This is a genomic window from Kluyvera sp., from assembly GCF_047971185.1.
GTDB lineage: Bacteria > Pseudomonadota > Gammaproteobacteria > Enterobacterales > Enterobacteriaceae > Kluyvera.
This window is the reverse complement of record NZ_JBKDZH010000044.1, coordinates 1-110,690: the sequence shown is the minus strand read 5'-3', so window position 1 is coordinate 110,690 and position 110,690 is coordinate 1. Positions and strand designations below refer to the sequence as shown.

The 110,690-nt window shown below is 56.2% G+C and carries 100 protein-coding genes, 1 other RNA gene and 2 pseudogenes; 44 read left to right on the top strand and 59 right to left on the bottom strand.

Features of this window, described 5'->3' with window-relative positions; all coding sequences use genetic code 11:
- Positions 1–178: helix-turn-helix domain-containing protein (locus ACK5JN_RS12690; protein ID WP_416870515.1), on the top strand; the 178-nt coding region annotated here is incomplete at its 5' end.
- 69 nt (positions 179–247) lie between these two features.
- Here ACK5JN_RS12690 and ACK5JN_RS12685 read toward each other — a convergent pair.
- The 3 genes and pseudogenes from ACK5JN_RS12685 to mdtJ form a co-directional block, all read right to left on the bottom strand.
- Positions 248–463: pseudogene (locus ACK5JN_RS12685) on the bottom strand (bifunctional diguanylate cyclase/phosphodiesterase); the annotation flags it as partial.
- Between the two features lie 92 nt (positions 464–555).
- Positions 556–885, bottom strand: coding sequence for a multidrug/spermidine efflux SMR transporter subunit MdtI (gene mdtI / locus ACK5JN_RS12680; RefSeq protein ID WP_416870509.1), 330 nt, complete (start codon positions 883–885; stop codon positions 556–558).
- Positions 878–1,246 carry a multidrug/spermidine efflux SMR transporter subunit MdtJ gene (gene mdtJ / locus ACK5JN_RS12675; protein ID WP_416870508.1) on the bottom strand — a complete coding sequence of 123 codons (369 nt, stop codon included), beginning with the start codon at positions 1,244–1,246 and terminating at the stop codon, positions 878–880. The genes mdtI and mdtJ overlap by 8 nt, the downstream gene beginning before the upstream one ends.
- 400 nt (positions 1,247–1,646) lie before the next feature.
- On the opposite strand from mdtJ, the gene ACK5JN_RS12670 reads away from it, so the two are divergent.
- Complete coding sequence (locus ACK5JN_RS12670) at positions 1,647–2,678, top strand: AI-2E family transporter (protein ID WP_416870507.1); 1,032 nt, start codon at positions 1,647–1,649, stop codon at positions 2,676–2,678.
- Between the two features lie 3 nt (positions 2,679–2,681).
- Here ACK5JN_RS12670 and ACK5JN_RS12665 read toward each other — a convergent pair whose 3' ends face one another.
- From ACK5JN_RS12665 to ACK5JN_RS12615, 11 genes are all read right to left on the bottom strand, one after another.
- The gene (locus ACK5JN_RS12665) at positions 2,682–2,855 is read right to left on the bottom strand and encodes a GhoT/OrtT family toxin (protein WP_416870506.1); all 174 of its coding nucleotides are present in this window, start codon (positions 2,853–2,855) and stop codon (positions 2,682–2,684) included.
- Between the two features lie 198 nt (positions 2,856–3,053).
- Complete coding sequence (locus ACK5JN_RS12660) at positions 3,054–3,290, bottom strand: hypothetical protein (RefSeq protein WP_416870505.1); 237 nt, start codon at positions 3,288–3,290, stop codon at positions 3,054–3,056.
- Positions 3,291–3,481: 191 nt separating this feature from the next.
- On the bottom strand, positions 3,482–3,994 hold the full coding sequence (locus ACK5JN_RS12655; RefSeq protein WP_416870504.1) for a hypothetical protein: 513 nt from the start codon (positions 3,992–3,994) through the stop codon (positions 3,482–3,484).
- Between the two features lie 154 nt (positions 3,995–4,148).
- Positions 4,149–5,573 carry an aminobutyraldehyde dehydrogenase gene (patD, locus tag ACK5JN_RS12650; RefSeq protein WP_416870503.1) on the bottom strand — a complete coding sequence of 475 codons (1,425 nt, stop codon included), beginning with the start codon at positions 5,571–5,573 and terminating at the stop codon, positions 4,149–4,151.
- 14 nt (positions 5,574–5,587) lie between these two features.
- A complete protein-coding gene (locus ACK5JN_RS12645) occupies positions 5,588–6,403 on the bottom strand; it encodes an ABC transporter permease (protein WP_416870502.1) in 816 nt (271 codons plus the stop codon).
- Positions 6,393–7,322 (bottom strand): ABC transporter permease, encoded by a 930-nt coding sequence (locus ACK5JN_RS12640; RefSeq protein WP_416870501.1) that lies wholly within the window; start codon positions 7,320–7,322, stop codon positions 6,393–6,395. The genes ACK5JN_RS12645 and ACK5JN_RS12640 overlap by 11 nt, the downstream gene beginning before the upstream one ends.
- A 12-nt stretch (positions 7,323–7,334) precedes the next feature.
- The gene (locus ACK5JN_RS12635; RefSeq protein ID WP_416870500.1) at positions 7,335–8,348 is read right to left on the bottom strand and encodes an ABC transporter ATP-binding protein; all 1,014 of its coding nucleotides are present in this window, start codon (positions 8,346–8,348) and stop codon (positions 7,335–7,337) included.
- Positions 8,349–8,365: 17 nt separating this feature from the next.
- Positions 8,366–9,511 (bottom strand): putative ABC transporter substrate-binding protein YdcS, encoded by a 1,146-nt coding sequence (ydcS, locus tag ACK5JN_RS12630; protein ID WP_416870499.1) that lies wholly within the window; start codon positions 9,509–9,511, stop codon positions 8,366–8,368.
- A 296-nt stretch (positions 9,512–9,807) separates the two neighbouring features.
- Entirely contained in the window at positions 9,808–11,220 is a 1,413-nt protein-coding gene (locus tag ACK5JN_RS12625; RefSeq protein WP_416870498.1) for a PLP-dependent aminotransferase family protein, read from the bottom strand.
- An 80-nt stretch (positions 11,221–11,300) separates the two neighbouring features.
- Entirely contained in the window at positions 11,301–11,741 is a 441-nt protein-coding gene (locus tag ACK5JN_RS12620; protein WP_416870497.1) for a helix-turn-helix transcriptional regulator, read from the bottom strand.
- Entirely contained in the window at positions 11,687–12,151 is a 465-nt protein-coding gene (locus ACK5JN_RS12615) for an AraC family ligand binding domain-containing protein (protein ID WP_416870514.1), read from the bottom strand. Before ACK5JN_RS12615 ends, ACK5JN_RS12620 begins: the two co-directional genes overlap by 55 nt.
- A gap of 200 nt (positions 12,152–12,351) precedes the next feature.
- On the opposite strand from ACK5JN_RS12615, the gene ACK5JN_RS12610 reads away from it, so the two are divergent.
- From ACK5JN_RS12610 to ACK5JN_RS12595, 4 genes are read left to right on the top strand one after another with little or no spacing between them, the layout of a single operon-like run.
- Positions 12,352–14,205 (top strand): DUF2264 domain-containing protein, encoded by a 1,854-nt coding sequence (locus tag ACK5JN_RS12610; RefSeq protein ID WP_416870496.1) that lies wholly within the window; start codon positions 12,352–12,354, stop codon positions 14,203–14,205.
- Positions 14,206–14,209: 4 nt separating this feature from the next.
- Positions 14,210–15,460: an oligosaccharide MFS transporter gene (locus ACK5JN_RS12605; RefSeq protein WP_416870495.1), complete on the top strand. Its 1,251-nt coding sequence runs from the start codon at positions 14,210–14,212 to the stop codon at positions 15,458–15,460.
- A gap of 3 nt (positions 15,461–15,463) precedes the next feature.
- On the top strand, positions 15,464–16,645 hold the full coding sequence (locus tag ACK5JN_RS12600) for a glycoside hydrolase family 88 protein (protein WP_416870494.1): 1,182 nt from the start codon (positions 15,464–15,466) through the stop codon (positions 16,643–16,645).
- A gap of 55 nt (positions 16,646–16,700) precedes the next feature.
- Positions 16,701–17,405 (top strand): oligogalacturonate-specific porin KdgM family protein, encoded by a 705-nt coding sequence (locus ACK5JN_RS12595; protein WP_416870493.1) that lies wholly within the window; start codon positions 16,701–16,703, stop codon positions 17,403–17,405.
- 130 nt (positions 17,406–17,535) lie between these two features.
- On the opposite strand, the gene ACK5JN_RS12590 is transcribed toward ACK5JN_RS12595, so the two are convergent.
- On the bottom strand, positions 17,536–17,859 hold the full coding sequence (locus ACK5JN_RS12590; RefSeq protein ID WP_416870492.1) for a hypothetical protein: 324 nt from the start codon (positions 17,857–17,859) through the stop codon (positions 17,536–17,538).
- Between the two features lie 361 nt (positions 17,860–18,220).
- Between ACK5JN_RS12590 and ACK5JN_RS12585 the strand changes: the two genes are divergently transcribed.
- The 4 genes from ACK5JN_RS12585 (at position 18,221) to ACK5JN_RS12570 (ending at position 21,241) form a co-directional block, all read left to right on the top strand.
- A complete protein-coding gene (locus ACK5JN_RS12585; RefSeq protein ID WP_416870491.1) occupies positions 18,221–19,621 on the top strand; it encodes a cytochrome ubiquinol oxidase subunit I in 1,401 nt (466 codons plus the stop codon).
- Entirely contained in the window at positions 19,618–20,628 is a 1,011-nt protein-coding gene (cydB, locus tag ACK5JN_RS12580; protein WP_416870490.1) for a cytochrome d ubiquinol oxidase subunit II, read from the top strand. Before ACK5JN_RS12585 ends, cydB begins: the two co-directional genes overlap by 4 nt.
- Positions 20,628–20,753 (top strand): DUF2474 domain-containing protein, encoded by a 126-nt coding sequence (locus tag ACK5JN_RS12575; RefSeq protein ID WP_416870489.1) that lies wholly within the window; start codon positions 20,628–20,630, stop codon positions 20,751–20,753. Before cydB ends, ACK5JN_RS12575 begins: the two co-directional genes overlap by 1 nt.
- A gap of 128 nt (positions 20,754–20,881) precedes the next feature.
- Entirely contained in the window at positions 20,882–21,241 is a 360-nt protein-coding gene (locus tag ACK5JN_RS12570) for a hypothetical protein (protein ID WP_416870488.1), read from the top strand.
- Positions 21,242–21,304: 63 nt separating this feature from the next.
- Here the strand turns inward: ACK5JN_RS12570 and ACK5JN_RS12565 are convergent, their stop codons facing one another.
- Together ACK5JN_RS12565 and ACK5JN_RS12560 are read right to left on the bottom strand one after the other, a co-directional pair.
- Positions 21,305–23,275 (bottom strand): peptidase U32 family protein, encoded by a 1,971-nt coding sequence (locus tag ACK5JN_RS12565; RefSeq protein ID WP_416870487.1) that lies wholly within the window; start codon positions 23,273–23,275, stop codon positions 21,305–21,307.
- 199 nt (positions 23,276–23,474) lie between these two features.
- A complete protein-coding gene (locus ACK5JN_RS12560; protein WP_416870486.1) occupies positions 23,475–24,050 on the bottom strand; it encodes a helix-turn-helix domain-containing protein in 576 nt (191 codons plus the stop codon).
- A 129-nt stretch (positions 24,051–24,179) separates the two neighbouring features.
- On the opposite strand from ACK5JN_RS12560, the gene ACK5JN_RS12555 reads away from it, so the two are divergent.
- Complete coding sequence (locus ACK5JN_RS12555) at positions 24,180–25,346, top strand: benzoate/H(+) symporter BenE family transporter (RefSeq protein ID WP_416870485.1); 1,167 nt, start codon at positions 24,180–24,182, stop codon at positions 25,344–25,346.
- Here ACK5JN_RS12555 and ACK5JN_RS12550 read toward each other — a convergent pair.
- Complete coding sequence (locus ACK5JN_RS12550) at positions 25,323–26,198, bottom strand: helix-turn-helix domain-containing protein (protein ID WP_416870513.1); 876 nt, start codon at positions 26,196–26,198, stop codon at positions 25,323–25,325. The two genes, ACK5JN_RS12555 and ACK5JN_RS12550, sit on opposite strands and share 24 nt — an antisense overlap.
- 185 nt (positions 26,199–26,383) lie before the next feature.
- Here ACK5JN_RS12550 and ACK5JN_RS12545 point away from each other — a divergent pair, with 185 nt between their 5' ends.
- The 6 genes and pseudogenes from ACK5JN_RS12545 (at position 26,384) to ACK5JN_RS12520 (ending at position 32,050) form a co-directional block, all read left to right on the top strand.
- Positions 26,384–27,283: a DMT family transporter gene (locus ACK5JN_RS12545; RefSeq protein WP_416870484.1), complete on the top strand. Its 900-nt coding sequence runs from the start codon at positions 26,384–26,386 to the stop codon at positions 27,281–27,283.
- A gap of 217 nt (positions 27,284–27,500) precedes the next feature.
- Positions 27,501–28,502, top strand: a complete 1,002-nt coding sequence (locus tag ACK5JN_RS12540; RefSeq protein WP_416870483.1) for an alpha/beta fold hydrolase — start codon at positions 27,501–27,503, stop codon at positions 28,500–28,502.
- A gap of 35 nt (positions 28,503–28,537) precedes the next feature.
- The gene (locus tag ACK5JN_RS12535) at positions 28,538–29,275 is read left to right on the top strand and encodes a response regulator (protein ID WP_416870482.1); all 738 of its coding nucleotides are present in this window, start codon (positions 28,538–28,540) and stop codon (positions 29,273–29,275) included.
- Positions 29,272–30,609, top strand: a complete 1,338-nt coding sequence (locus ACK5JN_RS12530; RefSeq protein WP_416870481.1) for an ATP-binding protein — start codon at positions 29,272–29,274, stop codon at positions 30,607–30,609. The genes ACK5JN_RS12535 and ACK5JN_RS12530 overlap by 4 nt, the downstream gene beginning before the upstream one ends.
- A gap of 100 nt (positions 30,610–30,709) precedes the next feature.
- Positions 30,710–30,877: a hypothetical protein gene (locus tag ACK5JN_RS12525; RefSeq protein ID WP_416870480.1), complete on the top strand. Its 168-nt coding sequence runs from the start codon at positions 30,710–30,712 to the stop codon at positions 30,875–30,877.
- A pseudogene (locus ACK5JN_RS12520) lies at positions 30,877–32,050 on the top strand (cytochrome c biogenesis protein DipZ). Before ACK5JN_RS12525 ends, ACK5JN_RS12520 begins: the two are co-directional and overlap by 1 nt.
- Positions 32,051–32,101: 51 nt before the next feature.
- On the opposite strand, the gene ACK5JN_RS12515 reads toward ACK5JN_RS12520, so the two are convergent.
- The 3 genes from ACK5JN_RS12515 to tehA all read right to left on the bottom strand — a co-directional run bounded on the left by ACK5JN_RS12515 (position 32,102) and on the right by tehA (position 34,514).
- Positions 32,102–32,770: a DUF3313 domain-containing protein gene (locus ACK5JN_RS12515; protein ID WP_416870479.1), complete on the bottom strand. Its 669-nt coding sequence runs from the start codon at positions 32,768–32,770 to the stop codon at positions 32,102–32,104.
- Positions 32,771–32,916: 146 nt separating this feature from the next.
- Positions 32,917–33,513, bottom strand: coding sequence for a tellurite resistance methyltransferase TehB (gene tehB, locus ACK5JN_RS12510; protein ID WP_416870478.1), 597 nt, complete (start codon positions 33,511–33,513; stop codon positions 32,917–32,919).
- The gene (gene tehA / locus ACK5JN_RS12505; RefSeq protein WP_416870477.1) at positions 33,510–34,514 is read right to left on the bottom strand and encodes a dicarboxylate transporter/tellurite-resistance protein TehA; all 1,005 of its coding nucleotides are present in this window, start codon (positions 34,512–34,514) and stop codon (positions 33,510–33,512) included. Before tehA ends, tehB begins: the two co-directional genes overlap by 4 nt.
- Before the next feature lie 153 nt (positions 34,515–34,667).
- On the opposite strand from tehA, the gene ydcK reads away from it, so the two are divergent.
- On the top strand, positions 34,668–35,645 hold the full coding sequence (gene ydcK / locus ACK5JN_RS12500; protein WP_416870476.1) for a YdcK family protein: 978 nt from the start codon (positions 34,668–34,670) through the stop codon (positions 35,643–35,645).
- Here the strand turns inward: ydcK and rimL are convergent.
- The 4 genes from rimL to ACK5JN_RS12480 all read right to left on the bottom strand — a co-directional run bounded on the left by rimL (position 35,640) and on the right by ACK5JN_RS12480 (position 40,915).
- Complete coding sequence (rimL, locus tag ACK5JN_RS12495) at positions 35,640–36,191, bottom strand: 50S ribosomal protein L7/L12-serine acetyltransferase (protein WP_416870475.1); 552 nt, start codon at positions 36,189–36,191, stop codon at positions 35,640–35,642. The genes ydcK and rimL overlap by 6 nt on opposite strands.
- A gap of 62 nt (positions 36,192–36,253) precedes the next feature.
- On the bottom strand, positions 36,254–37,909 hold the full coding sequence (locus tag ACK5JN_RS12490) for a glucan biosynthesis protein D (protein WP_416870474.1): 1,656 nt from the start codon (positions 37,907–37,909) through the stop codon (positions 36,254–36,256).
- Between the two features lie 113 nt (positions 37,910–38,022).
- Positions 38,023–39,528 (bottom strand): carboxylesterase/lipase family protein, encoded by a 1,506-nt coding sequence (locus ACK5JN_RS12485; RefSeq protein ID WP_416870473.1) that lies wholly within the window; start codon positions 39,526–39,528, stop codon positions 38,023–38,025.
- Between the two features lie 43 nt (positions 39,529–39,571).
- Complete coding sequence (locus tag ACK5JN_RS12480; protein WP_416870472.1) at positions 39,572–40,915, bottom strand: VOC family protein; 1,344 nt, start codon at positions 40,913–40,915, stop codon at positions 39,572–39,574.
- A 227-nt stretch (positions 40,916–41,142) separates the two neighbouring features.
- Between ACK5JN_RS12480 and pcaH the strand changes: the two genes are divergently transcribed.
- From pcaH to ACK5JN_RS12465, 3 genes are all read left to right on the top strand, one after another.
- On the top strand, positions 41,143–41,883 hold the full coding sequence (gene pcaH, locus ACK5JN_RS12475; RefSeq protein WP_416870471.1) for a protocatechuate 3,4-dioxygenase subunit beta: 741 nt from the start codon (positions 41,143–41,145) through the stop codon (positions 41,881–41,883).
- Positions 41,880–42,500 (top strand): protocatechuate 3,4-dioxygenase subunit alpha, encoded by a 621-nt coding sequence (gene pcaG / locus ACK5JN_RS12470; protein ID WP_416870470.1) that lies wholly within the window; start codon positions 41,880–41,882, stop codon positions 42,498–42,500. Before pcaH ends, pcaG begins: the two co-directional genes overlap by 4 nt.
- 196 nt (positions 42,501–42,696) lie before the next feature.
- Positions 42,697–43,620, top strand: coding sequence for a LysR substrate-binding domain-containing protein (locus ACK5JN_RS12465; protein WP_416870469.1), 924 nt, complete (start codon positions 42,697–42,699; stop codon positions 43,618–43,620).
- Between the two features lie 36 nt (positions 43,621–43,656).
- Here the strand turns inward: ACK5JN_RS12465 and ACK5JN_RS12460 are convergent, their stop codons facing one another.
- Entirely contained in the window at positions 43,657–44,559 is a 903-nt protein-coding gene (locus ACK5JN_RS12460) for a lipopolysaccharide core biosynthesis protein RfaZ (protein ID WP_416870468.1), read from the bottom strand.
- Positions 44,560–45,049: 490 nt separating this feature from the next.
- Here ACK5JN_RS12460 and ACK5JN_RS12455 point away from each other — a divergent pair, with 490 nt between their 5' ends.
- Positions 45,050–47,425: a glucose/quinate/shikimate family membrane-bound PQQ-dependent dehydrogenase gene (locus tag ACK5JN_RS12455; RefSeq protein WP_416870467.1), complete on the top strand. Its 2,376-nt coding sequence runs from the start codon at positions 45,050–45,052 to the stop codon at positions 47,423–47,425.
- A 46-nt stretch (positions 47,426–47,471) separates the two neighbouring features.
- Here ACK5JN_RS12455 and ACK5JN_RS12450 read toward each other — a convergent pair whose 3' ends face one another.
- The 5 genes from ACK5JN_RS12450 to cybB all read right to left on the bottom strand — a co-directional run bounded on the left by ACK5JN_RS12450 (position 47,472) and on the right by cybB (position 52,482).
- Complete coding sequence (locus tag ACK5JN_RS12450) at positions 47,472–49,166, bottom strand: methyl-accepting chemotaxis protein (protein ID WP_416870466.1); 1,695 nt, start codon at positions 49,164–49,166, stop codon at positions 47,472–47,474.
- A gap of 137 nt (positions 49,167–49,303) precedes the next feature.
- On the bottom strand, positions 49,304–50,422 hold the full coding sequence (locus ACK5JN_RS12445; RefSeq protein ID WP_416870465.1) for an S-(hydroxymethyl)glutathione dehydrogenase/class III alcohol dehydrogenase: 1,119 nt from the start codon (positions 50,420–50,422) through the stop codon (positions 49,304–49,306).
- Positions 50,423–50,445: 23 nt separating this feature from the next.
- Positions 50,446–50,721 carry a metal/formaldehyde-sensitive transcriptional repressor gene (locus ACK5JN_RS12440; protein ID WP_416870464.1) on the bottom strand — a complete coding sequence of 92 codons (276 nt, stop codon included), beginning with the start codon at positions 50,719–50,721 and terminating at the stop codon, positions 50,446–50,448.
- 519 nt (positions 50,722–51,240) lie between these two features.
- On the bottom strand, positions 51,241–51,879 hold the full coding sequence (gene leuE, locus ACK5JN_RS12435) for a leucine efflux protein LeuE (protein ID WP_416870463.1): 639 nt from the start codon (positions 51,877–51,879) through the stop codon (positions 51,241–51,243).
- A 75-nt stretch (positions 51,880–51,954) separates the two neighbouring features.
- On the bottom strand, positions 51,955–52,482 hold the full coding sequence (gene cybB / locus ACK5JN_RS12430) for a cytochrome b561 (protein WP_416870462.1): 528 nt from the start codon (positions 52,480–52,482) through the stop codon (positions 51,955–51,957).
- Between the two features lie 225 nt (positions 52,483–52,707).
- Between cybB and gap the strand changes: the two genes are divergently transcribed.
- Both gap and ACK5JN_RS12420 read left to right on the top strand, forming a co-directional pair.
- The gene (gap, locus tag ACK5JN_RS12425) at positions 52,708–53,709 is read left to right on the top strand and encodes a type I glyceraldehyde-3-phosphate dehydrogenase (RefSeq protein ID WP_416870461.1); all 1,002 of its coding nucleotides are present in this window, start codon (positions 52,708–52,710) and stop codon (positions 53,707–53,709) included.
- Positions 53,710–53,908: 199 nt separating this feature from the next.
- Positions 53,909–54,835 carry an alpha/beta hydrolase gene (locus ACK5JN_RS12420; protein ID WP_416870460.1) on the top strand — a complete coding sequence of 309 codons (927 nt, stop codon included), beginning with the start codon at positions 53,909–53,911 and terminating at the stop codon, positions 54,833–54,835.
- 35 nt (positions 54,836–54,870) lie between these two features.
- On the opposite strand, the gene aldA is transcribed toward ACK5JN_RS12420, so the two are convergent.
- Positions 54,871–56,316: an aldehyde dehydrogenase gene (gene aldA / locus ACK5JN_RS12415; RefSeq protein ID WP_416870459.1), complete on the bottom strand. Its 1,446-nt coding sequence runs from the start codon at positions 56,314–56,316 to the stop codon at positions 54,871–54,873.
- A gap of 266 nt (positions 56,317–56,582) precedes the next feature.
- On the opposite strand from aldA, the gene ACK5JN_RS12410 reads away from it, so the two are divergent.
- Positions 56,583–57,080: a hypothetical protein gene (locus tag ACK5JN_RS12410; protein ID WP_416870512.1), complete on the top strand. Its 498-nt coding sequence runs from the start codon at positions 56,583–56,585 to the stop codon at positions 57,078–57,080.
- A 42-nt stretch (positions 57,081–57,122) separates the two neighbouring features.
- Here ACK5JN_RS12410 and ACK5JN_RS12405 read toward each other — a convergent pair whose 3' ends face one another.
- Positions 57,123–57,917, bottom strand: coding sequence for a YdcF family protein (locus tag ACK5JN_RS12405; protein WP_416870458.1), 795 nt, complete (start codon positions 57,915–57,917; stop codon positions 57,123–57,125).
- A 360-nt stretch (positions 57,918–58,277) separates the two neighbouring features.
- Here ACK5JN_RS12405 and ACK5JN_RS12400 point away from each other — a divergent pair, with 360 nt between their 5' ends.
- The 8 genes from ACK5JN_RS12400 (at position 58,278) to ACK5JN_RS12365 (ending at position 66,781) form a co-directional block, all read left to right on the top strand.
- Complete coding sequence (locus ACK5JN_RS12400) at positions 58,278–59,600, top strand: MFS transporter (protein ID WP_416870457.1); 1,323 nt, start codon at positions 58,278–58,280, stop codon at positions 59,598–59,600.
- Positions 59,601–59,747: 147 nt separating this feature from the next.
- Positions 59,748–60,179, top strand: coding sequence for a MarR family winged helix-turn-helix transcriptional regulator (locus ACK5JN_RS12395; protein ID WP_416870456.1), 432 nt, complete (start codon positions 59,748–59,750; stop codon positions 60,177–60,179).
- A complete protein-coding gene (locus ACK5JN_RS12390; protein WP_416870455.1) occupies positions 60,179–61,831 on the top strand; it encodes an MFS transporter in 1,653 nt (550 codons plus the stop codon). Before ACK5JN_RS12395 ends, ACK5JN_RS12390 begins: the two co-directional genes overlap by 1 nt.
- A gap of 24 nt (positions 61,832–61,855) precedes the next feature.
- The gene (locus tag ACK5JN_RS12385) at positions 61,856–62,941 is read left to right on the top strand and encodes an HlyD family secretion protein (protein WP_416870454.1); all 1,086 of its coding nucleotides are present in this window, start codon (positions 61,856–61,858) and stop codon (positions 62,939–62,941) included.
- A complete protein-coding gene (locus tag ACK5JN_RS12380) occupies positions 62,938–64,314 on the top strand; it encodes an efflux transporter outer membrane subunit (RefSeq protein ID WP_416870453.1) in 1,377 nt (458 codons plus the stop codon). The genes ACK5JN_RS12385 and ACK5JN_RS12380 overlap by 4 nt, the downstream gene beginning before the upstream one ends.
- A 21-nt stretch (positions 64,315–64,335) precedes the next feature.
- Complete coding sequence (locus ACK5JN_RS12375) at positions 64,336–64,995, top strand: O-methyltransferase (RefSeq protein WP_416870452.1); 660 nt, start codon at positions 64,336–64,338, stop codon at positions 64,993–64,995.
- 104 nt (positions 64,996–65,099) lie between these two features.
- Complete coding sequence (pbp4b, locus tag ACK5JN_RS12370) at positions 65,100–66,401, top strand: penicillin binding protein PBP4B (RefSeq protein WP_416870511.1); 1,302 nt, start codon at positions 65,100–65,102, stop codon at positions 66,399–66,401.
- Between the two features lie 272 nt (positions 66,402–66,673).
- Positions 66,674–66,781: a type I toxin-antitoxin system toxin Ldr family protein gene (locus ACK5JN_RS12365; protein WP_416870451.1), complete on the top strand. Its 108-nt coding sequence runs from the start codon at positions 66,674–66,676 to the stop codon at positions 66,779–66,781.
- Positions 66,782–66,871: 90 nt separating this feature from the next.
- Here ACK5JN_RS12365 and hrpA read toward each other — a convergent pair whose 3' ends face one another.
- Positions 66,872–70,774, bottom strand: a complete 3,903-nt coding sequence (hrpA, locus tag ACK5JN_RS12360; RefSeq protein ID WP_416870450.1) for an ATP-dependent RNA helicase HrpA — start codon at positions 70,772–70,774, stop codon at positions 66,872–66,874.
- Between the two features lie 200 nt (positions 70,775–70,974).
- On the opposite strand from hrpA, the gene azoR reads away from it, so the two are divergent.
- Positions 70,975–71,577, top strand: coding sequence for an FMN-dependent NADH-azoreductase (gene azoR / locus ACK5JN_RS12355; RefSeq protein ID WP_064545170.1), 603 nt, complete (start codon positions 70,975–70,977; stop codon positions 71,575–71,577).
- Positions 71,578–71,649: 72 nt separating this feature from the next.
- On the opposite strand, the gene ACK5JN_RS12350 is transcribed toward azoR, so the two are convergent.
- The 11 genes from ACK5JN_RS12350 to ACK5JN_RS12300 form a co-directional block, all read right to left on the bottom strand.
- Positions 71,650–72,057 (bottom strand): GFA family protein, encoded by a 408-nt coding sequence (locus tag ACK5JN_RS12350; RefSeq protein ID WP_416870449.1) that lies wholly within the window; start codon positions 72,055–72,057, stop codon positions 71,650–71,652.
- Between the two features lie 11 nt (positions 72,058–72,068).
- Positions 72,069–72,935, bottom strand: a complete 867-nt coding sequence (locus tag ACK5JN_RS12345; RefSeq protein ID WP_416870448.1) for an aldo/keto reductase family oxidoreductase — start codon at positions 72,933–72,935, stop codon at positions 72,069–72,071.
- A gap of 128 nt (positions 72,936–73,063) precedes the next feature.
- Entirely contained in the window at positions 73,064–74,389 is a 1,326-nt protein-coding gene (locus ACK5JN_RS12340; protein ID WP_416870447.1) for a phosphatase PAP2/dual specificity phosphatase family protein, read from the bottom strand.
- Positions 74,379–74,543: a hypothetical protein gene (locus ACK5JN_RS12335; protein WP_416870446.1), complete on the bottom strand. Its 165-nt coding sequence runs from the start codon at positions 74,541–74,543 to the stop codon at positions 74,379–74,381. The genes ACK5JN_RS12340 and ACK5JN_RS12335 overlap by 11 nt, the downstream gene beginning before the upstream one ends.
- A gap of 120 nt (positions 74,544–74,663) precedes the next feature.
- Entirely contained in the window at positions 74,664–75,884 is a 1,221-nt protein-coding gene (gene mhpT / locus ACK5JN_RS12330; protein WP_416870445.1) for a 3-(3-hydroxy-phenyl)propionate transporter MhpT, read from the bottom strand.
- A 106-nt stretch (positions 75,885–75,990) separates the two neighbouring features.
- A complete protein-coding gene (gene mhpE / locus ACK5JN_RS12325; RefSeq protein WP_416870444.1) occupies positions 75,991–77,010 on the bottom strand; it encodes a 4-hydroxy-2-oxovalerate aldolase in 1,020 nt (339 codons plus the stop codon).
- Entirely contained in the window at positions 77,007–77,957 is a 951-nt protein-coding gene (gene mhpF, locus ACK5JN_RS12320) for an acetaldehyde dehydrogenase (protein ID WP_416870443.1), read from the bottom strand. Before mhpF ends, mhpE begins: the two co-directional genes overlap by 4 nt.
- Entirely contained in the window at positions 77,954–78,757 is an 804-nt protein-coding gene (gene mhpD / locus ACK5JN_RS12315) for a 2-keto-4-pentenoate hydratase (RefSeq protein ID WP_416870442.1), read from the bottom strand. The genes mhpF and mhpD overlap by 4 nt, the downstream gene beginning before the upstream one ends.
- A 9-nt stretch (positions 78,758–78,766) precedes the next feature.
- Positions 78,767–79,633: a 2-hydroxy-6-oxonona-2,4-dienedioate hydrolase gene (gene mhpC, locus ACK5JN_RS12310; RefSeq protein ID WP_416870441.1), complete on the bottom strand. Its 867-nt coding sequence runs from the start codon at positions 79,631–79,633 to the stop codon at positions 78,767–78,769.
- A gap of 17 nt (positions 79,634–79,650) precedes the next feature.
- A complete protein-coding gene (gene mhpB, locus ACK5JN_RS12305) occupies positions 79,651–80,595 on the bottom strand; it encodes a 2,3-dihydroxyphenylpropionate/2,3-dihydroxicinnamic acid 1,2-dioxygenase (RefSeq protein ID WP_416870440.1) in 945 nt (314 codons plus the stop codon).
- Position 80,596: 1 nt separating this feature from the next.
- Positions 80,597–82,261 (bottom strand): bifunctional 3-(3-hydroxy-phenyl)propionate/3-hydroxycinnamic acid hydroxylase, encoded by a 1,665-nt coding sequence (locus ACK5JN_RS12300; protein ID WP_416870439.1) that lies wholly within the window; start codon positions 82,259–82,261, stop codon positions 80,597–80,599.
- Positions 82,262–82,449: 188 nt separating this feature from the next.
- On the opposite strand from ACK5JN_RS12300, the gene ACK5JN_RS12295 reads away from it, so the two are divergent.
- The 3 genes from ACK5JN_RS12295 to ACK5JN_RS12285 all read left to right on the top strand — a co-directional run bounded on the left by ACK5JN_RS12295 (position 82,450) and on the right by ACK5JN_RS12285 (position 84,667).
- Positions 82,450–83,262, top strand: coding sequence for a DNA-binding transcriptional regulator (locus ACK5JN_RS12295; protein WP_416870438.1), 813 nt, complete (start codon positions 82,450–82,452; stop codon positions 83,260–83,262).
- A gap of 105 nt (positions 83,263–83,367) precedes the next feature.
- Entirely contained in the window at positions 83,368–84,375 is a 1,008-nt protein-coding gene (locus ACK5JN_RS12290; RefSeq protein ID WP_416870437.1) for a zinc-binding alcohol dehydrogenase family protein, read from the top strand.
- 1 nt (position 84,376) lies between these two features.
- The gene (locus ACK5JN_RS12285; RefSeq protein WP_416870436.1) at positions 84,377–84,667 is read left to right on the top strand and encodes a putative quinol monooxygenase; all 291 of its coding nucleotides are present in this window, start codon (positions 84,377–84,379) and stop codon (positions 84,665–84,667) included.
- 47 nt (positions 84,668–84,714) lie between these two features.
- Here ACK5JN_RS12285 and menI read toward each other — a convergent pair whose 3' ends face one another.
- Entirely contained in the window at positions 84,715–85,125 is a 411-nt protein-coding gene (gene menI / locus ACK5JN_RS12280; protein ID WP_416870435.1) for a 1,4-dihydroxy-2-naphthoyl-CoA hydrolase, read from the bottom strand.
- Complete coding sequence (locus tag ACK5JN_RS12275; RefSeq protein ID WP_416870434.1) at positions 85,122–88,178, bottom strand: FAD-binding and (Fe-S)-binding domain-containing protein; 3,057 nt, start codon at positions 88,176–88,178, stop codon at positions 85,122–85,124. Before ACK5JN_RS12275 ends, menI begins: the two co-directional genes overlap by 4 nt.
- Before the next feature lie 251 nt (positions 88,179–88,429).
- On the opposite strand from ACK5JN_RS12275, the gene ydiK reads away from it, so the two are divergent.
- The 4 genes from ydiK to ACK5JN_RS12255 all read left to right on the top strand — a co-directional run bounded on the left by ydiK (position 88,430) and on the right by ACK5JN_RS12255 (position 93,446).
- Positions 88,430–89,551, top strand: a complete 1,122-nt coding sequence (ydiK, locus tag ACK5JN_RS12270; protein WP_416870433.1) for an AI-2E family transporter YdiK — start codon at positions 88,430–88,432, stop codon at positions 89,549–89,551.
- Positions 89,552–89,728: 177 nt separating this feature from the next.
- An RNA gene (rprA, locus tag ACK5JN_RS12265) (antisense sRNA RprA) lies at positions 89,729–89,828 on the top strand.
- A 248-nt stretch (positions 89,829–90,076) separates the two neighbouring features.
- Positions 90,077–91,492 carry a DUF262 domain-containing protein gene (locus ACK5JN_RS12260; protein ID WP_416870510.1) on the top strand — a complete coding sequence of 472 codons (1,416 nt, stop codon included), beginning with the start codon at positions 90,077–90,079 and terminating at the stop codon, positions 91,490–91,492.
- Complete coding sequence (locus ACK5JN_RS12255) at positions 91,485–93,446, top strand: DUF262 domain-containing protein (RefSeq protein WP_416870432.1); 1,962 nt, start codon at positions 91,485–91,487, stop codon at positions 93,444–93,446. Before ACK5JN_RS12260 ends, ACK5JN_RS12255 begins: the two co-directional genes overlap by 8 nt.
- A 71-nt stretch (positions 93,447–93,517) precedes the next feature.
- Here ACK5JN_RS12255 and ACK5JN_RS12250 read toward each other — a convergent pair whose 3' ends face one another.
- Together ACK5JN_RS12250 and ppsA are read right to left on the bottom strand one after the other, a co-directional pair.
- Positions 93,518–95,893 (bottom strand): glycoside hydrolase family 3 N-terminal domain-containing protein, encoded by a 2,376-nt coding sequence (locus tag ACK5JN_RS12250; RefSeq protein ID WP_416870431.1) that lies wholly within the window; start codon positions 95,891–95,893, stop codon positions 93,518–93,520.
- Between the two features lie 210 nt (positions 95,894–96,103).
- Entirely contained in the window at positions 96,104–98,482 is a 2,379-nt protein-coding gene (ppsA, locus tag ACK5JN_RS12245; RefSeq protein WP_416870430.1) for a phosphoenolpyruvate synthase, read from the bottom strand.
- Between the two features lie 331 nt (positions 98,483–98,813).
- Between ppsA and ACK5JN_RS12240 the strand changes: the two genes are divergently transcribed.
- The 3 genes from ACK5JN_RS12240 (at position 98,814) to hemP (ending at position 101,162) form a co-directional block, all read left to right on the top strand.
- Positions 98,814–99,647 carry a pyruvate, water dikinase regulatory protein gene (locus tag ACK5JN_RS12240; protein ID WP_416870429.1) on the top strand — a complete coding sequence of 278 codons (834 nt, stop codon included), beginning with the start codon at positions 98,814–98,816 and terminating at the stop codon, positions 99,645–99,647.
- Positions 99,648–99,800: 153 nt separating this feature from the next.
- Positions 99,801–100,847, top strand: a complete 1,047-nt coding sequence (aroH, locus tag ACK5JN_RS12235; RefSeq protein WP_416870428.1) for a 3-deoxy-7-phosphoheptulonate synthase AroH — start codon at positions 99,801–99,803, stop codon at positions 100,845–100,847.
- Between the two features lie 135 nt (positions 100,848–100,982).
- Entirely contained in the window at positions 100,983–101,162 is a 180-nt protein-coding gene (gene hemP / locus ACK5JN_RS12230) for a hemin uptake protein HemP (protein WP_416870427.1), read from the top strand.
- Between the two features lie 33 nt (positions 101,163–101,195).
- Here the strand turns inward: hemP and selO are convergent, their stop codons facing one another.
- From selO to pheM, 10 genes are all read right to left on the bottom strand, one after another.
- On the bottom strand, positions 101,196–102,638 hold the full coding sequence (gene selO, locus ACK5JN_RS12225) for a protein adenylyltransferase SelO (protein ID WP_416870426.1): 1,443 nt from the start codon (positions 102,636–102,638) through the stop codon (positions 101,196–101,198).
- Positions 102,639–102,699: 61 nt separating this feature from the next.
- Entirely contained in the window at positions 102,700–103,413 is a 714-nt protein-coding gene (locus ACK5JN_RS12220) for an EAL domain-containing protein (RefSeq protein WP_416870425.1), read from the bottom strand.
- Positions 103,414–103,694: 281 nt separating this feature from the next.
- Entirely contained in the window at positions 103,695–104,159 is a 465-nt protein-coding gene (locus ACK5JN_RS12215; protein WP_416870424.1) for an NlpC/P60 family protein, read from the bottom strand.
- A gap of 94 nt (positions 104,160–104,253) precedes the next feature.
- Complete coding sequence (btuD, locus tag ACK5JN_RS12210; protein WP_416870423.1) at positions 104,254–105,015, bottom strand: vitamin B12 ABC transporter ATP-binding protein BtuD; 762 nt, start codon at positions 105,013–105,015, stop codon at positions 104,254–104,256.
- A complete protein-coding gene (locus tag ACK5JN_RS12205; RefSeq protein ID WP_416870422.1) occupies positions 105,012–105,566 on the bottom strand; it encodes a glutathione peroxidase in 555 nt (184 codons plus the stop codon). Before ACK5JN_RS12205 ends, btuD begins: the two co-directional genes overlap by 4 nt.
- Before the next feature lie 97 nt (positions 105,567–105,663).
- Positions 105,664–106,647 carry a vitamin B12 ABC transporter permease BtuC gene (btuC, locus tag ACK5JN_RS12200; protein WP_416870421.1) on the bottom strand — a complete coding sequence of 328 codons (984 nt, stop codon included), beginning with the start codon at positions 106,645–106,647 and terminating at the stop codon, positions 105,664–105,666.
- A gap of 99 nt (positions 106,648–106,746) precedes the next feature.
- Positions 106,747–107,046: an integration host factor subunit alpha gene (gene ihfA / locus ACK5JN_RS12195; RefSeq protein WP_003030571.1), complete on the bottom strand. Its 300-nt coding sequence runs from the start codon at positions 107,044–107,046 to the stop codon at positions 106,747–106,749.
- A 4-nt stretch (positions 107,047–107,050) separates the two neighbouring features.
- Positions 107,051–109,438 (bottom strand): phenylalanine--tRNA ligase subunit beta, encoded by a 2,388-nt coding sequence (gene pheT / locus ACK5JN_RS12190; protein ID WP_416870420.1) that lies wholly within the window; start codon positions 109,436–109,438, stop codon positions 107,051–107,053.
- A gap of 15 nt (positions 109,439–109,453) precedes the next feature.
- Positions 109,454–110,437 (bottom strand): phenylalanine--tRNA ligase subunit alpha, encoded by a 984-nt coding sequence (pheS, locus tag ACK5JN_RS12185; protein WP_416870419.1) that lies wholly within the window; start codon positions 110,435–110,437, stop codon positions 109,454–109,456.
- Between the two features lie 135 nt (positions 110,438–110,572).
- Positions 110,573–110,617, bottom strand: a complete 45-nt coding sequence (gene pheM / locus ACK5JN_RS12180; protein ID WP_186220317.1) for a pheST operon leader peptide PheM — start codon at positions 110,615–110,617, stop codon at positions 110,573–110,575.
- Positions 110,618–110,690: the final 73 nt, after the last annotated feature.

Sequence of the window (110,690 nt, the reverse complement as noted above, 5' to 3'; positions counted from 1 at the left end):
TGCCGCAGCGAAAGCTGAAGGGAGGATTGGTGGGAGGAGACCAAAATTTTCATCAGAACAGTGGGCTCAGATGGGTAGATTAATCGCAGCTGGTGAAACTCGGCAGCGTGTTGCCATTATTTTTGATGTCGGCATCTCGACGCTCTACAAGAAATTTCCAGCAGGTTTCACGATTTGACATTTAAAGTTGGATCGCGCAAAGCGATCCAAAGTTGTGTGACAAAGTTTCGCAATTTATGCGCCGCGCTACAGACAGCACACGATTGATCGAGGTCTGAATGGCCCCCTCGACGGAGAGCGCGGAACGGCGGGCGTCAATATCGTTGGTTTTACTGCTAATCAGATTCTGCGACAGGTACAACAATGAAATAATAGAAAAGATCAGGCCAATACCGGCTAAAAAGATCATCACGAATAGCGTTCTGGCCGTGGCAATATTACGCCAGCGTGACGGATTGAACATGTATCATCCTCGCAGAAACAAAGCGAACCCTTTGTTACAAGCGTAATACAGACAGCGAATTTCGCTGCCCGATTTCTCGGGCAGCGGTCACATCAGGCAAGCTTAATCATGACCATACCAATCAACAGCAGGCCAAGACCGACCCAGCCCTTATTATTCAGACGCTGACCAAAAAGGATCCACCCCGCCGCCAGCGTAGCCGCTACGCCGAAGCCACCCCAGATGGCGTAGGCAACCGATAGGTCAATCCCCTTCACCGCCTGCGACAGCGCGCTGAACGCAGCCAGCACGGCCGCCAGGGAGAGAAATCCGTACAGTTTGTTACGGAAGCCGTCAGAAAACTTCAGGAAAATATTAGCGACAATTTCCAGAACAATGGAACCTGCCAGCCAGAGGCCGTGAATCAATTCGAACTTAGGCATGATTCACCTCTTTATTGAGTTTAACGCTTTTCGTCGGCGCTTTACGCGTCCCCGACTTGATCAGCACGATACCGGCAACCAGCGTTGCCAGACCCGCGCCTTTCATCACCGTCAGACTTTCATCAAACAGTAAGACGCTGAAGAGGGTGATCAGTAAAATACCGATACCTTCCCAGAGCGCGTAGGCGACACCCAGCGCAATCTTCTTAACTGCAAATGAAAGAAAAATATAAGACAGTGAGATCATCACAAGCATTAAAATAAAACCAGCATGACCATCACTTACGCTTGCCCATTTCATAGACAACGTACCAGTAATTTCGGCCAGAATAGCCAGGGCTAATAAAATCCAGTAAAACATGGTCCTTCTCCTGCATGAGAATATAATCCGTTGCAGTTCGCGACACGGCGCAAACCGAAATAAAATGATTAAAATTTAGCTCAGACGAAGAGAGGGACTACAGCGCGTTGCGCCAGTGATGCTCACCACAGAAGGCGGAAAAGGAAGGGAAAACAGTAGCTTTGGTAGAAATGTACGTCCTGAACATATTGTCCATAAAATTACAATTATCCGCGGTATTGCTTCTCATCATTGCGGATTAAAATTGTCCTCAGTAGTTAAACACCGCTAATTTCTAACACAGTTGTGAAAGTATCTCAAAATGTTTTCAAATCTTTACTGATGTTGTTTGATGTGAATCCATTTATTATTAGATGATTCGCAATTATCATGATCAGCAGAATTTAAAGCAGGAGCAACCATGTCCAGGCCGATCATTACGCTTAATGGATTAAAAATCGTCATCATGCTCGGCATGCTGGTTATCATTCTGACGGGGATCCGCTTCGCCGCGGAGATCATCGTCCCCTTTGTATTGGCGCTGTTTATCGCCGTGATCCTCAATCCCGTGGTTCAGCTGCTGGTACGCTGCCGCGTGCCGCGGGTCCTTGGAATTTCACTGCTGATTGGCGTGATTATTCTGGCGGCGGTTCTGCTGCTGGCCTCGCTGGGTACGTCTCTTAACGAACTGACGCGCACGCTGCCACAGTATCGTTCTTCGCTGGCGGTACCGATCTATAACCTCCAGCCGTGGATGCAGCGATTTGGCATCAGCGTCAGCCCGGATGAACTGATCAAGTACATTGACCCTAATGCTGCGATGACGCTGGTGTCACGGCTGCTGTCGCAGCTCTCAAACGCCATGTCATCCATTTTCCTGCTGCTGCTGACGGTCGTGTTTATGCTACTGGAGGTGCCGCAGCTACCGGCCAAATTCCAGCAGACCATGTCACGCCCGGTGGAGGGAATGGCGGCCATTCAGCGGGCGCTGGACAGCGTGTCGCATTATCTGGTGCTGAAAACGGCGATTAGTGTGGTGACGGGGCTGGTGGTGTGGGCCATGCTGGAACTGCTGGGGGTACGTTTTGCGTTTATCTGGGGGCTGCTGGCCTTCGCGCTTAACTATATTCCCAATATCGGTTCGGTGCTGGCAGCCATTCCCCCTATTCTGCAGGTGCTGGTGTTCAGCGGCTTTTACGACGCGCTTATCGTACTTGCGGGGTATCTGGTGATAAATCTCGTGTTTGGCAATATTCTTGAGCCTCGCATCATGGGACGCGGCCTGGGGCTCTCCACATTGGTGGTCTTTTTATCGTTAATTTTCTGGGGCTGCCTGCTGGGCCCGGTGGGCATGCTGCTGTCGGTGCCGCTCACCATTATCGTAAAAATTGCGCTGGAGCAGACCGAAGGCGGTAAAAGCATCGCTATTTTGCTCAGCGACCTCAGTAAATAGCCCTCAGAAGAGCGACAGCAGCAGCGCAACGGGGAAGCTGAACGGCCACGTTGCGCCAATTAAAAAGGTAGCGATCAGGCGGATTGAGGTGCTTTCTTTAGTGAGAAACCAGGTAATGGTGGCGCAGATCACCGCCATAACGGCGTAAAAGACGAGCATGTTTTGGTACAGCGTCATCAATGTAGTCCTTACAATTGATCGTTAAAGCGGCGCAATATGCTACGTTTTTTGACGCACATCAAGTTTTTCACCGCTTGTCGCGTAAAACCATTCACTTCACGCAAATTTGCCTCCAGACAAATTGACTGCGTGAACGATTAAAACTAAAGCTATCGTATGCCGCTTTAGTTTTTCATTCTGTGATTTGGCTTACGCTTAGCGTTTTGGTTGGGAAGCAGCAAAGATGCTGTCAGCGGTAGGGTCGCTTACATAGCGGTTCGGATCGTACTGCGGAATTAAATTCACTTTCTCAGCATCCCAGGCCTGCGCCAGGCAGGCTGCCGTAGCGTGGTTGTCGCCATTGCAGGCGGCAATACGGCTTGCTGAATAATAAACACCTATACCCATCACGGCCGCCACGACGGCGGCACTGCACACAATACTCTTTTTCATCACTCTGACTATGCCCGGTTCAACAACGTCGCGGATCCTCGCACGTTGCTCCGGGCATGTCAAAAACGCAGCGGCGCGTGGCCAGTTTTTGGGCTACCGCGAAGGGGGTAATGAGGCCAACGTCCGACTACCTCTGTGCAGAAAGTAAAAAAACCACCTTCCGGTGGTTTATCTTGACTCTTCATGGTTCATCAGCAAAATGCATGCCGCGTCTGAAGGGGAAGTAACTCCTTCATATAGCCTCTAAGATCTGCATTAACGCCCCACTTCACGGCAAGCTTGTCAATTTTAGCGGAAGCGTTTGGTGTGTCGACGCGTTTTGCCAGTTGGTTAGCGAGTTCATCAAGAAAATGAAACACTCTGTTTTTGAATTCTACGGAGACACACGCGAATCTGGCAAGACGATCTAACACAAAAGCCCCCACCTTCATCGCATCCTCCGGCAAACCATCCATATTTGGCATTTGATTATAATGCCACATACCGATGGGCACGACCTCACTTAATAGACGCAATGCCTGCCGTTTAACATCAGGTGCCCCTTCAAGCTGGGCATCCAAATCGCTGCTGGTGCGAATATTGGTATGAAGATGCATTGCACAACCACCGAAAATAAAGGCTCTGCAACATCCAGGATGTATTATGGCCATGTTCTTTAAGCTGTTCTGCAAGCCCTTCAAAGAGCTCAAAAATTGCTTTAGCAAAAGGGGTTTCTGTATAGAGCATGAAATATCTCATTCTCGGATGATGACTAACGCTGAGAGGACTTATCATAACAAACGTCCGTGTTTGCCAGAATGAATAAACGCAATGCAAAAAGTCCGTAATAGGCCTAAAAGGCTTATTAAGATAAATACCTCAGTGCTTGATCATCACATGCCGCACCACGGTGTAATCCTCCAGCCCATATATCGACATATCCTTACCGTAGCCCGACAGTTTCTGCCCGCCATGGGGCATTTCGCTGACCAGCATAAAGTGCGTGTTGACCCAGGTGCAGCCGTACTGCAGCCGCGCGCTCAGACGGTGCGCGCGGCCAACGTCCTGCGTCCAGACCGATGAGGCCAGGCCATACGGGGAGTCATTAGCCCAGGCCAGCACCTGCTCTTCGCTGTCAAACTGCGTGATACTCACCACCGGGCCAAACACTTCGCGCTGGACAATCTCGTCCTCCTGTCGCGCTCCCGCCAGTAGCGTTGGCTGGAAATAATACCCTTTACCCGCCGCCTTCTCGCCGCCGGTCACCACCGTGATGTGCGGCAACGCTTTAGCGCGGGCGACCGCATCGCTGACGCGGGTAAGGTGTGCCTGCGAACTTAACGGCCCCAGTTCGGTACTTTCATCGTCTGGAGCGCCTATCTTCAGACTCGCCACCGCCGCGCCGAGCTTTGCCACCAGCCGATCGTAAACGCCCTGCTGCGCGTAGATGCGGCAGGCCGCGGTACAGTCCTGCCCCGCGTTATAGAAACCAAAGGTCCGCACACCTTCAACCACCGCATCGATATCGGCGTCATCAAAAACGATCACCGGTGCTTTACCACCCAGCTCCATGTGGGTGCGCTTAATCGAAGGCGCGGTATGGGCCAGAATGTGCTCGCCGGTGGCAATTGAGCCGGTCAGCGAAACCATGCGTACTTTCGCATGCCCGGTTAGCGGATCGCCAACGGTCTGGCCACGGCCAAACAGCACGTTCAGGACGCCGGCCGGGAAGATATCTTTCGCCAGCTCCGCCAGCGTGAGCGCGGTTAGCGGCGTAATCTCCGAGGGTTTAATCACCACGCAGTTGCCTGCCGCCAGCGCAGGCGCCAGCTTCCACGCCGCCATCATTAGCGGGTAGTTCCACGGCGCGATAGACGCCACCACGCCAACCGGATCCCGGCGAATCATCGAGGTATGACCCTCCAGATATTCCCCTGCCGCCAGGCCATTCAGACAGCGCGCCGCGCCGGCGAAGAAGCGGAATACATCCACCACCGCGGGGATTTCATCTCCCTGAACGCAGTGCAGCGGCTTACCGCAGTTAAGCGACTCCAGCCGGGCGAAGGTTTCGGCATGCTCTTCAATGACATCGGCCAGCTTTAGCAGGCACTCCGCCCGCTGTTTAGGTGTGGTTTGTCCCCACTGGACGAAAGCGCGGTCGGCAGCATTTACCGCAGCGTCAACCTGCGCGGCGGAGGCCTCGGTAATCGTCAGCAGGATCTCCCCCGTCGCCGGGTTATAGACCGGCTGCGCTTCGCCTTCGCCGACCACCAGTTCACCGTTAATCAGTAACTTATGTTGCATAGCATGATCCTGTTTTATTTAAATGTCGTACCACCGCTGGCGGCCGTTTCGTCTTCGCGCGTGAGCCACCACGCCCCAAAAATCGGAATCATCGTCAGTAACATCACCAGCAGCGCGACAACGTTAGTCACCGGCACATCACGCGGCCGGCCCAGTTGGTTCAGCAGCCACAGCGGCAGCGTGCGCTCATGCCCGGCGGTAAAGGTGGTGACGATGATTTCATCAAACGATAGCGCAAACGCCAGCATGCCCCCCGCCAGCAGCGCCGACCCCAGATTCGGCAGCACGACGTGGCGGAAGGTTTGCCAGCCGTTGGCGCCTAAATCCATGGACGCTTCCACCAGGCTCCACGACGTGCGGCGGAAGCGGGCTATCACGTTGTTAAACACCACCACCACGCAAAACGTGGCGTGACCAATCACAATGGTGAATAGCCCCGGTTCAAGATTGACCGTTTTAAACGCCGTTAACAGCGCCAGCCCGGTGACGATGCCAGGTAACGCAATTGGCAACAGTAGCAATAGCGATATTGCGCTTTTGCCAAAGAAATCCCGCCGCCAGAGTGCTGCTGCAGCTAGCGTGCCAAGTATCAGGGCGATGGCCGTCGACAGAGCCGCGATTTTAAGTGACAGCGTCACCGCCTCGTAGATATCGCTGCGCCCTGCCGCTTCGCTAAACCAGCGCAGCGTCAGGCCCTGCGGCGGAAAGCTGAACGCCGCGTCTTCGGTGTTAAAGGCGTATAGCGCAATGATCGCCAGCGGGAAATGGAGGAAAACAACGCCGCCCCAGGCGGCAATTCTGAGGAACAGCGGTGCCCGTTCAGAGTGCATCGAACGCTCCCAGGCGCTTCACAAACGCCAGATAAAGGGCAATCAGGACAATCGGTACGAGGGTAAACGCCGCCGCCATCGGCATGTTGCCGATCGCGCCCTGCTGGGAATAGACCATATTGCCGATAAAATAGCCCGGCGGCCCCACTAACTGCGGCACGATAAAGTCCCCCAGCGTCAGTGAGAAGGTGAAAATTGACCCCGCCGCGATGCCGGGGATCGCCAGCGGCAACACCACATGGCGAAACGTCTGACGCGGCAGCGCGCCCAGATCGGCGGAGGCCTGAAGCAGCGAGCCGGGTATGCGCTCAAGCGCGGCCTGTACCGGCAGGATCATAAACGGCAGCCAGATATAGACGAACACCAGGAAGCGTCCCAGTCCGGAGGTCGAGAGCGTATTACCGCCAATGCCTGGCAGCGTCAGAATGGCCGCCAGTACCGGCTGTAGCCCGAGATGGTTGAGAAACCATTGCGCCACGCCGTCCTTCGCCAGCAGCAGCGTCCACGCGTAGGCTTTGACGATATAGCTGGCCCACATCGGCAGCATCACCGCCACGTAGAAAAAAGCCTTTTTCTTTCCGCGGGTGTAGCGCGCCATATACCACGCCATTGGGAAAGCCAGCAGCGCGCTGGCCACGGTCACCGCAAGCGCCATCACCAGCGTGCGCACAATGATGTCGTAGTTCGCCGGATTAAACAGCGCGTACAGATTTGCCAGCGTCAACGTCGGCGTGACCGACATCGTAAAGTCATCGAAAGTGTAGAAACCCTGCCACAGCAGCGTAAGCAGCGAGCCAAAATAGACGATGCCAAACCACATCAGCGGCCCGAGTAGCAGCAGGAATAGCCCCAGCGTCGGCTTACGCCAGAACAGGCTGGAGATTTTCCCGCCATGGCGAGAGGAAGGAACCGGCGTCATGCTCATCTCCATTTACCTCCCTCCGTCCAGCGCCACCATCGCGTCACGCGGCCAGGAGGCCACAACGTCCCGCCCCACCGCGGGGCCCTCGGCGTTCAACCCGACGGCGAAGTTTGCCTGGCTGACCAACAGCTTATCGCCGCTCTCCAGCAGCAGCTCATAGCGCGTCGCCGCCCCCTGATACTGCACCGCCTGCACGCGCCCCTTGACCTCAACTTCGCCCCCTTCGTTCAGGCGAATATGCTCCGGGCGCAGCGCCCAATGTCCCGTCATGCCGCACAGCATCTCGGCCATGGTGGGATTAAACACGTTCGACGTGCCGACAAAGCTGGCGACAAACGGCGTACGCGGGCGCAGATAGAGCGCGCGCGGGGTGTCTACCTGCTCAATACGACCGTTGTTGAATACCGCCACCCGGTCCGACATCGATAGCGCTTCACCCTGATCGTGCGTCACGAAAATAAAGGTGATGCCCAGTTCCTGCTGGAGTTTTTTCAGCTCGAACTGCATCTGTTCGCGCAGCTTGAGATCCAGCGCGCCCAGCGGTTCATCAAGCAGCAGTACGCGCGGTTCGTTGACCAGCGCGCGGGCAATGGCCACCCGCTGACGCTGGCCGCCGGAGAGCTGCGACGGTTTTCGCCCGGCCACAAAACCGAGCGCCACCTTTTCTAACGCCTGCGCCGCTTTCATCTGACGTTCTTTTTTCCCCACGCCCTTCACCATCAGGCCATAGGCCACGTTATCGAGCACCGACATATGGGGAAACAGCGCATAGTCCTGAAAAACGGTGTTAACATCGCGCTCCCACGGCGGGAGCTCGCTGGCCTGCTGGCCAAAAATGGAGATAGCGCCGCCGGAAAGCTGTTCAAACCCGGCGATCAGCCGCAGGCAGGTGGTTTTGCCGGAGCCTGACGGCCCCAGCATAGAGAAGAACTCACCGTCATGGATGGCGATGCTCACGCCATCTACCGCCCGAACGTCGCCATAAAGTCGCGAGACGTCATGAAACTCGACTGCATACGTCATGATGGACTCCCCGGTGATTAGCGACCGCCCATAATGGCGATATAGTCCTGCGTCCAGCGGCTATACGGCACGTACTTGCCACCCTCGGCAATCGGGGTTTTCCAGAAGGCAATTTTGTCGAAGAAGCTGTAGCCGTTGGTTTCACAGCCTTTCTCACCGAGCAGCGTACTGGCCTTACACCCTTCGGCCACTACCGGCAGCGAGCCAAACCAGGCCGCCACGTCACCCTGCACCTTCGGCGTCAGCGACCAGTTCATCCATTTGTAGGCACAAACCGGGTGCTTAGCCTCGGCGTGCAGCATGGTGGTATCGGCCCAGCCGGTAACGCCTTCTTTCGGGAACACCGTCGCGATCGGCTGGCCTTCGCCCTTCAGACCGTTCGCCTGATACGGCCAGGCGCTGGAGGCGACAACCCCCTCGTTTTTAAAGTCACTCATCTGCACGGTGGTATCGTGCCAGTAACGGTGGATCAGCCCATGCTGATCGCGCAGAACCTTCAGCACCGCCTGATACTGCGCTTCGGTGAGTTGATATGGGTCGCTGATACCCAACTGCGGCTGGGTCGCTTTCACGAACAGCGCCGCATCGGCGATGTAGATTGGGCCATCGTAGGCCTGCACGCGGCCCTGATTGGTTTTGCCGTCCGGCAGATCCTGCTTCACAAAGACCACGTTCCAGGAGTCCGGCGGCGTAGGGAACGTTTTGGTGTTGTACATCAGCAGGTTTGGCCCCCACTGATACGGCGTGCCGTAGACTTTGCCATCCACGTTGAACCATGCGCCTTTGCTCAGACGCGGATCGAGGGTTTTCCAGTTTTCAATCAGCGCGGTGTTGATCGGCTGCACACGTTTGCCCATGATCAGGCGCAGCGAGGCATCGCCGGAAGCGGTGACCAGATCGTAACCGCCCTTCGCCATCAGGCTGACCATCTCATCCGAGGTTGCCGCCGTTTTGACGTTGACCTGGCAGCCGCTCTGTTTCTCAAACTGCGTCACCCAATCATACTGTTTATCGGTCTGGCCGCGTTCGATATAGCCCGGCCAGGCAATAATATCCAGCCGCCCTTCCGCTTTTCCCAGCGAGGTCGGCGGCTCGGCGGCGTAGGCAGTGGCGACCGTCACGGCCAGCGCGCACAGGCTGCTGCGGGCAAATTTCTTGCTCATAAAGTTTTACTCCTGTCACAATGAAATTGAGCGGCAGCCGTGCCGTTAAAAATATCTCCCTGTTTAAAAATAGACGTCACCAGAACGGTCACCTGTGCCGCAGATAAAAATTTGCACAGGTTGTGACAAAGTGCGCATTCCGCAAAAATGAATAAATCGGGGTAGATAATATGGATTATAGACAAGGAGTTACCGGTCAAAGGCGCTATGCGTATTTCCTATGACCGGCGCAGAGAAATACCCCTCAAAACGTGTGAATTTCATTAAGGGGCGAATTCGGGAATAAGCGTTTGTGATTATTTCAGCATCTGGCGAATAAGATTGCCGAGCGTTTCCACCGCCTTGTCTTCTCTTTCTCCCCAACCCCAGGCGGTATTAAAACGGAAGAATGACGCCCAGTTGTCGGTGGTCGAAAACATTTTGCCCGGCGCAATGCTGATGTGGTGCTCCAGCGCTCTGGCGCTTAACGTCCCGGCATCAATCCCGGCCGGTAGCTCCAGCCAGAGAAAATAACCGCTGTCGTTGTGATGAATATGCACCTCCGGCGGCAGCGAACGCAGCAGCGACTGCCACGCCAGCTGCTTGCGCTCCGCCAGCTGGCGTCGCAGGCGACGCAGGTGGGCGTCGTAGCGTTTGGTGGCCAGATAGTCGACCAGCGCCAGCTGCATGGGCGACCTGGTCGAAAGCGTGCTCATCAACTGTAGATGCTGAATGCGCCGCGCGTGCTTGCCCGCCGCAACCCAGCCGATGCGAAAGCCCGGCACCAGGCACTTGGAAAACGAGCTACAGTGCAGCGTCATATCCTGTTTGTCCCACGCCTTCGCCGGCAGCGGTTTTTCGCGGCCAAAATAGAGCTCGCTGTAGACGTCGTCTTCAATCAGCGTGACGTTATGCGCGGTGAGGATCTCAATCAGCCGCGCCTTTTTCTCGGGCGTGAGCGTAAAGCCCAGCGGATTCTGGCTGTTGGTCATTAACCAGCAGGCTTTTACGGGGTAATTCTGCAACGCCTGAGCCAGTGCGTCGAGATCGATCCCCTCTTTCACATCGGTCGCCACCGAAAGCGCCTTCAGCCTCAGCCGCTCCAGCGCCTGCAGCGCGCCATAAAAGCACGGGTTTTCGACGATGACCCAGTCACCGGGCTCCGTGACCGCCTGAAGGCTCAGGTTTAGCGCCTCCAGCGCCCCGGCGGTGATCACGATCTCATCCGGCGAAATGGTCATTCCCTGCAGCGCATAGCGACGCGCGATGGCATGACGTAATTCATCATTGCCCGGCGGCAGATTCTCAATCACGCTCATCGCCGTGGCGGTTTTACTCACCTGCGCCAATGAGCGATTGAGCTGCGGCAAGGGGAACAGTTTAGGGTCGGGAAACGCCGAGGCAAACGGCAGCACGGCGGCATTGCAGCTGGCCTGTAGCACTTCGAAGATATAGGTATTGATGTCGACCGCGTTATCGGGCATCACCGGCGCCGCCACGGCGGCCGCTCGCGGGGCAACGGGATGCGGTGCCACGTAGTAGCCGGACTGCGGGCGCGCCACGATCCTTCCCTGGCTCTCCAGCAGCTGGTAAGCATGGCTGACGGTCATAAAACTCATGCCGCTGTTGACTACCTGCTCCCGCAGCGAGGGCAGCTTGTCGCCCGGCTGCCACACGCCATGGGCAATCTGTTCTGTCATCTGCTCGGCGAGGCGCTGGTACTTTTTCATGGTGATTCCCGCTGGTTCTGTCTTGCGGTCATATTATATCAGAGTTAAAAAAAATGCATTTTTATGTAACTGATATAAATCTAATCTCGCTTATTTCTATAACGCAATGGAGCACAGCCCAGCAGCTCTTTAAAACACCGAATGAAGTAAGTGACGTGGTTAAAGCCAGATTGTTCAGCCACTTGCGCGACTGAAAGTTCAGTATTCTCCAGCAAATCACACGCATATTTCACCCGGCGGATCATCAGATATTCCTGAATGGTTCCGCCGGTTTCTTTGCGGAAAACCCGCGACGCGTAGCTTTGAGAGATCGCGAGACTGTCCGCAATATCCGCTAGCGTGATCCGGGAACGAAAATCACGCTCAATCAGTCGCATGATCTGAGAAGATATTTTACCCGTTGTTGCCGTACGAACAAAAGCGTCATCTGAAAAGAGTTGAAATAGGCTAAGCAACAATATCGCCATTACTTCCACTTTGTTCGATGCAGCCTGGTACTTAACAGTATAGCTATCGAACATATCCCGAATATATCCCGAATATACCCCTGGCGTTCAGATAAATCATAGACAAACGCTCTTGCGTCGGTAGAGGAAATATTCTCAAGGATATGCCGAGACTCATTAAATGTGGAGAAATATGAAGCAAGCACACTGGCGTCAATATGCAGAATATTACGTTTATAAAGATTTGTCGGGCTATTATCAACCGTCACCTTATGCAGTTTTCCCTGCGGAAAAATGAATATCCGACCTGGACGCAGCGTATACTGTTGATTATCAACCACGACAATACCTATGCCTGTCTCTATATACAAAACCTCCAGACACTGATGCCAGTGATAATAGTCAACGCTTTTACCCTCTACCCGGCGAAACTCCGCATAAAGATCGTCAAACTCAATTCGGTCCAGCAGCACTTCAGGAGTCATAAAGGTAATGTCAAAATAGTGCAATTTCCATTCAGAATAATTCAAATTAGCCAGGAAAAAACGTGCTTTTCATCTTCACTGCGCATCACGCATCATTTTTTGTGATCTTCTTAACGAATTATCCCTTCGAACCTCCATAAGTTACCTGCCATCGAAAGACGTTATGAAACGTTATTCCATTTTTTATCGAGGATGTCCCCATGAAATCACAACGGAGCCAGGTGCAGGCACTTGTCACCCGGCAGGATGTTGAACGTGAATTTGATACCCTTTTTTCCGCCGTGTGGGCATTACGCCGCAATAATGAAACCGGCATTCTACCCGGACCGGTGATACCGCTTTACGGCAGTCAGACCGCAGCGATGGAAACATTCTGTCGCCTGCTATGGGGAGTATTTTCACGCCTTTCCTGCCCGGATAGCCCCCACACAGAAGTGGAACCACTGTTTCGCTTAATTGCCGATGGCACCAATCCTTCGTCCCCAAACTATTGGGGAACTCCGGGTGATTTCGATCAGCGCTGCGTCGAGATGGCCGTCTTCGGCGCAGGTCTGGCATTGGTGGGTGATCAATTCAGAACGCATCTTTCCAGCGACGAATTTAACCGACTGGTGGATTGGCTGAGGCATATCCGCACGGTTAAACTACCGCTAAATAACTGGTCATTCTTCCCCATCATGGTTGAAACCGGGCTTTGCCTGTCAGGGGAGGAATGGCAGCCAGAGATCATTACCCACCACTTTGCGTTGTTGGATGGATATTATCTTGGTGACGGTTGGTATAGCGATGGCCAGGACCGCCCGCGTGATTACTACAATGCGATGGCATTGCACTATTATGGACTGGTTTACGCCCAATTAATGGTCGACCACGATCCACAACGCTGTCGTATTCTTCGCGAACGCGCGACAATATTTGCACGTGACTTTATACATATGTTCAGCGATGACGGTAGCGCCATTCCATTTGGCCGCAGCCTCACCTATCGTTTTGCCCAGTCGGCTTTCTGGAGCGCAGTGGTTTTTGCTGAGTTGGACGTTTTTCCCTCCGACGTCGTTAAAGGTCTTATTTTACGTAATCTCAACTGGTGGCGCGAGCACGCTCCTGTTGACAGTCGTGGAATAATGAACATCGGCTATGCCTATGATAACCCGATAGTTGCTGAAGACTATAATGCACCGGGTTCCTCCTACTGGGCCTGTAAAACCTTCCTGATTTTAACACAAGGTGAGCAAAGCGAATTTTGGCGAAGCGAAGCTAAACCACTCCCGTTACGCGAGTCTATCCGCATGTTCCGTCACGCCGGACAACTTGTACATCACGATATCAGCCACCAGCATCACTATTTACTGAACAGCGGGCAGTTCCCGGCTAAAAATTACAATAATAGTGAAAGCAAATATGCCAAATTCGCCTATTCCTCTTTACTTGGATTCAACCTGGAACGCAGTCGCTACGGCCTTGAAATGAACGCCTGTGATTCAATGCTGCTGTTCAGCGAACAGGACGGTTATTACCGTGGTCGGCGTCTGAACCTGGAAAGTGAAATCACCGAGCGCTATATCAGATGCCGTTGGTCGCCACTTTCCGGTATTGACGTAAGCAGCTGGTTGGTCCCCATAACTGGTGGTCATCTACGTTTGCATATAATTGATAGCGATCGCCATATTGATACCGTTGAAGGTGGTTTCCCAGTGCCAGTTTTAACGCCACAGGTTGCCAGTCCCGGAGAAAAAAATAACTTCATTGTCAATCGAGAGGAAAATTTATTTAGCTTGATTAAAGATATTTCACCGAGGTTCGCCCGTGAAGCCGAGATTGTTATTTCACCACCGGGCAGTAATATTATTTACCCCTGTAGCAGTGGCGTCGTCACATTACAACAAAAACTGATGCCTGGACGACATATTTTTGTCTGTCTGGTTCAGGCTGGTCGCGGTGAGCCCGCCGAACTTAATATTACGCTATCTATCGATCCACAATATCGTTATTTCACCCTCCAGGATGAAGGAACTTCCTACACCCTACCGTTAACTTTAACTTCCGAAAGGTAATCTTATGTACACCGTTAACAAAGTTGATTACATAAAAATAAGCAGCTTTATGCTCCTCTATTTCGTTGTGTGGACGATGAGCTTTAGCCTCTATGCTATCTGGCTAGGCCAGCATGCCGAGCTCTCCAGCGCGGAGATTGGCGCTGTTTTTGCAGTAAATGGTGCGTTTGCCGTGGTATTAAAACCTTTTTATGGCTATATCACCGACAAACTGGGGATGAAAAAGCATTTGCTCTATTTTGTCGCCATCATGTCGGCGCTGCTGATGCCGTTCTTTGTCTACGTCTACCACCCACTATTAATTAGCGCATTTCCAGTTGGTATAATCGTGGGAGCAACTTATCTCAGTCTGGCGTGGTATGCAGGTATTGCGGTATCTGAGTCGTACTGCGATCGTTTTGGTCGCCTCAAAGGCTTCGAATTCGGCCGTATCCGTATGTGGGGGTCCTGCGGCGCGGCGGTTACCGCCTCCTTTGCAGGCGTGCTGTTTAACATTTCCCCAGTGATTAATTTCACCATCAGCAGCATTGTTTCATTAATCATGCTTGCCGTGCTCGTCAGCATTAAAATTCCTGAAGCAGACAACACAGAAAACGCAGTTGTTCCGGCGAAAAAAATCAATATGGCCGACGTCCGCCAGTTGGTTAAAGAAGGAAAATTCTGGCGTTTCTGTTTTTATGTGGCAGGTATTGTCTGGTTTATGCATATCGCAGAACAGCAGTTTCCTCGCTATTTTGTCTCCTTTTTTCACGGCAGCAAAGCGGGTACGTCCTGGTATGGCTACTTAAGCACCGTACAAGCCATCGTTGAATTTATCTCCATGCTGACCGTACCGTGGGTGGTCAATAAACTTGGCGCACGTAAAACACTGATCGTTGCAGGTTTGTTAATCGGTTCACGACTGCTCATTTCTGGTTTTGCTACCAGCCCGCTAATGATCGCATTTATCAAACCATTTTATGGTCTGGAAAATGCGCTGCTGTTGATTGCGGTCTTTAAATATATTGCCGCCCATTTTGATAAGAAAGTTAATTCCACCATGTATTTAATTGGTTATCAATGCTTTATCTATGTCGGCACTATTTTTGTCTCCGCACCGGTTGGTTACATGTATGACCATATCGGATTCGGTAATGCTTATTTTATTATGGGGGCCATAATTATCACCTTCTCATTGATATCTATTTTTATTCTCTCCGGAGATGATAAAAAAATTGAACAACCGCAACCGTCAGCCAATCACTCACTGAGTTAATTCATGTTGTTGTCGCAAAGAGAATTTCCCATGCAGAACATAGATAAATCATCAGTTACCGAACGTCATTATCTCGAGTCCATTGCCAACAAGATGGCAGATAAACTCATCTTCCAGTTAGCGCAGTTCGATGGAAAGTTTCCTGCCGCATGTAGCGTCGATGGCATTTATCCTTTAACACCTAACACTGACTGGACAACCGGTTTCTGGAGTGGAGCCACGGCGCTAGCTGCACGCTTCAACCATGCAGAACGTTTTCTCCCGCATCTTGAACAACAGGTAGTAAGTTTCAGCGAACGCCTGGCGAAAAAACACGATCTGGAAACCCACGATCTTGGCTTTCTGTATACGCTTTCCTGCGTTAGTGCCTGGCGTATGACGGGTAATATTGAAGCTCGATGTACGGCCCTGTCAGCCGCCGATGCACTGCTGACGCGCTATCACCCCAGGGCAGGTATTATCCAGGCGGCCTGGGGGGACTTACAGGATCCGGAGCAACAGGGGCGAATGATTATTGACTGCATGATGAACCTCCCGCTGCTCTACTGGGCAAGTGAGCAAACCGGCAACCAGAATTATGCCCGCTGCGCTTATAGCCACGCCGTGCAAGCACAGCGCTATCTATTCAGGGAGGATAATTCTACCTTCCACACATTTTATATGGACGTTCTGACCGGCCAACCGATAGGTGGAAAAACCCACCAGGGTTATGCCGATAACTCCTGCTGGGCACGAGGCCAGTCCTGGGCCATCTACGGTAGTGCGTTAAGCTTCAGCTACACTGGCGATAAAACATTTTTATCATCCGCTATACGGGCGGCAAAGTACTTTTTGGCTCATCTTCCCTCTGACGGTATTTGCTACTGGGATCTTAGCCTCACCGCGCCGGGAACGCACAAAGATACCTCGGCAGCAATCATAGCCGTCTGCGGTTTGCTCGAACTGGCAAACCATCTTTCTGTCGTTGATCCGGAACGTCATTATTTTATTCAACAGGCAATAGATATAATGGATATTCTTCTGAAATCCTATTTCGATAGTGAGTGCAACCAGGGTGGTTATTTAACCCAATCGGTCTACAACATGAATAAAAATCGTGGCGTTGATGAATATAGCACCTGGGGCGATTATTTTTTATTCGAGGCAATTTCAAGACTTATATCGCCTGAAGCTAAATATTGGTAAACAACACTAACTTGTTTAAAATCCTGACAGCGGGAGGTATTCCCGCGGAGTAAATATGCACATAATTAAAACATCAAAGTTTTTCATTTCTTTTCTGCTGCTGAATGTTTCATTTTCTGCCTTTGCCGGAGGATTTCTCGAAGTTCGCGAAGCCTATGAGAGTGCGTCAAAAGATCATCAGTTAAAATTAGGTGGTGGTTATAACTTTAATAACGGTGCGGGGGTGCTATACCAAACCGTTTTTAATACCGGTAAAAATCTTGAACAATTAAAGCATACCTTCGACGAGTTAGAAGGATGGTACCCACTGTGGCATATTACTGACAAACTCACTTTTTATCCTGGAGGGATCATTAACTCGACTAGCGCTGGTTCGACAACTTCACCCTACGTACAGTTAGGTTATATTTACAATAGTGATTTGGGACTAGCTTTTAAATATCGCTATAATCATATGAACTATCAAACCAACGATCTCCGGAATGAGATGGATTACAATGATAATCATCAACTGGTGATGGTAGTAAACTATAAAATTACCGATAAAGTGAGCTACGAGTTTGAACCAGACTTTTACATAAATACCGGCAACTATAAACGTAAGAACGGTAAAGACCACAGCTGGGAATTAAACCATAAATTCACGTGGAAAATGTCTCCCACCTGGCGTCCGTTTGTCCAACTCTCGTGGCTGGATCGCGATAATAGCAACAATGCCGAACGCTATCGCATTCGTCTGGGTATACGTTACTACTTCTGATAGCCACCGTGCTGGGTCAGAAAATGTCGAAGCAAACGGCAGGACTGCGGCTGGTCTGCAGCACGTCGAAGATGTAGATAAAAAATTAACAGGCCGCACGATGCGGCCTGTCATTAAAAATACAACAATATTAGGTTCTGCGAGTCACTTCAAATACGTTCGGCGCAACTTCAATAACCGCGAATTGACTGTAGGATGTCCCGCTGGAGGTATATGGTTTCGCCTCAACGTCGCGGTCAGGAAGTTCAATAACGGCATTAATTCGGGTTAATAAACAAAGGCCGCGCGGGAAAGAGGCGCTTTGCCCTGGGCGAATATTAAAATGGTCTGTGCTGCACGCGGCATATTTGATTTCGCCATGAATACGATATTTGGTGGTATTCACGACGCAAGCGGCTGGATATGCACCATCAATTTCCTGATCTTTGTGGTCAACAATGTCTTCCATTTCCATACTATTTCCTTTCTATCAAGAGAGTTAAGTGGGTTGCTTCGGGTATTAATTTAGCAATATCGGAATGATGAACTGTGATAAACATCACGAAGAATAACTAAATTATATATTTCATACATAATAATGACATGGCAAATATAATACTTAGCTCCAATATGTTACTCGATATATTTACATCTAAAATAAATAATATGAATATATTTACCAAGAAAATATATTCATAGGCTATCCCGTGAGTTTGCCCCTGAGTACGCCATGCCTACCCGGCAAACTGTTATCAATTTATAACGGCTGACTGTCTCTGCAACGCCGCCGCTCCACGCTTTACACTGCCGCTGAGTTTCTTTTCCCCGGAGTCTGCATGTTCGGTCTTGATGCGTTTCACCTTGCGCGAATTCAATTTGCCTTTACCGTGTCGTTTCACATTATCTTCCCCGCCATCACCATTGGCCTGGCGAGCTATCTGGCGGTGTTGGAAGGGCTGTGGCTAAAAACCCGCAACCCGACCTGGCGCTCGCTGTACCAGTTCTGGTCGAAGATTTTCGCCGTTAACTTTGGCATGGGCGTGGTATCAGGGCTGGTGATGGCCTACCAGTTTGGCACCAACTGGAGCGGGTTCTCTCAGTTTGCGGGCAGTATTACCGGCCCGCTGCTGACCTACGAGGTATTGACCGCCTTTTTCCTCGAAGCCGGTTTTCTCGGCGTGATGCTGTTCGGCTGGAACCGCGTCGGGCCGGGGCTGCACTTCTTTGCGACCTGCATGGTGGCGCTGGGCACGATTATCTCCACCTTCTGGATCCTCGCCTCCAACAGCTGGATGCAAACGCCACAGGGGTATGAAATCGTTAATGGCCAGGTGGTACCGGTAGACTGGTTTGCGGTGGTCTTTAACCCCTCTTTCCCTTACCGCCTCCTGCACATGTCTATCGCCGCGTTTCTGAGCAGCGCGCTGTTCGTCGGTGCATCGGCAGCCTGGCATCTGCTGCGCGGCAATACCTCACCCGCGGTGCGAGTGATGTTCTCCATGGCGCTGTGGATGACGCTGATTGTCGCCCCCATACAGGCGATGGTGGGCGACATGCACGGGCTTAATACCCTCAAGTATCAGCCGGCGAAGATTGCCGCGATTGAAGGTCACTGGGAGAACCCGCCGGGAGAACCGACGCCGCTGCTGCTGTTTGGCTGGCCGGATATGGCGCAGGAGCGCACCCGCTACGGGCTCGAAATCCCGGCGCTGGGCAGCCTGATCCTCACCCACAGCCTCGAGAAACAGGTGCCGGCGCTCAAAGAGTTTGCCAAAGAAGACCGGCCAAACTCGACGATCGTCTTCTGGTCGTTCCGCATTATGGCCGGGCTGGGGATGCTGATGCTGCTGCTGGGCATCGTGGCGCTGTGGCTGCGCAAAAAGCAGACGCTGTATACCTCGCGCCCGTTCCTGTGGTTCGCGCTGCTGATGGGCCCGTCAGGCCTGGTGGCGATCCTCGCCGGGTGGGTCACGACCGAAGTCGGACGCCAGCCGTGGGTGGTTTACGGTCTGCAACGCACCGCCGATGCGGTCTCCGCGCACGGCGACCTGCACATGAGCATCAGCCTGCTGGCCTTTTTGCTGGTCTACAGTTCGGTCTTCGGCGTGGGCTACAGCTATATGGTGCGCCTGATTCGCAAAGGACCGCAGCCATTTACCCCCGACCCGCACGGCACGCCGTCGCGGCCGCTCTCTGCCGCTATTGAGCCGCAGCACGCTGAGGAGGAACGCGTATGAGCCTCGATCTGTCCATTATCTGGTTTGTGATTATTGTCTTTGCCACCCTGATGTATATCGTGATGGATGGCTTCGATTTAGGGATCGGCATCCTGTTCCCTTTCACCCAAAGCGCGCGGGAACGCGACGTGATGGTGAACAGCGTCGCGCCGGTGTGGGACGGCAACGAAACCTGGCTGGTGCTTGGCGGTGCGGGGCTATTCGGCGCATTTCCGCTGGCCTACGCGGTGATCATCGACGCGCTGACCATCCCGCTGTCGCTGATGCTCGTAGGGCTGATTTTTCGCGGCGTGGCCTTTGAGTTTCGCTTCAACGCCACCCCCTCTCATCGCCCGTTCTGGGATAAGGCGTTTATGGGCGGATCGATGCTGGCCACCTTCTGCCAGGGCGTGGTTGTCGGCGCGGTGATCAACGGCTTTCAGGTCACCGACCGCGCCTACAGCGGCGGCGCATTTGACTGGCTGACGCCGTTCACGCTGTTCTGTGGTTTTGGGCTGATGATCGCCTACGCGCTGCTCGGCGCCAGCTGGCTGGTGATGAAAAGCGAAAATGCACTGCAATCCAGTATGCGACGCGCCGCGCGCGGGCTGTTGCTGGCGCTGCTGGCCGTTATCGCCATCATCAGCCTCTGGACGCCGCTGCTGCACCCGGCGATTGCCGCACGCTGGTTCAGTCTGCCCAATCTCTATTATCTGCTGCCCGTCCCGCTGCTGGTACTTGCCGCGAGCGCGCTGCTATGGCGTCAGCTTGGGCTGCAGGATAGCCACGTGCCGCCGTTTATCCTGACGCTGGCGCTGGTGTTCCTCGGCTTTAGCGGGCTGGGCATCAGTATCTGGCCCGCCATTATTCCGCCGTCTATCACTCTCTGGCAGGCTGCCGCCCCGGCGCAGAGCCAGGAGTTTATGCTGATTGGCGCGATCTTTATCATCCCGGTGATCCTCGTGTACACCTTCTGGAGCTACTACGTGTTTCGTGGCAAAGTGCCGCAGAATGAGGGGTATCACTGATGAAAAATCGCTGGATATCGCGGATTTTATGGCTGGTTGCGCTGTGGGGCGGCAGCGTGCTGGCGCTGGCGGTCGTCGGGAGTGTATTTCGTGTACTAATGACCGCCGCCGGGTTTAAATCCTGATACAACAAACAGATACAGCGTAACCGTTGCGATCCAAGAGAAATCCTAATTGTGCACTACTTCACATTTTCTCCACTTTTTGTTGGTGAACTAGCCCCACTGCACAAAAGCAATGTAGGGAGTACACGATGAAAAAAATGATCGCACTGTCTGCCATTCTGGCAATGGGTCTGTGTTCAACGGCGTTTGCCGTCGATCATCAGGAACCGCCGAAGAAGCCGCCGGTAGAACAACAGCATAACGGCCAGCCGCCGCGCGATAACAAAGGCCCACAGCAGCATGATGGTAAAGGTCAGCCGCCGCGCGACCACAAAAGCCAGCAGCATGACGGCAAAGGCCAGCCCCCGCGCGACAACAAAGGTCAGCAGCACGATGGCAAAGGCCAGCCGCCGCATGACAACAAAGGCCCGCAGCACGATGGCAAAGGTCAGCCGCCAAAACACGACGGCGACAATAAGCTTCCCCCGCCAAACGGCCAGCGTAACTAAGTAAAAAAGCCGGAGAGCATGATGCTTTCCGGCTTTTTATTTCCCCTGCTTCACGCCGCCAGGCTACAGCGGCGCATTTTTACGCTTCGGCAGCGTTTTCAGCAGATCGTCCGGGCTCATCGACGCCACCACGCTGCCCGGCAGCGGCATCTTCAGAATGTGGTTCTTCATTTTGCCGATCACGTGCATTTCACACGGGCGGCAGTCAAACTTCAGCGTCAGCACTTCATCGCCGTTAATCAGCTGCATCGGCGTCGCCTTCCAGCTTTTAATCGACCCTTTGGCCTGTTTCGGGCACAGGTTGAAGGCAAATCGCAGGCAGTGCTTGGTGATCATCACCGGCACGTCGCCCTTCTCTTCATGCGCTTCATACGCGGCATCAATCAGTTGAACGCCATAGCGGTGATAGAACTCGCGCGCTTTATGGTTGTAGACGTTTGCGAGGAAGCTCAGATGGCTTTCCGGATACACCGGTGCCGGGCTAGCGACGGCTTTACGGCTGCCGCGCACGTAGGCATCCAGCCGCGCCTGGTCGAGCTGTGCCACGGTTTCACGGCGCAGCTGATTCAGCTGGCTATTTGGCACAAACAGCGCTTCCGGCAGCATGACAGCCACGTTACGGGCGTAATACAGCGTTTGCCCCAGCTTCGCGACGCCGTCATGCAGCTGGCTCAGCGCTTTTTCCGCATTGTTGGCCGTGGCAAACTCTCCGTCTAACGTATGGGTCACCGAAACGCCGTCTTCGCTGGTTAACGTCAGCACCAGCTGCTCCTGCCAGCCGGTAAGCTCAATATCCACGGCGATGCGACGCTCGCTGGAGGTCTTCAGCAGCGCCTGCTGCCAGTTGTGGTCAAGGTTGCGGTTCAGCACCTGGTGCGGACGAGCTTTGTGCAGGTCGGCCGGCATTTCGTTTGGCCAGACGCGATAGCGGTTTTCGCCGATTTTTTCTACCGTATTGGCGCGGAAGCCGACCACTTCGCGCTTAATCAGCACATTCAAACCATCGCCGTTCGCCAGCGGCTCGCTTACCTCAACGTCCAGCGTCTCTTTGTTGACCTTCAGCACTTCACCCACCGGCAGGCCAACAAATTTCGGCGAATCGAAGGCGCCGATGTTCATCTGGCGCTGGTTAACGAAATAATCGGTGCTGCCACGGTGGAAGGTTTTGTCGGTCGACGGCACGAAGAAGTGCTCGGTACGCCCGGCGGAAGCACGGGCCAAATCGCCGCGCTCTTCAATGATGGCGTCAAGCATCTGGCGGTAATGCGCGGTGATATTCTTCACGTAGCTCATATCTTTGTAGCGCCCTTCAATCTTGAAGGAACGCACGCCCGCATCGATCAGCGCGCCGAGGTTGGCGGTCTGATCGTTGTCTTTCATCGACAGCAGGTGCTTCTCAAACGCCACCACGCGCCCCTGGTCATCTTTCAGGGTATACGGCAGTCGACAGGCCTGGGAACAGTCGCCGCGGTTAGCGCTACGCCCGGTCTGGGCATGAGAAATATTGCACTGCCCGGAATAGGCCACGCACAGCGCGCCGTGGATAAAGAACTCGATGGTGGCGTCGGTCACGTCGTGAATGGCTTTAATTTGCTGAAGGTTCAGCTCACGCGCCAGAACGATCTGACTAAAGCCCACGTCGGAGAGGAATTTGGCTTTTTCGACGCTGCGGATGTCGCACTGGGTGCTGGCGTGCAGCTCAATCGGCGGAATATCCAGCTGCATAATCCCCATATCCTGCACGATCAGCGCGTCTACGCCCGCCTCGTAAAGATCGGTAATCAGCTTCTGCGCCGGTTCCAGCTCATCATCATGCAAAATGGTATTGAGCGTAATAAAGATTTTAGCGCCAAAGCGATGGGCAAACGGCACCAGTTCGGCAATGTCCTGCAGGCTGTTGCTGGCGTTATGGCGCGCGCCAAAACCGGGGCCACCAATATAAACGGCATCGGCGCCGTGGAGAATCGCCTCGCGGGCAATCGCCGTATCACGTGCCGGGCTGAGGAGTTCGAGATGAGCGTTTTGCTGGCGCATACAGTCGGAGTTATCCAGTAGGGTCACAAAATGGCGGCTATTGTAGCCAGAAGCCGCGGTAGACGAAAACAGTTTCCATCGCTTCTGCGCGGCGGTTAGCTGAATTTCGGCAACCTATTGCCGAAATGGTTATTTCAGCGTTCAGCATCAATGGGTTAGAGTCAGCCCCGTATTCCGGACTTTCCTCGTAACGGCCACGTTATGGTTCATTGTCGTGATTTGCCGCAGGCCTGCCTGCGGCTTTTTCTTTGGGATAATGAATAAGAGAGTGGAAATGCGCGGTCTGATCGCTGCTGTTGCGATAGGCATGCGCCAGATCGCCCGCAAAGCGCAGCCCTTCTCCCGCCGCCAGCTGACGCCACTCACCCTGGACACACATATCCAGTTGGCCGCTAATCACCACCACATGTTCAATCACCCCTTTTTCATGCGGCGTTGATTCACTGATCGCGCCCGGCGCCAGCGTGATGGAAAAGTGGTCGAAGCCCAGTTCCGCATCCCACGGAAAGACCGGCGTCACCACCATCGCCTGCTGCTGCGGGTCGAACGCCTGCTCGCCGCCCGCTTCCGGCGGCGTGATAAACACGGAAAACGGCACGTTGAGGCCGGTGGCGATTTTCCATAGCGTCGCCACCGTCGGGCTGGATTCATTACGTTCAATCTGCCCTAGCATCGCCTTTGACACGCCGGTTTCTTCAGCCAGCTTCGACAGGCTCCATGCCCGCTCCTGGCGCAGTTTTTTCAGCGTCGCCGCCAGATGTTGCGCAATATTCATTCAGCCTCCCTCGATTACACCGGCAAAGTATACCTCAGCCAGCGCGGTTTTTCGTTCGGATGCGCGCACTTGTGCGCTATAACGCACAATGATACATTACATGGACGCTATAACGCACAAGAGGCTATCATGCGATCCGCTTTTATTCCTTTCCCTACGCTGCTGGCGGGTTTTGTCGCCGTGCTGGTTGGCTACGCCAGCTCTGCCGCCATTATCTGGCAGGCCGCCGCCGCCGCGGGTGCCAGCGCGCTACAAATTTCCGGCTGGATGACCGCGCTCGGCCTCGCCATGGGGCTAAGCACGCTGGTGCTGACGCTGTGGCGTAAAGTGCCGATTCTCACCGCCTGGTCAACCCCCGGCGCGGCGCTGCTGGTCGGCGGTTTACAGGGCGCCACGCTTAACGATGCGGTGGGGATTTTCATCTTCGCCAACGCGCTGATTGTGATTTGCGGGCTGACCGGCTGGTTCGCCAGACTGATGAAGCTGATCCCTCATGCGCTGGCCGCCGCCATGCTGGCGGGCATTTTGCTGCGTTTTGGCCTGCAGGCGTTTGCCACGCTGCAGGGGCAACTGCTGCTGTGCGGCAGTATGCTGGTCGGCTGGCTGCTGTTTAAGGCGCTCGCTCCGCGCTATGCGGTGGTGGCCGCTCTGGCGGTGGGGATTATCGTTGCTCTGCTAAAAGGTGACGTTGTCACTAACTCATTAACGCTGACGTTCGTTACGCCGCAGTTTATCGCGCCCCACTTTTCGTTAACCACGTTGCTCAGCGTTGGCATTCCCTTTTTCCTGGTCACCATGGCCTCACAAAATGCCCCCGGCCTCGCCACCCTTCAGGCCTCGGGCTATCGGGTACCGGTGTCGGCGCTGATTGTAATCAGCGGCGCGTTCGGCCTGCTGCTGGCGCCGTTTGGCGTTTACTCGGTCTGTATTGCGGCGATTACCGCCGCCATTTGCCAAAGCCCGGACGCGCATCCGGATCCGCAAAAGCGCTGGCTGGCGGCCGCTGCGGCAGGCGGGTTCTATTTACTGGCTGGGATATTCGGCGGCTCGATCACCGCGCTGATGGCGGCCTTACCTGCGGTATGGATTCAGATGCTGGCCGGGCTGGCGCTGCTCGGCACGCTGGGCGGCAGCCTGTTCCAGGCGCTGCACTCCGAACAGGAACGCGATGCGGCGATGGTCACCTTTCTGGTGACCGCAAGCGGCATTACTCTGGCAGGCGTCGGATCGGCGTTCTGGGGGCTGGCGGTCGGTGGGGCAAGCTTCGCGCTGCTATCCCGCAAGGCCCGCGCGTAGCTGCGACGGCGTAACGCCGGTTACCGCTTTAAAGCGGTTGCTGAAGTGGCTGGCGGAGCTGAAACCGCAGCGCAGCGCAATCTCGGTTAGCGGTAGCGCGGTGTGGCGCACCAGCTGTTGTGCGCTATCCATCCGCCGCTGCATCACGTATTGATGCGGCGCTAAGCCCACGGACTGGCGGAACATCCGCGCAAAGTGATATTCGCTCAGCGTCGCCTGGGCGGCCAGGTCGGCAAGGGTTAACGGCTCGCCGAGATGCGCATCGATAAAATCAAGCGTATTACGCAATATTCCCGGCGCCAGCCCGCCGGTTACCGCCGGGAGCCGCCAGCGCACGTTGGCGTAGTTTTGTAGCAAATGGGTAAGCAGCAGCGTGCTGGCGCTGCTGAGCGTCAGCTGATTGGCGGGCTGCTGCCAGTCACAGCCGAGCAGGAACTGGCGATACAGCAGCGTAATTTTCGGATCGTCACCAAAGATTTGCTCGTCCAGCGTCACGCTGGCCGGGCTGCGGTCCCACACCTGTTCCCCGACGCTACGCAGGTGCGCATCGGTACAGTAGAGGTGGACAAACGACAGGTCCCCGCGAATATCCCACGTCGATTCACTGTCTTCTGGCATCAGGCAGAAACGGTTTGGCCCACCGCCATTTTTCCAGCCATGCGGCGTTTTCTGATAGCTTTCATAACCGTCGGCCACGTACAGGCTTAAGGTATGGTGATCGCTTTGTACGGTCAGGGTATCGAGTTTGTTGTACCACGCGGCAAGCTGAATGCCGGAATTGAGCGCAACGGTATCCCGCAGAATTGCTTTCTGGCTCTGTAGTCTCTCAAACGTCGCGTAGGTGTGGTTCATTAACATTTCGGTCACGATTATCGATAGGCCCAGTCTAGAGGCTGTCGCAGGCGGAAACCACCTTTCGCCCCCTTTTATCGGCAAAAAACCGCAAGAATTTGCAAGTCATCCGCAACCCTTTGCAAGCCCGCCTCGCCCGTACGCGTCAGACTCAGCGTTTATCGCTGTTACCGATGTGAGGTTCTATGAACGCGCTGCTCTATGCTCTGGTTGTTGTTATCTGGGGAACCACCTGGATCGCCATTTTTTTACAGCAAGGGCCGGTGCCCGAAGCGGTCTCTATTTTCTGGCGCTTTGCCATCGCCAGCGGCACGATGCTGACTATCCTGCTGTGCCTGCGCCGTCTGCGGCCGCTGGCGCTGCGCGACCACCTGTTTTGCATGGTGCAGGGCTGCTGCGTGTTTGGCTTTAACTTTCTCTGTTTCTATACCGCCGCAAGATGGATTAACACCGGCCTGGAGTCGGTTATTTTCTCCATGGCGGTGCTATTCAACGCCATTAACAGCTTTATCTTCTTCCGCCAGACGCCGCCAAAACGCTTTTACCTTGCCGCGCTGCTGGGGCTGGCGGGCATCATTACCCTGTTCTGGGATGACCTGCAGGCGGTGGGCATGAGCAGTACTCTGCTGGCGGGGATTTTGCTGAGCGCGCTGGGCACCTACGGGTTCTCACTGGGCAATATGCTAAGCCTGCGCCACCAGCGCCGCGGCCTGGAGACCCTGACCACCAACGCCTGGGCAATGCTGTATGGCACGATCGTGATCGGCGTGGTGGCCCTGCTGCGCGGCGATGACTTTACGCCGCAGTGGACCATCAGCTATCTGGGGGCGCTGTTTTACCTGGCGCTGTTCGGCTCCGTCATCGCCTTCGGCGTTTATTTCACGCTGGTAGGCCGCATCGGCGCCAGCAACGCCGCTTACAGCACCCTGCTGTTTCCCCTGGTGGCGCTGACGCTGTCCACGGTTTACGAAGGCTATCAGTGGCACGCGAATGCGGTGGTCGGGCTGGTGCTGATTCTGCTGGGCAACCTGGTGATGTTCGCTAAACCGCAGGTCTGGCGGGTACCGTTCCTCAGCCGCGCCTGATGTGGCATCACTAATCAGGGAGGCTCCGCGTGTCTCCCTTTTGTATCACACTGTATCTGGCGTTTGCGCCGATACAGTCGCTGGCAAAATCCCTTCTTGCGCACACATCCGCGACACTTCCGCTTGTTTTTATTATCAGGTCGCGATAGCCCACTATACTTCGTTCGCTATCGTTTTTGATTTGATGCCAACAACCTCGTGTGTGCAGGAGAAATCTATGAACGTTTCAGCGTCCCCGGTATTTCGCTTCAAAATTCTGTTGCTGGCCAGCGTGCTGCTGGCACCCGCCTTGCCGGCCCTGGCTGCGCCGGATTACGCCGCCGAATTTAAAACCGTTCACCAAATTAACGCCGGCGACCTGAATATCGGCTACGTCGATATTGGCCCGCGCGATGGCCAGCCGGTCATCCTGCTGCACGGCTGGCCGTACGATATCAACAGCTACGCCCAGGTCGCGCCAGCGCTGGCCAGTAAAGGGTTCCGCGTCATTGTGCCGAGCCTGCGCGGTTACGGCACCACCCGATTCTTGTCCGCCGCTACGCCGCGCAACGGCCAGCCGTCCGCGTTAGCGTCTGACGCCGTTGTCTTAATGGATGCGCTGCATATCAAACAGGCCGATTTCGCCGGTTTCGACTGGGGCGCGCGCACGGCGGATATCGTCGCCGCGCTGTGGCCGGAGCGGGTGAAATCGCTGGTGTCGGTCAGCGGCTATCTGATTAGCAGCCAGAAAATTGGCGAACAGCCGCTGCCGCCGCAGGGGGAACAGCAGTGGTGGTATCAGTTCTATTTCGCGACTCCGCGCGGCAAGGCGGGCTACGCCAAAAACACCCACGACTTTGCGAAGCTCATCTGGCAGCAGGCGTCGCCGGGCTGGAAGTTCAGCGATGACACCTTCAACACCAGCGCCAAATCGCTGGACAACCCGGATCAGGTGGCGGTGACCATCAGCAACTACCGATGGCGTTTAGGGCTGGAGAAAGGTGAAGCGAAATATGCTAAATATGAGCAGAAGCTCGCCGCGCTGCCGGCCATTACCGTCCCGACCATCACCATTGAAGGTGGCAACAACGGCGCGCCGCACCCGGATCCGAAAACCTACGCCGCCCGCTTCACCGGCAAATATGAACACCGTACCTTCGGCCCAAACGTGGGGCATAACCCACCGCAGGAAGATCCGGCTAACTTCACCAAAGCCGTGATCGACGCCGATAAACTGTAACCCCGCGGCTGCCCCCGGCCGGACCTGGAGTCAACATGGAACACATCGATAATATCCTGGTGGTGGATGACGACCACGACATTCGCGAGCTGGTCGTCGACTACCTGCTGAAATCAGGCTATCGGGCGACGGGGGCCAGCAACGGCAAGGCTATGCGCAGCTACCTTGCCGGTAATCAGGTGGATCTGGTAGTACTGGACATCATGATGCCCGGCGACGACGGCCTGACGCTGTGTCGCCAGCTGCGCAACGACCGGCAGAATATCCCCGTACTGATGCTGACCGCGCGCGGTGACGATGCGGACAGAATACTGGGGCTGGAAATGGGCGCCGACGACTATCTGGTTAAGCCGTTTGTCGCCCGTGAACTGCTGGCGCGCATTAAGGCCATTCTGCGCCGCTACCGCGCCCTGCCGCCGAATTTGCAAATTACCGAGGCTGGACGGCTGATTGCCTTTGGCCGCTGGCAGCTGGATACCGCCGCCCGTCATTTGCTGGACGACGAGGGGCTGGTGGTGGCGCTCAGCGGCGCGGAGTATCGCCTGCTGCGCGTGTTTCTCGACCATCCCCAGCGCGTGCTTAATCGCGACCAGTTGCTTAGCCTGACCCAGGGCCGCGATGCCGAGCTGTTTGAGCGGTCAATAGACCTGCTGGTCAGCCGCCTGCGCCAGCGGTTGAACGATGACGCGCGTGAACCGGCCTATATTAAGACCGTGCGTAGCGAAGGCTACGTGCTGGCCATGCCGGTCACCCTGCGGGAACTGCATGAATGAGGCTGTGGCCAAAAACGCTGCTATATCGGTTAGTGCTGATTGTGCTGGGCGGGCTGCTGCTGGCCAATAGCCTGACGCTGGCGGTGCTGCTCTATGAACGGATGAGCAGCGCCCGCAGTGTGATGCTCAACAACCTCAGCGACGATGTCGCCACCAGCGTGGCGATTCTCGACAGGCTGCCCGCCAGCGAGCGTAGCGCCTGGTTACCCACGCTATCGCGCGGTAATTATCAGTATCTGACCAACGCCGGTGAATCGGGGCCGCCGCCCGACAGCTGGCGCTCGCGCAGCATTGTGCGAACGCTGCATGACGCGCTGGACGACAGGTATACGCTAACGTTCAGCGCTATTCCCGGGCCACGGGAGCACCTGCAGGCGCATCTGCGCTTAAGCGACGGTCAGCCGTTAACCATTGATATTCGCCCGCAGCTTCCTGCGCTGGCGCGCTGGCTGCCGATTGTTCTGGTCGCCCAGCCGCTGCTGCTGCTGATTTGCGCATGGCTGGCGGTGCGTCAGGTTGTGCGCCCGCTCTCCCGCTTTACCCGCGCCGTCGAATCATTAGAACCTGCAGACACCTCGCCGCAGCCAATGGAAGAAGGCGGTCCGCGGGAAGTCCAGCAAACGGCGCGTGCCTTTAACGCCATGCAGGCGCGCGTTCAGCACTACCTCCAGGAGCGTACGCAGATCCTCGCCGCCATTTCTCACGACCTGCAAACGCCGATTACGCGTATGAAATTACGGGTGGAGATGGCGCAGGATCCGGCGCTGCAGGAAAAGATGATGCAGGATCTCGATGCTATGACCCGTCTGGTGCGCGAAGGTATTGCCTACGCCCGCAGCAGTGAAAACGTTCAGGAAGCGAATCTGCGTCTCGACCTCAACGCCTTTCTCGACACCCTCGCCTGCGATTACGTGGACACCGGCCACCCGGTCACCTTCCAGCCGCTGGCAAGTCTGCCGCCACTCACGACCTATCCCCAGGCCCTGCGTCGGGTCGTCACCAACCTGGTCGACAATGCGCTGAAGTATGGCAATAACGACGCGATCTTACGTATCACCCCCGTTGACGAGCGCTGGCTGACCATCGACGTGCTGGATAGCGGCCCGGGGATCCCGGCGGCGGAGCTGGACGCCGTGCTTCAGCCTTTTTATCGGCTGGAAACCTCGCGTAATCGTCATACCGGCGGTACCGGATTGGGGCTGGCCATTGCCTCCCAGCTTGCCGCCCGCTTACAGGGCCGCTTAACGCTGAGCAACCGCCCGCAGGGCGGGCTGGAGGCCAGGCTCTGGCTGCCTTTGTATCCAGATGTATCCAGCACAGACACGGATAAATAGCCTGACAAAACGGCCCGTTGCCGACACACGCCCTATACAGCGGCGCGCTTAAATCACCTCACCGCCTGCAAGACAGGCTGCTATCAACATGAGGTGATTTATGACCAGAGTCCGTCAGTTTTTCCTTGGGGCCGTGGCGACGACGCTGCAAACGGCAGCCTGCGTCGCCGCAGACAATCAGGCGCTGCGCGCCGCCCTTCTCGCTAAATCGTCCGTCACCGTCGCGCAGACGGCCGATCGCCCGCGCCGCGTGCTGGGAGGTGCCTGATGGCCGTTATCATCGCATTTCTGGGGGGGCATGCTCACGCTGCTAAGCCCCTGCACGTTGCCGGTCATCCCGTTTTTGTTCGCCAGCATGAAGGGGCAAAAAAGCCATCTGGCGGCGCTGCTCGGCGGTATGGTGCTGATGTTTACCGCGCTGTCGCTGCTGGTGACCGCAGCCAGCGCGTGGGTCACTCAGATTTCTGTGGTGGGCCGCTGGCTGGCGCTGGCGTTTCTCACCGTGGTGGCGCTGTCGCTGATCTCACCGCAGATAGCGCAGCGGCTGGCGTCGCCGGCAGTTCGTCTCGGTAACCAGGTCAACGATCGCAGCCTGCGTCGTCAAGGGCTGCTGTCGGCACTATTGGCCGGGATTGCCACCGGCCTGCTTTGGGCGCCCTGCGCAGGCCCGGTGCTGGGGGCGATTCTTAGTCTGGGGGTCGTTGAGGGAAACACCGTTTCCAGCGCTGTTTTGCTGGCCGCCTATGGCAGCGGCTGCGCCGTGATGCTGGCGCTACTGTGGCTGGGCGGTCAGCGGGTGATGCGCTGGCTGCGCGCCAGAACCGCCGTAGTTGAGCGGTTAAAACGGCTGGGCGGCGTCGCTATGCTGGCCTCGGTGATACTCATTGCTTCGGGCGTCACCAGCGTACTTCAGGGGGCCAATACGCTCTCCCAGCAGTTGGAACAGCATCTGGTGTCGTGGGTTCCCGCCACGCCCGTTAAACTGCAGCCCGTTGCCGACAGCGCCCTGCCGCCGCTCACTGGCGGGACCGGGTGGATCAACAGTGTGCCACTCAGTCGCGAGACGCTAAAAGGCAAAGTCGTGCTGGTCGATTTCTGGACTTTTGACTGCATTAACTGCCAGCACACCTTGCCGCATGTCCGCGAATGGGCAGAAAAATATCGTCCACAGGGGCTGGAGGTGATTGGCGTACACACGCCGGAATATCCGCACGAGAAGAATTTGGCCGCGGTAACGGCCGCAGTGAAAAAATGGCGGCTGAGCTACCCGGTGGTCACGGACAATAATTATCAAATATGGCGCGCTTTTGGCAATCAGTACTGGCCGGCCCACTACCTTTTTGATGCGCGCGGTCAGCTTCGCTATACGTTCTTTGGTGAAGGGAATTACAGCGAACAGGAACAGGCCATTGCGCAGTTATTAAAAGAAGCGCGTACCTGATTAAAATAAGGGGGCACTCGCCCCCTTATTAATTGTGGAATTAATATGAACTTATTTCTGCGACAGGTCGAATTTCACCGCATCGATGGCCATATCATCAATAACCTGTTTCAATGTATCCAGCGTCAGCTGGGCGTTAGAGTTAGACAGATCTTTGCCTTCCCCTTTACGCACCACTTTGATCACCGGCTTATTGGTGGCGGCGTCGACCAGTTCTGCCTCAAAGTACAGGTTGGTGTTCATGGTACGGTGGCCCGTCGCGGCTTCAGTGCCGGCAACAACCATCGCAATTGGAATCACTTCGTAGAACTGCAACCCTTCTTTGCTGGAGTCAACGGCAGTAATCGCGCCGCGGAAGATCAGGCTGTGCGGGCCAGCCTTGGTTGCCAGCGGTTTACGCTCGCTGATGGCTTTCTTCAGCTCGATGTTGGTGTAGTTCAGAATATCGGTCAGCGCTTTCTGCCCGACCTGGGTCGTGGGCTTCGGTACCGGATAATAGGTTACCGGGTTATAAACAACGTTGGCATAGTTAGCCGGTTTATAATCCGGGGAGATCCAACGCAGTTCCGTTTTTCCTGACGCCGTTGTGGCTTCTTTCAGGCCAGAATAATCTTTTAAAAAGCCGGAATACTGCTCGGGAGTGGTGGTCTTCGATGCACAGCCCGCTAATGCCAGAACGCCCACAAGGGCCGCCGCTTTGAAAAACGCTTGAGTACGCATGAGAATAATCCCTGATAAATGCACAGATGCCCGTAAGTTATAGCAAATGAATCAGGAGTTTGTCGCGACAAAAATGGGGGCGCGCTCATTATTCGCCAAAAAATATTCACCACATAACGGGCTTTCACCCGTTATATAAATGCAAGTTATGATTTCTTACGTGCCAGCATCGTCGCAAAGCGTAATTTAATGCGATTGCCGTTTTCATCGGTACGATGTAACTCGCCGACGTCTTCGTTATATTTCAGTAGTTCCCAACCCTCGTAATAGTTTTTCAGTTCACCCGTCTTAAAGGCGAACGGGAAACCGACCGTGCAAGGGAAATCATCGGTATCCATCGCCGCCACAATCAGGTTATAGCCGCCGGGCTGCGTGCAACGCTGCATGTTGTCGATCAGGCGCGGGATAGTGCTCGCTTCAAGGAACATCATCACTACGGTAGAGAGGATAAAATCATACTCGCCGTCAAAGCTCAACGTATTGAGATCCTTAATCGATGCCTGCAGGTTTTCCAGCCCTTCCGCTTCGCGGACCGACAGCAGATTCTGAATACTCATCGGGTTTTTATCCCACGCGGTAACATCGTAGCCGTTTGCCGCCAGATAGAGGCTGTTACGCCCATTGCCGCAGCCCAGATCCAGGGTTTTTCCCGGCTTGACGATGGTCGCCGCATGGACCACCTCGGAATGAGTGCGGGTCAGACCGTATTTGTCGGTAAAGTAGTTTTCATCACGAATGGTCATTGGTCATCCTTCGGTTTTATCATTGTCGACGGTGCAGCACGCGTCAAAAGTTTACCCTGAAGCAGCAACAGCAGCGTTTTTATCAGCAGCAGGCCGATCACGATATTGGTGAATATAAACAGCGGTACGGCCAGATTATGGAAAAAGCCCGATGCGCTGGCATGCCCAAGATGCAGGCCGGTGGAGGCCAGCGCGGAAATACCGAACGAGAAGCTCCAGAACGAGGCGTTAAACGCCTGGCTCAGGTACCAGGGCATCAGTCGTAGCATAAACAGCAGTTGTAGCAGCCCGTAGCCAAACAGCATTTTCGCGAACACATCGCCATGCCCGCCGTTAATGCTCAGCCACGCGTTACAGGCTACCAGCGCCGGCGCCAGCTGGATGCCGAGCGAGGTACGGAGCGGCACCGACAGCGTGCCGCCGCTGCGTAAACGTTGAACAATAGCAGGCTCAAGCGTGATCCATGACACCACGCCCGCCCCCAGAAACACCAGCCCGGCATCGTTAAAGCCGAGCGCGCCGCAGGCCATCGCGCTGATAAAATTGTTAGCGACGGTGGGCAGATATAGCCCCGGCGTGGTGGCATCCGCCGGGTGCTCGCCGCGCCACAGCCCCGCCGTTTGCCACGCGGCATAGCTCAGCTGCAACACCACGCCAATAATAAACAGCGCCAGCGCCAGCGGCCGCAGCCACGGCGTTACGCCGATGGAAACCAGCAGGGTGGTCGCCGGAAATAAGCTCACGAAACTGCTGGCGATCGGGTGACGCATCTCCAGCCAGACGCTATACGGAAAACGGATTGCCCGGATAACGAACGCCAGCGACAGCAGCGCCCACATGGTGATCGCCAGCATCACCAGCCCTTCGCCTATCGCATGGCTCACCGGCCAGATAGTGCTGGCATAGCGCCAGGCGAAGCCCATGCCGATGGTTCCCAGTACCATGCCAAAATAGCCCGCCGGTAAGTTCAATACCCGCGGCTCATCGCTTTTATTATTCATTTTGTTTATTTATTCAAAACTCGTTAAGTTGCATTTTAAATGATTCTTTTGCGCAGCGCTAGCGCCAGGCTAAGTATAGAGAGATTGCCGGTAGTCCCGCGTTTCTGGCGATGATTTGCTACATTTACTGTATCAGTATCGCCTGAGGCCACCATGAAAAAATACCGTCTAAGCGACAGCACGCGCAGCGTCCAGATTGGCGAACCCGGCGCTCGCGAGAGCATCGTCATGCGACAGATTATTGCCCTACGGGATTTTGCCGATGTGACAGCCGGTACCCCCGGCGGCTGGGTCGAGGATGAAAGCGCGCTTAGCCACGACGGCAACTGCTGGATTTACGATGACAACAGCCTCGTTTACGCGGAGGCCAGGATAGAAGATAACGCGCGGCTAATGCAGCCCTGCGAAATCAGCCACCGGGCGATTATCGGCGGCAACGCACGGGTACTGGCCAGCCAGATAGGCTACGGCGCGCGATTGAGCGATAACGTCACCGTTGATAACGCGCGGGTCCACGGTCATTGCCACCTGTTTGGCGATGCCTATATCGGTGAACGCTGCCAGATTGTCGGGGCCAAAGGCCTCACCGACAGCGAGCGGCTGCTGCAAATCTACGATCGCGCGCGGCTAAATGACTGCCGGGTGGTGCATCAGGCGCAAATCTACGGCGACGCAACGCTCAACCACGCCTTTGTGGAGCATCGGGCGGAGATTTACGACAACGCGCAGCTGGAAGGCAATGAGGAAAACAATATCTGGGTCTGCGACTGCGCCAGAGTCTACGGCAATGCGCGCATCATCGCCGGGCGCGGTGAAGACGATATTCCCACCCTACGCTACAGTTCACAGGTGGCGGAAAACGCGGTGATCGAAGGCAACTGCGTGCTGAAGCATCACGTGCTGGTGGGCGGCAACGCGCGGCTGCGCGGCGGGCCAATTCTGCTTGACGATCACGTGCTGATTCAGGGCGATGCGCGTATCGAAGGCGATGTGCTGATCGAGTATCACATCGATATCACCGACAGCGTGGTGGTGGAAGCGCTGCCCGGTGATGCTATTCACCTGCGCGGACGTAAGGCGATAACCGGCGCGCAGCACATTACCCGCACTCCGCTGTTCGGCGCGCTATGACGGCTTTTTATCGACAATTCGCGCGTAGATATTCTGATCGTGAAACACGTCGTTCAGAAATTCTGCCTGGCGCAGGCAGCCTTCCAGCTGGAAACCGTTGCGCTGCGCCACCTGGTTGCTGCGTAGATTATCCACCCGACACTTGATCACGAAGCGACGAACTTCCCCAGCGTCAGCGTAGTAGCGGATAAACGCCTGCAACGACGCGGACAAAATGCCCTTCCCCTGCGCGGACTCATCCAGCCAGTAGCCGATATAGCCCGTTTTGTTCGACGGCTCAATCTGGTTAAACGAGAGCACGCCCAACAGGTTGCCCTCGACAAAAATCAGGAACATTTTGGCAATACCGCGCTGGTGCAGCATCATGTTGCCCTGCACGTTTTGACGCGTATCCTGCTCACTTTTCACAAACTGCGGCCAGTTGAGCGTCTGCTGTAGCCAGTCACGGTTGCGTAGCACCATCTGGTGCAGCTCGGCAACGTGCGACTCATTAACGGCCTCAAGGGTGATGATGTCGGAAGCGACGATCGTTTCAACGCGGGTCATGTGTAGGTTCTCAGTCTAAAAGAAAACCCGGCGTCGCATGAGTCAGCCGGGTCTGGTCTCGGTTACTTCATTATGCGGTCGTCAACATACTGACGTTTATCCGGCGCCGGCGGGAAGTACTGATACAGCCAGGTTTCGCTGATGGCATCTCCGCGGCAGCGCAGGAACAGGCGCATATCCACCGGTTCGGTAGAGTCCGACGTTGGGTACCAGTCGAACAGAATACGGTAGCCGTCAAACGGTTCAACGTAAAGAATCTCAACCTGTTTGGCTTCCCCGCTGGACAGCGTGATCACCGGTTCAATCCCCTTCGGCGCGGCCGCTTTCAAATCACCGCCGACAAAGTCGATAGCAAAGCGACGGGACCATTTTTCCGGGTAGTGTTCGCCCGGCGCCCAGCCTTCCGGGAAGCTGCCCATACCGGTGCGGGTCGCCAGCACGCGCGCCAGCGGTGAACGGACCGGCGGCATCGCGCTCCAGTAGAGGCGATAGCTGAAGTTCAGCTGCTCGCCCGCCTTCATCGGCTTTTCCGGCTGCCAGAAGCAGACGATGTTATCCAGGGTTTCGCCGGTCGTCGGGATCTCCATCAGGCTCACCGCCCCTTTGCCCCACTGATTACGCGGCTCGACCCACAGGCTTGGGCGCTTGTTGTACCAGCCCATCACATCCTGATAGTGCGTAAAATCGCGATCCAGCTGCAACAGGCCGAAACCTTTCGGGTTCTTATCCTGGTAGGCGTTGAACTGTAGCTTCTGCGGGTTATTGAGCGGGCGACAGATCCACTCACCGTTGCCCAGCCACATCGCCAGACGGTCGGAGTCATGGATCTGCGGGTGAATGGTGTCACAGACGCGGCGCTCGTTGTTGCCGCAGCTAAACATACTGGTCATCGGCGCGATACCCAGCTGTTTGATATCTTTACGCGCATAGATGTGGTTTTCCACATCCATGATCACCTGCGCTTTTTCACAGTGCACCACGAATTTATAGGCGCCGGTTACGCTGGCGCTATCGAGCAGCGCGTAAACGGTAAAGGTGGTGTCGCCCGGTTTCGCGGTTTCAAACCAGAACGAGGTGAAGTCCGGGAATTCTTCGAGCGAATCGGTATAGGTGTCAATCGCCAGACCGCGCGCCGACAAGCCGTATTGATAGGTGCTGTCGACCGCGCGGAAGTAGCTGGCGCCGAGGAACGAGACAATATCGCGACGCGCCAGCTCCGGCGCTTTAAACACGCGGAAACCGGCAAAACCGAGGTCGCTTTGCCCTTCCAGCTGTTTGGTGTCGACGCCCGCATCGTGGTACTGGAACAGCTCCGGGCGGAAGTGAATTTCACGCGCCTGCTGGCTGGCCGGGTCGAGCGAGAACATGCGCACGCGGCGGCGGAAGCCCATGCCGACGTGGAAGAATTGCACATCCAACTGACGCTCTTTCACGTTATTCCACAGGGACTGCTGCGCATCGTACTGAATGCTGTTGTAGGCCTGCGGCGTCAGGTTCGCCAGCGTGTCCGGCAGCGCACGCGGCGCACCGCTCCACGGTTGACGGGAGAGATCGTGGGCCATCGATTGCAGCACGCCAAAGTCAAAGCGACGCGTCTGGCCATCGGCGATGTCGGACTCCTGCGCCAGCGCGGCCTGGGAGAAAAGCGATGCAAAACCGGAAGTCCCGCATACGGCGGCGACAGCCATTGAAGATTTTAGAAAATGTCTGCGATTCATGCCTGGCAAAGCGTCCTTTATATAGTCGAAATGCTGCAAAAAATATCGGCGTTACTGTCGCCCACTCTAGACAAAATTGACTGATAATCCAATTGCTAGCGCAATAAAATCTGCTAATCCAGGCTCACATGGTGTTTCATCACGCGCTTAAACAGCGCCAGCCGCGCGCGCATAAAGCGGTTTTCTACGCGGAATCCAACCTGTTTATCCAGCCCTATACGCAGCAAACGGTCGCGGCCGCGCACCGAGGCAGGCCAGCGCACCGGGCCGGTCAGCGTTGTATGCGCCGCGCTGGCGTGACGGGCAAAGTTTACCCAGTAGTCGGCCACCTGAGCGGCAAAATTCAGGTCATGGGAGGTGGCATAATCGCAGGATGGCGGAATGTTACCCAGCGTATCGAAAACGTAAGGCACTTCATTACCATGCCACGCGCCGTGCGGATAGGTGTGGTGCTCCGCTTCGGCGACGTAGTCGAACCAGTAGCGCCAGCACGGTTGATTCAGCCGCTGCTGCGCCTGCATCACCACGTAGCCCAATGTGGTAAACGCCATGTCGCGGCACACCTGACGGCCCAGTTCTTCATCGCCCTTCACGCCAGGATACAGCAGCCGGATTAAGCCCAGCCCCAACCGACGTTCCCGGCGCAGCTTCTGGATTTCGCCGGCTAAATCCACGCCGAACACCGCCATCACGCTGGCTTCATCACTGTTAGAACCGACGAGCACCGGCATTGCGTGCTGTCTGGCAGCAAAGAACACGTCGAGCATTGGCTGCGGCAGTACCGCATCACCGGCGATCGGCGCGGGGCCCAGATTGTGCGGGGCAGTCAATGGCCAGAACGCCTCAGCCGGTATTTCACGCAGCATGTCGGCAGAAGCATTGGGAAGATTGAAGTGCTCGGCTAAGCGTTCCCCGCGCGCCAGCGCCGTTTCTCGCGGCATATCGGGTAAGGTGTAGCCGCTCTGGATAATGGCTTTATGGAACAGCCCTTTCGCCCGGGGCGAAGCCATCAGCGACAGCACGCTGCGCGCGCCGGCGGATTCGCCGAACAACGTGACGTTGTCACGATCCCCGCCGAAGGCGGCAATGTTATCCTGCACCCAGCGCAGCGCGGCGATTTGATCCATCAGGCCAAAGTTATACAGCCGCTCGCCGTCTTCCCCCTCCAGCGCCGGATGGGCAAAGAATCCCAGGTGGCCAAGCCGATAGTTGAGCGTCACCACCACCACGCCGCGACGCGCCAGCGCCTTGCCATCATACGGCGGCAGCCCGCCCGCGCCGATGGTAAAACCGCCACCGTGCAGCCAGACCATCACCGGCAGCGGTTCGTCGCGTTGCGCGGGTGACCAGACGTTGAGATACAGGCAATCTTCCGAGAAGCGCCCCGGATCGCCGCCGCCCAGTTCCTGACAGTATTCGCTGTTTTGCCAGCTGGAGGCTGAAAAGGTGTCGGCCGGGCGAACGCCCTGCCACGGCGTGACCGGCTGCGGCGCGCGCCAGCGCCATGAGCCCACGGGCGGTGCGGCATAGGGAATGCCGCACCACAGATGGATATCCTCATCCACTCGTCCTGACAACGACCCATGTAAGGTCTCTACGCGCGTTGAGGCATTCTGCATCGGTATTCATCCTTTTTATTGATTCCTTTGCAGATTAACCGTTTCAGAGCAAACCGCAACGGCGTTTGCTGCGCACCTCCGCCTCTTCATACAGGCTGAACTCATCCAGAACCGGCCGCCCCAGCGCCGCTTCAAAGGCGCTACGGCTGGCGTTGCCGTGGCTGCGGGTCTGGGCATCGCCACCGAGATTGGACTGAAAAATCCCGGCGGCGCTGACCGGCAGAAAATCTTCATAGGTGATCGGCTGAGCGGTTATCCAGCCGCGTTCGATAAAGGGCTGCGGGTCGTCGCCGGGACGAATCGCCTGACGGTGGGCATCACCGCTCGGCGTCAGACGATAGCGGAACCAGGCCAGCCCCTGCTGACGCAGGAGAAATTCGCTGTCCGGCAAGGCTTTGAACACCGCCTGAAGATGTTGCTGATGGCTGAGGTTGTCTTTACCCACGCCCGCTTCACTTAACAACTGGTCATATAGCGCACGCCCTTTCGGCGTTAACGCCGCGCCGCGCTGCTCTATTTCGCCAAATCGCGCGGTGTGCGTCCCCTGAGTATCACCGGCAAACGCCACCGGCTCTTCCAGCGCCTTAAAGCTGGTCTGCCGCAGCAGTAGCGGCACCGCGCGGCGCGGTGGCCCTTCAATCACCGCTTTTGGATCGATCCCGTATTTCGCCATCAGCGACTGTACCTGATCGATATCGAGCGTGCGCGGCGTCAGATGGTTAATATGGCAGCCCGGGAAACACACCACGTCGGCAATCAGCCGATGCTGGCGGTTTAGCGCCTCGTAGGTTTCTTTATCTACCGTCGTGTGCCGGTGCCAGCGGAAGGTCTCCAGCGCCTCGCGGACAAACTCCTGCCCCTGCGTGCTGTTAAAACCGCCTTGCTCATCATGGAGATTCATCAGCGCGCGACAGCGCGGCGTGAAAATATCGCGTCGGGAGAGGATTTTCGCCGCTTTATCACGCAGCGCGGGATCGTCAATCAGCTCCAGGCGCAGCAGCGACGTAAAGATACGAAACGGATTACGCTGTAATGCGGCATCATCCACCGGACGAAACGCCGTGGAATGTACCGGCACGCCGGCTACCGAAAGATCGTAATAGCCGACCGGCTGCATCCCCATAATGGCAAACATCCGGCGCAGCGTCGCCAGTTCTTCTGCCGTTCCCACCCGTATCGCCCCGTGACGCTCTACGTTAAGGCGCGCCAGCTCATCGGCATTCGCCAGCTGTTCGTGTAAGCGCGCATTATTTTCCAGCACCGCCAGATTCACATCAGCAACAAGCGCTAACAACGTGCCATATTGCGGCACTTCCTGCTGGTACATTGCCGACATTGCTTGTGAAAACTCTTCCCGAATATCATCTGCTGAAAGGGTGTGCGCCATGTTTTCTCGCCTCCTGTGCCTATAGTTGCAGTGTAGGTAAGCGTATGACGCCATGGGAGTAAGAATTTACAAAGTGTGATCCCGGCGACTGAGTTGATTTCACGGTGAATCCCGGCGGTTACATAACCACAGGTTATTTAAAATACACCTTAAATTCACTATTAATTAACAATACATTTACACACACTGTGTACGGCAATAATAAAATACCCTACACGGAGCCACCTATGAGCACAAAATGGTCACCGCAAGAAGTGATTCACCGGGATTATAACAATCACCCACCGGCCTTCGCGCCAGGTTACAAAACCAGCGTGCTGCGCTCGCCGCGTAACGCCCTTATCTCATTGCAAAACTCGCTGTCGGAAATCACCGGCCCGGTCTTTTCCCAGCAGGATATTGGCCCGCTGGATAACGACCTGATTCTGAACTATGCCAAAGATGGCCTACCGATTGGTGAGCGTATTATCGTTCACGGCTACGTGCGCGATGGCTTTGGCCGCCCGTTGAAAAATACGCTGGTTGAAGTGTGGCAGGCCAACGCAGGCGGCCGCTACCGGCATAAAAAAGATCAGTACCTGGCGCCAATCGACCCCAACTTCGGCGGCTGTGGCCGCGTAATGACCGATGAAAACGGCTACTACTTCTTCCGTACCATCAAGCCCGGTCCCTACCCGTGGCGCAACCAGGTTAGCGACTGGCGCCCATCGCACATTCACTTCTCTATTTTTGGCGAAGCCTTTGCCCAGCGCCTGATTACGCAGATGTACTTTGAAGGCGATCCGCTGATCAAACAGTGCCCTATCGTTAAAACCATCAATAACGATGATGCGGTACGCACGCTGATTGCCGAGCTGGACACCCATGCCGCCGTACCGCTTGACTGTCTGGCGTATCGTTTTGATCTGGTGCTGCGCGGCCAGCGCGCCACGCTGTTTGAAAACCGCACGCAGGGGGCTGCACGATGAAAGATTACTTACCTGAAACCGCATCGCAAACCGCCGGGCCATACGTGCACATCGGGCTCGCGCCGGATGCCGCAGGTTTTCATATTTTTGAGAAGAATTTTGGCCCGACGCTGGTGAACAGCCATACGCCGGGTGAACGTATCGCGATTGAAGGCCGGGTATTCGACGGCTCAGGTACGCCGGTGCGCGACGTGCTGATTGAGCTCTGGCAGGCCAACGCCGACGGGCGCTACAACCACCCCGCCGACCAGCAGGAAGGCAAATCGCTCGATGCCGATTTTCGCGGCTGGGGCCGCGCCTGCTCCAACTTCGACAGCGGCGTCTGGCGCTTCGATACCATTAAGCCAGGGCAAGCCGTCGGGCGCGATGGACGCCTGATGGCTCCCCACGTCAATCTGTGGATCGTCGCACGCGGTATTAACATCGGCCTGAACACCCGCATGTACTTCTCTGACGAACAGGAAGCTAACGCTAAGGATCCGGTGCTGAACCTGATCGAGTGGGAAGTTCGCCGCCAGACGCTGATTGCCCGAAAAGAAACGCGCGGCAACGAGACGGTGTATCACTTTGATATTTATCTGCAGGGGGAGAAGGAAACCGTATTTTTTGACGTGTAAACGGTGACCTTTCCGGCGTCTTTCGCCACTGCCTCTTACTTAACCCGGCCGAGCATCGCAACGCCGGGTTAGTTTTGTTGTGCAATAAATTGCTTGTCTGTTAAACTGCACAAATGTTAATAATAATTTGCTAGCAAGTTATCAAAATTAAACAACTTCACTTGTCACCCATGCTGCTCTGTTTTTAACATCGCTTATGGAAAAAAACGCTCTCTTTAGTCAGCGCATTCGTCTGCGCCATCTGCACACTTTCGTGGCCGTCGCCCAGCAAGGAACATTGGGGCGCGCGGCTGAAACCCTTAATCTCAGCCAGCCAGCACTCTCTAAGACGCTGAATGAACTGGAACAGCTCACCGGCACGCGGCTCTTTGAGCGTGGCCGTCTGGGTGCGCAGTTGACCCTTGTTGGCGAACAGTTTTTAACCCATGCGGTGAAGGTGCTCGACGCTCTGAATACCGCCGGGCAGGCGCTGGTTCGTAAAGAAGGTGTTAACAATGATGTGGTGCGCATTGGCGCGCTGCCTACCGCTGCGCTGGGCGTGCTCCCGGCGGTGATCGGCCAGTTTCATCAGCAGCAAAAAGACGTCACGCTTCAGGTCGCCACCATGAATAACACCATGCTGCTGGCCGCGCTGAAGTCCGGAGATATCGATCTTGGCATTGGGCGGATGTCTGACCCGGAACTGATGACCGGGCTGAACTATGAGCTGCTTTTTCTCGAGTCGTTAAAGCTGGTCGTGCGGCCAGACCACCCTATTCTGCATGAAAATATCACCCTGAGCCGCGTGCTGGAGTGGCCGGTGGTCGTTTCACCAAAAGGTACAGTACCGCGGCAGAACGCCGAAACGCTGCTGCAAAGTCAGGGCTGCAAGATGCCGGCGGGTTGCATAGAAACGCTTTCTGCGTCGCTGTCGCGCCAGCTGACGGTGGACTACAACTACGTCTGGTTCGTGCCTTCCGGCGCGGTGAAAGACGATTTACGCCGCGGCACCCTCACCGCGCTGCCGATTGCCACGCAAGGCCAGGGCGAGCCAATTGGCATTCTCACCCGCGTGGATACGCCGCTCTCTTCCGGCGCCCAGACGCTGCTGAGCGCCGTGCGTAAGTCGATGCCTTCCTGATGATGCTGCTGTGGCCCGTCAGGGCCACGGTGCGCCCTAGCTGGCTCGTCTGGCAACCTGCTCCCATGAGAGTTTAGGAAAGGCGTCGATGGCGCTGTCTGGCGATAAATTCACAACCTGGATGTTATTGAGTTCACAATAGGACTGTGCCGCATAAAAAGAGTGGCTAATTTGGGCAAAATCACGGTCAAGCTGTGTGCCTAATTTATCGTCAGCCGTTTCATAAAAACGCGGCTGGTTAAAATTATTCATATCCAGCCCTGCGATATATATTTGCCGATAGCCTAACGCGCAGGCAATCTGTAACGCGGGATAAACCACTGTTCCGCAATCAAATAATACACGCTCAATGTTATCCGAAAAACCAGCGCCATCCAGCCAGTGATAATGTTCATCATTAACCACAACAGGCTCTTTTGCCGCAAGGAATTTGTAGACACAGGCACCTGACGCTGCTTCAAAAACTTTAAACCGGCAGCGTATGTGCCGCCATTCGATATTGGTAAAAATAGTTTCCAGCGTGGTGTATGGGCAAAAAAGCGTGAGATCTTCTTGCGCTACTAACGCTTTGACAAGCGACAATCGGCGCAGAACGAAGTTTCTGTCCGTGATGGCATACCATTTAAAATCAATGTGTTCCATTGATGATGCGCCGTTAACGCCAAAGTAATCCAATGAATCATTAAAAAAACGCATGTCGATGTGATTGATGGACGGCCCGGTGGCCATAATAAGCAGAGGTTTACTTCTTCGTTGCTTATCAAGAACTGCGGTGTTGATCGGCTTATTTTTAAAGAAAACGTTTTCAATACCACCCGATGCGTTTCTCACCACTTTAAAAAACGGCCACAGATTTTTATTGTGCTGGTACTGCTGTCGGTGCGTCGTGCGGTATAACGTCTTACAAAACCATTTGGATAAATTATTGATGGCCATCATGATGTTTATTCCAGAAATATAGTGCAAGCGCTTTTGTTATTGTTATTTACAGAGTTCGATAAAAAGCCACACGCCATCTACATTCCCCAAAAGTCAAAAGAGGTGTTTGTTATTTTACCCCGATTCTCTATCATAGCATATTACATCAGAAAAATTCAGAATTAAACTCGACCTGCAACGCCACATGCCGCCTGGTTTACCCCATCTCTCAGCTACCCATCCACAGGTGCCCCTCTGTTTACACACTCTACTGGCAACGCACACAACACCGATACGCAAATAATGCGAAATTATTCATTAACAATTGCGCAATGCAATTTAACAGATCTATCATAGCCATAAGTTAACCAAATGGTTCACAGATGGTTCCATTTGTGAACTAAATACCCCAATTAGAAACAAATAGTAATTTCACTCAAAACACCAGCACGACAACATTGAGCCATATGGTTCAGTCGTGTGCATTTTCGGCTGTCGAAAGGAGAACAGTATGTCTACTGGCAACGTGCCGCGAGGATTTCCCCGGATCCTGCAGTGGCTTCTTATTGGACTGATGGCGATCATCGGTCTGGCGATTGGCGCGCTGGGGGCAAAACTTGCCGCCGTGGGCGGCACCTGGTTCTTTGCCCTGATGGGGCTGGTGATGGTGGTGTGTGCCATTCTGATCGCCCGCCACCGCCGCGGCGGGATTGTGCTGTACGCGCTGGCGTTTATTGTCGCCATCGTCTGGTCCATCAATGACGCAGGCTGGGATTTCTGGCCGCTGTTCTCGCGCCTGTTCGCCTTTGGCGTGCTGGCGTTCCTTTGCGCGCTGGTATGGCCGTTTATGTCGCCCGCTCAGCCGACGAAAAAAGGCCCGGCGTTTAGCCTCGCGGCGGTGATTGCCGTCGTCCTGCTGGCCAGCATCGGCGGCATGTTTAAACCGCAAACGCTGGTGTCCGCCACCGAAGCGGTGCCGGTGAAGCCGGTTGCCGCCGGTGAAGAGCAGAAAAACTGGGAGCACTGGGGTAATACCACCCACGGTGACCGCTTTGCCGCCCTGGATCAGATCAACAAGCAGAATATCAATAAACTGCAGGTGGCCTGGACCGCGCACACCGGCGATATTCCGCTGAGCAACGGTTCCGGCGCGGAAGATCAGAATACGCCGCTGCAGGTCGGCGACACGCTGTTCGTCTGCACCCCGTACAGCAAAGTGCTGGCACTGGACGTCGATACCGGGAAAGAGAAGTGGCGCTATGATTCAAAAGCCACCGCGCCAAACTGGCAGCGCTGCCGTGGGCTGGGCTACTTTGAAGATACCCAGGCGCTGAGCGCGCCGCAGACCACGGAGCAACCCGCCGCCTGCCCACGCCGCCTGTTCCTGCCAACCACCGATGCGCGACTGCTCGCCATTAATGCCGATAACGGCAAGCTGTGCGAAGACTTCGGCGACCATGGCGTTGTCGATCTGAGCCTCGGCATGGGCGAGATCAAACCGGGCTACTACCAGCAAACCTCAACGCCGCTGGTCGCTGGTAACGTGGTGGTAGTCGGTGGTCGCGTCGCCGATAACTTCTCCACCGGTGAACCGCCGGGGGTGGTTCGCGCCTATGACGTACGCACCGGCAAGCTGGCCTGGGCGTGGGATCCAGGTAACCCGAACCTGACCGGCCTGCCGCCGGAAGGCCAGACCTACACGCGCGGTACGCCGAACGTCTGGTCGGCAATGTCTTATGATGCGAAGCTGAACCTCATTAACCTGCCAACCGGTAACGCCACCCCCGACTTCTGGGCCGGTGAACGTACCGCGCTGGACGATAAATACAGCTCTTCCATCGTCGCGGTCGATGCCACCACCGGTAAAGTACGCTGGCACTATCAGACCACCCACCACGATCTGTGGGACTTCGACCTGCCTTCACAGCCGCTGCTGTATGATTTACCGGACGGCAAAGGCAGCACCACCCCGGTGTTGGTACAGACCAGCAAGCAAGGCATGATCTTCATGCTCAACCGCGAAACCGGCGAGCCGGTCGCCAAAGTTGAAGAGCGCCCGGTTCCAGCCGGCAACGTACAGGGTGAACGCTACTCTCCGACTCAGCCGTACTCCGTCGGCATGCCGATGATCGGCAACGAGCAGCTGAAAGAGTCCGATATGTGGGGCGCGACCCCGGTTGACCTGCTGCTGTGCCGTATTCAGTTTAAAGAGATGCGCCATCAGGGCATTTTTACCCCGCCGGGCGTCGATCGTTCGCTGCAATATCCGGGTTCACTGGGCGGTATGAACTGGGGCAGCGTGTCGGTTGACCCGAACAATAGCCTGATGTTCGTTAACGATATGCGCCTGGGCCTCGCCAACTATATGGTGCCGCGCGCTAACGTCGCTAAAGACGCCAGCGGTATTGAGATGGGGATTGTGCCGATGGACGGTACGCCGTACGGCGCAATGCGCGAGCGCTTCCTGTCGCCGCTGGGGATCCCGTGTCAGAAACCGCCGTTTGGTACCATGTCCGCGGTGGATCTGAAGTCGGGTAAAATTGTGTGGCAGGTGCCGGTGGGTACCGTTGAAGATACCGGTCCGCTGGGCATCCGTATGCACATGCCGATTCCTATTGGCATGCCGACGCTGGGCGCATCGCTCTCGACGCAGTCGGGCCTGCTGTTCTTCGCGGGGACTCAGGACTTCTATCTGCGCGCGTTTGATACCGCGACCGGGAAAGAGATCTGGAAAGACCGCCTGCCGGTGGGCAGCCAGTCTGGCCCGATGACCTACGTATCGCCGAAAACCGGTAAGCAGTACATCGTGATTAACGCCGGAGGCGCACGCCAGTCGCCGGATCGCGGTGACTACATCATTGCTTACGCCCTGCCGGATTCGCAGTAATCCTCTTCCCCGTAGCCGCCCTTGGCTACGGGGCTTTTTTGACTTATCAGAACGTTTCCCAGTTATCCGCACCCGCGGTGGCGACAGCCGGACGCGTCGGCGTAAACGCCGCTTTCACGCTGGCCTTCTCCGATACGCTATTTTCACTGCGCTGAATACGGAACACGCCCACCGCTTCGGTAAGACGTGCCGCCTGCTCTTCCAGCGAGGCCGCCGCCGCTGAAGCCTCCTCGACCAGCGAGGCGTTTTGCTGCGTGACGTTATCCATCTCGGTCACCGCCTGGCTCACCTGCTGAATCCCGCGATTTTGTTCGTCAGAGGCGGCCGCGATTTCCAGCATAATATCGGTCACGCGTTTGACCGCATCCACGATATCGGTCATCGTCGAACCTGCACGCACCACTTCATCCGAGCCGCGCTCAATTAAAGTGACCGACTCACTGATCAACCCTTCGATCTCTTTCGCCGCCTGAGCGCTGCGGCTTGCCAGCGTGCGTACTTCACTGGCCACCACCGCAAACCCGCGCCCCTGCTCGCCCGCGCGAGCCGCTTCAACCGCGGCGTTCAGTGCCAGAATATTGGTCTGGAAGGCAATGCTGTTAATGACCGAGGTAATTTCCGAGATTTTCTTCGAGCTGGTGGAAATGCTGCCCATGGTCGCCACTACCCCGGAAACCAGCTGGCCGCCGCGTGAGGCTTTACCGGAGGCGTCCTCCGCAAGCTTGCTGGCATGATGAGCGTTTTCGGCGTTCTGTTTCACCGTGGCGGTGAGCTGCTCCATACTGGCGGCCGTTTGTTCAATCGCCGCGGCCTGCTGCTCCGTACGGGAAGAAAGGTCGGTGTTACCCACTGAAATTTCGCTGGTCCCCCGGTAAATCTCTTCCGCACCCTGGCGTACCGTGCCGACGGTCTGCACCAGCGCATGCTGCATTTTCTGGAGATTGCCGTTGAGTTGGCCAATTTCGCTGCGCCCCACCGGCTCATCCGCCATGGTCAGGTCGCCGCTGGCGATCTGCGCAATGCGCGTACCGGCGCGCTGCAGCGGCTGAATCACCACGCGACGTAAGGTCGTGAACGTCAGCACCGTCATCACCAGCGCCAGGATGAACGCGCCAATCATAAACATGACACCCAGGCGGGTACGATCGTGGGCCAGCTCGGCCAGCTGGTTGGCGCGGGCGGTACGGATATCAATAACCTTCAGGCGCACATCGTTGTAAGCATCGTCCAGCGCGCGGGCCTGCTCGCTTTCATAGTTGATGATCGCCTCAAACATGCCGTTCTGGGCATATTTCAGCATCGGTTTCATCCCTTCCAGATAGGCGTTATAGCGCTGATTCATTTCGCCATCCAGCGCCTGGTCGGCGGACGTTTTCACGCCACGATCGGTGTAAACTTTATAGCCATCCTGAGAACGCGTGATCCAGTTCGCCGCCGCGGCGAGGTTTTTCTTCATGCTCTCCATTTCGGCGATGCGACTGTCTGCCCCGGCGTGAATCATCATTAAACGCGCTTCGCGCAGATAGTTGGCACTATCGGAAAGCCCCACCCGCACCTGCAGTTCATGGGTGACGTCTCGCTGGTCGTTATCGGCTTGCCACATAAAATAGCCAGCCAGCCCTGAGCTGAGAGCAAAGAGCAGTAAAATACCGCCGAACACGGAGCCAAAAAACGGCACCAGGCGAATATGGTGTAAAAAACCGATCTTTTGCGCCCGGCTCGGCGCAGACTTTTTATCCATGAGTTAACTCTCTTGTACTTGAGGTAAGTACCAGAGTCATCGGCAATTTCCGTTAATTTTTTATCAGGAAAGGCGCGAAACGTAGGACGGGTCACACTTAATGAAACCAGCGGGAAAGCTCCCGCTGGTAGGTGGCGTTATTTATCGCCGAAATGAATCACGGTACGGATAGATTTGCCTTCATGCATCAGATCGAACGCTTCATTGATCTGACCCAGCGGCAGGCGGTGGGTGATAAACGGATCGAGCTGAATTTTGCCCGCCATTGCGTCTTCTACCATGCCCGGAAGTTGAGTACGGCCCTTGACGCCGCCGAACGCAGAACCGCGCCATACGCGGCCGGTCACCAGCTGGAACGGACGGGTTTTGATTTCCTGGCCCGCACCGGCCACGCCGATGATGATGCTTTCGCCCCAGCCTTTATGGCAGCATTCGAGCGCGGAACGCATCACGTTAACGTTACCGATACACTCGAAGCTGAAGTCCACGCCGCCGTCGGTCAGTTCGACGATCACGTCCTGAATCGGCTTATCGTAGTCCTTCGGGTTGATAAAGTCGGTGGCACCCATTTCTGCCGCCAGAGTGAATTTTTCCGGGTTAGTATCCACCGCCAGAATACGCCCCGCCTTCGCCTGTACCGCCCCCTGGATCACCGCCAGGCCAATACCGCCAAGGCCAAAGACCGCTACGGTATCGCCTTCTTTTACCTTCGCCGTGTTGTGCACCGCGCCAATACCGGTGGTCACGCCGCAGCCCAACAGACAGACTTTGTCCAGCGGCGCCTGCGGGTTCACTTTCGCCAGTGAAATTTCGGCGACGACGGTGTATTCGCTGAAGGTGCTGGTGCCCATATAGTGGTAAATCGGCTCGCCGTTATAGGAGAAGCGCGTCGTGCCATCCGGCATCAGACCTTTGCCCTGGGTGGCGCGAACGGCCTGACAGAGGTTGGTTTTACCGGATTTACAGAACTTACACTCGCCGCATTCGGCGGTGTACAGCGGAATAACGTGGTCGCCAGGCTTCAGGCTGGTCACACCTTCACCCACTTCAACCACTACGCCACCGCCCTCATGGCCCAGCACCGCCGGGAAAACGCCTTCCGGGTCATCACCGGACAGCGTAAACGCATCGGTATGGCAGACGCCGGTGTGGGTGATTTTGACCAGCACTTCCCCTTTTTTCGGCGGCGCGACGTCAATTTCAACAATTTTCAGCGGCTGACCTGGGCCAAACGCAACTGCAGCACGTGATTTCATAGCTGTCTCTTCCGTTGTGATGATTATTTTAAATAGGATCGTAGCAGATGACCGACTTCCGTCATGCGAAGCGCACGCTGATCCGGCGTGGTCTCTCCGCTCACCAGTTCGTCTTTGAGATGCATTTCGACCATTTCGCCCATCAGGCCGTTGGCGGCCCCGCGAATGGAGGCAATCTGTTGCAGGATAGTGAGGCACGAGTCGCCGGACTCCAGCGCGCGCTCCAGCGCCTCAACCTGCCCTTTAATGCGGCGAACCCGGGTTAATGCGCGTTTTTTATCTTCAGGTGAATGCGGCATAGGCCCTCCGGTAATATAGGGGGGTATACTATCAGTAATTTTATAAAATTGTAAAATGATTGCGCAATTTCTGCCAAAAGAATTACAGGGAAGCGTGTAGAGAAGCGAATTAGGTGCGATGAGGATGACAGACACCATCAAGAGTGGCGGTAATACAGATGACGATCAGGGCGACAATCATCGCCTTTGGCTGCTTCATAGCCTGCTTCTCCTTGACCCGAAGGTCCGCAAGAGGCTACTCTGATGTTGTAACGCATAGATGTGGCCTCGGTTGATGTTGAGCGTCCTGCAAGACGCTCAATGTTTCCGGGGCTTTTCTCTATCTGCCGTTTGGCTAATGCCTGAGACAGATAGCCTCAAGCACCCGCTAAGATAGTACACCCTGCCGCTAACTCTATGAATCACTTTATCTATTAGCTTTGAGTGCCCTATCAGGCACATCTATAACGGCTTTGAATTATTGCGGGGAGCGGGATGGGATTGCCGGACGGCGACTACGCCTGGTCCGGCATCGATAGCTCAGGACTGCAACGTCGCCAGACGGGCAGCAAAACCGACAAACACCAGGCCAATCAGGCTATTGCCAATCTTCGCCAGCTTCTTACGGGTTTTAACATAGCGGGTAACCAGCGAACCGGAAACGATCAAGAAGCTCAGATAGGTAAAGCTCACCAGTTCCAGCGTCAGCGCGAGAATAAAGAACGCCAGACCCGGCGTTTTGGCGTGCACGTCAATAAACTGCACAAAAAACGAAACATAGAATAGAATCGCCTTCGGATTGGTCAGGCTTAAGGTCAGCGCACGTTTGAAAATGGCATGGCCCGGCTCGGCCTCTTCTTCCTGCCCTACCGCTTTACGTTTGAGCGTGCTGTAGAGCATCTTACCACCGAGATACAGCAGATATATCGCGCCGAGATAACGTACGATGTTAAACAGCACCGGCGTGGTTTTAATCAGCGTGGCAACGCCGGCAAACGAGAGGAACATCAGCACGGCATCGCCGATAAAGACCGCCAGCGCCGCCATATATCCTTTACGGATACCGTGCGCAACGCCGGTTTTCAGCACGAAAAACGTATTTGGCCCCGGCACCAGAATAATAAAGATCGCCCCGAGTAAATACGTCCAGTAATTCAGCACGCCAAAATCTGCGAACACCCTGTTCTCTCCTACACCAACGCAACAAAAATGATGGCGTATGGTAACGCGAAGCCCAGGGAGTTAAAAGCCTTGTTAACGCTTACGCGGCATCATCCGCAGCAGCGTGTTGTCCTTCCAGATATAATGGTGCGCCAGCGCGGCAAGGGCATGCAGGCCAATCAGCCAGTAACCCAGGTTGGCGAGGAAGACATGGTACTGCTTGAGCGTATCCACCAGGTCGAAATTGGCCTCGGCGGCGTGCGGCATCACCAGACCAAATGCCAGCCACGGGTTACCGCGGTTGTACATCATCACCAGGCCTATCAGCGGTAAGGCGATAAACAGCAGGTAAATGGCCAGGTGCCCCAGGTGCGCCAGCCCGGTCATCATCGGCTTTGGCTTTGGCACAATCGGCGGTGCCGGGCGCTTCAGGCGAATCAGCAGGCGCGCCACCATCAGCACCAGAATGCTGATACCGCAGGAAACATGCACCATATTAATCAGCGGTCGGTCGCTACGCGGGAAGAATCCGCGCAGTTCCATCGCCGCGTAGGCCACCACCACCAGCAAAAAAACCAACCAGTGGATCGTCATTTGTAAGCGGGAATATTTGTCGTTCATCGCCGTATGCACTCTGAAAAATAACATAAAAAAGCAAAATAGCCGCCTTTCATTAAAAATTCATTAACTTTTTCATATCGATACAAATTATTTTATCAAAATGACATTGCCCTTCACCGTTGGCTGAACTAAGCCTGGACAGGTGAAACCTATAATCCACACTTATCTATTAGCAGGTTTAAATACGCGTATTGGGCTAACCCCCATCACTGACAGGAGAGCACCATGAGTAAAATTGGCATTAACGGGTTTGGGCGTATCGGCCGACTGGTTTTGCGCCGGTTACTGGAAGTATCCAGCAGTCATGAAGTTGTCGCGATTAACGACCTGACCTCGCCCAAAGTGTTGGCTTATCTTTTAAAGCATGACTCTAACTACGGCCCCTTCCCGTGGAGCGTTGATTTCACCGATAACGCGCTGATTGTTAATGGCAAAACGATCACCGTTTACGCCGAGAAAGACGCGAAGAACATCCCATGGACCGCTCAGGGCGCTGAACTGATTGTGGAATGCACCGGCTTCTACACCTCGACGGAAAAATCGCAGGCCCACCTGGATGCCGGGGCGAAAAAAGTGCTGGTCTCCGCGCCTGCCGGCGAGATGAAAACGCTGGTGTTTAACGTCAACGACGATACGCTGAATGCCAGCGACAAGATTATCTCCGTGGCCTCTTGTACCACCAACTGCCTGGCACCGATGGCCAAAGCGCTCAACGACGCGTTCGGCATTGAAGTGGGTACCATGACCACCATCCACGCCTACACCGGCACCCAGTCGCTGGTTGATGGCCCACGCGGGAAAGATCTGCGCGCCTCGCGCGCGGCGGCTGAAAACATCATTCCGCATACCACCGGCGCGGCAAAAGCGATTGGTCTGGTCATCCCCGCGCTAAGCGGCAAGCTCAAAGGCCATGCCCAGCGCGTGCCGACTAAAACCGGCTCGGTGACCGAACTGGTCTCCATCCTTGGTAAGAAAGTCACCGCCGAGGAAGTCAATCAGGTCATGAAGAATGCCGCCGAAAACAACGAATCCTTTGGCTATACCGAGGAAGAGATTGTCTCGTCCGATATTATCGGTACCCATTTCGGTTCGGTGTTCGACGCCACCCAGACGGAGGTCACCGAAGCCGGTGGTCTACAGCTGGTGAAGACCGTTTCCTGGTACGATAACGAGTACGGCTTTGTCACCCAGTTGATTCGCGTGCTGGAAAAATTCGCCAGAATGTAATGCTCTCCGGCGGGCGGTTTCGCCCGCCGTCTTGCCACAAGCGGTGGTCCATATTGGATTTATGCGCATTTTGATCGGCAATGCTACAGATTGCACAATACAACTGCCCCCTAAACGATCTACTGTTACCCCCCCACTGGCCCCGCAAAACGTCTGTGCGTCAACGATGTCGCACAGAATGCCATTCAACGAGGATGAAATGTACACAACGCAAAAGGACGAACTGCTGGCGCGGATGGAGAAAGCCGCGCGCACCGCCACCACCTTTTTCCTCTGGCCTAACGGAGATGCGCCGGGCGCGCAGCCCAGCCGCGTGACATTAACGCTGGAGAGCGACCATACCGGCAACAGCGCGTGGGATCGCGCGGTGACCGGCATTCGCGCACCGCAGGTAACCGTCTATCAGCCTGAGCGGCCCAACGGGGTCGGTATTCTGGTCACGCCCGGCGGCTCCTATAAACGGGTGGTGCTGGATAAAGAAGGCACCGCGCTGGCGCCGGATTTTACCGCACGCGGCTACACGCTGTTTGTGATGACCTACCGGCTGCCCGGCGATGGCCATGTTGAGGGCGCTAACGCGCCGCTAGCGGACGTGCAGCGCGCAATGCGGACTATCCGCAGTCAGGCGGCGCAGTGGGGGCTACAGCCCGATAAACTGGGCGTGCTGGGTTTTTCCTCCGGTGGGCACGTAGCGGCAAGCCTCGGTACCCGTTTCGCGGAACCGGCCAGTTCACCGCTGGACGCGGTGGATGAGCTCTCCGCTCGGCCTGACTTTATGGCGCTGGTATACCCGGTTATCAGCATGGACAGCGAATTTGGCCACCCCGGCTCCCGCCACGAACTCATCGGCGACGCGCCAGACGCTGAACGGCGCGCCCATTATTCGCTGGAAAAACGCGTAGATGATGATACCCCGCCGACCTTTATCTTACATGCGGTGGACGATCCGGCGGTGAAGGTGGAAAACAGCCTGGCGCTGTTTAATGCGCTACGCGCCCATCGGGTGCCGGTTGAAATACATCTTTTTGAGCAGGGGCTGCACGGATTTGGTATTCGTGATACGCTGGGTTTACCGGTCGAGGTATGGCCGCAGCTGATGATGAACTGGATAGCGACTAAAGTGTAACCCGGCTTCGGGTTACACTTTCAACGTGCGTGAGTTTAGCCCTGCGACTGAAGGTAGACCACCTGCGTCTGCAGATATTCATTCAGCCCGTGGCGGCCATCGGCGCCACCGATGCCCGACTTACGCCAGCCCGCATGGAAGCCCTGCATTGCTTCAAAGTTCTCGCGGTTGATGTAGGTTTCGCCAAACTTCAGCCCGCGAACGGCCTTCATTGCCAGATTCAGGTCACGGGTATAAATCGATGAGGTCAGGCCGTAGTCGCTGTCGTTCGCCATCTTTAGCGCCTCATCGAGGGTATCGAACATCACCACCGGCAGCACCGGGCCGAAGGTTTCTTCGTGCATGATGCTCATCTCCTGGCGCACGTCCAGCAGCAGGGTCGGCGGGTAGAAATAGCCGCTGCCTTCTACCGCTTTACCGCCCAGCGCCACTCTGGCCCCCTGCTCAACGGCTTTCGCCACTTTCTGCTCGACGCGCTCCAGCGCGGCGGCATTAATCAGCGGCCCCATGGCAATGTCGTTGCGCTGCGCCGGGTCGCCGAACGACACCGCTTTCATTGCTTCACCCAGCTGATTAACGAAGCGATCGTAGATGCCTTTCTGCACATACACGCGCTCGGCGCAGTTACATACCTGCCCGGTGTTGATGACCCGGGAGTCGACAATCGCTTTCACCGCCAGCTCAATGTCTGCATCATCCAGCACGATAGCGGGCGCTTTGCCGCCCAGTTCGAGGCACACTTTGGTGATATTCTTCGCCGCGGCCGCCATAATTTTCTCACCCGCCGTCACGCTCCCGGTCATGCTGACCATCGCCACTTTCGGGTTACCCGCCAGCTCCTGGCCGACGGTCTCGCCGCGTCCCAGCACCAGGTTAAACACCCCTTTCGGCAGCCCGATCTGATGAACGATTTCCGCAAAGGCGATGGCGTTATTCGGCGTAAATTCGCTTGGTTTAATCACGATGGTGTTGCCGGTAATCAGCGCTGGTGCGAGCTTACGGGCAATCAGGAAGAACGGGAAGTTCCACGGCAGAATGCCGGTGGTGACGCCCAGCGCGCGCTTAAAGACAAAGATATTTTCACCCGGACGGTCGCTTTGCAGAATTTCGCCTTCATAGCGACGCGCCCATTCGGCCATGTACTCGATGTAATCGGCGGTGAAGTTGACCTCCACCTCCGCCAGCTGCTGGATCTTCCCGCCTTCCGCCACAATCAGTTGGCTGATTTCTGGCGCACGGGCGCGGATACCCGCCGCAATTTTGCGCAACCATCCGGCGCGTTCAATAGCCGGCAGCGCTTCCCAGCCCGGCTGGGCGCGTTCGGCGGCATCAATGGCCCGCTTAGCATGCTCGGCATCGCCGTCCGGGATGCGGGAAAGGCACTCTTCCGTCGCGGGGTTAATCACATCAATCCAGCTTTCGCCCTGCCAGCTAACGAACTGACCATCAATATACATGGGATGTTGCACGGGTGACGTCATGACCTGCTCCTGTCTGCGTGAGGGGGTTGATAAGTAAAATTATTGTTAAATACATATACACTTTGGCAACTTTCCCCAACCGGTTCAGTGCGTTTATGTGAGGTGACTCGTAAAGAAAGCGAGGATCGTGACGGCAACAATAAACCGGCGTTCCGCGACGGTTGAACCTTTGTTTATCGTGCAAAACGTATGATGGCGAACATTATTTTCTTATTTAAGCGTTCCGAAGTTTTATCATGCGTAGAATCCCCAGCGCGCTGGCATTTATGGCGGCAGCTATTCCAGCAGCCTCGAGTTATGCCGGTGAGATTAACCTGTACTCCGTGAATACAGGTTCATTCGTCTATCATATGACCGGCAATCACGGCCAATATAATGAGAAATTCAACAACGATTTCTTCTCCGTTGAGCGTAAATTCTCCACGGATTCAAAATACAGCCTGCTGGTTGGGACGATGAAAAACAGCTTTGCCGATCGCTGCCTGACGATGGGCGTGCGTCGTGACTGGCTGCAAGGCAATAACGAGAACAAAGGCTGGACCTTTAAAGGGATCTACGCCTATACCGGTGAGTTCTTTTTCGATGCCTTCCGCCACTGCGGCGACGAGGGCGCGTACCGTACGGCAAAGAAAATCACCGGCGTCGGCTTTTCACCGTATCTCTATCATGGGCTGCAATACAACTTTACCGACTACTTTGGCATTGAGAGCGGGATTATTCTGCCGTCGATCTTTGTGGTGAGTATGCAGTGGAGTTTCCGTTAAGCGCCTCTGCTTTACCCGGCGTGCGCCGCCGGGCGATGTGATTCACTTCAGCGTACGGCTGGCAAGCACCTGCTGTAGCTGCGGGTCGGCGGACAGCCGTTGCCAGGCCTCGTCGACCGCCTCTGGAACATCAACATGGGCAATAAAGCCTTTGCCCTGCGGCCCGTAGCCTTGCGCATCATCGCGCAGACGCGGCAGTTCCCCGAGGATCAGCGACAGATAGCGCGTTACCGGCCACAGCCCGACCGCCTGCTGCCGCCAGTCCACCCCATGGGGCGTATTTTCAAGTTCCGGCACGAACCCCGGATAGCTCAGCCAGCGCGGCGCACTGTCAACGTCCTGCCACACGCGGGCAAAAGTCGCCATGGTGCGGCGCTGCATGGTTGGGTCCTGAATCACCGTCGCGCAAGGCGCGGTGATGCCCTGTTCTTCCATCATCCGCCGAGTAAACCAGGCGTTCTCCCCGCAGTTGGTGGAGCGGTCTTCCACCACTATCCGCTCACGCGGGATCTGCCAGAAGCGGTGGGCAATTTCCGCCAGCAGCACCGCCTCGGCCTTACCCTGGGTTGCAATACCGGCATAGCGCGGATGACGAGCGATGGCCTCATAAAGAAACGTCGTTGAGTGACCGATCCCGCCGCTAATCAACAGCGTCCCCCCCTGCTTACTGACCAGCCGGCAGGCGGCATCAATGGTCGGCATCACGGCGTTGCCCGCCAGCACCACCAGCTGACTCTGGTCGGCCCCTGGCGAGGTTGAGAAATCATTTTGCGCCAGCCAGCGACCCAGAACGTTGGCCGCGGCCAGGGTGTTTTCCGCTAAATGTAACAGGCTCATCGTGGACTCAACTCCTTTTCTTAACGCAAATGACGCGGCAAAAATCATCTCAATCTGCCCAATTTGTAACAAAGATGAAATAACCAGAAACGTCTAAAAACAATGCGGTTGCACCTGAATAATACGCTACTTAATTCACATTTATCAGAACTTAAAACCACAAATTTGCCATTATCAAGTTATCAACAATGAAAATGACTCTCATTTTAACTCACAAATTTCAACGCCGCGCTTGCCAAAGATAACGCTCATATCTAATTTGCTTAACAAACACACAACCTTTTTCACAATCCAGGTTGCACCCCTTAACGAAAAAAGGTGGCACCTGATTTTAACCCAATGTGGCGGGAGTTATTCTTCATGACAATACAAGAAAGCAGCACCACAATCCTGAAAAAGAATAAAAGGGTTTTGATTGCTAGCCTGACGGGCAGTTCCATTGAATGGTTTGATTATTTTCTCTACGGCACCGCTGCCGCATTGGTGTTCAACAAGATCTTTTTCCCGATGGTTGACCCGGTCATCGGCCTGATTCTCTCCTATCTTTCCTTCTCGCTGACTTTCTTTATCCGCCCGATCGGCGGCGTGATTTTTGCCCACATAGGCGACCGTATCGGACGGAAAAAAACGCTGGTGTTAACCCTGTCGCTGATGGGCAGTGCAACCGTAATGATTGGCCTGCTGCCCACCTATGACCAGATCGGCATATGGGCACCTATTCTGTTGATTCTGATGCGTATTATCCAGGGCATGGGCATCGGCGGTGAATGGGGCGGCGCGCTGCTGCTGGCCTATGAATACGCGCCGGAGAAGCGCAAAGGTTTCTTCGGCAGTATCCCGCAGGCCGGTGTAACTATCGGCATGCTGATGGCGACCTTCATCGTCTCGCTGATGACGATGTTTAGCGAAGAACAGTTCCTCTCCTGGGGCTGGCGAATTCCGTTCCTGATGAGCGCCGTGCTGGTGCTGATTGGCCTGTGGATCCGTAAAGATATCGACGAAACGCCGGAGTTCAAGAAGGTAAAAGCATCCGGTAAAGTGGCGAAAGCGCCGCTGCGCGATACCCTGACCCATCACTGGCGTGAAGTGATTATCGCCGCCGGGCTGAAGGTGGTGGAAACCGCGCCGTTCTATATTTTCTCCACTTTCGTGGTCAGCTACGCCACCACCACCCTGACCTATCAGAAATCGCAGGTACTTGAAGCCGTGACCCTGGGGGCGTTGGTCTCCACGGTGATGATCCCGCTGATGGGACTGCTGTCCGATAAAATTGGCCGTCAGCGGATGTACGCCATCAGCGTCGTGCTGCTGGGCCTGTTTATCGTGCCGTGGTTTATGCTACTTAACACTGGCACCACCTGGGGTATTATCCTGGCAACGGTGATCACTTTTGGGATCCTGTGGTCGCCCATCACCGCCGTGCTGGGTACGCTGTGCTCGGAAATTTTCAGCGCCAACGTCCGCTACACCGGCATTACGCTGGGCTACCAGATTGGCGCCGCGCTGGCTGGCGGTACCGCACCGCTGATCGCCACCGGCCTGCTGGCAAAATATAACGGTGACTGGGTTCCGGTCGCCTGGTACCTTGCCGCGACCGTCGCTATCTCGCTGACGGCCATTTTCTTCGCCAGCCGCAGCAAACGCCACGTTTCCTCGGTGAGCGCGCAGACCAGCGAAGTGTAAATCTGTCGCCCGGCCAGCACTCTTGCCCTGGCCGGGCTACCCATAAATAGTCATGACCTAATAACATTTATTTTTCACATTCTCTTGAATTATGGTTTGCGGCGAACTTAGAATCATTAGAGCTCTAATGATTATGAATAAAACGCCATGGATAACCGCCAGCTTAATTTCTCCCACCTTCTCTACCTCACCGCCCATCACTGGCGGCTTGCCGTCGACCGTCGCCTGAAAGGGCTGGGCATGAGCCAGGCCACCTGGGTTGCCGTCGCCAGCATCGCCCGCAATGAACAGCCGCTGTCACAAACCGAGCTGGCGCAGGAGCTTGGTGTAGAAAGCGCCACCGTGGTGCCGTTGATTAATCGGCTGGTCGATCTCGGTCTGGTCGAACGCGTCCGCACCGAGCGTGATAAGCGCAAGCGCCTGCTGGTGGCGACGGAGAAAGGCATTGCGCTTTTTCATCAGGTTAAGGCCGTCGCGGACGAACTGCGTGAAGAGATCCTGACCGCCATCACGCCGCAAGAGCAGGAACAGACGCGCGAGGTGCTGATGAAACTGCTGCGCGAAGTGGAGAAAAAATAATGGCTCCGCCGCGCCGCGACCCCTACGCCCCGCACGACTGGGCGCCGCACGAAAAGCCGGCCATACTCGGTTCGCCGTCAACGCCGATTCACAGCACGCCAAAACGTATCGCCTACGGTATCGTTGGGTTACTGGTCTGCCTGACCGGCGCGCTGGGCAACGCGGTGGTCACCGCTAATTTGCAGAATTTACAGGGTTCCTTCGCCGCCTGGTCAACGGAGATCGCCTGGCTCCCGGCGGTGTACGTGATGACCAACGTCTCGATTAACCTGCTGCTGGTGAAATTCCGCCAGCAGTTCGGCCTGCGGGCGTTTACCGAAGGTTTTCTGGTGCTGTACGTGCTGGTGACCTTCTTCCACCTGTTTGTTAACGATCTCAGCTCCGCGCTGATGGTGCGCGCCGCCCACGGCATGGTGGCGGCGGCGCTCAGCTCGCTAGGCATTTACTATCAGGTCCAGGCCTGGCCCGCAAAGCATCGCCTGAAGGCGCTGACCATCGGCATTACCGGTTCATCGCTGGCGATCCCACTCGCGCGCCTGTTTTCCACCGAGCTGTTGCAAATTGATGAATGGCGCGGACTGTATTTCTTCGAACTTGGGCTGGCGCTGGTATCGCTGGCCTGCGTGATCGCGCTCAAGCTGCCGCCCAGCGATCGTAAAAAAGTATTTGAGAAAAAAGACTTTATTACCTTTATGCTACTGGCCCCCGGCATGGCGCTGGTCTGCGCGGTACTGTCGCTGGGCCGCCTCGACTGGTGGTTCGAAGCGCCGTGGATCGGCTGGTCTTTAGCCGCCGCTATCGTGCTGATTGTCACCGCCATCACCTTCGAGCACAACCGCAGCAACCCGCTGCTGAACACCCGCTGGCTCTCCAGCGGCAGTATTCTGCGCCTCGGACTAATTATGGTGCTGATCCGTATCGTGCTGGCGGAACAGAACACCGGCGTCATCGGCTGGCTTCAGTACGTCGGGCTGCAAAACGAGCAGATGACCACCCTCGCGTGGTCGATTTTCGCCGGTATCGTCTGTGGGATAATCGCCAGCTGCCTGACGCTTAACCCGCGTCGCCTGTACTGGCCAACCGCCACGGCGCTGACGCTCATCATGATTGCCTCGCTGCTCGACAGCCAGTCCAACAGCCTGACCCGTCCGGATCAGCTGATGCTCAGCCAGTTTCTCCTTGGCTTCGGCAGCGCCTTTTTCCTCGCCCCCGCGATGCTGGCCGGGATTGGCGGCGTGGTGGCGGACCAGCGCAATCTGGTGAGCTTCTCGGTGCTGTTCGGCATGAGCCAGAACGTCGGCGGCCTGCTGGGTTCCGCGATCCTCGGCACCTTCCAGACCTGGCGCGAAAAGTTTCACTCCAGCCAGCTCGCCGACCAGATAACCACACTTAACCCACTGATTAATGAACGTTTGCAGCAGTATGCTCAGCAGTACCAAAGCCAGATTGGCGACAGCGCGCTGCTTAACGTTCAGGCCAGCAGCGTCCTGCAAACCCTCTCGACGCTGGAGGCCAATATCCTCGCCTACAATGACACCTATATGCTGACGGCCGCCATCTCTGCCGCGACGCTGCTGTGGGTGTTCTGGCGATTATTCAGACTGAAAATCACTGCTCATATTGCGCTTAAGCGCGCCACGGGCAGCAAATAACAACAAGCGAGATCCGGAGTCGTCATGAGTCAGCAGGATGCGGCCCAGCAACAGGCCAACACCCGAAACAACATCCGCGTGGTGTCTATTTTTACCGCCGCCGCCATTGGCCTGGTTGGCGTACTGGTGGTGCTGTACGCCTGGCAGCTACCGCCCTTCACCCGCCACAGTCAGTTTACCGATAACGCCTACGTGCGCGGCCTGACCACCTTTATCAGCCCGCAGGTTAGCGGCTACGTCACCGGCGTTAACGTGCAGGACTTTAACCGCGTGAAGAAAGGCCAGGTGCTGTTTCAGATTGACGATCGCATTTATAAGCAGCGCGTCCATCAGGCGCAGGCGCAGCTGGCGATGAAAGAGGCGGCGCTGAAAAATAACCTGCAGCAGCGGAAAAGCGCCGAGTCAGCGATCGCCCGTAATGAAGCTGCGCTGCAAAACGCCCGCGCGCAGAATCTAAAATCACAGGCGGATTTAAAACGCGTACAGGAGCTCACCGCCGATGGTTCGCTGTCGGTGCGCGAACGGGATTCCGCCCGCGCCAGCGCCGCGCAGGGTGCCGCCGATATCGAGCAGGCCAAAGCGACGCTGGAGATGTCTCGCCAGGATCTGCAATCCACTATCGTGAACCGCGATTCGCTGGAGGCGGACGTGGCCAACGCGAAAGCGGCGCTGGAGCTTGCCGAAATTGACCTGCAAAATACGCGTATCATCGCGCCCACCGATGGCCAACTTGGGCAGATCGCCGTCCGGCTGGGGGCCTACGTGACCGCCGGAACCCATCTGACGCCGCTGGTGCCGCCGCAGCACTGGGTCATCGCTAACCTGAAAGAGACGCAGCTGGCCAACGTCCACGTTGGCCAGAGCGCCACCTTTAGCGTCGATGCGCTCAACAGCGAGAAATTCCACGGCACCGTGCAGAGTATTTCTCCCGCCACCGGCGTGGAGTTCAGCGCTATTTCACCGGACAACGCCACCGGTAACTTCGTCAAAATCGCCCAACGTATTCCGGTCCGTATCGCCATTGACGACGGGCAGAAAAACCTCGAGCGCCTGCGTCCGGGGATGTCGGTTCAGGTGACGATTGATACGCGCGCGGAGGCGGAAAAATGATCCGTCCCGTCGCCCTTGCTTTCGCACTCGCTCTGGTGGGCTGCCAGTCGGCAGACGTCCAGCAAGCGCAGCCTACGCTGGCCATTCCAGCCGCCTGGCGCGCCGATATTGGCCCCGCTAGCGCAGTGGAGGGCGTATGGTGGCGTAATTTTCACGACAGCGCGCTGAATCAGTACGTCGACCAGGCGCTGCGCCATAACAGCGATGTGCTGATCGCCCGCGAGCGGGTCAACGAATATCAGGCCCGCGCCTATGCCGCCGACAGCAGCCTGTTTCCTTCGCTCGATGCCAGCCTGAGTGGAACCCGCGCTCGCGCCCAGTCGGCCGCCACCGGCCTGCCGATTCACAGTACCGTTTATAAAGGCGGACTGACGGCAAGCTACGATGTCGATCTGTGGGGCGCAAATCGCAGCGCCGCCGATGCCGCACAGGCTACTCTGGAGGCGCAAAAGGCCGCCGCCGCGGCCGCCGACCTGACGGTGGCCACCGCCGTCTCTTCCGGCTATATCACTCTGCTGTCGTTAGATGAGCAGCTGCGCGTCACCGAGCAGACGTTGAAATCGCGCGAAGATGCCTGGAACCTGGCCAAACGGCAGTTTGAAACCGGCTATACCTCGCGGCTGGAGCTGATGCAGGCTGATTCCGAGCTACGTGCGACGCGCGCACAGGTGCCGGTATTGCGCCATCAGATCGCCCAGCAGGAGAACGCGCTCAGCGTGCTGCTCGGCAACAACCCCGGCGATGTCGCTCGCCATGCGTTTGCGCAGCTCACGCCCCTGACCTTGCCTTCTCAGCTCCCGTCGACGCTGCTGAATCGCCGCCCGGATATCGTGCAGGCTCAGCGTCAACTGCTGGCCGCCGATGCCACGCTGGCGTCGTCAAAAGCCCAGCTGCTTCCGTCTATCAACCTCACCGCCACCGGCAGCCTTCAGGATCGCACCCTACCCGATCTGCTCGACAACCCGCTGCGTCTGTGGAGCCTCGGCGGCAGTATTCTGGCCCCGTTGCTGAACCGTCAGGCGCTGAATGCGCAGGTTGACGTATCGATGGCTCAGCGCAATCAGGCGCTTTACGGATATGAGAAAACGGTGCGTAATGCCTTTAAAGAGGTGAATGATAGCCTGGATGCCATCACCCGCTACGGTGAGCAGCTAGTGGAATTACAGGGACAGGAGCAGGTAGCGCAGGAAACGCTGCGCATTGCGCAGAACCGCTATCGCAACGGTTATTCGTCGTATCTTGATGTGCTGGATGCCCAGCGCACGCTGTTCTCTACGCAATTAAGCGAGGTACAGGTAAAAAACAACCTGCTGCTGGCGCAAATCGATCTTTACCGGTCGCTCGGAGGCGGCTGGTCTTCACTGTCAGGCTGACAAAACCATCAGGGTGTCACAATGCAAAAACAGTGGTCTGAGGTTGATAATTATCTGATACAAAACCTGGTACCCACCGATAGCGTATTCACGCAGGTACTGGAAAACAACCATCGCGCGGGGCTCCCCGCGCATGACGTCGCCGCCAATCAGGGGCAGCTACTGGCGCTGTTTGTTCGCATGGTGGGGGCGAAGTCGATTCTTGAAATCGGCACCCTCGGGGCCTACAGCGCTATCTGGATGGCGCGCGAACTGCCGCCCGGCGGGCGCTTAATCACGCTGGAAGCCGATCCGCTGCACGCGCGGGTGGCGCGGCAGAATATTGCGCTGGCGGGCCTCGACGATCGCATCTCGCTACGCGAAGGCCCGGCGCTGGATTCGCTGGCAACGCTTGAGGATGCCGCCCCGTTCGATCTCATTTTTATCGATGCCGATAAACCCAATAATCCCTACTACCTGCAATGGGCGCTGAAATTTTCGCGGCCCGGCACGCTGATTATCGGCGATAACGTGGTGCGCGATGGTGAAGTGGCCAATCCCCACAGCACCGATGAGCGCGTACAGGGCGTACGGCGGTTTATCGACATGATGCACAACGATCCGCGCCTGACGGCGACCGCGCTACAAACCGTCGGCATCAAGGGCTGGGACGGGTTTACGCTGGCGTGGGTTAACGCGTAATGCGGCGATAGACAATGCGATCCCTCCTGCATTCCTCCCGATCCGCACTGGTATTTGCGCGTGGCGAGTAGCACCATCGGCAAAACGATGATGAGGGACGCATGATGAAACAACGTTTTTTGCTGGTTTCGCTGCTGGCGTTTTCCGCCAGCGGCATCGCTGCCGATTACCCGCTGTTAACGCCGGCTGCGCCTGAGACGGTAGGCTTTGATACTGCCCGGCTTGGCAAGATGGACCGCTGGATTGCGGATCAAATCAACCAGGGTTACCCCAGCCTCAATCTTCTGATTATCAAAGACAATCATATTGTTTATCAAAAAGCGTTTGGCGATGCGAAGAAGTACGAGGGTTCCACGCTGATGGCCAGGCCACTGCGAGCAACCACCGCCACGCTGTACGATCTCGCCTCGAATACCAAAATGTACGCCACCAACTTTGCGCTGCAGAAACTGGTCTACGAAGGAAAAATCCGCATTGATGACCGCGCCGCCAGCTACCTGCCCGGCTTTGCCGACCGGCCAGAGGATAAGATTAAAGGTAAGGACACGCTGCGCATCAGCGATATTCTGCACCACACCGCGGGCTTCCCCGCCGACCCGCAGTATCCCAATCCACTGGTTGCCGGAAAACTCTACTCTCAGGATAAAGCCACTACGCTTGCGATGATTAAGCGCACGCCGTTGCAGTATGTGCCGGGGACGAAGCATGTCTATAGCGACGTTGATTATATGATTCTCGGTTTTATTATCGAATCGGTGACGGGTATGCCGCTGGACCGCTACGTTGAGCAGACAATCTACCGGCCATTAGGGTTAACCCATACGGTATTTAACCCGCTGCAGAAGGGCTTTAGCCGCAGTCAGATAGCCGCCACTGAACTCAACGGCAACACCCGCGACGGCGTCATTGATTTTCCGTATATCCGTACCCGGACCATCTGGGGGGAAGTGCACGATGAAAAAGCCTGGTACTCGATGGGCGGCGTCTCCGGCCACGCCGGATTGTTCTCCAACACTCAGGATATGGCGGTGTTGATGCAGGTGATGCTCAACGGCGGCGGCTACGGTAAGGTGAAGCTGTTCGATGCAAAAACGGTGGGCGATTTCACCCGCAGTTCAAAAGAAGATGCCACCTTCGGCCTGGGCTGGCGGGTAAACGGCAATGCGTCGATGACCGCCACCTTTGGCAGCTTAAGCAACCAGCAGGTCTACGGCCATACCGGCTGGACCGGTACGCTAACGGCGATCGACCCGGTTAATCATATGGCGATCGTTATTCTCGGCAACCGCCCACACTCCCCGGTCGCCAACCCAAAAGCAAACCCCAATCAGTTCGTCAGCGGGCAGCTACCGATAGCGACCTACGGCTGGATTGTCGATCAGATCTATGGGGCATTGAAATACTAAAGTGGTTTTGCAAAGGCAGTCGAGGCGCTACGCAGATTGACGAACAGCAGGATGATTTGCGCAGCGTATCGACGTAGAATTCGCCGCAAGCCGGGATAACCCGGTGAGGCGCAGTGTTGCGGGGGCTTCATCCCCGGCGGCGTTGTTGCTGGATAAAAGAAAACCCCCGCACATTGTTCGGTGTAAACCGGCAACATAACGGGGGCTAATCTTGAACACCAACAATTCAAGGATAGCCGCGAACCGTTGCCATTGCAACCAAAGGCGGCTGTATGACGCTGATGCAGTTTGGCGTTATCTTCTGGCACGATCTTGCTGCCCCTATCATCGCTGGCGTTCTCATTAGTGTGATTGTAAGCAGGTGGCGTAACCGGAAGTAATGCGTTCTGATGGGCGTTATGATCCTCCACGATGGCAACATGCGCCCGAACCAGGCCGCAGGGGTAAACCTTGCGGCCTTTTTCGTCAACCTACGCCGTAATCTGCTCCATCGCCTGCAAAATACGCTTATCCGAAATCGGATACGGCGTACCCAGCTGCTGCGCGAAGAAGCTGACGCGTAGCTCTTCAATCATCCAGCGGATCTCTTTCACATCGTCGTCCTCACGACGCGACGGCGGCAGCTTGTTCAGCCACTGCTGCCACGCCTGCTGGACGCTTTCGACTTTCAGCATCTGCGCACGGTCGCGGTGCGGATCGATGGCCATTTTTTCCAGGCGTTTTTCAATCGCCTGTAAATAGCGCAGCGTGTCACCCAGACGACGGAAGCCGTTGCCGGTGACAAAGCCGCGATACACCAGGCCATTCATCTGCGCTTTGATATCCGATAGCCCCAGCGCCATCGTCATATCGACGCGCCCTTTCAGCCGCTTGTTGACGTTAAATACTGCCGTGAGGATTTGCTCAACCTGTTTGGCAATCTCGACCACCGTTTCATTGAGGTTGGCGCGCACCTTCTCATGCAGCGCGTTAAAGCCCGCCTCGGTCCACACCGGGCCGCCCGCCTCGTCGATCAGCTTATCCACGCCGCAGGAGATGCAGTCATCAATCAGATCCAGCACCTTGCCGTAGGGGTTAAAGTACAGCCCCAGCTTGGCTTTATTCGGCAGCTTCTCGTGCAGATATTTAATCGGCGACGGGATGTTCAGCAGCAGTAAACGGCGCAGACCGCGCCACATAGCCTGCTGCTGTTCCAGCTCGTTATCGAACAGCTTAATGGCGACGCTATCGCGCTCGTCCACCAGCGCCGGCCAGGCTTTGACTTTATAGTTGCCGCGTTTTTGCTCATAGCGGTCCGGCAGGTCGCCGAAGCTCCAGATATGCAGCCCATTTTGCTCAATGCCATCGTCGGCCACCGCCGAGAGCGTCTCCTGCACTTTGCCCTTCAGCCCGTCCTTCAGCACCTGCAAGGAACGGCCTTCCTGCAGCTTCTTGTTTTTGTCGTCGACCACGCGGAAGGTGATTTTCAGGTGATCGGGCACCTGATCCCACTGCCAGGCGTCGCGGTCCACGGTTACACCCGTCATCCGGCGCAGCTCGCGCTCCAGCGAATCAAGCAGCGGCAGCTCCAGCGGCGTCACGCGGCCTAAAAACGCTTCGGCGTAGTTCGGTGCCGGCACAAAGTTGCGGCGCACCGGCTTCGGCAACGATTTAATCAGCGCGATAATCAGCTCGCGGCGCAGTCCTGGGATCTGCCACTCAAACCCGGCCTCTTCCACCTGGTTTAATAACGGCAGCGGAATGTGCACCGTCACGCCGTCGGCATCTGCCCCGGGTTCAAACTGGTAGCTCAGACGCAGCTTAAGGTTGCCCTGATGCCAGAAGTTCGGGTAGTCCAGCTTGCTGACCTGCTCCGCACCTTCTTTGATCAGCATGCTCTTCTCAAAGTTGAGCAGATCCGGCGTTTCGCGGCTGGCCTGCTTCCACCACTTATCGAAGTGGCGCGCCGAGATCACCTCATGGCTGATGCGCTGGTCGTAGAATTCAAACATCGTCTCGTCATCCACCAGGATGTCGCGACGGCGAGATTTATGCTCCAGCTCTTCAATTTCGCGGCACAGCTTCAGGTTGTCGCGGAAGAAGGCGTGACGGGTTTGCCAGTCACCCTCCACCAGCGCGTGACGGATAAACAGCTCGCGGCACAGCGCCGGGTCAATCTGGCTGTAGTTAACCTTGCGCGCCGCGACAATCGGCAGGCCGTAGACGGTCACTTTCTCGGTGGCCATCACCGCGCCCTGCGCGCGCTCCCAGTGCGGCTCGCTGTAGGAACGCTTGATCAAATGCTGCGCCACCGGCTCCACCCATTCCGGGTCGATCCGCGCGGCGATGCGCCCCCATAGACGGCTGGTTTCCACCAGTTCGGCGACCATGGTCCATTTTGGCGGCTTCTTGAATAATCCGGAGCCCGGGAAGATGGAGAAGCGCGCGTTACGTGCGCCGGTAAACTCCTGCTTGTCGGCGTCTTTCATGCCAATGTGCGACAGGAGGCCAGTCAGCAGCGCCACGTGAATTTCACGGTACTGCGCCGGTTCGCTGTTGACCGGGATGCCCAACTCTTTCACTACCTGGCGCAGTTGGGTGTAGATATCCTGCCACTCGCGGACGCGCAGATAGTTGAGGAAATCCAGCTTGCACTGGCGGCGGAACTGGTTGGACGACAGCGCTTTCTGCTGCTCGCCGAGGTAGTTCCACAGATTGACGAACGCCAGGAAGTCGGACTCTTTGTCATGGAAGCGACGATGTTTTTCATCCGACGCCTGCTGTTTGTCCATTGGCCGCTCGCGCGGGTCCTGAATCGACAGCGCCGAGGTAATAATCATCGCCTCGCGCACGCAGCCGTGCTTCTGCGCTTCCAGCACCATTCGCGCCAGACGCGGGTCGACCGGCAGCTGGCTCAGCTGGCGGCCCAGCGGCGTCAGCTTGTACGCGGTTTGCTGTTCGTCGGTGGTAATGGCGCTCAGCTCTTCCAGCAGGCGAACGCCGTCCTGAATGTTGCGTTTATCCGGCGCTTCGACAAACGGGAATGCCGCAATATCGCCCAGCCCCAGCGCGGTCATTTGCAGGATAACGGAGGCCAGGTTGGTACGCAGAATCTCCGGGTCGGTAAACTCCGGGCGTGACAGGAAGTCGTCCTCAGAATAGAGGCGAATACAGATCCCTTCCGACACGCGGCCGCAGCGGCCTTTACGTTGGTTCGCCGAGGCCTGAGAGACCGGCTCGATCGGCAGACGCTGCACCTTGGTCCGGTAGCTGTAGCGGCTGATACGCGCGGTGCCGGGGTCAATCACATACTTGATGCCCGGAACGGTGAGCGAGGTTTCCGCCACGTTGGTCGCCAGCACGATGCGTCGCCCGCTGTGCGACTGGAAGACACGGTTTTGTTCACTGTTCGACAGGCGCGCGTACAGCGGCAGAATCTCAGTATGCCGCAGGTCGCGTTTATTCAGCGCATCGGCGGTATCGCGAATTTCACGTTCGCCGCTCATAAAGATCAGAATATCACCGGGGCTTTCCTGACCCAGCTCATCCACGGCGTCGAAAATAGCCTGTAGCTGGTCGCGCTCGGTATCGTCAGCCTCTTCCACAATCGGGCGATAGCGCACTTCTACCGGATAAGTGCGGCCAGAGACTTCGATAATCGGCGCATTGTTAAAGTGGCGCGAGAAGCGCTCCGGGTCGATGGTCGCGGAGGTGATGATCACCTTCAGATCCGGGCGACGCGGCAGCAGCTCTTTCAGGTAGCCGAGCAGGAAGTCGATGTTCAGGCTACGCTCGTGCGCTTCATCGATAATAATGGTGTCGTACTGCATCAACAGGCGGTCCTGCTGAATTTCCGCCAGCAGGATACCGTCGGTCATCAGCTTGACCATGGTGTTATCGCTGACGTGATCGCTAAAACGCACCTTGTAGCCGATGCAGCCGCCCGGTTCGGTTTTCAGCTCTTCGGCAATACGGTTGGCGACGGTGCGCGCCGCCAGACGGCGCGGCTGGGTGTGGCCAATCAGGCCTTTAATCCCGCGCCCCAGCTCCATGCAGATTTTCGGCAGCTGCGTGGTTTTACCGGACCCGGTCTCACCGGCGACGATCACCACCTGGTGATCGCGCACGGCGTTAAGGATGTCCTGTTTTTTCTGGCTGACGGGCAGATTTTCCGGGTATTCAATCACCGGACGCGCCGCTTCGCGCAGCACAACCTTACCGGCTGCCTGTTCAATTTCCTGCGCCATCTCCTGGTAAATGGCCTGTTGAGCATCAGGATTTTTAACCTTTTTAACGCCGTGCAGTCGGCGGGCAAACCGCTGTTTATCGCGAAGCGTCAGCGCATCAAGGCGCTGGCTGAGCATAGCGAAGGTTATTTTTTGTTGTTCTGTCATAGTCTTATTGGGCAGTGCACTGCCGGGAAAAGCGCTTATCAAGTATCACTCTATGATACCACATTCATGCATTCTGGGGCTTGTTCAAAAAAACTGAATATAGGATTCGATATATTGCGCTATCCCTGTGGCAGGATTGTGAATAAAGTGTCACTAAGCAACAGGGCATAGCCCGTCAATCAAATATAAGGAATCACCCAATGAGCAAAGTATTAGTTCTGAAATCCAGCATCCTGGCAGGCTACTCTCAATCTGGTCAGCTGTCCGACTATTTTGTTGAACAGTGGCGCGAAAAGCACTCCGCTGATGAAATCACCGTGCGTGATCTGGCCGCGAACCCGATTCCGGTGCTGGACGGTGAACTGGTTGGCGCGCTGCGTCCGAGCGATTCCCCGCTGACCCCGCGCCAGCAGGAAGCGCTGAATCTTTCTGACGAACTGATTGCCGAGCTGAAAGCCCACGATGTGATTGTTATCGCCGCGCCGATGTACAACTTTAACATCCCGACTCAGCTGAAAAACTATTTCGACCTGATTGCCCGCGCTGGCGTCACCTTCCGCTACACCGAAAAAGGCCCGGAAGGCCTGGTGACCGGCAAACGCGCGATCATTCTGACCAGCCGCGGCGGCATCCATAAAGATACCCCGACCGACCTGATCACCCCGTACCTGAACGTGTTCCTGGGCTTCATCGGCATCACCGACGTGAACGTCGTCTTCGCTGAAGGCATCGCTTACGGCCCGGAAATGGCGACCAAAGCGACTGCTGAAGCCAAAGCAGCGATCGACAGCCTCGTGGCGTAATCGCCGTCTGACAGTTAAAAGCCCTGCATAAGCGCAGGGCTTTTTTTTTGCCTTCCCGACAGCGTGCTACGGTTACTTTTTCTCGTAACGCAGGTAGCCTGCAATACCGCCGCCGCCATCTTTCGGGTGGTGAACGCCGTCATGAACCTCGACACAGGCGAAATCAAAGGGTGATACACCCTCAATACAGGCCACATTTACGCCATACTGCTGCGGATTCGAACGCCGCTGATGGAAGGTATAAATGCCGCACACCGAGCAGAAAAAGTGCGCCGCCTCACCGGTATTAAAACGATACTCGGTGAGTTTATCCTTCCCTCGTAGGATTTCGATTCCCGCCAGCGGCGCAGAAACGGCAACCGCCCCACGCATCCGGCAGTACGAGCAGTTACAGCGACGCACAGTGTTGAAGCCATCGCTCAATTCAACGGTAAACGCCACCGCGCCACAGTGACACTGGGCGGAAAGTTTGTAAGTCATCGCGCCTCCCGTCAGCCTTTCGCGGCAATACCGTCAAGGGTCGCCAGCGTCTCAGCGGACAAGGTCAACTCCGCAGCCGCCATATTTTCCCGCAAGTGCGCCACCGACGAAGTGCCGGAGATTAGCAGAATATTCGGCGAACGGTGCAACAGCCAGGCCAGCGCAACCTGCATAGGCGTCGCGCCAAGCGAGTGGGCAACCTCATTCAACGTGGAGGATTGCAGCGGAGAAAAACCGCCCAGTGGGAAGAACGGCACATAGGCGATACCGTCACGCGCCAGCGCATCAATCAGCGCATCATCGCCGCGATGGGCAATGTTGTATTCGTTCTGGACGCAGACAATCGGCGCAATCTTGCGCGCTTCCGCCACCTGCGTCGGCGTCACGTTGCTCAGCCCGATATGCTTCACCAGCCCCTGCTGCTGGAGCTCAGCCAGCACGCTGACGCTGGCTTCAATCGAGCCTTCGCCCGGCCCATGACCATCGCCAATCATCACGCGCATATTGACCACATCCAACACGTCCAGGCCGAGATTACGCAGGTTGTCATGGACCGCCTGCTTGAGCTCTTCGGGGGAAAATGCCGGTAGCCAGGAGGCGTCATCGCCGCGGCGGGCGCCGATTTTGGTGACAATCGTCAGGTCGTCAGCATAGGGATGCAGCGCTTCGCGAATGATCTGGTTAGTGACGTGTGGGCCGTAGAAATCGCTGGTATCGATGTGATTGACGCCCAGTTCGAGGGCTTCGCGCAGCACGGAAATGGCCGCATGTCGGTCTTTCGGCGGGCCGAATACGCCGGGGCCAGCCAACTGCATCGCCCCGTAGCCGAGGCGATTAACAAATTGAGAACCAAGGGAAAACGTACCGTACTGAGTCATAACGTCCTGCCTGTAGCATCATGAATGTGCAGACAGTATAGGAACACATCCGGCACACGTACTGTGCCTTTGATGCCATTAATCAGAAAAATAGGGGGCTTCAGTACAGGACGCTCCCGCTACACCCGTTATATTGTCATGTTCTGTTGCCATTGCTTTAGCACCTGCAAATCTTGCTGGGTAAACACCGCCTGCGGCCGATGCGTTCGGACATACACCACCGCTTGATCGACGGTTTTAACGTGCCCGTAGCACAACAACCACGCGGCTACCACCATCGCACTGCGCGATCGCCCGCGCGCGCAATGAACCAGAACCGAACCGTGTTCCTGACGTAACGTTTCCAGCATCGCGACAGCCATCCGCAACTGCGCCTCTTCCGGCGGAACCCGGCTCAACATGGGAATGCAGTAATAAACGCACGATCGAGTTACCCGTGCGCGGGAAAATTCAAAGGTGAGATCCAGTACGGCAGGCTGCTCGGGCACGTGGCGTGGGTAGCTCCCGATGAAAACCCCTTTTGCAACGGCGCTAACCGTCGGCAAACAGCGGGTGAACGCCCGTATCGACAGCCACATTACGCAGCGCCATGGCAACGTCAGCACGTACACGGCAGGCGGCAGCATTCCCTGTTCATTTTTCCCGGTCGTGGCCGCACCGAACCCGCCATAGCCACGCGCGGCGATCGATAATGCCAGCACCGGCCAGGCCAACACTATCAGCACCCAGAATGACCATGGGTACAGGATTAGGCCAAGCGATATCCCTGAGACGAAGACCAAAATGTAATAGCGAACCACCTTTATCTGTGCGGCATTCGGCTCTTGCCAGCGCCAGCGATGCGGGTAAGGTATCATCCAGTCGATCAGCATGCCTAGCGCTAGCCCGGTGACAACGTCGATAACATGGTGCTGCCAGGTCGTCAGAACCGAAACCACAATCAACGCAAACCACCCGCCGCATAGCCTGCGCCAAACGCCGCTAAGATAACGGTCGAAATGCTGCCACAGCAGCCAGCTAAGCATAATATGCAGTGAAGGCACCTGGTTATAAGGCAGGTCAAACCCGTCAAACGGCCTGAATAGCTCGCCCGCAACGCCAGTGACGGCGGGATGAATCAGGCCAAACTGCAAAGGAAAGAATAAAAATCCGATGCAGGCAAAAACGATTGCCAGCACCAGCCGCATCACTAAGCGACGTTGTTCAAAACGCGATGCGCAGACAAACAATGACAGTCCGTAGAAGAGCTCCAGACTTCGGTAAGGAATAATGCTCCAGGGAATAAAGGGAATCGCCGATTCCCAGGCCAACGCCGCGCTGCCGACATCCTGATGGCTAATGGCGCGCAGCGCGGTAGCTTGATTGATTTTACCGTAGGTCAGGAATAAAAACGGCCCCAGAAACAGCAGCCACCCGACGGCCTGCATCAGTACCTTACGCCGCTCAGGAGACATACCGTGCCGCCATCACAAGCATAAAGCTCTCAGGCTTATCATTCAGCCGTGTAACACCGTGAACCTGAATGGCCGTGATGTTCTTTTTCGCCAGGGCGAACATACACGGCCGAAGCAACGGTTGGAAGATGGGCTTCACATCGTAGAGCATCATTATCAATCCCTGATAAAAAAACAGTGCCTTTTATCATGCACCGTAGCTGGCGTTCACCACCAACAAATTTCCTCGCCCCGCAACAATTCGGAATTCATCAAATTCTGTTGCAACCAGAAATTAGACACCGCGATTATCGCCACGCTGGTGTTGACGCATCAGCCAGAACACCGCTACGCCCGCCAGCACAATTCCAGGCGCCGAAGCTGCCATCACGCCAACGGTCCCGGTGCCCAGCGCCAGCATTTTTCCCGCCAGCAGCGGGCCGCTCATCGCCCCCAAGCGCCCTACTGCCACCGCGGTGCCAACGCCGGTGGCGCGGATTTCGGTGCGGTAGAACAGCGGCGCCAGCGCATAAAGCACGCTCTGCCCGCCGGTGGCGAACATCCCGGCCACGAAGCCTGCGGCCAGCATCATGCCGAACGAGCTGGCCGCACCAAGAGAAATCAGCGATGCCAGCATGCCGCAGTAGATCAGCAGCGACATTTTGATGGGGCTGAGTTTATCCATCAACGCCCCCAGCATCAGCGTACCGAGCGCCGCGCCGATTTGCAGGGCGAACATGACTCCGGCCGCCTGAGAACGGCTAAAACCCTGATCGACCAGCAACATCGGCAGCCAGTTGATCAGCATGTAAACCACCAGCAGCGTGAAGAAGTAGCACAACCACAACAGCAGCGTCGAAGAAGCGGTTCCGGAAGCGAAAATCGCCCGCAGCGGCGCGGGCGCCTCTTGCTGCTGGCTGCTGAACGCCTGCGACTCCGGCAGTCGGAGCATCAGCAGCGGAACCAGTAACAGCGGCACCACGCCGCCGACCCAGAAGATCGTTTGCCACGCCTGCGTCAGGCCGCTAAAGCCCATCGCCGCCGCTAACGCCGCGCCAATCGGCACGCCGCAGTACATCAGGCTCACCGCCGTGCCACGAAAACGCGGGCCTGCGGCTTCCGAAGTAAGCGCGATAAGGTTAGGCAGCGCGGCGCCTAAACCGGCCCCGGTCATAAAGCGGGCAAAGACCAGCGAGTGAAAATCCCACGCCAGCGCGGTGACGATGGAGAACAAACCGAACAGCACAACGGACCCCAGCAGCACCTTCTTGCGCCCGTGCCTGTCGGCGAGCATGCCGCCGAACAACGCGCCCGGCAGCAGTCCGAGGATCCCGGCGCTGAAGATCCAGCCCATCTGCATTTTATCGAGTGAAAACGCCTGCGCGATGCCGACTGCGGCAATCCCAGCTGCCTGGAGATCCAGCCCTTCCATCAGGGCGACCAAAAAGCAAAGCCCGACGGTTTGCATCAGGCGCGCGGTGTTCGGCGGTGAGGAGACATGGGTAATATTCGACATAGTGCTACCTTCTGTAGAGTGCAGGTGTAAAGACGGCTGGTACATTGCCAGCCGCGTTTTTTTCTTTGCCATGCGTCCGGTCGATACATTGCCGACCGGATCGTTATCAGGCTTGCGCTTTCGCTTTCAGATCCAGCGCCACGTCAACGATCATATCTTCCTGACCGCCGACCATGCGCCGCTTGCCCAGCTCAACCAGTATATCTACCGCGCTCAGGCCGTAGCGCGCGGCGGCCACTTCGCTGTGGCGCAGGAAGCTGGAGTAAACCCCTGCGTAGCCGAGCGCTAAGGTTTCGCGGTCGACGCGCACCGGGCGATCCTGCAGCGGACGCACCAGATCGTCTGCCGCGGCCATCAGCGCATACAGGTCGGTGCCGTGCTGCCAGCCCTGCTTGTCGGCGGCGGCGATAAACACTTCCAGCGGCGCGTTACCCGCACCGGCGCCCATGCCCGCCAGGCTGGCGTCAATGCGATCGCAGCCTTCTTCCACCGCCACCAGCGAGTTAGCCACACCGAGGCTCAGGTTATGGTGCGCATGCATGCCGGTCTGGGTTTGCGGATTCAGCACATCTTTCAGCGCGCGGAAGCGATCGCGGATGTCGTTCATATTCATCGCGCCGCCGGAGTCCACCACGTAGATGCAGGTTGCACCGTAGCCTTCCATCAGCTTCGCCTGTTTTGCCAGGTTTTCCGGCGTGGTCATATGGCTCATCATCAGGAAACCGACGGTGTCCATGCCCAGCTCGCGGGCGTAAGCAATGTGCTGCGCGGAAACATCCGCTTCAGTACAGTGAGTCGCCACACGCACGACACGTGCCCCGGCCTGATACGCATTTTTCAGATCGTGCAACGTACCGATACCCGGAATCAGCAACGTGGCGATTTTGGCGTGCTGCACCACCTCGGCGGCGGCAGCAATCCACTCGATGTCGCTGTGCGCGCCGAAGCCATAGTTAAAGCTTGAGCCTTGTAGACCATCGCCGTGGGCCACTTCAATCGAGTCAACGCGCGCGTCGTCCAGCGCCTTAGCAATCTGACGCACGTTATCGAGCGAATACTGATGACGAATCGCGTGCATGCCGTCGCGTAAGGTCACATCCGAGATATAGAGTTTTTTACCGTTCATGCGACTTCTCCTGCCACTTTCACCCGCGTTTCGGCCATTTTTTCTGCGGTCGACATTGCCGCAGAGGTCATAATGTCGAGGTTCCCGGCGTAGGCCGGCAGATAGTGCGCCGCCCCTTCGACTTCCAGATAGACAGCAGTTTTCAGCCCGGAGAACTGCCCGACGCCCGGAATGTTGATCGGTTGATCCTCGGGGATGACGTCGAACTGCACTTTTTGCTTCAGGCGGTAGCCCGGCACATACGCCTGCACCGCCGCCGCCATCTCTTCAATGGAGGCTTCAATTTCCGCCTGCGAAGCCGCTTCGCTCAGCACGTAGACGGTATCGCGCATCATCACCGGCGGCTCGGCCGGGTTGAGAATAATGATCGCTTTGCCCTTTGCCGCGCCGCCCACCACTTCAATGGCCTGCGAAGTGGTTTCGGTAAATTCGTCAATATTGGCGCGCGTCCCCGGACCGGCGGATTTGCTGGAGATCGAGGCGATGATTTCCGCATAGTGCACTTTCGCCACGCGGGAAACCGCCGCCACCATCGGGATGGTCGCCTGCCCGCCGCAGGTCACCATATTGACGTTGCCCTGCGCGAGATTTTTATCGAGGTTAACCACCGGCACACAATACGGGCCAATGGCCGCAGGCGTCAGGTCAATCAGGCGAATGCCCGGTTTGGCCTTGCGCAGCGCGGCGTCATTTTTCACGTGCGCACCGGCGCTGGTGGCGTCGAAGACGATGTCGATGTCGGCAAATTCGTCCATCGCCATTAACCCGGTCACCCCTTCATGGGTGGTGGCAACGCCCATTCGTGCGGCGCGCGCCAGGCCATCGGAGTTCGGGTCGATGCCGACCATCACCGACATTTCCAGGTGTTTACCGTGACGCAGAATTTTGATCATCAGGTCGGTGCCGATATTACCGGATCCGATGATGGCGACTTTACATTTGCTCATGACTGACTTCCTTCTTGCTCTGAAAACGTCGCGGATACCGAGCCAATGCCTTCGATTACCGCCTCAAAACGGTCGCCCGGATTAATTGCCACCATCGGCCCCAGCGCGCCGGTTAACACGATATCCCCCGCGCGCAGCGGCTCACCCAGGCTGGCCATTTTGCGCGCCAGCCAGACGGCGGCGTTCAGCGGATGGCCTAAACATTCGCTGCCTCGGCCGCTGGACACCTCTTCGTGATTACGCGTCATCGTCATGGCGCAGTTTTTCAGATCCAGCGCCGCCGGGCGCTGCGCCGGGCCGCCGACAACGTACACGCCGCAGGAGGCGTTATCCGCAACGGTATCCACAAACTTAATGGACCAGTCGCGCACCCGGCTGCCGACCACTTCCAGTGCCGGAACCACCCACTCAATGGCGTTGTACAGCTCATCAAAAGTAGTGTCGGCATGCGGCAGATCGCGCTTCAGCACTAGCGCGATTTCGGCTTCAATCTTCGGCTGTAACACCCGGCCAAAAGGGATGGTTTCGTTATCGCCGTAGCACATATCGGCGAACAGCGTGCCGAAATCCGGCTGGTCAACGCCTAACTGCTGCTGCACCTTCGGGTGCGTGAGCCCGACTTTACGCCCGACAACGCGACGCCCCTGCGCCACGCCGTGTTCCACGTTAATTCGCTGAATGGCGTACGCCGCTTCGGCGTTATCGATGCCAATCGCGTCGCGCAGCGGCGCTATCGCACTACCGGTTTGCTCTGCTTCACGCAGCGCGGCGGCCAGAGTGGCCAGAGTATCTGTCGACATAGCGGCTCCTTATTTGCGCGCGAGGAAATTCATCACCAGCTGGTTGAAGGCTTCCGCATGTTCCCACTGCGCCCAGTGCCCACAGTCGCGGTAGATGTGCAGCTCGGAACCGTTAATGCCGGAGAGCAGACGCAGGCCTGCATCCATCGGCACGAAACGGTCGTTGCGGCCCCAGACCACCAGCGTCTGCGCCTTAATTTCCGCCAGACGCGGGCCGAAATCCGGGAACTGTTTCGGGTTGGCCTCAAGGCTCTTGATAAAGTTTTCCAGGTGATCGCGGCGAGACAGCATATTGTTCAGGCGCGCTTCGAACAGCGCTTCGGTCAGGTCGCGGGTGTCGTAAACGAAAATGCTCATCATTTTTTTGAGATTTTCGATGGTCGGCTCGCGGTACAGGCCATTCAGCAGCTTGATGCCTTCGGTCGGCATCGGGGTAAACAGGCTCATGCCGCCGGTGCCGCCGCCCATCAGTACCAGTTTGCCGACGCGCTCAGGCCAGGTCAGGGTGAACGCCACCGCGCTGTGGCCGCCCATCGAGTTACCGAGCAGATGGACTTTCTGGATATCTAACTGATCGACCACGCTTTTCAGAATGCGGGCGTTAAGGTCGGAGCGGGAGCCGGTATTGACGATAGAATCGCTTTTACCCCAGCCCGGGCAGTCCAGCAGAATCACGCGGTAGCCGGCCTCGACCAGTGGGTCGATGTTGCGGCTGAAGTTAGCCCAGCCGGTTGCCCCCGGGCCGGAGCCGTGCAGCAGCACGACGGTTTCGTCGCCCTGGCCGCAGTCGTTAAAATGAATGCGCAGCGTCTGCCCGGCCTCTTCGACGTTAAGGAAACGGCTGGTTGCGGCTTCGGTTTGAGGTTGATAGCTCATCATATTCTCCTGCTTAATCAATTCGTTGTGGTGGCGCTTAACGAGCCAAATCCGGCGATCCATTCAGGGATCGGGCGATAGTAACGGCCTTCCGTACGGTAGTTGCCCATCGCCGAAAGGGTGGCGAACGCGGCGGCCCAGGTTTTGACTTCATGGGTCGATTTCCCGGCGATCGCGGAAAGTTCTTCATTGCTGATGGCGTCCAGTTCCGCCAGGCGGCCCTGCTGCAGCAGCGTCATAAACTGGTTGTCCCAGATCGGATTCAACGGATGCAGGGTTTTCTGGTCTTCCACAAAGCGTTCGGCAGCTTCAATCACCCGGCGCTGGCGCAGTTCGCGCTCATCCGGAGGCAGCTGCTTGCCGCTGCCCAGCAGACGGTCGCGCATATGGGCGTCGACTTTTGCCAGTTCAGGGACCGGCGGCTGATGCGACAGGCCGCCGGAACCTAAAATCAGCACCCGTTTGTTCAGCGTTGAGAGAAAACGCCCCATCGCTTCACCGAGCATGCGGGTGCGCTGGAAGCCCGGCAGCGGCGTGGCGACGCCGTTGATAAACACCGGCAGCACCGGCACCTTGTCCAGCCCGCCGAGCAGCAGCTCCAGCGGTTGGGCAAATCCGTGATCGACCTGCATGCAGTAGGAAACGGCGAGATCGATGCCGCTTTTCATCACCGAATGGGCACAGGCTTCCGCCAGCTCCGTCGGGACCGGCAGCACGCCTGCGGCGCTGGAAAAATCACCGATCGAGGTCGCGCCCACGCCCAGACAGAACGGCGGCATGACGTCATAGAAAAAACCGTTGTAGTGATCCGGGGCGTACAGCACCACCAGCTCTGGGTCAAACGCGGCAATGCGCGCGCTGGCGGCGGCGATCACGCCATTCACTTCATCCAGCACGTCCTGCGCCGGGTCGACATAGCCCACCAGCGGCGTGTGGGAGAGACAGTGGAGATAGGCATTCATCTCAGGCCACCTTTTCTTCGTTAAGAACAGATTCCACGCTGGTCAGCGCCATCACATGAGCAAGCTGGTCCAGGGTTTTATTCAGGGTTTGTGGGATAGCCAGCGCGGCGACGAAACGGTCCGGGCGCACCACCACCAGCGAGGCGTTCTGCGCGGCAAACCAGGTTTTGAGGCGGTTCTGGGTATCGCCAAGGCGAATCACGCCGTCAAAATTGTCCTGCGGGGTACGAATCTGGACGTCGGGCACCACCTGAATAAAGCAGGTACCGAGCGCGCGCCATTGCGCAATCTGGCTTTCACTCATGCCCCACAGCGGGTTACAGCCCCAGGCGATGATCGCAAACTTCGCGCCGATCACGTCATCGAGCAGTACCACGTCGCCGTTTTCGCGCGTGACCTTCGGCTGGATAAATATCTTGCCGACCGGAGAACCTTTTGCGGCACGTTCCAGCAGCAGCGCGCCTTCGCGGTACTGCGGCATCGGTTTAAAGCGCATTTCAAGGAAGTAGCGTTTCACCGGCGGAATATAATTCAGCAGCCAGGAGATTCCGTCGCGCACCATACCGTGCCAGCGTTTGGCCGGGGCCAGCACGTTGCCGGCGGTGACGGAGAGGTCGATCATCGCTTTCGCGTGATCGCGGCGTTCTTGCTGATAGGTGTCCAGCAGCGACTCGCCCGCTTTACCGTTGACCACCATCGCCAGCGTCCACGCCAGGTTAAAGGCATCGCGCATGCCGCTGTTGTAACCCTGCCCCTGCCACACCGGCATGATGTGCGCCGCGTCACCGGCCAGCAGAACGCGGTCAACGCGAAAACGTTCGGCAATGCGGGCGTTGTGGGTGTACACGCGCTGGCGGATCAACTCTACGTTATCAGGGTCCGGCAGCACCTGGCTTAGCAGGCGACGCATATTTTCCGGCTCGCTCAGCTGGGCTTCGGTTTCGCCCGGCATCACCATAAACTCAAAGCGACGCACGCCGTGCGGCAGCGCCGCCGACACATAAGGGCGAACCGGGTCGCAGCACAGGTAGATATGCGGCGTTGCCAGCGGGTCGTTAGCAATATCAATCACGATCCACTGGTTGGGCGCGGTTTTGCCTTCGAACGGTACGTTCAGCGTACGGCGAATAAAACTCGCGCCGCCGTCGCAGGCCACCAGCCAGTTGGCCTGCACGGTTTCACGTTCACCATTCGGTCCTTTCAGATTAATAGTGACAGTGTCACCCTTCTGGCTAAACGCCTCAAGCTCGCGCGAGAACAGGCAGCGGACGTTAGGGAAACGACGCAGCCCCTGATACATCACCTCATCCACCTGCGGCTGAATAAACGCGTTGCGTCGTGACCAGCCAAATTCATCGGTCATCGGCTGAATATCGGCAAAGCAGCGGCCTTTCGGGGTCAGAAAGCGCATGGCGTGCCACGGCGTGGTGTGCGGCAGCACGTTATCTACCAGCCCAACGGACTGCATGGCGCGCAGCGCTTCATCATCAATGCCAATGGCGCGCGGGTAGTCGATCAATTTATCCAGCTTCTCGACCACCAGCACCTCAACGCCCATCTGCCCCAGGTAGTTGGCCATCATCAGCCCCACCGGGCCTGCGCCCGCAATGGCCACCTGAACATGGTGTTGAACTGCGGGTTGAATATCCGGATTTGATGTTGTCATCTTCAATACCTCACGACTCGGACCAGGTACGTTGGTGCGGTTACAGCATCAACGCACTTGTTAATTTGATGTAAAAATATTTTTATAATGAGCGCAGTATATGTCCGGGGATTTAGGCTACAATCAAAACAGCCCATGATGTGCACCAGGTGCACTACGTTGTTTTAGCTATAGAAATGTCAGGAAATATGAAAAATAACGACGCGACCGATTACAAAACCGTGCGGGGATTAACGCGGGGTTTATTGTTGCTAAATTTGTTAAATAAATTCGATGGGGGCGCGTCAACCGCGACGCTGGCGGAGTTTAGCGGCCTGCATCGCACCACCGTCAGAAGGCTGCTGGAGACCCTCCAGGAAGAGGGATACGTGCGACGCAGTTTGTCAGATGATAGTTTCCGCCTGACCCTGAAAGTGCGGCAGTTAAGTGAGGGATTTCGTGACGAACATTGGATTTCTGCACTTGCAACGCCGCTACTTGGAGAATTATTGCGCGAGGTCATTTGGCCAACCGATTTAACCACTCTCGACGTCGACGCCATGGTAGTGCGCGAAACCACCCACCGTTTTAGCCGCCTTTCCTTCCACCGCTCGATGGTGGGTCGCCGTCTGCCGCTGCTGCTGACCGCCTCCGGCCTGACCTGGCTGGCCTTTTCGCCGGAGCACGAGCGTCAGCCGATTATTGACATGCTGGCCGCGCGGCCGGAAGACGAATATCAACTGGCCCGCGAGCCGGAAAAGCTGCATGCGATCCTCGAGCGGACGCGCAAAAACGGCTATGGCGAAAACTTCCAGGGCTGGCAGCTTGAGCAGAAAATCGCTTCCATTGCCGTGCCGGTGCGCAGCCAGTCGCGGGTGCTCGGCTGTCTCAACCTCGTCTACATCGCCAAAGCGATGACCATTGAGCAGGCGGCGGAGAAACACCTCGCGGCGCTACAGCGCGTTACCCGGCTGATTGAAGAGCGCATCGAAGAAGAAGAGATCGTTTACCAGCACCGCTAAGCCATTTTCACCTCTGGCGTATAAGTCTTATCGTCGGCGCGTGGTTTTTTCGCGCACCGCTTGCTCCTACTATCCGGGTATACCAAGTCCATACCCGGAGTCATCATGAAAGCTTTTGCCATTACCCGCGCCGCCGCTGACGGCAACAATATTCCGTTTATCAATGAAATTTCGCTTCCCGTCCCGCAGGCGCAAGGCCATGACCTGCTGGTAGAAATCAAAGCCATTTCCGTTAACCCTGTCGACACCAAAGTACGCGCCGGTTTCTCTGGCGATACGCCGCGCGTGCTCGGCTGGGATGCCGTCGGGGTGGTAAAAGCCGTCGGTGATGCGGTGACCCTTTTCGCCCCTGGCGATGAAGTCTGGTACGCCGGCGCGTTAGGCCGCCCCGGCAGCAACAGTGAATTCCAGCTGGTTGATGAGCGCATTGTCGCCCTGAAGCCGCGCACCCTGGATAACGCGGCCGCCGCCGCGCTGCCGCTCACCGCCATCACCGCCTGGGAGCTGCTGTTCGATCGGCTGGGCGTCACGCGCGGCGGTAATGACGGCGATACGCTGCTGATCGTCGGCGCGGCGGGCGGCGTGGGCTCAATTCTGACCCAGCTGGCCAGCAAACTGACCAAAATGACGGTCATCGGTACCGCTTCCCGCCCGGCGAGCCAGCAGTGGGTGCGCGAGGCCGGTGCTCATCACGTTATCGATCACAGCAAACCGCTCAATGAAGAGCTGGCCCGTATCGGCGTTAACGCGGTGACCCACGTCGCCAGCCTTAACAATACCGCCGAGCACTATTCTGCGCTGATCGCCGCGCTGGCCCCGCAGGGCAAGCTGGCGCTGATTGACGACCCGGAAAACCTCGACGTGGTGCCGCTGAAGTTGAAAAGTATTTCGCTGCACTGGGAGTTTATGTTTACCCGTTCGATGTTTGCCACGCGCGACATGGCCGCGCAGCATCGACTGTTGACCGAAGTGGCGTCGTTAATCGATCGGCAGGTGATTAAAAGCACGCTCGGCGAGCATTACGGGCCGATCACCGCTGAAAATCTGCAAAAAGCTCACACCCTGCTGGAAACCGGCCGCGCCGTCGGCAAGATTGTGCTGGAGGGGTTTTAAGATGATCTCGATTATCGCGGTGCTCAAAGCCCGTCCGGGCAAAACCGAAGCGCTGCGCGACGCGCTGAAAGCGCTGCTGCTGCCGACGCGCCAGGAGCCGGGCAACCTCGACTACGCCCTCTTTCAACTGCGTGATGAACCTGAGACGTTTTATATGCGGGAGTCATGGCGGGATCGGGCGGCGCTGGAAGAACATATCGCGCTGCCGCATTTTCAGGCGTTTATCGGGCAGATGGACAGCCTACTGGCCGAGCCGCTGCGGCTGAATTACTTAACGCCGATTGAAGCTTAATCACGTAGAACGACGCTCGCCCCTGATGGCGCGAGCGTCGCACGCGTTTACACCACCGCGGTGGTCAAGCGCGAGGAGCAGCAAAGCTGCCCCTGCTCGTCGAAGATCTCAATCTGCCAGACCTGATGGCGACGCCCGGCATGCAGCGCGGTGCAAACGCCACGCACGCGACCGCTGCGTACGGCGCGGATATGATTCGCGTTCACTTCCAGCCCCACCACCCGCTGCTCGCCCTCGGTACAGAGGTATCCGGCGACCGAACCCAGCGTCTCGGCCAGCACCACCGATGCGCCGCCGTGCAACAGGCCAAACGGCTGATGCGTGCGGCTATCCACCGGCATCGTCGCTTCCAGCGAAGCGTCGTCCAGGCGTTCAAACTGAATATCCAACAGCCCCACCATATTGCCCTCGCCCATGGCATTCAGCGCCTCGAGCGTGGTTTGCCGTCTCCAGATCATCCGATAATCTCCAGTAAAGCCTGTAACGGGTGGCGTACACCGTTGCCCTCAATGCGTTTCACCTGGCTGCGGCAGGAGTAGCCGGTCGCCAGGCAGCGGTTGCGCGGCAGGCGCTGCATGGCCTGATGCCACGAAAGCTCGTAGATCCCCAGCGAATTGGCGTGGTTCTTCACCTCGTGACCGTAGGTGCCGGCCATCCCGCAGCAACCGACGCTGACGTTTTCCAGCGTTGCGCCAAAGTGGGCGAAAATAGACGCCCACTGTTTTGGCGCCGTCGGCAGCGCAGTGACTTCGGTACAGTGGCCAAACAGATACCAGGACTCACCGGATGGCGACGCGCTTTCACGTTGTGCCAGCGCCTGCGGTAGCCACTCGTGGACCAGCATGACGTTGAAATCGCCGCGCTGGTCGCCCAGCACCTGCTTATACTCGTCGCGATAACACAGCACCAGCGCCGGGTCGACGCCCACCATCGGCATCCCCAGCGCGGCAACACGGTTCAGATAGTCCGCCGTTTTCTGCGCTGTTTTGGTAAAGCGAGTGACGAAGCCCTTAATATGCTGCGCCTTACCGTTCGGTGAGAACGGCAGCAGCACCGGCTGGTAGCCAAGTTTATCAATCAGGCGGACAAAATCGGCCACCACCTGCGCGTCGTAGTAGCTGGTAAACGGATCCTGCACCACCAGCACGGTTTGCGCTTTTTGCTCTAGCGTGAGCGTTTCCAGTTGCTCAAGCGTCATATTGGCCGTGCGGTGAGTCACCATCTGCTTTTGCAGCGACGGCGCTGACAGCAGCGGTAAATCGACCATGCCGATGTGTTTTTCCGACAGCTTGCGTACCAGCGGCTGGCTCATAAAGAAGTTAAAGGTTTTCGGCGCGCGGGCCATCAGCGGCGCGTAGCTTTCAACGGTTGCCACCAGATGATCGCGCACCGGGCGCAGATAGCGGGTGTGGTACAGCTGGAGAAAACGCGAGCGAAACTCCGGCACGTCGATTTTAATCGGGCACTGGGTCGAGCAGGCTTTACAGGCCAGGCAGCCGGACATCGCCTCTTTCACTTCGTGGGAGAAGTCGTATTCGCCCTTGCGCGCATGCCAACTGTTACGCGTGCGCTCCACCAGCGAACGCAGGCTCGCGCGCTTCTCCGGCAGCTCTTTTTCCAGCATAAGCGGGTCGACGCCGCGATCCGCCAGCAGGCGTAGCCACTCGCGTACCAGCGTCGCGCGGCCCTTTGGCGAGTGCATACGGTTATTGGTGATTTTCATCGACGGGCACATCGGGCTTTTGGCGTCGAAGTTGAAGCACAAACCGTTGCCGTTACACTCCATCGCGCCGCGCCAGGAGGAGCGCACGGTAACGGGAATTTGTCGGTCGTAGGTACCGCGTTTCACCGCGTCAACCTGCATCATTGGGGCATCGACGCCCTCCGGCGGGCAAATTTTGCCGGGGTTAAGGCGGTTGTTCGGATCGAAGGCCGCCTTCACCTTACGCAGCTCGCCGTACAGCTGCTCGCCGAAGAAGGCCGGGCTATATTCCGCACGGAAACCTTTGCCGTGTTCGCCCCACAGCAGGCCGCCGTATTTGGCCGTCAGCGCTACTACCTCATCGGAGATCTGCTTCATCAGCACTTCCTGATGCGGGTCGCACATGTCCAGCGCCGGGCGCACGTGCAGCACGCCAGCATCGACGTGGCCAAACATACCGTAGCTCAGGCCGTGACCGTCGAGCAGCGCGCGGAACTCGACAATATAGTCCGCCAGATGCTCCGGCGGCACGCAGGTATCTTCCGCAAACGGGATCGGTTTTGCCGCCCCTTTGGCGTTGCCGAGCAGACCGACCGCTTTTTTACGCATCGCGTAAATACGCTCAATGCCGTCCAGCTCGTTACAGCGCTGCCAGCCGATGACCCCGCCTTCCTGCTGAGCAATCAGCTCATCCAGCCGCGCGCACAGCGCGTTCACCTGGCCTTCAATCATGGCTTCATCATCGCCGGAAAACTCAACGATGTTCAGCCCCAGCATCTCTTTATCGGGCACGTCGGTGATAAGCTCGCTCACCGAATGCCAGACAATGTCTTCCCGCGCCAGGTTCAGGACCTTTGAGTCGACCGTCTCAACCGACAGGGCGCGCGCGTCAACCATAAACGGCGCATTGCGCAGCGCCGAGTCAAAGGAGTCATATTTGATATTGACCAGCCGACGCACCTTCGGCAGCGGCGTGATATCCAGCCGCGCTTCGGTGATAAACGCCAGCGTTCCTTCAGAACCGGTCAGAATACGCGTCAGGTCAAACTCGGTCATGTCATCGTTAAAGACGTGGCGCAGGTCATAACCGGTCAGGAAGCGGTTCAGTTTCGGGAATTTGTCGAGGATCAGCTGACGGTTGTCGCGGCAGCGTTCAAAGACGGTGCGGTAGATACGCCCCGCCGCCGATTGCTCTTTCGCCAGCGTTTCGGCCAGCGCAACCGGCACCGGCTGGGTGTCGAGAATATCGCCGCCCAGCAGCACCGCGCGCACGCCCAGCACGTGGTCGGAGGTTTTGCCGTACACCAGCGAGCCCTGCCCGGAGGCGTCGGTATTGATCATCCCCCCCAGCGTTGCCCGGTTACTGGTCGACAGCTCGGGAGAAAAGAAATAGCCGTACGGTTTAAGATACTGGTTAAGCTGATCTTTAATCACGCCCGCTTCCACGCGCACCCAGCCCTCTTCAGGGTTGATTTCAATGATGCGGTTCATATAGCGGGACATATCAATAATGATGCCCTGATTCAGCGACTGGCCGTTGGTGCCGGTGCCGCCGCCGCGCGGGGTGAAAATCAGGGATTGGAAGCGCTCTTCCGCCGCCAGTCGCGCCAGCAGCGCGACATCCGCCGTAGAACGCGGGAACACTACCGCATCGGGAAGAAGCTGGTAGATGCTGTTGTCGGTCGCCATCGTCAGCCTGTCGGCATAGCGGGTGGCGGTATCGCCGGTAAAGCCTTGTTGCTCCAGTGCCTGCAAATAATTCAACACCAGCTGAACCACGCCGGGTGCCTGGGAAATCTGTGGGATCATTACGATTGACCCTTTCTGAATGTTGTGTTGTACGCACAGCGGTCCGCCGGTTTGCGCTCAGGCGGCAAAACTGCTGTGGATAGATAATTAATCGTTTGCGTCGTGCCGTTATCGTTTTATCACATTTTTTTCTTATACGCCCGGGAGTTTTTGTCGCAGAATCAGCGCCGGGAATTTATTGATATTATTATCAATGAACGGATTTACGCTGCGTCAGCGCTTTGACGAGCAACAAAAGGTAAAACTCATTTATGAACACGATCCCTCGGCCTCGTGATATTCCACAAATCCTGCTATCGGTGCTGTTTTTAGCGCTGATGATCATCGCCTGTTTATGGATTGTTCAGCCGTTTATTCTGGGCTTCGCCTGGGCGGCGACTATCGTGATTGCCACCTGGCCGGTGCTGCTCTGGTTCCAGCGCCTGCTGTTTGGCCGTCGTTCGCTGGCGGTGCTGGTGATGACGCTGCTGCTTTTTTTACTGTTCGTGATTCCCATCGCGCTGCTGGTCAACAGCCTGGTTGACGGCAGCACCCCGCTGGTTCATGCCATTACCAGCGGCAATTTAACCCTGCCGGATCTGGCCTGGTTAAACAGCATTCCTTTTGTGGGCGCGAAGCTCTACAGCGGCTGGCATAGTCTTCTGGATATGGGCGGCAGCGCGCTGATGGCGAAAGTGCGCCCGTATATCGGCACCACCACCACCTGGTTTGTCGGCCAGGCGGCGCACGTTGGCCGGTTCCTGATGCACAGCGCCCTGATGCTGCTGTTTAGCGCCCTGTTGTACTGGCAGGGTGAGAAAGTCGCTTTTGGAATGCGCTACTTTGCCACCCGTCTTGCCGCCAAGCGCGGTGACGCGGCGGTGCTGCTGGCCGGCCAGGCCATTCGCGCCGTCGCGCTCGGCGTGGTAGTCACCGCGCTGGTCCAGGCCGTTCTGGGCGGAATTGGCCTTGGTATTTCTGGCGTCCCATACGCCACGCTGCTCACGGTGGTGATGACCTTCTCCTGCCTGGTGCAACTGGGGCCATTGATTGTTTTAGTCCCAAGCATTATCTGGTTGTACTGGACCGGCGACACCACCTGGGGCACGGTATTACTGGTGTGGAGCTGCGTCGTCGGCACGATGGATAACGTTATTCGTCCGATGCTGATTCGCATGGGCGCTGACCTGCCGATGATTCTGATTCTCTCCGGCGTTATCGGCGGCCTGGTTGCCTTCGGCATGATTGGCCTGTTTATCGGCCCGGTGCTATTGGCCGTCTCCTGGCGTCTGTTCGATGCCTGGCTGCATGAAGTGCCGCCGCCGTCGACCGACCCGGATGAGGTGCTGGAAGAGTTGAACGAGCTGGAAAAAGATAACTACCCGAAACAATAAGAGAGATAAAAGGCGGGAAAACCCGCCTTTTACTTAAGTGCCGCTGATTCATTTCCCCTTTTCTACCCGCCAGAACGCCCTCAACCTGCGACATATCGTGGATATTATTCACATTTATTTAACTATTGAGACGAATCCGATCGACGTAAAAATGGGCGATGCCCTACTATTAAGGCCAAGGCAATAGATCAACCCCTTGATTTATATATCCCCTGAGTGAAACAAAGAATTGCTGTGTGTAGTCTTTGCCCATCTCCCACGATGGGCCTTTTTTTTGCCTGCAACACAGCAATAACCCTGGTGACATGCAAGGTTTGACATGATGCAACGCCCAGAATTTTCATTGCATTCATAAACCTATCTCTATAATTTATCCTTCTCATCTGGCAGCAGACAAGCTGCGATTCCCAAACTTAACGCAGTCCGACAACCAGCTGATTTCGGCTAACTTAAGAACCGCATCAGGTTCGCGGACACTGCACTATCGCCGTAATCGGAAATTTAGAAAAATATCTAAGGCTAATGATGATACACGCGCCGGAGAAGGAAGTTCTCAAGATCAGTGAAGTGCTGAAACTGAAGGGTTTGACCCTGCCAGATTATCAGCGCCCTTATAAATGGACGGTAAGGAACATACATCAATTATTTCAAGATATTCAGCAGCATAGCCATAAAAAAGCTTACAGACTCGGCACGTTAGTTTTTCATCGGGACGACCAGATCGCTAACGAACTAAATATCGTTGATGGGCAACAACGAATATTAACATTGCTCCTGACAGTTCATGCCCTCATCGCGCACCGCAGGGATCGCATTCAGAGAAAGGATCTCCTCGAGCAACTTCACGCTCTCGACAGCGATATTGAAGACTTCATGCAGGGCACACGATTTAGTAGCGAAGTCTCACAGCGTAATCTTTCGCAGAATTTTATGGAAATACGCCGTCTTATCTCACACAGCGCTTTTACCGAGCAGCATATCGACTTTTTGTTGAACCGTTGTGAAGTCGTTATCTTTACGCTTCATGATATATCAGAAGCGTTCCAGTTCTTTGACGCACAAAACGCTCGCGGCCGCGATCTCGAACCTCACGACCTGCTGAAGGCTTACCACCTGCGTGAATTCGGCGAGCATGAGCAGGAATTAAAAGGGGAAACCGTTGCTCACTGGGAAGCATTAGAAAGTAACCAGCTCGCGGCCCTATTTGCGCACTACCTCTATCGTATTCGACGCTGGGCACAAGGTAATTCTGCGCGCTACTTTGGAAAAAACGATGTCGGGGCATTTAAAGGAGTCAATATTGACCGAATCGCGCATTTCCCCTATGTAGAATCTCTGCGAATTGCCCATCACTACGTTGACGAATATAATCAACAGTACCACCGAAAAATTGATGGTCGGCACATGCGTTTCCCCTTCCATCTTGATCAGCAAATCATCAATGGGCGTCGCTTCTTTGAAATGGCTTCGCATTATCAGCATCAGATTCATGTGACTGTAAACGCGGAGTCCGAAAAGTTATGTGACTTCCTCGGTACTCGCCTGACCGAGCAGGCGAGTCGCATCCTCAATGGAATTAATTCCTATAACAATCGCCACAGAACCGGTGACAAGTACGTTCGCGCCATGTTTGATTGCGCACTGATTTTTTATATCGACAAATTTCATACAGCAGAACTCTCTCTGGCGATAGAAAAGATATTTATCTGGGCATATCAGTTACGAGTAAAGCAACAGGTCGTTCAACTTGCTACCATGGATAAGTATGTGCTGGAACAGAATATTTTTATACGTATAAAAAACTCTACCTTGCCTGCCGATGTACTTTCAATCCCGCTCAGAACGCTCACCATCGAAGATAATAAAAATAATAGTCGCATGGGCAATGCAAATAAAGATGCGCTGGTGAAGTTATTTAAAGAGATGAATTATTATGAGTGACGTTTTGTCTGAGTTTTCAATAAAAAGTTTACTTTCTGATTCGCACTCCTATGTGGTGCCGATGTATCAACGTAACTACGCGTGGGGTGAATCAGAGATCAATCAACTGGTACAGGACATCGTTGATTACCAGGACAAAAAAAACTCTCGTTATTATATCGGTACCCTGGTGGTATTCAAACGTAAAGACGGCGGCCTGGAAGTGATCGATGGACAGCAGCGTTTCACGACCCTAACATTACTCGCCCTCTATCTAAGAAATTTAGCGTTAGCCGAGCAAAAGCTTCCCCAAATGACGTGGTATCAGCGAATCAACATGAATTTTGAAAGCCGACCACGTTCAACCAACACCTTTGCCGCACTTAGCCAGCGCCTCCCGCTACACTTGATCAACGGCGCGGAATATAATGAAAGTCTGGTGAGGGGCTACATTTTGCTAGAGAAAGCCCTGTCGCAATTAAAACCTCGTACTCTTAAAAAATTCTCAGATTACATCTTTAATAACGTTTATATCATGCGTGTAGAAGTTCCCAAGGACACCGACCTTAATCATTACTTTGAAGCCATGAACAATCGTGGTGAACAGTTGGAAAAGCATGAAGTTTTAAAAGCGAAATTAATGTCAGTATTAAACAATATTGAAGATAAAGATGACCGGATTGAGCACATAAAAGTGCTACAAAAAGTCTGGGCTGCATGCGAAAACATGGAGCGCTACGTTCAATACGGTTTCTCAGTAGACGAAAGACATCGATTATTTGGCAAGAATGACTGGGGTAAATTCATACCGGAAGACTTCGACGATATTCTGCAATGTCTTGATGAACATGAGCACGATGGACAAGTGATCTCTCTTAAGGACATTTTGTCGCAGCCGATACATACTCACGGTGAAGATAACGATAGTAACGATGAGAGCCCGGACCGCTTTAATAGCGTGATTAACTTCTCTAACTTCCTGTTACACGTGCTCCGAGTCCACACACAAAGTGACATATCACTTGATGATAAAAAACTGCTGGAACAGTTTGATGAAGAACTTTTAGCAAACGACGATCCTGTTGAAGAGGTTGAAGGTTTCGTTTTTGCCCTACTTAATTGCAAGTTTTTGTTCGATCAATACATTATCAAGCGAGAGTTTCTCCAGGGCAAAGATAACTGGAGTATTAAGCGTCTCAAATGGTACTCACGAAATAGCATTAGCTTTATCAATAGTTTTGATGAACATGAGGGGGGTTATGAGGGAATCACTCGTGAAATACTGATGCTGCAGGCCGCATTCCATGTCTCTACACCAACGCTTGTTTATAAACATTGGCTGAATGCGGCGCTGTATTATTTATATTATGAAGAGAATATTGACCCTAAAGCCTATCTGACCTATCTACTCAATGTCGCTCGTCGCTTCATTTTTGAGCGTTACTTGTCAATCGATGAAGGTCATTCCTTCTTCCATATGATCTATGAGGAAGAAGATGCTTATTATCCCCGAAATGTAAAATTAGACGATATCGCTTCTACCCGCCTGATGTTCAACAATATTGAAAGTAACTTTGTCTTCAACTTTCTTGATTACCTGCTCTGGCAGGAAAGGAAGCACTCCGACGCTATTGTAAACGAGTTTGAGTTCACATTCCGTAGCTCAGTGGAACACTTCTATCCGCAGCACCCGATGAACGGCGAACCCACCATGGATGAGGCGAGTCTTCATAGCTTTGGTAATCTTTGCCTGATTAGCCACAGTAAAAATTCACGTCTGAGCAATCTACCTCCCGGGGCCAAACTTGCCTACTTCTCATCCGCCAGGAAAAATAGGACCATTGATAGCCTGAAGCTTTATGAAATGCTGAAGATAATTGAGCGTAAAGGTGACTGGCGGGAATCTGAGATAGAGCAGCATGGACAAGAAATGCTCTCCCTTCTGTTAAAATCAACCATCAAGCGTAAGAAATAATCCATACGCCGGTAGCCCCTAAGGGCTACCGCATTCAAAACATCCTTCTCTGATGTCCATACTACCGAAAATTATTCGCATCCCACTTCGCAGCGGCTCATCATTTCCCACTCCGAAGGCAGCGTGCGTGTTTTGCCCGTGATAGATACCGTCACGCGACCGTGAATATCCGCCGATGAACTTCCCACCTGCAGTTCAAACTCGCCGGGCTCAACGATGCGCTGGCCTTCGTAACTGGTGAAGTTAAGCATATCAACCGGCAGGGTAAAGGTAAGCGTCGCCTGCTCGCCCGGCGCTAACGTCACGCGCTGGAAGGCCTTTAACTCCTGGAGCGGGCGCACCATAGAGGCCACCTTGTCGCGAACATAGACCTGCACCACCTCACTGCCGCTACGCTCTCCGTGGTTTTTTACCGTCACACGCAGCGCAATTTCACCGTCAATCGCCACTTCAGCCTCTGCAAGCTGCAGCTGTGAATAGTGGAAATCGCCCCAGCCTTTGCCGTAGCCAAACGGGTACAGCGCGCCGAAATGGAATGCAAACGGCGTGCCGCCGCTCTTCAGTTTGTGGTTGTAGTAAAACGGCATTGCGCCCGCGCTTTTGGGTACGCTGACCACCAGGCGCCCCTGCGGTTCGGCGCGCCCGGTCAGTACGTCGGCAATGGCCCAGCCGCCCTCCTGCCCGGGAGCCCATGCCAGCATCAGCGCGGCGACCTTGCTTTCCAGCCCCTGGAGGTTGTATGGCCGTCCGCCGGTCATCACCACCACTACCGGTTTACCGGTATCAACCAGCGCCTGTAGCAGCTGTTGCTGAACACCGGGCAGATTCAGGCTGTCGGTATCCGAGCCTTCACCGACGGTGCCGCTCTGGAACAGCCCCGCCAGATCGCCGACGCAGGCCACCACTACATCGCTGTCCTGCGCGGCGCGGACCGCATCAGCAATCAGGCTGAGATCCTGTGAGACCGGCGATGACTGCATCGGTTTGCCGGAGCTGTCGCCGGGGAAGACCGGCGCGCCGGCCATGCGCTGCTCGATGATGTGGCAGCCTTTGGCGTAACGCACACGGCTGTCGCCGAGATACTCACGTAGCGCCGCCAGCGGCGTGGTGACCTGCGCGGTTTTTTCCACCATATCGCTGATGATCAAATGCACCGGGAAGCTATAGCCGCTGAGCAGCGCCAGCGGGTCGTCCGCAGTGGGGCCAACCACCGCCACGCGCGGGTTGCCCGCCAGCGGCAGCGCATCGCGGTTTTCCAGCAGCGTGATCGAGCGGGTGGCCACCTCTCTGGCAACCTGCCGCGTCGCGTTGGACTGCAGCGAGATAGCGTTTTCATCAACGTAAGGATGCTCAAACAGACCAAGACGGAATTTTTCCGTTAAGGTACGCGAGACGATTTCGTCGATTTTTTCCGGCGTGATTAGCCCGCGCGCCACCGCCTCTGCCAGGTGACGCGCACAGTCGTCTTTCGGCAGCTCAACGTCCAGCCCGGCGTTAAACGCCAGCGCCGCTGATTCCGCCGCATCCTGTGCCACGCCATGGTGCTGATGCAGCAGGCTGACGCCGCCGTAATCGGCCACCACAATCCCATCAAAGCCCCAGCGCTCACGCAGCACCGTGGTCAGCAGGAAGCTGTCACTGTGGCCGGGCTGGTTATCAATATCGTGATAGGCTGGCATAACCGAACCGGCGTGCGCACGTTTCACCGCCATCTCAAACGGCAGCAGGAAGGTATCGTTCAGTTCACGGAAGCCGAGATGCACCGGCGCATGGTTACGCGCTCCTTCGCTGAAAGAGTGGCCGACGTAGTGTTTCAGAGTGGCCAGCACGTCGCGTTTCTCACCCTGTAGTCCTTCAACATAGGCGCAGGCCATCACACCCACCAGCCAGGGATCCTCGCCGAACGTCTCTTCCGTACGCCCCCAGCGCACGTCTCTGGAGACGTCCAGCACCGGCGCTAATCCTTGCTTACAGCCGGTGGATCGCGCTTCTTCACCAATTTGTTGAGCCGCGCGTTTAACCAGTTCAGGATCCCAGGTGGAGCCGTAGTTCAACGACGAAGGGAACAACGTGGCATTCTTGCACAACAAGCCTACGAGGCACTCTTCGTGGAACAGCGCAGGAATGCCCAGCCGCGTGTCTTCCATCATCATTTTTTGCAGACGGTTCGCCGCGCGTACGCCGGTTCTGGCATCGACAATGTGGGTGCCGAGCGGACGGGTGATCTGCCCGACACCTAGCTTTAAACGCTCGCTCAGGGAAGTCTGTTCGCTAACGCCCGCAAACTCATCGCTCATGTCGCTACGCTCGCGGTGGTGACCGTCTTCTGATAGCACCAGCCACCAGGCATGCATCTGGGCATACTTTTCTTCCGGCGTCATTCGCGCCAGCAAATCGGCGACGCGTTCTTTAATCGAACGTTGAGGATCTTTGTAAATCGGGGTCATAGCCACTCTCCTGATTCGCTGATAAATACCCGAAAATATTCAGGTAAGCACAAGATGTCAGCCTCAGTATTCAGAAGTGGTCTGCCGGGAACAATTGTTGAAATTGCCAGCAGATTTACGATATTTGGTTTTCTTTACGGAGTGTGATCGCACGCAACACTGAGATAAAAAAATCCCGGGCCTGGCCCGGGATTTCCGCAGAAAAGCGAATTACTTTTTCAGTTCGGCCAGACTCAGCCAGGTCTGCACGACGGTGTCCGGGTTCAGCGACAGGCTGTCGATCCCCTCATCCATCAGCCAGGCCGCGAAGTCTTCGTGGTCGGACGGCCCCTGCCCGCAAATGCCGACATATTTGCCCTGTTTCTTCGCCGCACGAATCGCCATCGACAGCAGCGCTTTCACCGCGTCGTTACGCTCATCAAACAGCGCGGAAACCACGCCGGAATCGCGGTCCAGACCCAGCGCCAGCTGCGTCATGTCGTTTGAGCCAATGGAGAAGCCGTCAAAGTGCTCAAGGAACTGCTCTGCCAGCAGGGCGTTGGACGGAATTTCACACATCATGATGATTTTCAGCCCGTTTTCGCCGCGCTTGAGGCCCTGGCGCGCCAGCTCATCCACCACCGCTTTCGCCTGTTCCACGGTACGCACGAACGGCACCATGATCTCGACGTTGGTCAGCCCCATGTCGTTACGCACGCGTTTCACCGCATCACACTCCAGCGCGAAGCAGTCGCGGAAGCTGTCAGAGACATAGCGACCGGCACCGCGGAAGCCCAGCATCGGGTTCTCTTCTTCCGGTTCGTAGCGCTCGCCGCCGACCAGGTTCGCGTATTCGTTCGACTTAAAGTCAGACAGACGCACGATCACCCGTTTCGGGTAGAACGCCGCGCCCAGCGTGGCGATCCCTTCCGTCAGACGGCCAACGTAGAACTCTTTCGGCGAATCGAAACCTTTCATCATTTCGCGGATTTCGTTTTGCAGCTTCGGTTCCTGGTCATCGAACTCCAGCAGCGCGCGCGGGTGCACGCCGATCATCCGGTTGATGATAAATTCAAGACGCGCCAGGCCCACGCCTTCGTTTGGCAGGCAGGCGAAGTCAAACGCGCGGTCCGGGTTACCGACGTTCATCATGATCTTCAGCGGCAGATCCGGCATGGTATCCACGCTGGAGCTTTTCACGCTGAAGTCCAGCAGGTCGGCGTAAACGTAGCCGGTGTCGCCTTCGGCGCAGGAAACGGTGACCTTTTCGTCATCCTTCATGCGCTCGGTGGCATCACCACAGCCCACTACCGCCGGGATCCCCAGTTCACGGGCAATAATCGCCGCGTGGCAGGTACGGCCACCGCGGTTGGTGACAATCGCCGCGGCTTTCTTCATGATCGGTTCCCAATCCGGGTCGGTCATGTCGGTCACCAGCACATCGCCCGGCTGGATGCGGTTCATTTCGCTGATGTCATGAATCACTTTGACCGGGCCCGCGCCGATGCGGTGGCCGATGGCGCGGCCTTCCGACACGATGCGCCCCTGCGAATGCAGCGTGTAGCGCTCCATCACCTGGCCACGCGAACGGACGGTTTCAGGGCGCGCCTGAACGATAAACAGTTTGCCGGTGTGGCCGTCTTTTGCCCACTCGATGTCCATCGGACGACCGTAGTGTTTTTCGATCTGCACGGCCTGCTTCGCCAGCTCCTGCACTTCCTCGTTGGTCAGCGAGAAGATATCGCACTGCTGCTGCGGCACGTCTTCAATACGCACCTGCTTGCCGTGTTCCTGGGTCGGCGCATAGACCATGCGAATTTTTTTCGAGCCCATTGTGCGGCGTACAATCGCCGGACGACCAGCGGCCAGCGTAGGTTTGTGAACGTAGAACTCATCCGGGTTCACCGCGCCCTGCACCACCATTTCACCCAGCCCCCACGCGGAGGTGATAAACACCACCTGGTCAAAGCCGGATTCGGTATCAATGGAGAACATCACGCCGGAAGAGGCAAGGTCAGAACGCACCATCAGCTGTACGCCCGCCGAGAGCGCGACGCCACGGTGGTCATAACCCTGGTGTACACGGTAGGAGATGGCGCGGTCGTTGAACAGCGAGGCAAAGACGTGCTTCACTGCGACCAATACCGCGTCGTAACCCTGGACGTTGAGGAAGGTTTCCTGCTGACCGGCGAAGGAAGCATCCGGCATATCTTCCGCCGTCGCGGAAGAACGCACCGCAAACGAGGCATTGGCGTTATCGGCGGCCAGCTGGTTATACGCTTCGTGAATAGCCTGTTCCAGTTCGCTCTGGAAAGGAGTGTCGATGATCCACTGGCGGATCTGCGCGCCGGCTTTCGCCAGAGCGGTAACGTCGTCAATATCGGTGTTATCCAACAGTTGATAAATCTGCTGGTTTACGCCGCTCTGGTCGAGAAACTGATTAAACGCATCGGCAGTGGTGGCAAATCCGTTGGGCACTGACACCCCCATCCCGGACAGATTAGTAATCATTTCACCCAAGGAGGCATTTTTGCCTCCAACTCTGTCTACATCATTCATGCCGAGTTGGTTGTACCAAAGCACCAGCGGTGACGAGCCATTGTTGGACATCGAGACAATCCTTTTATGATTTAAAGAAGCAGTGATAAGAAACGACTGACTACTTAAAATATCCTCGCATATTTAAACGGGCGAAAAAAACGGTGAATCGTGTAAGCAAATTATTTTTTTACTTTTTAGGATTGATTCCTGTTTATTCATAACCTACTGATTAGTCTGAAAAGGCACAGAAACCGACGGTCTATTGACGTCATCTGGAAATTGAAACACCCATTTCATTAAAAATAAAAATACCGTTTCATTTTTAAAATTAAGACAAATACGGCCTGGGTGTGTTTAAATTTAATTTACCCTTTCAGGCAATTAACGGGAGTCAAGCAATATGGATAACGCAGTCGACAGGCAGGTATTTTATATTTCCGACGGTACCGCGATTACGGCGGAAGTGCTGGGCCACGCCGTGATGTCGCAGTTCCCGGTGGCGATCAACAGTATCACCCTGCCGTTTATCGAGAGCGAAAGCCGCGCGCGGGCGGTCAAGGAGCAAATTGACGCCATTTATCAGCAGACGGGCGTGCGGCCGCTGGTATTCTATTCGATTGTGATCCCCGAAATTCGCGACATCATTCTGCAATGTGAAGGATTTTGTCAGGATATCGTGCAGGCGCTCGTCGCGCCGCTGCAGGAAGAACTGAAGCTTGACCCGACCCCCATTGCCCATCGCACCCACGGCTTAACCCCTGGCAACCTCACCAAGTACGATGCGCGTATCGCGGCCATCGATTACACCCTGGCGCACGACGATGGCATCTCGCTGCGCAATCTCGATCAGGCACAGGTCATCTTGCTGGGCGTGTCACGCTGTGGAAAAACACCCACCAGCCTGTACCTGGCGATGCAGTTTGGTATTCGCGCCGCCAACTACCCGTTTATTGCCGATGACATGGATAACCTGGTGCTTCCCGCATCGTTAAAGCCGTTGCAGCACAAGCTGTTTGGTCTGACGATCAACCCGGAAAGGCTAGCCGCCATTCGTGAAGAACGCCGCGAGAGCAGCCGCTACGCGTCAATGCGTCAGTGCCGAATGGAGGTGGCGGAAGTCGAGGCGCTGTATCGCCGTCACCAGATCCCGTGGCTAAACAGTACTAACTACTCGGTTGAAGAAATTGCTACCAAAATCATGGACATCATGGGATTAAGTCGCAGAATGTACTAACACACTAGTACAATGCAGCAATTTTGTTTATCATAGCTTTGTGATTGAGCGCACATTACCTGCCACGCTTGAATTCAGCGCAGATTGGTTTATCGTGATGTGCATCACTTCCCAGCATCCTGACTGGCGAAGCAACAAATTTCTGAGACTTCCATGAATAAGACCGATGAACTGCGTACCGCTCGAATTGAGAGCCTGATTACGCCTGCTGAACTTGCTCAGCGCCACCCTGTATCGCCGGACGTTGCGGCCCACGTTACCGCCTCACGCCATCGCATTGAAAAAATCCTTAACGGCGAAGACCGCCGCCTGCTGGCGATCGTTGGCCCCTGTTCCATTCACGACCTGGACGCGGCGGTGGATTACGCCCGCCGCCTTCAGGTGCTGCGTGAGAAACATCAGGGCGAGCTGGAAATCGTCATGCGCACCTACTTCGAAAAACCGCGCACCGTGGTGGGCTGGAAAGGGTTGATCTCCGATCCGGATCTCAACGGTAGCTACCGCGTTAATCACGGCATCGAGCAGGCGCGTAAGCTGCTGTTGCAGGTGAACACCCTGGGCGTACCGACGGCAACCGAATTCCTCGATATGGTGACCGGTCAGTTCATCGCCGATCTGATCAGCTGGGGCGCAATTGGCGCGCGCACCACGGAAAGCCAGATTCACCGTGAAATGGCCTCCGCGCTTTCCTGCCCGGTCGGGTTTAAAAACGGCACCGATGGCAACACCCGCATTGCGGTGGACGCGATCCGCGCCGCCCGCGCCAGCCATATGTTCCTGTCGCCGGATAAAAACGGCCAGATGACGATCTATCAGACTAGCGGTAACCCGTACGGCCATATCATCATGCGCGGCGGCAAAAAGCCGAACTACCACGCGGACGATATCGCCGCGGCCTGCGATACGCTTCATCAGTTCGACCTGCCTGAGCATCTGGTCGTCGACTTTAGCCACGGTAACTGCCAGAAACAGCACCGCCGTCAGCTGGAAGTGTGTGACGATATCTGCCAGCAGATCCGCAACGGCTCCTCCGCCATTGCCGGTATCATGGCGGAAAGTTTCCTGCGCGAAGGGACACAAAAAATCGTCGCCGACCAGCCGTTAACCTACGGCCAGTCGATTACCGATCCTTGCCTGAGCTGGGAAGACACCGAACTGCTGCTGGAAAAACTGGCCGCCGCGGTGGCCACCCGCCTTTAACACTCTCCTGCCCGCCGCACAGCGGCGGGCACATCTCCCTACCTTATCTGGTGGTAAATAACGCTTGCGGTTAACCGACTGAATATTGATAATGAAAATCATTGTTACATTGATTTTCATTATAGAATTTCGCAAATGGATACCTGCGCAGAACTGGAACCTCAGAAGAATAATGCCCCGCACCCGCTCCCCCGCGATCGTCGGATCGATAGCCAGACGCTGTTAGGTCAGGAAGGTCGTTTGATTATTGAGCATGGCGATCAGCAGTACCTGCTGCGACAGACTCAGGCCGGAAAGCTGATACTGACCAAGTAGCTGCGCCATCGCCATAGCGCAGCGTTGGCCTGGTTAGCTTGAGCAGCTCACTTCCAGCCGCTTACCCCAGTCCGGCGGACGGCGTCCATAGTCATCATCCCGATCGTGCCACGGGTTGCGCAGCGCTTCATGCAGCCGATGTAATTCCTGATAGTCGCCCTTCTCCGCCTGCTCAATCGCCCGCTGCGCCAGCCAGTTTCGCAGCACCATCGCCGGGTTGGCTAATTTCATGGCCTGCTGGCGCGTGGCATCATCCACCTGTTCCAGCTGTAGACGCGCCCGGTACTGGGTAAACCAGCCATCGAAGGCCACGCGGTCAATAAATTCGTCCCGCAGCGGTGAAGCGGCGCTACGCTGCTCCGTTTCGCTCAGCAGACGGAAGGTGCGGGTATAGTCGCTGCCTTCCCGTTCCATCAGCGCGTACAGGCCGTTAAGCAGATCGTTGTCGCCCTCTTGTTCACTGAACAATCCCAGCTTTTTACGCATGCGCTGCCCGTACTCCCGGAACAGCACCGCCTGGTAGCCATCCAGGGCGGCGTTGAGCGCATCTACCGCGATCCAGGGCGACACCGCCTGCGCCAGACACTGCAGGTTCCACAGCCCTATCGCCGGTTGATTATCAAACCGATAGCGCCCCTGATGGTCAGAGTGGTTGCAGATAAACGTCGGCTGATAGTCATCCAGAAAACCAAACGGGCCGTAGTCCAGCGTCAGGCCCAGAATCGACATATTATCGGTATTCATCACGCCGTGAGCAAAGCCGACCGTTTGCCAGCGGGCAATCATCCGCGCCGTGCGCGCCACAACGTCCTCGAACCACAGCGCGTAACCGTCGGCCTCATGCTGCAGGTGCGGCCAGTAATGACGGAGGCTGAAATCAAGCAGCGTGCGGACGCTGTCGTTATCGCGGCGATAGTAGAAATGCTCAAAGTGGCCGAAGCGAATATGGCTTTCGGCAACCCGCATCAGCATCGCGCCCGATTCAACCGTTTCACGATAGACCGGCGTATCGCTGGTGACCACCGCCAGCGCGCGGGTACCGGGAATACCCAGATAATGCATGGCCTCCGACGCAAGGCTCTCGCGCAGAGTCGAACGCAAAACCGCCCGCCCGTCCCCCATCCGCGAATACGGTGTCAGCCCTGCGCCTTTCAGGTGCCAGTCGACCGTTTTGCCGTTCGCCAGCTGCTGTTCGCCCAGCAAAATGCCGCGTCCATCGCCCAGTTGACCAGCCCAGGAGCCGAACTGATGGCCGCTATAAACTTGCGCCAGCGGCGACATACCGGGCAGCAATGTTTCACCGCCCCACACGCCAGCGCCGTGCTCAGGGGTAAAGAGCGATTCAGGGATAGAGAGTTCTTGCGCCAGCGGCGCGTTGTGCCAGATCACGCGGGCGTTATGCAACGGCGTGGGCTGTAGCGCACTGTAAAATCCTGGCAGCTCATCGCGCCAGCGGGTGTTAAATGACAGGTTCATGGCTCCTCCTGCCCGTAGTGTATTGGGTTACTGTACGTTAAACACCCGGGTAAGTGCAGGGTTATTGTTGCACTAATGTTATTAAGGAGGATTCCGCTACCACCGGCCACAGACTGCCGAGCATCCCGCTAAAACCAAAGGACGCCACGCGCTGGCGGAGGCGTTCATCATCGACCCCGGAAATCATAACCCCCTGGCAATAGGGCTGAATCTGGGTGACGATCGCACGGAGAAACGGTTCGAAAGAGGCCGACCCTGACTGACGCTGGACAAAGTTTTTATCCAGCACCACACGGGTAAATAACCCAGCGAACAGCGCATGGGTCGAGGCGTCGCCGGAACCAAAATCGCTAAGCACCAGCGGAAAACGCTGGCACAATCGCGCTAGCGGATGAGATTCATCAACTTGATTCAGGCCAGGATAACTTTCACTGACGGCTAATTCCAGAAACGGGAAACGCAGGGCGCTGGCCGTCAGTTCATCGTCGGTAAGCAGCGCCTCGACCAGCCCTGGAGGGGCCGTAATCCACGCATTTAGGTTGTGCTGGCGGAAGAACAGCTGGCAGTTATTCAACAGCGCCAGTTTTTCCTGAAATAAGGTCATTTCTTGCTGCGGCGTCAGACGCGGCAGCACCAGACCAGTAGGGATGCGGATGTGGTTTTCAAGGCCGCTAAATTGGCTGACAACTTTCAGCCCAACAAGACGCCCGTCGCTATTTCTGGCGGGAAGGAAAAACAACTGAGAACAATACGTATTATCCAGCGATACAATCATTGCGACTGCCCTTCATTAAAAGTCATGTCCGGGTTCCTGACGTCACAAAGCAAAAAACCTACGGTGATGAATGCTGTTGTTATTCCTTTCATTGGTTCCTTTTTATTTTATGGTCCATCACTGGATCATAATGATTGTAATCGAAAGTAATGGATTAACACAATCAACCTGAAGTTCTATGATCTTGCCTAACAAAATCGGAATAACGATGGCTGTTTATTTAAAATTTTTATCATCGACAAAAAAGAAAAGGAGGCATTTGCGCCTCCTTTTCTTTTTGATTAAATTCGCCTGGCCTGCCAGAAATTTTTCCGCCAGTAGACATTGTTGAGCGAAGACCGCGTCACGCCCTGGCTGGTGGATGCATGAATGAACTGATTGTCGGTGTCGTAAATGCCCACGTGCAGCCCGTTCTCGCCCGCGCCGGTCTTAAAGAACACCAGATCGCCAGGCAACAGTTCATCCTTATCTATTTCAGTGCCAATCTTCGCCTGCTGACGGGTTTCACGGGGAAGCTGCATTTCGAATTTGTCGCGGAACGTCACCAGCACAAACGCGGAACAGTCCACGCCGCGGCGATTCATGCCACCATAGCGATACGGCGTACCGTGCCAGTTTTGCAGCTGATCGTTAAGGCTTGCGATAACGGTAATAGAATCCGAAAGTCGGGGATTGGGCGGCGGCGCGCGATGGCTACTGCACCCTGCTAAAACGAAAGCCACGAGAAAAAGAATCCAGAAACGCATATCCAGCGAATCCTCAGTTTTTTATTCAGCCAATAAATTATATCTATTGCGGATTGGCTGGCAAGCAATCACCGCCATTTCAAGCAGAGTTGGATTAATTTTCACCGACCTCATCATAAATGAGCATTTGGTGACCGGCGATATCCAGGCGCTGAAAACGCATATTATAAGCCGAAGATAAATGTTCTGGCTGCATAACGTTCTCCGTCTTACCGCTGGCAATCAGATGCCCCTGACATAACAGCCAGACTCGCCCAGCGTGGCGCAGTGTGTAGTTTAGATCGTGGCTGCTCATCACGATGGCGATGCCCGCCGCCCTCAGTTCAGCCAGCAGCTTATCCAGAGCCGCCTGCTGCGCCACATCAAGGCTGTTCATCGGTTCATCCAGCAGTAAAAGCTGCCCATCCGGGTTGCCCGCGGGATGAATTTGCAGGATCACGGCTGCCAGCCTGACGCGCTGCCATTCGCCGCCGGAGAGCTGGCTGACGTTGCGCCCGAGCTTATTACTCAGGCCCAACGCTTCAACGACATGAATGGCGAGCGGGGATTGCGGCTCGCCCTGTTGATGCAGCATCAGAAATTGCCAGACCGGCATCGCAAATGGCGGCTGTTGATGCTGGGAAAGATAGGCACGGTGGCGGGCCAGCGCATGAGCAGGCCATTCATCCAGTGGCTGATCATTGAGCGTTACCACGCCTTTTCCACCGCTGAGGCCCGCCATTCTGGCCAGCAGCGTGCTCTTCCCGGCCCCGTTTGGGCCAACAAGGTGGATAATCTCACCCGACACCACGTCGGCGCTAACCGCCTGGAGGCGGAGGCCCTCACCAACGTCCTGAAGCTGCATCAACGGCATCATGGCTGGGCGATAGCCTGCTTGATAGCCGCCGTCAGGATCGGATCGTCCGGCGTCATATCCGGAGAGAAACGGTTGATGATTTGACCATCGCGGCCAATCAGGAATTTCTCGAAGTTCCACAGAATATCACCCGGCTGGGCCGGTGCTCGTCCTTTGCTGGCCATGCGCTCATAAAAACCACTGCCTTCTGGCGCAACGGCTTGCGGCACCAGGCGGGTCAACAGACTGTAAAGCGGATGACGCGTGTCGCCGTTCACTTCCACTTTGCTAAACAGCGGGAAGGTTACGCCGTAAGTGGTGCTGCAGAAGGTTTTAATCTCTTCTTCGCTGCCCGGCTCCTGGCCGAGGAACTGATTGCAAGGGAAACCGAGCACGGTGAAACCTTCGTCCTGTAACGAGGTCTGTAGCGCCTCCAGTTGCTCGTACTGCGGCGTAAGACCGCATTTAGAGGCCACGTTAACAATCAGCAGTACCTTGCCTTTGTAGCCTTCCAGGGTGGTTTTTTCACCGTCGATGGTGGTGACGGGAGTGTTCAGAATGGTGGTTTGCATAGCATCCTCTTTAGCGTGGTTGGGTCTTATCGCCCGGTCTTTAATAATAGCCAGATACGCGGGTACGACACCAAGGCTTTTTAATCAGGATGTTGCGTTAGTAGCGCCCGGACCTGAGCAGCAGCCAGATAAACACCGGCGCGCCCAGCGTCGCGGTCACCACGCCAATCGGCAGCTCAGCCGCCGACAGCGCCAGCCGCGCGATAATATCAGCAAACAGCAGCGTACTCGCCCCCGCCAGCGCGCTGGCCGGTAGCAGCACGCGATGGTCGGTTAGGCCGCACAGGCGCAGCATATGCGGCACCACCAGCCCGATAAAACCGATGGCGCCGGCCAGCGCCACGCTGACCCCCACCAGCCAGCCGGTGGCCATCACCAGCAGCTTGCGCCAGAACGCGATGGGCACGCCCAATTGCCGCGCGGAGGTTTCCCCTAGCGCTAACAGATTCAACGGCTGTGATTGCAGACAAACCCAGGCAATCACCGGCAGCAGCGCTACCATCAGCCATACCTGCTGCCAGTCGACGCCGCCAAAGCCGCCCATCATCCAGTACATCAGCTGACGCAGATCGAACGAGGTGGAAAAATAGACCGCCCACGTCATTAAGGCGCTACAGATAATGCCCAGCGCCACGCCCGCCAGCAGCAGGCGGCTGGTTGAGAGATGGCGTCGTGCAAAGCGCATCAGGATACCGGTAATCACCAGCGCCCCCGCAATCGCCGCCAGCCCCGGCGCCCAGCCCGGCAGGCTGCCCTGGCTTAGCATAATCACCGCAATCAGCCCGACACCCGCGCCGTTAGAAACGCCAAGCAGCCCCGGCTCCGCCAGAGGGTTTTCAAACAGCGCCTGCATCACCGCCCCAGACAGCGCCAGCGCAGCGCCAACCAGCAGCACCGCCACGGTACGCGGCAGGCGAATCTGCCAGATAAACAGCTGCCCTTTCGCGGTGAGCCATTCGCCGGGAGGGATCCACTGGTCGCCCGCGCACAGGCTAATCACCAGCATTGCCAAAAGGGCCAGAGACAGTCCGGCAAGCCAACGACGATTACGCCGCTGCTGTTGATGTACATAAACCTGCATAGTTACCTATCGCCCGTGGAGAAGCGTTTGATTTTACGGTGACAACGCCGCGCAGAAAAGAAAAAGGCCGCATCAGCGGCCTTTTTAGTTAGATCAGAATTACTCTTCTTTGGGCGTTGCGTTTTCGACCCGACTCTTTAACTTCTGTCCTGGTCTGAAGGTCACCACACGCCGGGCTGTAATGGGAATATCTTCACCCGTTTTTGGGTTACGTCCCGGGCGTTGGTTTTTATCACGCAGATCAAAGTTGCCAAAACCGGACAGTTTAACCTGCTCACCGTTTTCCAGAGCACGACGGATCTCTTCAAAAAACAGCTCCACCAGCTCTTTGGCATCCCGCTTGCTAAGCCCAAGCTTATCAAACAGATATTCTGACATTTCAGCTTTTGTAAGCGCCATAGGTTCAATCCCTCAATGATGCCTGGAATCGCTCTTTTAATGCCTCTACACATTTTGCAACGGTAGCGGCAATCTCCTCTTCTTCGAGTGTACGGCTGGTATCTTGTAGGATCAGGCTGATAGCAAGGCTCTTATAGCCTTCCGCAACACCCTTACCACGGTACACGTCAAATAAGTTTACGCCAACTACCTGATTTACGCCAACTTTCTTACACTCGTTTAAAATATCCGCTGCTGGCACATTTTCAGCGACCACAACGGCGATGTCGCGGCGGTTCGCCGGGAAACGAGAAACGTCGCGCGCCTGAGGAACCACGCGGTCTGCGAGCTGGTTCCACTCCAGTTCAAACGCCAGCGTGCGGCCGTTCAGGTCCAGCTTGCGTTCCAGTTCCGGATGGATAACACCAATGAAACCAATGCGTTCGCCGTGCAGATAAATCGCGGCAGACTGGCCCGGATGCAGCGCCGGGTTGGCTTCCGCCTTGAACTGAATTTCAGATAATTTACCGGTCAGATCGAGAACGGATTCCAGATCGCCCTTCAAATCATAGAAATCAACGGTCTCTTTTGCCAGATTCCAGTGTTCGTCGTAGCGGTTACCGCAGATAACCCCGCCCAGCATCACGTCCTGACGGATCCCCAGCGGTGCCTGAGTGTCCGGAACGAAGCGCAGGCCGGTCTCGAAGATGCGCACGCGGTTCTGCTGACGGTTCTGGTTGTACACCACCGTCGACAGCAGGCCGGTCAGCAGAGACAGGCGCATAGCGGACATCTCGCTGGAGATTGGACTTGGCAGAATCAGCGCTTCTTCACCCGGATGCACCAGCTGTTGCACTTTCGGGTCAACGAAGCTGTAGGTAATCACTTCCTGATAGCCCTTATCGTTCAGCATGGTTTTCACACGCTTGAGCGACAGATTGGCTTCTTTATGGCTGCCCATCACCAGACCGGCCTGTACCGGCTCGTTCGGGATGCTGTTATAGCCATAAACGCGCGCCACTTCTTCCACCAGATCTTCTTCGATTTCCATATCGAAACGCCAGGTCGGCGCTACAGCCTGCCATTCGTCGTTGCCGACGGTGACTTCACAGCCCAGACGAGTCAGGATATCGGTGACCTGGTCATCAGCAATGTGATGGCCAATCAGACGATCCAGCTTGCTGCGACGCAGGGTGATGGTCGCACGCTTCGGCAGCGTGGCTTCGTTAGTCACGTCGATGATCGGGCCCGCCTCGCCGCCGCAGAGCTCAATCAGCAGCGCGGTAGCGCGTTCCATGGCTTTGTACTGCAGTACCGGGTCCACGCCGCGTTCGTAGCGGTGAGAGGCATCGGTATGCAGACCATGGCGACGCGCACGGCCAGTGATGGACAGCGGGCTGAAGAATGCGGATTCCAGCAGCACGTTCTGAGTTTCGTCGTTTACGCCAGAGTGCTCGCCGCCAAAGATACCGGCCATCGCCAGCGCTTTGTTGTGGTCGGCAATCACCAGGGTGTCGGCGTTGAGTTTGGCTTCAGAGCCGTCCAGCAGCACCAGGGTTTCGCCCTCTTTCGCCATGCGAACTTTGATGCCGCCGTCGATGCGATCCTTATCGAAGGCGTGCATCGGCTGGCCCAGTTCCAGCAGGACGTAGTTGGTCACGTCAACGACCGCATCAATGGAGCGAATACCGCAGCGACGCAGCTTTTCTTTCATCCACAGCGGGGTTGGCGCTTTAACGTTGATCCCTTTGACTACGCGGCCCAGATAGCGCGGGCAGGCGTCAGCCGCTTCCACTTCAATCGGCAGTACGTCAGCGATGGTCGCCGCTACAGGGGCGATCTCCGGCGCGTTCAGCGGCAGCTTGTTCAGCACCGCAACGTCGCGAGCCACGCCGATGATACCTAAGCAGTCGGCACGGTTTGGCGTCACGCTGATTTCGATGGTGTTATCGTCCAGCTGCAGATATTCACGGATATCGGTACCCAGCGGCGCATCGGCCGGCAGTTCGATAATGCCGCTATGGTCGTCGGAAATACCCAGCTCGGAGAAGGAGCACAACATGCCTTCAGACGGTTCGCCACGCAGTTTTGCCGCTTTGATTTTGAAATCACCCGGCAGCACAGCGCCGATGGTTGCCACGGCCACTTTCAGGCCCTGGCGGCAGTTCGGCGCGCCGCAGACGATATCCAGCAGACGTTCACCGCCCACATTCACTTTCGTCACGCGCAGTTTGTCCGCATTCGGATGCTGACCACATTCCACCACTTCACCGACCACTACGCCGTGGAAGCTACCGGCAACCGCGTCAACGCCGTCGACTTCCAGGCCTGCCATGGTGATTTGCCCCGACAGCGCTTCGCTGTCGATAGCCGGGTTAACCCATTCGCGTAACCACAGTTCACTGAATTTCATTATGTTGTCCTGCCCTTATTTAAACTGTTTGAGGAAACGCAGATCGTTTTCGAAGAACGCACGTAAATCGGTGACGCCGTAACGCAGCATGGTCAGACGCTCCATGCCCATACCGAAGGCGAAGCCGGAATACACTTCCGGGTCGATGCCCACGTTACGCAGTACGTTCGGGTGCACCATGCCGCAGCCCAGCACTTCCAGCCATTTGCCGTTTTTACCCATCACGTCAACTTCAGCGGAGGGTTCGGTGAACGGGAAGTAGGACGGACGGAAACGAACTTGCAGATCTTCCTCAAAGAAGTTGCGCAGGAAATCGTGCAGCGTCCCTTTCAGGTTGGTAAAACTGATGTTTTTATCAACGATCAGCCCTTCCATCTGATGGAACATCGGGGTGTGCGTCTGATCGTAGTCGTTACGATACACGCGACCCGGCGCGATGATGCGAATCGGCGGCTGCTGATCTTTCATGGTACGGATCTGGACACCAGAGGTTTGGGTGCGCAGCAGGCGGGTAGCGTCGAACCAGAAAGTGTCGTGGTCAGCACGTGCCGGGTGGTGCGTTGGGATATTCAGCGCGTCGAAGTTGTGGTAGTCATCTTCGATTTCCGGGCCCGTTGCAACGGTAAAGCCGAGCTCACCGAAGAAACTTTCAATACGGTCGATGGTGCGGGTGACCGGGTGTAACCCTCCGTTTTCAATACGGCGGCCCGGCAGGGAGATGTCAATGGTCTCTGCGGCCAGACGGGCGTTCAGCGCGGCGTTTTCCAGGTCGGCTTTACGCGCGTTCAGTGCCTGCTGTACCTGCTCTTTCGCTTCGTTGATCACCGCGCCTGCGGCCGGGCGCTCTTCTGGCGGCAGGTCACGCAGGGTGGTCATCTGAAGGGTCAGATGCCCTTTCTTGCCCAGATATTCGACGCGGACATTGTCTAACGCGGCAACATCTGAAGCCTGGTTAATGGCTGCCTTAGCACTGGCAACCAGCTCTGCGAGATGTGACATGGTTTTCCTCATTATGTCGGTGCAGACACCGGTTTGGTGGACTTAATCTCGATTTCACTTACAAAATAAGCCTCCATCCGGAGTCTTTTTGGCGCTGATTTTTCGTTTCTTCTTTCACGCGCAAGCCTCCTGAGTTCAGGTGCTAAAGTAAAATAAGAAGCGGAAAATAGCAGCATTCATGCTTGCGTTTCCTTGTGTGGTATGGATCGTAACACCTTTATTGATAGGGCTACGGGAATAAATGTCAACGTTT

What these genes read in the sequence shown, in the direction of transcription:
- mdtI (WP_416870509.1), bottom strand. Translation starts at nt 885, where the DNA reads ATGCCTAAGTTCGAATTGATTCACGGCCTCTGGCTGGCAGGTTCCATT.
- mdtJ (WP_416870508.1), bottom strand. Translation starts at nt 1,246, where the DNA reads ATGTTTTACTGGATTTTATTAGCCCTGGCTATTCTGGCCGAAATTACT.
- ACK5JN_RS12670 (WP_416870507.1), top strand. Translation starts at nt 1,647, where the DNA reads ATGTCCAGGCCGATCATTACGCTTAATGGATTAAAAATCGTCATCATG.
- ACK5JN_RS12665 (WP_416870506.1), bottom strand. Translation starts at nt 2,855, where the DNA reads ATGACGCTGTACCAAAACATGCTCGTCTTTTACGCCGTTATGGCGGTG.
- ACK5JN_RS12660 (WP_416870505.1), bottom strand. Translation starts at nt 3,290, where the DNA reads ATGAAAAAGAGTATTGTGTGCAGTGCCGCCGTCGTGGCGGCCGTGATG.
- patD (WP_416870503.1), bottom strand. Translation starts at nt 5,573, where the DNA reads ATGCAACATAAGTTACTGATTAACGGTGAACTGGTGGTCGGCGAAGGC.
- ACK5JN_RS12645 (WP_416870502.1), bottom strand. Translation starts at nt 6,403, where the DNA reads ATGCACTCTGAACGGGCACCGCTGTTCCTCAGAATTGCCGCCTGGGGC.
- ACK5JN_RS12640 (WP_416870501.1), bottom strand. Translation starts at nt 7,322, where the DNA reads ATGACGCCGGTTCCTTCCTCTCGCCATGGCGGGAAAATCTCCAGCCTG.
- ACK5JN_RS12635 (WP_416870500.1), bottom strand. Translation starts at nt 8,348, where the DNA reads ATGACGTATGCAGTCGAGTTTCATGACGTCTCGCGACTTTATGGCGAC.
- ydcS (WP_416870499.1), bottom strand. Translation starts at nt 9,511, where the DNA reads ATGAGCAAGAAATTTGCCCGCAGCAGCCTGTGCGCGCTGGCCGTGACG.
- ACK5JN_RS12625 (WP_416870498.1), bottom strand. Translation starts at nt 11,220, where the DNA reads ATGAAAAAGTACCAGCGCCTCGCCGAGCAGATGACAGAACAGATTGCC.
- ACK5JN_RS12620 (WP_416870497.1), bottom strand. Translation starts at nt 11,741, where the DNA reads ATGTTCGATAGCTATACTGTTAAGTACCAGGCTGCATCGAACAAAGTG.
- ACK5JN_RS12615 (WP_416870514.1), bottom strand. Translation starts at nt 12,151, where the DNA reads ATGACTCCTGAAGTGCTGCTGGACCGAATTGAGTTTGACGATCTTTAT.
- ACK5JN_RS12610 (WP_416870496.1), top strand. Translation starts at nt 12,352, where the DNA reads ATGAAATCACAACGGAGCCAGGTGCAGGCACTTGTCACCCGGCAGGAT.
- ACK5JN_RS12605 (WP_416870495.1), top strand. Translation starts at nt 14,210, where the DNA reads ATGTACACCGTTAACAAAGTTGATTACATAAAAATAAGCAGCTTTATG.
- ACK5JN_RS12600 (WP_416870494.1), top strand. Translation starts at nt 15,464, where the DNA reads ATGTTGTTGTCGCAAAGAGAATTTCCCATGCAGAACATAGATAAATCA.
- ACK5JN_RS12595 (WP_416870493.1), top strand. Translation starts at nt 16,701, where the DNA reads ATGCACATAATTAAAACATCAAAGTTTTTCATTTCTTTTCTGCTGCTG.
- ACK5JN_RS12590 (WP_416870492.1), bottom strand. Translation starts at nt 17,859, where the DNA reads ATGGAAATGGAAGACATTGTTGACCACAAAGATCAGGAAATTGATGGT.
- ACK5JN_RS12585 (WP_416870491.1), top strand. Translation starts at nt 18,221, where the DNA reads ATGTTCGGTCTTGATGCGTTTCACCTTGCGCGAATTCAATTTGCCTTT.
- cydB (WP_416870490.1), top strand. Translation starts at nt 19,618, where the DNA reads ATGAGCCTCGATCTGTCCATTATCTGGTTTGTGATTATTGTCTTTGCC.
- ACK5JN_RS12575 (WP_416870489.1), top strand. Translation starts at nt 20,628, where the DNA reads ATGAAAAATCGCTGGATATCGCGGATTTTATGGCTGGTTGCGCTGTGG.
- ACK5JN_RS12570 (WP_416870488.1), top strand. Translation starts at nt 20,882, where the DNA reads ATGAAAAAAATGATCGCACTGTCTGCCATTCTGGCAATGGGTCTGTGT.
- ACK5JN_RS12565 (WP_416870487.1), bottom strand. Translation starts at nt 23,275, where the DNA reads ATGCGCCAGCAAAACGCTCATCTCGAACTCCTCAGCCCGGCACGTGAT.
- ACK5JN_RS12560 (WP_416870486.1), bottom strand. Translation starts at nt 24,050, where the DNA reads ATGAATATTGCGCAACATCTGGCGGCGACGCTGAAAAAACTGCGCCAG.
- ACK5JN_RS12555 (WP_416870485.1), top strand. Translation starts at nt 24,180, where the DNA reads ATGCGATCCGCTTTTATTCCTTTCCCTACGCTGCTGGCGGGTTTTGTC.
- ACK5JN_RS12550 (WP_416870513.1), bottom strand. Translation starts at nt 26,198, where the DNA reads ATGAACCACACCTACGCGACGTTTGAGAGACTACAGAGCCAGAAAGCA.
- ACK5JN_RS12545 (WP_416870484.1), top strand. Translation starts at nt 26,384, where the DNA reads ATGAACGCGCTGCTCTATGCTCTGGTTGTTGTTATCTGGGGAACCACC.
- ACK5JN_RS12540 (WP_416870483.1), top strand. Translation starts at nt 27,501, where the DNA reads ATGAACGTTTCAGCGTCCCCGGTATTTCGCTTCAAAATTCTGTTGCTG.
- ACK5JN_RS12535 (WP_416870482.1), top strand. Translation starts at nt 28,538, where the DNA reads ATGGAACACATCGATAATATCCTGGTGGTGGATGACGACCACGACATT.
- ACK5JN_RS12530 (WP_416870481.1), top strand. Translation starts at nt 29,272, where the DNA reads ATGAGGCTGTGGCCAAAAACGCTGCTATATCGGTTAGTGCTGATTGTG.
- ACK5JN_RS12525 (WP_416870480.1), top strand. Translation starts at nt 30,710, where the DNA reads ATGACCAGAGTCCGTCAGTTTTTCCTTGGGGCCGTGGCGACGACGCTG.
- ACK5JN_RS12515 (WP_416870479.1), bottom strand. Translation starts at nt 32,770, where the DNA reads ATGCGTACTCAAGCGTTTTTCAAAGCGGCGGCCCTTGTGGGCGTTCTG.
- tehB (WP_416870478.1), bottom strand. Translation starts at nt 33,513, where the DNA reads ATGACCATTCGTGATGAAAACTACTTTACCGACAAATACGGTCTGACC.
- tehA (WP_416870477.1), bottom strand. Translation starts at nt 34,514, where the DNA reads ATGAATAATAAAAGCGATGAGCCGCGGGTATTGAACTTACCGGCGGGC.
- ydcK (WP_416870476.1), top strand. Translation starts at nt 34,668, where the DNA reads ATGAAAAAATACCGTCTAAGCGACAGCACGCGCAGCGTCCAGATTGGC.
- rimL (WP_416870475.1), bottom strand. Translation starts at nt 36,191, where the DNA reads ATGACCCGCGTTGAAACGATCGTCGCTTCCGACATCATCACCCTTGAG.
- ACK5JN_RS12490 (WP_416870474.1), bottom strand. Translation starts at nt 37,909, where the DNA reads ATGAATCGCAGACATTTTCTAAAATCTTCAATGGCTGTCGCCGCCGTA.
- ACK5JN_RS12485 (WP_416870473.1), bottom strand. Translation starts at nt 39,528, where the DNA reads ATGCAGAATGCCTCAACGCGCGTAGAGACCTTACATGGGTCGTTGTCA.
- ACK5JN_RS12480 (WP_416870472.1), bottom strand. Translation starts at nt 40,915, where the DNA reads ATGGCGCACACCCTTTCAGCAGATGATATTCGGGAAGAGTTTTCACAA.
- pcaH (WP_416870471.1), top strand. Translation starts at nt 41,143, where the DNA reads ATGAGCACAAAATGGTCACCGCAAGAAGTGATTCACCGGGATTATAAC.
- pcaG (WP_416870470.1), top strand. Translation starts at nt 41,880, where the DNA reads ATGAAAGATTACTTACCTGAAACCGCATCGCAAACCGCCGGGCCATAC.
- ACK5JN_RS12465 (WP_416870469.1), top strand. Translation starts at nt 42,697, where the DNA reads ATGGAAAAAAACGCTCTCTTTAGTCAGCGCATTCGTCTGCGCCATCTG.
- ACK5JN_RS12460 (WP_416870468.1), bottom strand. Translation starts at nt 44,559, where the DNA reads ATGATGGCCATCAATAATTTATCCAAATGGTTTTGTAAGACGTTATAC.
- ACK5JN_RS12455 (WP_416870467.1), top strand. Translation starts at nt 45,050, where the DNA reads ATGTCTACTGGCAACGTGCCGCGAGGATTTCCCCGGATCCTGCAGTGG.
- ACK5JN_RS12450 (WP_416870466.1), bottom strand. Translation starts at nt 49,166, where the DNA reads ATGGATAAAAAGTCTGCGCCGAGCCGGGCGCAAAAGATCGGTTTTTTA.
- ACK5JN_RS12445 (WP_416870465.1), bottom strand. Translation starts at nt 50,422, where the DNA reads ATGAAATCACGTGCTGCAGTTGCGTTTGGCCCAGGTCAGCCGCTGAAA.
- ACK5JN_RS12440 (WP_416870464.1), bottom strand. Translation starts at nt 50,721, where the DNA reads ATGCCGCATTCACCTGAAGATAAAAAACGCGCATTAACCCGGGTTCGC.
- cybB (WP_416870462.1), bottom strand. Translation starts at nt 52,482, where the DNA reads ATGAACGACAAATATTCCCGCTTACAAATGACGATCCACTGGTTGGTT.
- gap (WP_416870461.1), top strand. Translation starts at nt 52,708, where the DNA reads ATGAGTAAAATTGGCATTAACGGGTTTGGGCGTATCGGCCGACTGGTT.
- ACK5JN_RS12420 (WP_416870460.1), top strand. Translation starts at nt 53,909, where the DNA reads ATGTACACAACGCAAAAGGACGAACTGCTGGCGCGGATGGAGAAAGCC.
- aldA (WP_416870459.1), bottom strand. Translation starts at nt 56,316, where the DNA reads ATGACGTCACCCGTGCAACATCCCATGTATATTGATGGTCAGTTCGTT.
- ACK5JN_RS12410 (WP_416870512.1), top strand. Translation starts at nt 56,583, where the DNA reads ATGGCGGCAGCTATTCCAGCAGCCTCGAGTTATGCCGGTGAGATTAAC.
- ACK5JN_RS12405 (WP_416870458.1), bottom strand. Translation starts at nt 57,917, where the DNA reads ATGAGCCTGTTACATTTAGCGGAAAACACCCTGGCCGCGGCCAACGTT.
- ACK5JN_RS12400 (WP_416870457.1), top strand. Translation starts at nt 58,278, where the DNA reads ATGACAATACAAGAAAGCAGCACCACAATCCTGAAAAAGAATAAAAGG.
- ACK5JN_RS12395 (WP_416870456.1), top strand. Translation starts at nt 59,748, where the DNA reads ATGGATAACCGCCAGCTTAATTTCTCCCACCTTCTCTACCTCACCGCC.
- ACK5JN_RS12390 (WP_416870455.1), top strand. Translation starts at nt 60,179, where the DNA reads ATGGCTCCGCCGCGCCGCGACCCCTACGCCCCGCACGACTGGGCGCCG.
- ACK5JN_RS12385 (WP_416870454.1), top strand. Translation starts at nt 61,856, where the DNA reads ATGAGTCAGCAGGATGCGGCCCAGCAACAGGCCAACACCCGAAACAAC.
- ACK5JN_RS12380 (WP_416870453.1), top strand. Translation starts at nt 62,938, where the DNA reads ATGATCCGTCCCGTCGCCCTTGCTTTCGCACTCGCTCTGGTGGGCTGC.
- ACK5JN_RS12375 (WP_416870452.1), top strand. Translation starts at nt 64,336, where the DNA reads ATGCAAAAACAGTGGTCTGAGGTTGATAATTATCTGATACAAAACCTG.
- pbp4b (WP_416870511.1), top strand. Translation starts at nt 65,100, where the DNA reads ATGAAACAACGTTTTTTGCTGGTTTCGCTGCTGGCGTTTTCCGCCAGC.
- ACK5JN_RS12365 (WP_416870451.1), top strand. Translation starts at nt 66,674, where the DNA reads ATGACGCTGATGCAGTTTGGCGTTATCTTCTGGCACGATCTTGCTGCC.
- hrpA (WP_416870450.1), bottom strand. Translation starts at nt 70,774, where the DNA reads ATGACAGAACAACAAAAAATAACCTTCGCTATGCTCAGCCAGCGCCTT.
- azoR (WP_064545170.1), top strand. Translation starts at nt 70,975, where the DNA reads ATGAGCAAAGTATTAGTTCTGAAATCCAGCATCCTGGCAGGCTACTCT.
- ACK5JN_RS12350 (WP_416870449.1), bottom strand. Translation starts at nt 72,057, where the DNA reads ATGACTTACAAACTTTCCGCCCAGTGTCACTGTGGCGCGGTGGCGTTT.
- ACK5JN_RS12345 (WP_416870448.1), bottom strand. Translation starts at nt 72,935, where the DNA reads ATGACTCAGTACGGTACGTTTTCCCTTGGTTCTCAATTTGTTAATCGC.
- ACK5JN_RS12340 (WP_416870447.1), bottom strand. Translation starts at nt 74,389, where the DNA reads ATGTCTCCTGAGCGGCGTAAGGTACTGATGCAGGCCGTCGGGTGGCTG.
- ACK5JN_RS12335 (WP_416870446.1), bottom strand. Translation starts at nt 74,543, where the DNA reads ATGATGCTCTACGATGTGAAGCCCATCTTCCAACCGTTGCTTCGGCCG.
- mhpT (WP_416870445.1), bottom strand. Translation starts at nt 75,884, where the DNA reads ATGTCGAATATTACCCATGTCTCCTCACCGCCGAACACCGCGCGCCTG.
- mhpE (WP_416870444.1), bottom strand. Translation starts at nt 77,010, where the DNA reads ATGAACGGTAAAAAACTCTATATCTCGGATGTGACCTTACGCGACGGC.
- mhpF (WP_416870443.1), bottom strand. Translation starts at nt 77,957, where the DNA reads ATGAGCAAATGTAAAGTCGCCATCATCGGATCCGGTAATATCGGCACC.
- mhpD (WP_416870442.1), bottom strand. Translation starts at nt 78,757, where the DNA reads ATGTCGACAGATACTCTGGCCACTCTGGCCGCCGCGCTGCGTGAAGCA.
- mhpC (WP_416870441.1), bottom strand. Translation starts at nt 79,633, where the DNA reads ATGAGCTATCAACCTCAAACCGAAGCCGCAACCAGCCGTTTCCTTAAC.
- mhpB (WP_416870440.1), bottom strand. Translation starts at nt 80,595, where the DNA reads ATGAATGCCTATCTCCACTGTCTCTCCCACACGCCGCTGGTGGGCTAT.
- ACK5JN_RS12300 (WP_416870439.1), bottom strand. Translation starts at nt 82,261, where the DNA reads ATGACAACATCAAATCCGGATATTCAACCCGCAGTTCAACACCATGTT.
- ACK5JN_RS12295 (WP_416870438.1), top strand. Translation starts at nt 82,450, where the DNA reads ATGAAAAATAACGACGCGACCGATTACAAAACCGTGCGGGGATTAACG.
- ACK5JN_RS12290 (WP_416870437.1), top strand. Translation starts at nt 83,368, where the DNA reads ATGAAAGCTTTTGCCATTACCCGCGCCGCCGCTGACGGCAACAATATT.
- ACK5JN_RS12285 (WP_416870436.1), top strand. Translation starts at nt 84,377, where the DNA reads ATGATCTCGATTATCGCGGTGCTCAAAGCCCGTCCGGGCAAAACCGAA.
- menI (WP_416870435.1), bottom strand. Translation starts at nt 85,125, where the DNA reads ATGATCTGGAGACGGCAAACCACGCTCGAGGCGCTGAATGCCATGGGC.
- ACK5JN_RS12275 (WP_416870434.1), bottom strand. Translation starts at nt 88,178, where the DNA reads ATGATCCCACAGATTTCCCAGGCACCCGGCGTGGTTCAGCTGGTGTTG.
- ydiK (WP_416870433.1), top strand. Translation starts at nt 88,430, where the DNA reads ATGAACACGATCCCTCGGCCTCGTGATATTCCACAAATCCTGCTATCG.
- ACK5JN_RS12260 (WP_416870510.1), top strand. Translation starts at nt 90,077, where the DNA reads ATGATACACGCGCCGGAGAAGGAAGTTCTCAAGATCAGTGAAGTGCTG.
- ACK5JN_RS12255 (WP_416870432.1), top strand. Translation starts at nt 91,485, where the DNA reads ATGAGTGACGTTTTGTCTGAGTTTTCAATAAAAAGTTTACTTTCTGAT.
- ACK5JN_RS12250 (WP_416870431.1), bottom strand. Translation starts at nt 95,893, where the DNA reads ATGACCCCGATTTACAAAGATCCTCAACGTTCGATTAAAGAACGCGTC.
- ppsA (WP_416870430.1), bottom strand. Translation starts at nt 98,482, where the DNA reads ATGTCCAACAATGGCTCGTCACCGCTGGTGCTTTGGTACAACCAACTC.
- ACK5JN_RS12240 (WP_416870429.1), top strand. Translation starts at nt 98,814, where the DNA reads ATGGATAACGCAGTCGACAGGCAGGTATTTTATATTTCCGACGGTACC.
- aroH (WP_416870428.1), top strand. Translation starts at nt 99,801, where the DNA reads ATGAATAAGACCGATGAACTGCGTACCGCTCGAATTGAGAGCCTGATT.
- hemP (WP_416870427.1), top strand. Translation starts at nt 100,983, where the DNA reads ATGGATACCTGCGCAGAACTGGAACCTCAGAAGAATAATGCCCCGCAC.
- selO (WP_416870426.1), bottom strand. Translation starts at nt 102,638, where the DNA reads ATGAACCTGTCATTTAACACCCGCTGGCGCGATGAGCTGCCAGGATTT.
- ACK5JN_RS12220 (WP_416870425.1), bottom strand. Translation starts at nt 103,413, where the DNA reads ATGATTGTATCGCTGGATAATACGTATTGTTCTCAGTTGTTTTTCCTT.
- ACK5JN_RS12215 (WP_416870424.1), bottom strand. Translation starts at nt 104,159, where the DNA reads ATGCGTTTCTGGATTCTTTTTCTCGTGGCTTTCGTTTTAGCAGGGTGC.
- btuD (WP_416870423.1), bottom strand. Translation starts at nt 105,015, where the DNA reads ATGATGCCGTTGATGCAGCTTCAGGACGTTGGTGAGGGCCTCCGCCTC.
- ACK5JN_RS12205 (WP_416870422.1), bottom strand. Translation starts at nt 105,566, where the DNA reads ATGCAAACCACCATTCTGAACACTCCCGTCACCACCATCGACGGTGAA.
- btuC (WP_416870421.1), bottom strand. Translation starts at nt 106,647, where the DNA reads ATGCAGGTTTATGTACATCAACAGCAGCGGCGTAATCGTCGTTGGCTT.
- ihfA (WP_003030571.1), bottom strand. Translation starts at nt 107,046, where the DNA reads ATGGCGCTTACAAAAGCTGAAATGTCAGAATATCTGTTTGATAAGCTT.
- pheT (WP_416870420.1), bottom strand. Translation starts at nt 109,438, where the DNA reads ATGAAATTCAGTGAACTGTGGTTACGCGAATGGGTTAACCCGGCTATC.
- pheS (WP_416870419.1), bottom strand. Translation starts at nt 110,437, where the DNA reads ATGTCACATCTCGCAGAGCTGGTTGCCAGTGCTAAGGCAGCCATTAAC.